The organism is Mycobacterium sp. NGS34, from assembly GCF_059812845.1.
Genome location: NZ_JCALDM010000010.1, coordinates 115344 through 207552 on the forward strand (window position 1 = coordinate 115344; position 92209 = coordinate 207552).

Sequence of the window (92209 nt, forward strand, 5' to 3'; positions counted from 1 at the left end):
GTCGGTGCGCGAGGTGCTGTTGCAGGCGCCGGGGGCGCCGTCGCTGGATCGGGTGGATGTGGTGCAGCCGGTGCTGTTCACGATGATGGTGTCGCTGGCCGAGGTGCTGGGCTTTTACGGCATCACCGCGGACGCGGTGATCGGTCACTCGCAGGGCGAGATCGCCGCCGCGTATCTGGCTGGGGTGTTTTCGTTGCCGGAGGCGGCCCAGATTGTGGCGCGGCGCAGTCAGGCGTTGGGCGAGCTGTGTGGGGCCGGGGCGATGGCCTCGGTGCTGCTGGGCGCCGAGGCGCTCGAACCGCTGCTGGGACCGTGGAACGGGGCGTTGAGTGTGTCGGCGATCAACGGCCCGTCGCACACCATCATCAGCGGCGAGCCGAACGCGATGGAGCAGTTCGGCGCGGCCTGTGAGCGTGACGGCATCCAGTTCCGTCCGATTGCGGTGGATTACGCCTCGCACTGCGCTCAGGTCGAGGCGGTGCGCGAGCGGCTGCTGGCTGACCTCGGCGAGCTGAACCCGGCGCTGGCGCGTGTTCCGTTGTATTCGACGGTGGGGCAGGCGGTTTCGGGTGATCCGTTGGACACCACCACGATGGACGCCGAGTATTGGTACCGCAACCTGCGTGAGCCGGTCAGGTTTTATGATCGGGTGGCCGAGCGGCTGGCCGCCGGCGAGTGCACGTTTGTCGAGCTGTCCCCGCATCCGGTGTTGGCCCCCGCACTGTCCGACACGCTGGCCCAGACCCCAGGGCGGGCCCAGTCGACGGTCGTCGTCACGCTGCACCGGGAACGTGCGGATCACGACAGCCTGGCAATGGCGTTGGCGCAGCTGCACACTCACGGCCACAGCCCCTCCTGGCAATCGCTCTACCCGCGCGCCCGCACCGTCACGCTGCCCACCTACCCCTTCGACCACCGCCGCTACTGGCTCGCCCCCAACCTGCCGGGCCCGGTCGCCGCACTGGCCGACGAAGACCGGGTCACGGCGGCAAGCCCCCGAGCGCTGGCCGCCACGTTGGCCGCCCAGACCCGCGAGCAACGGCTCGACACACTCACCGCGCTGGTCACCGAGACGGCCGCCGCCGTTTTGGCCCATCCCGATCCGGCGGCGCTCGACCCCGACGGGCCCCTGAAAGACCTCGGCATCGACTCGCTGACGGCAATGGAGTTGCGCAACAGCCTCAACCGGCACACCGGCCTGGCCCTGCCGGCGACGCTGGTTTTCGACCACCCCACCCCGGCGCAGCTCGCCGGCCACCTGGCCGACCTGCTGAACGACACCGAGCTGCCCGGGGCCCCGGCGGCTGAGGTCCGCGCGCGTAGCGACGAACCGGTGGACAACAGGCTCGCGCACGTGGATCAAGCGGTGTTTCTGATGATGCGAGCAGTGCACGGCACGCAGGTCCAGTTCATCTGGGTCTACGACCGTGGCGTGAATGTCGATGGGCTGCGGCGCTTTCAGCGCAACCTGGGCCGCGGGCTGTTGGGGCGCAGGGTCGAGCGTTCCCCGATACCGTTCGCGCGTGATCACTGGGTGGCGGCCCCGGCCCCGGAGGACCTCGACGTCGCCGCGACGCCGCGACGGCGCGCCGACGTGAGCGCCTGGGCCGACGAACGGGTGCGCCTACCCATCGATCCGGAGTGGGGACCCGGCTGGCATCTCGGAGTGCTTCCGCTCGAGGGCGGCGGGGCCGCGATAAGCCTGGTGGTCTCGCACACGATCGTCGACGGGATTGGATTGGTCGAGGCGATCGCCGATGCCGCCGAGGGCAGGACGCGCGATCTGGGCTACCCGCCCGCGGGATCGCGCACCGGCGGGCGCGCCCTGCGCGAGGACTTCGGCCGTACGGTCAAAGAACTGCCCGACATCGCGCGGGCGTTGACGGCCACGGCCCGACGGGCCTGGCCCGACCGCAAGCAATTCGCATCCTCGATCAAGGCGGCGCCGCCCTCCCCGAGGACGGCCGGCGACGATCAGGCGGTAGAGGTGCCCGCCCTGACCGCATACATCGACCCGGCCCAGTGGGACGCCCGCGCGAAAAGCCTTGGTGTGAGCAGCAACTCGCTGGTGGCGGGCCTCGCGTCCAGGCTCGCGGTGCGGGTCGGGCGCGTCCGTGACGACGGAAAAGTCACCCTGCGATTCCCGATATCGCTACGGACCGAAGGCGATACCCGCGGCAATGCGCTCACGGTGGTCGACGTCGCGGTCGACCCCACGCACGCCGCGACGGACCTCAGGGACACGCAGGCGAAGATCACCCGCGCGATCCTCGCGGGCATGGAGAACCCCGACGAAGAGTTTTTGGCGACATTCCCACTGGCGGCGATGGTTCCGAAGCGGCTGAACAGGAGGCTGGCGGGGATGGCGGCGGGCGGTGCCAGCCTTCCGGTGACCGTCTCCAATTTCGGTGACCTGTCCGCGGCCGTGAACCGGCCCGACGGCAGCGACGCCGACTACGCGTACATGCGATCCTACGAACCCGACATCAAGAAGAGCACGCTCGAACACATCGGTGGACAACTGTTCGTTGGCTCGGGGCGGGGCAACGGGAAGATCTTCATCAGGATCTCCGCATATGTACTCGGCCGGGAAAACACCAAAAATGAGCTGCGGGAGACCATTTCGCGGACCTTCGCCGAATTCGATTTGACCGCAGAGATCGATGACTAACCAGCACTCCCGGCGTCGGGCGCCCGACCCCCGTGATGGTGCCGATCCGGTGATTTCGCCAACCCCGCAATCTGTTCAACACGCGTGTGATAATCCTCCCTTGGTGACCTCTCAACAGTCCGGCAGCGTCAGCCCAACCGAAGAGACTCAGAGTCGGCCCTCCGCACAATCGCGGTTCCGCCCCGACATCGAGGGCTTGCGTGCCGTCGCCGTGCTGGCCGTGGTCCTGTTCCACGCCGGGATGCCGGGTATCAGCGGTGGGTTCGTCGGCGTGGACGTCTTCTTCGTCATTTCGGGCTTCCTCATCACCGGGCTGCTGTGGCGCGAGGCGACCGCCAGCGGCAAGGTCCGGCTGGGCGGCTTCTACGGGGCGCGGGCGCGCCGGCTGCTGCCGGCATCGGCGACGGTCGGCGTCGTCACCGCCATCGCGGCATTTCTCCTCCTGCCGCCGTTGCAGGTCGGCAGCGTCCTTCGGGACGGCATCGCCAGCGCGCTGTACGTCAGCAACTACTGGTTCATCAATGGAAGCGTCAACTACTTCGGCGGCCACCTGCCGCCGTCGCCGTTCCAGCACTACTGGTCGTTGGGTGTCGAGGAGCAGTTCTACCTGGTATGGCCGGCGCTGATCATCGGCACGGCCTTTGTCATCCGGCGCGTGCGCCGGCGCACCAGGACCCAGGCCACCGCGTCGAAGCGCCCCTATCTCGTGGTCCTCGCGCTGGTCGCGGTCGCGTCGTTCGCGCTGTCACTGGTGGACACCCTTTGGTTGCCGTCCGTGGCCTTCTACTCGCTGCCGACCCGGGCCTGGCAGTTGGCGGTCGGCGGCATCGTCGCCCTCACCGCCGACCAATGGCGCCGGCTGGCGCCCCGGGCTGCCGTGCCGGCCGGCTGGGCCGGGCTGGTCCTGATCCTGCTGGCCTGCGTCTGGCTGGGCCCGACCACCCCGTATCCCGGTATCGCCGCCCTGTTGCCCGCGCTGGGCGCGGCGCTGGTGATCGGGGCCGGCTGCGCCGTGGCGTCGCAGGGGTGCGGCCGCGTCCTGGCGGTGTCGCCGATGCGGGCGATCGGCCGGATCTCCTACTCGTGGTACCTGTGGCACTGGCCGGTGCTGGTGCTCGCGCCCGCGTTGCTGGGCCACCCGCTGGGCCTGGCCGCCAGGCTGGCAGCGGCCCTGATCTCCGGCGGGTTGGCGGTGCTCACCCTGCGTTTCATCGAGAACCCGCTGCGATTCGCCTCGCCGATACGCCGATCCGCGCTGGCCAGCCTCGCGCTGGGTGGTGCGGCCACCGCGGTCGCGGTGTCGGTGGGCCTGGTGCTGCTGGAGCACGTGCCGACCCCGGTCGGGCGCGGCCCGGCGGCGGCGCCGCTGTCCATCGCCGCGGCCCCCGTCCCCGCCGGCTCCAGCGTCGACGCCTACGACGTGGCGGTGCGGCAGGCGTTCGCGCAGGTGCAGGCTGCGGTTGCGGCGTCGGCCGGCCTCCAGGCCGTCCCGTCGAACCTGAGCCCGCCCCTGGCGACGTCCGGTGACCTGTTGTTCAACGGCTGCCTGCGCAACATCGCCGAAGTCGGACAGCCCGAGTGCGCGAGCGGCGACACCGCGTCGACGACCACGATCGCGCTGGCCGGCGACTCGAACGCCGCGATGTGGAATCCCGCGTTCCAGCAGATCGCGGCCCAGCGGCACTGGCGGCTGGAGACCTTGGCCAAGGGGGCCTGCCCCCTGATGGACTTGCCCAGCAGCGTGCCCCTGCACCACCTGGCCGAACGATATTCACACTGCCAGCAGTGGCGCGAGCAGATCATGGCCCGGTTACGCGCCGAGCACCCGCGGCTGGTGGTGCTGAGCATGTGGCGGGGTTACACCGCCGAAAGCGAACGGCTGCTGGGTGTCGACGCATACGGCCCGGCCTGGGTCCAGAGCCTCACGCGTCTCGTGCAGCAACTGCGCGACATCGGCGCCAAGGTGCTGGTGCTCGGGCCGATCCCGGATCCGCAGTCCGAGGTGCCGATCTGCCTGTCCGGGCACCTCGACGACGCGACGGCCTGTTCGCCGCCCGCGTCGTCGGCGGTCAACCGGCCGGGCATCGCGGCCGAGTCCGCCGGCGCCAAGGCCGGCGGCGGACAATACGCCGACCTCACCGAGCTGTTCTGCACCAAGGCCCGCTGCCCGGTCATCGTCGGCAACACCCTCGTCTACCGCGACTGGCGGCACATCACGCTGGAGTACTCGCGGCTGTTGGCGCCGGCGATCGGGGCGCTGGCCGACCGCGCGCTCGCCGACGGCTGATCCCCGGACGACAAGCGGTCAGTCGGTGAAATGCGCCTGGCTCACGTGCGCGGCCACCCGTAAGGCGTTGGCCGCGACCGTCAGACTGGGGTTCAACCCGGCGCTGGACGGGAAGAACGAGGTGTCCACGACGTAGAGGTTGTCCACCTCGTGCGCCCGGTTTTGCGGGTCCAGCACGCTGGTCTTCGGGTCGGTGCCGAAGCGGCAGGTGCCGCAGACGTGGCCGAGGTTCGCGTTGTCCTTGCCGGTGCCCAGGGTGAGGTTGCGGAACGGCTGCAACACCTCCTTCAGCTGCCGCACGAACGCCGCGCGGCGCTCGACCTCGCTGGGGTGCAACCGGTACCGAAGTCGCAGCCGCTGGCGATCGTCGGCGCCGGGCCGGTCGCTCGGCAGGACGCGGTTGTCCAGGTACGGCAGGTCCTCCATGATCCCGGCCAGCACCAGGCCGCCGGTGACGAACCGCTGATACAACCGGCGCCCCGCGGGGCCCGTCGCGCGTAGCGCTTTGCCCCGCCGGCCGGGGCGGTTGGCCAGCCACTCCATGGGCGGTATCTCGCCGAACGACTGCACGGTGCCGTACTTCTGCCCGTCAGTGAAATAGAAGTCGTTGAGCCCGATTTCCTTGTTCGGCGTCGTGATCGTGCGTTTGGGGTTGGGCCAGATCTCGATCGGCTCGAGCAGGTGGCGCATCAGGTTGCGGCCCACCCAGTCCGAGCCGTTGGCCAGCCCGCGCGGCCAGTCGCCGGACCGGGAGTTGAGCAACAAGACGGGGGTGGCCAGCGCGCCGGCCGCCAGCACCACGACCTTGCCCGTCAGTGCCAGCATGTCCGAGCGGCGCTGGGCGATCACCCGCTGCACGCGGGTGCGGTCGGCCTCCAGGCGCACGACCCGGCATTCGGTCAGCAGGTGCGCGCCGTGCTCGGTGATCGCGGGGAGCACGCCGTTGCGGGCGGCGTCGTTCTTGCACGGCCGGGGGCAGAGATACGTCTGGCAGGTGGTGCAGCCCTCGGTGTAGTCGCAGGCCATCGGCAGGTGGTAGGGGTGCAGGCCGCGGCCGCTCAGGTAGTTGACCAGCGGCTGGTTGTCGGATGAAAAGGGCGGCGCCGCAGGCAAACCCACGTCGGCGGACTCGGGGCGCAGGGGATCGGGCGCGCCGCGCACCCCCAACAGTTTTTCGGCCTCGGCATACCACGGGCTCAGCTGGTCGTAGCTGATCGGCCAGGCCTCGGGCACGGTGGAATCACCGGGGTCGCGGAAGTTTTGCCGCGGGGTGAAGTCTTGGGCGAAGAACCGCTCGCAGACCATGCCGTAGAGGGCCGAGGAGCCGCCGGTGCCGCTGCCGATGAACGGCACGTACTTCTTCGGGCGCCGCCCGCTGATGTCTTCGATCTCGTCGGTGGTGCGTCCCGCGCGAGCCAACGCGTCGTAGTAGGCCTCGGCGGAACGGACCGCGCCCGGTTCGGCGAGTTCCGGCATGGCCGCGCGAATCGTTCCCGGCGTCCCCGGCAGGGTCGAGCGGCCCTTTTCGACGAACAGCACCCGCCGGCCCGCGCGGGCCAGCGAGTGGCCCAGCATCCCGCCGCCCATGCCGGTGCCGACGACGATCACGTCCCACACAACGCGTTCGGCCTCGCGCGCACTCAGGTCGCCGTCAGCCAATCGAGCTCCTCAGCGGATGGTGTCCAACGCTTTGCCCGGTCCGGGCGAATCGCGATCCTAGCATCGCTTTGCCGCCGTCCGATCCGTTCAAAATTGTTGCGGTGGCCAGCCGGATCGACTGTTAGCATCGCCCCCATGTCTGCAGGCGGCGGCCCGGTACGGATCGGAATCTTGGGTGCTTCACGTTGGGCGCCCACGACGTTTCTCACCCCGGCCAAGGAGAACACCGAGGTCGTCGTCGCCGCGGTGGCGTCGCGGGATGCGTCCCGCGCGCGGGACTTTGCCGCCAAACACGGCATCGCCCGGGCGCACGACAGCTACGAGGAGTTGGTCGCCGACCCGGACCTCGACGCGGTCTACAACCTGCTGCCGACCAGCGTGCACGGCAGGTGGACCCGCGCCACGCTCGACGCGGGCAAGCACGTGCTGTGCGAAAAGCCGTTCACCGCCAATGCCGCCGAGGCCCGCGAGATCGCCGAACTGGCCGCCAAGTCCGACCGGGTCGTCATGGAGGCGCTGCAATACCGCTTCCACCCGCTGACCCAGCGCGTCGAGCAGATCATCGCGTCGGGGGAGCTGGGCAAGCTGGAGCGGGTGGAGGTCGCCGTCTGCGTGCTGCTGCCGAAGCGCTCCAACGCCAACGTGTACGACTACGGCCTGGCCGGGGGCGCGGTGATGGACGCCGGCGTGTACACGGTCGACATGCTCCGCACGTTCGGCGGTTCGACTCCCGATGTCGTCTCGGCGAAGGCGAAACTGGACGGTCCCCAGGTGGACCGGGTTATGACGGCGGAAATGCGGTTCGCCGAGGGGCACACGGGCCGGCTGCACTGCGCCCTGTGGTCGTCGAACCTGTTCTGGGCGAACGCCAAGATCATCGGCGACCGCGGCCAGCTGAGCTACTTCAGCCCGGCGGCCCCGCACCTGTTGCCCCGGCTCTCGATCCGCTCGGCCGACGGGAAGCGCGTGGAGCGATTCCCGCGGCGCACCACCTACGCCTATCAGCTCGACGCTTTCGCCGGGGCGGTGCTGCGCGGTGAGCCGGTGAAGACGACGGCCGAGGGCGCGATCGAGAACATGACCGTCATCGACGGGATCTATCGCGCCGCCGGCCTTCCGCTGCGCCAGCCGGGCTGAGACTTCGGCGCCGCGATCTCGGGCGGCAGGGGGCCGTCGGTGAACCACCCGTCGAGCGTGCGGGCGAACAGGTCCGGATAGCGCGTCGGCCAGTCATGGGGCATGCCGAGTGCGACCCGGTCCACCCCGTTGGGCATTTCCCGGGCGAGCGCCGCGGCCCACCGGCGGACGAGCGGCAACTCCTTGGCGCCGGTCACGAACATGGTGGGCGAATCCGATTGGCCGAGTTCCTCGGGAAGGGTGAATCCCGACGACGCCAGGGTGACGTCGGCGAGCTGCCCGCTGGTGATCAGGCGCACGTCCTCGCGGTACTCGTCGATGTGGGCCGCGGGAACCCTTGCCTGCCAAGCGTTCCGGTAGCGGCGCACCATCGCGCGGTACGCCGGGTTCCGGGCGGGCAGCGACAACACGCGCCGCGTCAACTCCACGAACGGCACCCTGTTGATGATCGTCCCGCACAGCACCGCGCGATCGACGAGCTTCGGCTCGGTCGCCAGCAGCTGCACCCCCACCTGAGCCCCGAGCGACAGGCCCACCACGTGCGCCCGGCCCGCGTCCACGCGGGAGCGGATCAGCTCCGCGACCGCGGCGGCGGCCCGGCCCATGTCGAACGGGCCCTGCTCGAAGCTCTTGCCGTAGTGCGGCAGATCGGGGACCAGGCAGCGGTATTGCGGCATGCGTTCGACCACCGGTTCCCAGTACCAGCCGCTGGTATACGCGCCGTGCAGGAAGACGATTGTGGGTGCCCCGACCGGACCGGATTCGCGCACGAACAGGTCCATGCGGGCGACCTTATCAGCCATACACGGGGATCTTTCCGGTCTATCGCGGTCGTCTACGAGGTGGTACTCGAAGCCCAACTCCGGGTGCCTACCCAAACTTCTGGTCTATTGTACCGGTGTTGGATTAGACTGCCGGACGGTTAGCCAGGGGCGGGAGGCCCCTTCCAATCCACACCGCGCACGGGGGACCGAAGGGCGAGGTTCCGCGATGGCAGAAGGCGTTTTCGGACGCAGCGACGCTGAGATCGATCTGATCGTCCGAGGCATGCGGTCGGGGATCGCAGTCGTCGGCTTCGGCTACATCGGCACGGTGATCGGCGCCGTGCTGGCCGACCGCGGCTGGCCGGTGACCGGGATCGACGTCCGGCAGAACGTCGTCGACGAGATCAACGCGGGCCGGACCACCGTTCCCGAGCCGGGGCTTGGCGAGCTGGTGGCCGACAACGCGCGGGTCGGACGGCTGCGCGCCACGACCGATTTCGGCGCCGTCGCCGACAACGACTTCGTCATCGTCACCGTCGGCACCCCGCTGGGTCCGGACTACGAGCCCATCGTCGACGACATCAAGGCCGCGGCGCGGGCCGTCGGGGAGCACCTGCACCGCGGCCACCTGGTCATCCTCAAGAGCACGGTGCCGCCCGACACCACCGAAAACCTGGTGCTGCCGATCCTCGAGGAGACCTCGGGGCTGCGGGCCGGCATCGACTTCGGGTTGGCGTTCTGCCCCGAGCGGCTCGCCGAAGGTCAGGCCATCCGCGAGCTGACGTCGATCCCCGTCGTAGTCGGCGCGGTCGACGAGCGCACCGCGCGCGCCTGCTCCACGCTGTGGCGCCACGCCCTGGGGGTGGAATCCATCGTCGTCGACGACCCGCGCACGGCCGAGATGGTCAAGCTCGCGGACAACCTCTGGATCGACCTCAACATCGCGATGGCCAACGAGCTGGCCAAGGTGTGCGACCGGCTGGACATGGACGGGCTGCAGGTCATCGAGGCCGCCAACTCCATGCCGAAGGGCACCCACAACGTCAACATCCTGCGGCCCAGCATGGGTGTGGGCGGCTACTGCCTGACGAAGGATCCGTGGTTCGTCAACCATCTCGGCGAGTCGCTCGGGTTGGAGCTGGGCATCCCGCGGACCTCGCGGACCGTCAACGACACCATGCCCGCCTACACCTACGGGCTGCTGACCCAGCTGCTGGCCGAGCAGGACAAGGCCATCGAGACCAGCAAGATCGCGGTGCTGGGCATCGCGTTCAAGAACAACACCGGCGACTGCCGGCTCACGCCCACCAAGTACGTCGTCTCCCTGCTGGAGGAGTCCGGCTGCGAGCTGTCCATCCATGACCCCTGGGTGCCCGACGAGGAGGCCCCCACGGTGACGAAGATCCCGCTGACCCCCGACATCGAGTCGGCGGTCAAGGATGCCGACGCCCTGGTAGTGCTCGCGGGCCACCGGGAATTCCACCAGATCCCGCTGGCCCGGCTCGCGGACCTCACCGCGCCCGGCTGCGTGTTCCTCGACGGGCGCAACAGCTTCGACCCGGCGGCCGTGCGCGCCGCCGGATTCCTCTACAAGGGGATCGGCCGATAGGCATACTGCAGGCGAAGTAAACCTGTACCCAGAATGAAAGAGCGACTATGTCTAATGTCGTCGTAACGGGCGGCTATGGTCTGATCGGATCGCACCTGGTGTCCACGCTGCTGGACCGCGGCGACTCGGTCACGGTGTTCGACCAGGCGAAGAACACCCGCGACACCAGCATCGACTTCGACAAGCACCCCAACTTCCGGTTCGTGCAGGGCGACGTCACCGACCTGAGCGCGCTCGAAGCGGCCCTGACGCCCGGTGTCGACAAGATCTTCCACCTGGCCGCGGTCGTCGGCGTCAAGAACTACATGAAGGATCCGCTGCGCGTTCTCGACGTCAACGTGACCGGCACCCGCAACGTGCTGGAGCTGAGCCAGCGGCACGGCACCCGCGTGGTGTTCGCCAGCACGTCCGAGGTGTTCGGCAAGAACCCGAACCCGCCGTGGGCGGAGGACGACGACCGGGTGCTCGGTTCCACCAGGACGGCGCGGTGGAGCTACAGCACCAGCAAGGCCATGGCCGAGCATCTCGTCTTCGCGATGCACACCGCCGTCGGGCTGCCGGTGACGGTCGTTCGCTACTTCAACGTCTACGGCCCGCGGCAGAACCCGATTTTCGTGATTTCGCAGTCCGTTCACCGCATCCTCAACGGCCGCCGGCCGTTGCTGTACGACTCGGGTGACCAGACGCGGTGCTTCACCTTCGTCGACGACGCGATCGCCGGCACCCTGCTCGCGGCCGACAGCGACGCGGCGATCGGCGAGGCCTTCAACATCGGGAGCATGACCGAGACCACCATGCGTGACGCCGTCGAACTGGCGATCAAGATCGCCAACGTCGAGGGGGTGTCCGAAGCCGAAGTCGTCGACACGGCGGCGCGCTACGGCGGCCGTTACGAGGACATTCCCCGTCGTATTCCGGACTCCACCAAGGCGCAGCGGGAGCTGGGGTGGCGCCTCAAGGTCGACGTCGAGGAGGGGATCCGCCGCACCATCGATTGGGCGCGGGCCAACCCCTGGTACCTCGAGGGACCCGCGGGGGACTAGCGGGCGAGCGCTCGGTCGGCGAGCGCCCCCATCGCCGGCGCCAGCTCCCGGGAGTAGTCGGCCGTGATGTGGTTCCAGTCGAGGTAGACCATGGCGTTGCCGACGATCACGGGGCAGCGGCTGGTGGTACAGAACAGCTCGGTGAGGTCGGCGTATTGGCCGCCGCTGGCTTTGGTGGCAGTGGTCTCGGCCGCGATCCCGGCGTCGTTCACCGCGGCCGACCGGGGCGGGGAGCAGGCCGTCGCGTCATCGAGGTGGCCGGACAGGCATTCCGGCACCGGCGTGCCCGGGTCGGGGACCGGGCCCAGCACCAGCACCCTGGTGCCGGTGCTGCGCAGCTGCTGCACCAGGCGGGTCAGGCTGTCGATCCACGCCGGGTCGTACGGCGTGTAGCCCGCCTGCCAACTGCCCTCGCTGTGCTCCCGCGACATGCTCACCACCACCAGGCGCGGGTGCTCGGCGCGCAACCGGGCCAGGATCAGCGCCCGCCACTCGTCGCAGTGCATGAAGCGTTCGATCAGGCCGTCGAGGTGTTTGGCGATCGGCACGTCGAGCAAGGGGCAGCCCGCCTTGGCCATCATCTCCAGCCGCCAGTGCCGTTGTTCGGCGATCGGCTGAAAGGCCGGATCCCACATCGCCGCGTGTGAGTCGCCGACCAGGGCCACCGTCGTGCTCGACGCGGTGTCGCCCGTCGCGCACTCGGGCTGCCCGCTCTGGTTGGCGCCGCGGAAGCAGCCGCTGGACCACATCGCGTTCTGCCCGGCCGTCGCCTCGGCGACCGGGGGTTGCAGGTTCGACGGCACGGCCCTCAGCTCGGCCGACGCCGCGACCGCGGCCTGCGCCTGCGCGAATGCCTGCTGCACCGCCGCGTCGTAGGCGTCCATGCCGTCGCCCGCGGGAACCGGCGCCGCGGTGATGGTCAACGGCGTGCCGGGCACGCCGCGGCCGACCGGAATCGGAATCCACGCCAGCATCGCCACACCCACGCCGACGGCCACCGCGGTGGCGGTGGCGCCCACCGCGAAACTGGCCAGCGGGGACTTGCGCAGGGGGGCGGCATAGCGCAGCGGGGTCTCGACGTACCGCAGCGTGAGCATGCCCAGGCCGCCGGACAGCAGGACCGCCACCAACCGGCCAACCAGGCCCAGCTGGTGGCCCAGCAGCGGCACGGCGAGCACCAGCACTGGCCAGTGCCACAGATACCACGAGTAGGACAGCCGGCCCATCTCGCGCATCGGCTTGAACGCCAGGATGCGGCCCGCCCCCAGCGTGGGCGTGGCGCAGCCGGCGCCGATCACCAGGACCGTGCCGAGCAGCGGCCAGATCGCGGCGGTGCCCGGATACGGCGTCGCCGGGGTCAGCCGGTTGCAGACCAACACGATCAGGGCCAGCCCCGCCCATCCGGTGATCGCGGCCGCCCGCGCCGGCAGCCGGCGCCACTGGTTGGCGGTGAGCGCCAGCATGCCGCCCACGGCCAGGTCCCACGCCCGCGTGGGCAGCGAGAAGTACGCCGCCGGCGGCACCAGGTAGGTGGTCAGCAGCGACAGCGCGAACGACAGGATCGCGACCAGAGCGAACACCGCCAGGAAGGCGCGCTTCGGTGAGTTCGACGACGTATTAGTAGTAGCGCCGGTGCGTCGGCGGCGGGTGCGCCGGATCAGCCACCAGGTGCCGATGATCAGCACCGGCCACACCAGGTAGAACTGCTCCTCGACGCCCAGGGTCCAGTAGTGCTGGAACGGCGACGGCGGTTGATGGCCGCCGAAGTAGTCGACGTTTTCGTGGATGAACCAGTAGTTGCCGACGTATAACGCGCACGCGATGCCGTCCTCCACCACGGTCTTGGCCTGCAGGGGCGACAACAGGACCGCCGAGGCGACCACGGTCACGCTCCCGATCAGGGCCGCGACCGGCAGCAGGCGGCGGACCCGCGCGGCATAGAACTTGCGCAGCCCGAGGGTGCCGGTGTTGTTCACCTCGCGCCAGAGCTGCCCGGTGATGACGAAGCCCGAAATGATGAAGAAGATGTCCGGGCCGACGAACCCGCCGCTCGCGCCGGGCACGTCGGCGTGGAAGAGCAGGATGGCCACCAGCGTCAGCGCGCGCAGGCCCTCGATGTCCGGGCGGAATTCCTTGTGTGCCGAGCCCCGATCCTGCGCCACCCCGGCGGGGCTAACGCTTTCGGCCTGGACCACGGTCACCCACCTGTCTGAGGAGGCGTTCATCGAATCGAGGCATTATCACACACACGTTCAATGCCCCTCGGCCGAATCCGCGACTGCCCGGTTATGCTGCTGGGCGGCTGGGAGCGGTCGCGTCCATTCCCCACCCGCGCAAGGGAAGTGAAAGGCTAGGATCTCGCCGATGAAGTTCGTGCTGGCAAACTGGGGAACTCGCGGCGAGGTCGAGCCCTACGTCACTGTCGGCCGCGAGCTGGTGCGCCGCGGGCACGACGTGCAGATGGCCGTCGCGCCCGAAATGGTCAGCTTCACCGAGGCGGCCGGTCCCACGGCGGTCGCCTACGGGCCGGAATTGAAGGCCATCCTGGACCCGCACCGCGATTTCTGGGCCGGCCTGTTCACCACCCCCTGGAAGGTCCGGGAACTGGGCAGGCTGTCGGGCGAATATTCGGCGCCCCTTTCCCAGTGCCGGCCCGAGGTCAGCGCGACGCTGACGTCGCTGGCCGAGGGCGCCGACCTGCTGCTGACCGGCATGAATTTCGAGGACGACGCGCTCAACGCCGCGGAGTATCGCGACATCCCGTTCGCCACCCTGCACATCTTCCCGCTGCGGGCCAACGGCCGCCTGCTGCCGTTCCTGCCGGCGCCGCTGGCCCGCTCCGCCACCCGGACGCTGGACTGGCTGGCCTGGCGCGGGGGCAAGGCGGTCGAGGATGCGCAGCGCCGTGACCTTGGTTTGCCCGCGGCGACACGCCCGTGGCCGCGCCGGATCGCCGAACGCGGCTCGCTGGAAATCCAGGCCTACGACGAGGTGTGCTACCCCGGGCTGGCGGCCGAATGGGCGGAATTCGGCGGCCGGCGGCCGTTCGTCGGCGCGCTGACGATGGAGTTGCCGACGGACGCCGACGAGGAAGTCGCGGCGTGGATTGCGGCGGGAAAACCGCCGATCTGCTTCGGGTTCGGCAGCGTCGGCGTCGAATCCGCCGCCGACACGCTCGCGATGATCAGCTCGGCGTGCGCGCAGCTGGGCGAGCGGGCGCTGGTGTGTGCGGCCGGGTCGGACTACAGCAACGTCCCGCACTCCGAGCACGTCAAGGTGGTGGGCGTGATGAACTACGCGGCGGCCTTGCCCGCCTGCCGCGCGTTCGTGCACCACGGCGGCTGCGGCACCACGAACGCGGGCCTGCGCGCGGGCCTGCCGACGTTGATCCTCTGGACGCTGCCCGATCAGGGGCTCTGGGGAGCGCGGGTCAAACGACTGAAAGTCGGTACCGGGCGGCGCTTTTCGGCCACCACCGAGAAATCGTTGGTCGCGGACCTGCGCACCGTCCTCGACCCGCAATGCCTCACCCATGCCCGCGACCTCGCCGCCCGGATGACCAAACCCGCCGAGAGCGTCGCGGTCACCGCCGATCTGGTGGAGAACTTCGCGCGCCTCAAGCGGGTCGGCTGATCGGCGACCGCGGCGTTCAACCGTGGGCGAGCGTGCGGTCGGCCAGCGCCGCGACCGCCGGCGCCAACAGCCGGGAGTACTCGAACGTCAGATGACTCCGGTCGAGGTAAACAAGGGTATTGCCGACGATGACCGGGCAGCGGTTGGTGGTGCAGAACAGATCGGTGATGTCGGCATATTGTCCGCCGGCGGAGGTGGTTGCCGCGGATTCGGCCGTGATCCCGGTTTCGTTCACCGCCGCCGATCTGGACGGCGAGCAGGCGCTCGCGTCATCGAGGTGGCCCGACAAGCAGATCGGCACGTACGACTGCGGGTCGGGGGTCGGCCCGAGCGCCAGCACCTGCGCACCGGTGCCGCGCAGCTCCTGGATCAGGCGGAAGAAGCTGTTGTTCCACGCCGAGTCGTAGGACGTGAAGCCCGACGGCAAACCGTAGCGGGCGCCGTACTGGCGCATCACGCTGAGCACGATCAGCCGCGGGTGCTCGGCGCCCAACCGGGCGAGGATCTGACCGCGCCACCGCGTGCACTCGGTGTATTCGCGGTGCAGGTTGGGGCTGACGATGTGCAGGTCCAGCAGTGGGCAACCGGCCTTGGCCATCATCTCCAGCCGCCAGTGCCGCTGGGTGGCGATCTGCTGCAACGCCGGGTTCCACATCACGGCGGTGGAGTCGCCGACCAGGGCCACCGTCGTCGCTGACGAGGTGTCGCCCGTCGCGCACTCCGGCTGCCCGTCCTGGGAAAAATTGCGCATGCAGCCGTCGCGGAAAAAGACCTGGTGTTCGGCCGCGGCGTCGGCCAGCGGGGGATCGAGGTTCGAGGGCACCGATCTGAGGTCGGCCGACGCCGCCACCGCCGCGTGCACTTGCGCGAACGCCTGCTGTACCGCGGCGTCGTAGGCGGCCATGGCGGCGCCCGCGGGGGGAGGCGCCGCGGTGATGGACAGCGGCGCGGCCGGTGCGCCGCGCCCGACCGGGGTGGGCACCCACACCAGCAGCGCCACGCCCACGCAGACCGCCACCGCGGTGGACACGCCGCCGAGTAAGAGGCTGGCCCGCGCCGAGCGGCGCACGGGATCGGCGAACCGCAGCGGGTTTTCGATGAATCGCAGCGTCAGCACGGCCAGCGCGCCGGACGCGACGGCCGTCGTCAACCTGGCGGCCAGCCCCAACGGGTGGCCAAGCAACGCCGGCGTCAGCAGCAGCACCGGCCAGTGCCACAGATACCACGAGTAGGAGATCCGCCCGATCGCGCGCATCGGCGAGGATCCCAGCACGCGGCCGCATCCCTGCGACGGCGTGGCACAGCCGGCGCCGATCACCAGCATCGCGCCGAGCGTGGGCAACAGCGCGGCGGTACCCGGGTACAGCGTGGCCGAATTGAACTGGTTGCAGCCGACCACGATGAGCGCCAGCCCGGCCCATCCGGCCAGCGCGGCAGCGCGTGCCGGCAGGCGGCGCCACCGGTCGGCCGTGAGGGCTATCAGCCCGCCGGCGGCCAACTGCCAGGCCCGGGTGGGCAGCGAGAAGAACGCGATCGCAGGTGCCGCCTCGGTGATCACGAACGACAGCGCGAACGACGCGGCCGCGACGAACGCGAGGACCACGAGATACGGGCGCTGCGACGACGGCGGCGCGGGGTCGGTGCCGGTCTTGGCGCGCCGGCGCGCACGCCGGACGAGCCACGCCGTCCCGATGATCAGGGCCGGCCAGACCAGGTAGAACTGTTCCTCCACCCCGAGTGACCAGTAGTGCTGGAACGGCGAAGTCGGCGTCATGCCGCCGAAGTAGTCGACGCCCTGCTGAATGAACCAGTAGTTGCTGACATACAGCGCGCTCGCGATGCCGTCGAAGATGACGCCCCGGGCCTGTAGCGGGGGGAGCAGCACGGCCGAGCCGATCAGGGTGACCACACCGACGGTGGCCGACGCCGGCAGCAGCCGGCGGGCCCGGGCCCCGTAGAACTTGCCCAGCCCGACGGTGCCGGTCCTGCTCACCTCGCGCCACAGCAGTCCGGTGATCAGGAAGCCCGAGATGACGAAGAAAACGTCCACCCCGATGAATCCGCCGTCGACCCCGGGCACGTCGGCGTGGAACAGGACGACCGCCAGCACCGCGACCGCGCGCAAGCCCTCGATGTCCGGGCGGAACCGCGACTGTGCCGAGGGCCGACCCTGCGCCTCTTCGGTAGGGCGAACGCTGTCGGACTGGCGCAAGGTCACCTACCTGAAAGAGGGCACGTTCTCGAATCGAGGAATTATCACACACCCGTTCAACAGGCTCGACCGATTCCAGCACGCACCATCCGACCCGCGCCAACCGTGGTGGCCGATCGGCGCCGGCGGCGGTTTGACGTGGGTGGTTAGGCCTGCTCGCCGATCCAGTGGAGCAGAGCGCGCAGCCCGTCCTCGAGCGTCCACTTCGGGCTCCAGCCGAGCTCGACACCGGCCGGCTCAATGTCGCATCTCGCCGCGCGCACGTCGCCGTCGCGGAATTTCGCCACGACGACCGGTTCGGGGGCGGCGCAGATGGCGGCGATCTTTTGCGCCAGCTCGTGGATGGTGGTCGGGATCCCGGAGCCGATGTCGACGCAGCGGGCCACGGTCGCCGGCTTCTCGATCGCGGCGAACAGCGCCTGCACGACATCATCTATATAGATGAAATCGCGCACGATCCGTCCGTCTTCGTAGACCTCCAGCGCCTGTCGCTCGCGCGCCAACCGGGCGAACAGGGCGACTATCCCGGTGTAGGAGTTGGTTAGCGACTGGCCCGGCCCGAAGACGTTCTGCAGCCGCAGCATGCTCACGTTGGTGTCATGAGCCGCGGTCCAGGCGGACAGGATGTGCTCCTGGGCGAGTTTGGTCGCGGCATAGATGTTCGTGGGTCGCGGCTCCGTTCGTCCCGCACAGCTCGGCAGCGGGATCGCGGGATCGTCCGTCGGCCCCTGCGGGTCCCAGATGCCCGCCAGGAGCTGGGCGTGGCTGCGGGGCTGCGGGTAGAAGACCTGCGCGCCGCATTGCCAAGCCCCCTCGCCGTAGACGGCCCTCGACGAAGCCAGGACGAGCTGGTCTGGCACGTGTCCCGAACGGCCCAGGGCATCGAGAAGTTGGGTCGTTCCCACCACGTTCACCGAACCGTGGCGCGTCGCCTCGGAAAGCGACTGCGCCGTACCCGTCTCGGCCGCCAGATGGACGATCTGGGAAGGACGGAACAACCGGAGCACCGCGTCGCAGTCCGGGGCGTGGGTGACGTCGCCGGTGAACAACCGCACGGATGGCGGCAGGTTGACCGCGGCACCTTCGGCATGGACCTGCGGGTGAAAGACGTCCATGACGGCGACGTCGTAGCCGGCTCCGACGAGGCGGCGGGCAAGGGCGGACCCGATGAATCCCGCCCCGCCAGTGATGAGCACCGATGTTGACAACTGCCGACGCCTCCGGTTCCTCCGCGCAGAGAATTTGGTGACCGGCACGCGTTGCCGTGGGCGCGGTCCGGGTGATCATAACGGCAACCCGTAGCTTGATCGCCCGTATCGGCGGTACGGGTCAGCCCCCGGCAGGCGTGCGGTTGGCCGCCGCCCCGGATGCGCCGGCGAGGGCGCGTTCGGCGAGCGCGCCCATCGCGGGGGCGAGCGCACGGGCGTATTCGCTCGTCACGTGATCGTCGAAATACACCATGGTGTTGCCCACGACGACCGGGCACCGGTCGGCGGTGCAGAACAGCTGGGTGAGGTTTTCGTAGTGTCCGTCGCCGGCCTTGGTGGCGGCGGTCTCGTCCGCGATGCCGGCCCGGTTCAACGCCTTCGAGCGCGGCGACGAGCAAGCCGTCGCGTCGTCGAGGTGGTCGGACAGACAGATCGGCACCGACTCGTACGGGTTCGGCACCGGCCCGAGCACCAGCACCTGCGTACCGATACCGCGCAGCTGCTGCACCAGACGGGTCAGGCCGTCGGACCACGCCCGGTTGTAGGGCTTGGGCAGGTAGTCCAGGCCGCCGTACCCCCGCGACATGCTCACCACGACGAGCTTGGGGTGCTCGGCGCGCAGCCGGGCCAGCATCGCGGTGCGCCACTGCTCGCAGCGCTGAACGTAGTCGACCAGGCGACCGACGAAGCCGTTGACGGGCAAGCTCATCGGCGGGCACGCCCCCTTGGTCAGGGTCTCCAGCCGCCAGTGCCGCTGCTCGGCGACCTGCTGGAACGCCGGCGCCCACATGGTGGCGTGCGAATCACCCAGCAGCGCCACCGTCGTCTTCGACGCCGGATCGCCCAGCACGCACCCGGGCTGCCCGACCGCCAACAGGTTGCGCTGGCAGCCGTTGAAGAACTCGGCCCGGTATTCGGCGGCCGCGTGAGCCAGCGGCGGTTCGAGGTTCGACGGCACGGCCCTCAGGTTGGTCGCCGCCGCGACCGCGGCCTGCACCTGGGCGAACGCGTCGTGCACCGCCGCGTCGTAGGCGTCGATGCCGGAGCCCGGCGGGGGAGTCGACGCGGTGATGCTCAACCGCGCGGCGGGCGCGCCGCCGCCGACCGGGTCGGGCACCTCGTCGATCAGCACCACGCCGACGCAGACGGCGGCGGCGGTGGCGACACCGCCCAGCGCGAGGCTGGCCAGGGCGGACTGGCGTATCGGCGCGGCGAATCGGAAGGGATCCTCGATGAAACGCAGGGTGAGCACGGCCAGCGCCCCCGAGACGAGGACGGTCGCCAGCCTGCCGGCCAGCCCCAGGGGGTGGCCCAGCAACGCCGGCGCGAGCAGAAGCACCGGCCAGTGCCACAAGTACAAGGAGTAGGAGATGCGGCCGATCGCGCGCATAGGCGCCGCAGCCAGCACGCGGCCGCATCCCCGGGCGGGCGCGGCGCAGCCGGCGCCGATCACCAGCACCGCACCCAGCACCGGCAACAGCGCGGCCGTGCCCGGATAGAGCGTGCCCGGGCCAAGCAGGCAGCAGGCCAGCAGGATCACCGCCAGACCCGCCCAGCCCAGGATGGTGGCGGCGCGCGCCGGCAGCCGGCTCAACCGGCCGGCCATGAGGGCCACCAGGCCCCCCGCGGCCAACTGCCACGCCCGGGTGGGCAGGGAGAAGAACGCGACGGAGGGCGCCACGAAAGTGGCGGCCAGCGACAGCGCGAACGACAGCGCCGCGACGAGGGCGAGGACCACCAGATACGGGGTCTGCTTGGACGGGCTCCCGGCCTTGCTGCGCCGGCGCACCAGCCGGACGAGCCACGCCGTGCCGATGATCAGCGCCGGCCACACCAGGTAGAACTGCTCCTCCACGCCCAGCGACCAGTAGTGCTGAAACGGCGACGGCGGCTGCGCCGGGGAGAAGTAGCTCAGGCCCTCGTGGGCGAAGTGGTTGTTGCTGACGTACAGCGCGCTATAGACACCGTCCACGAGCACGTCGTGGGCCTGCAGCGGCGGCAGCAGGGCGGCGGAGCCGATCGCGGTGACCACGCCGACCAGGGCCGACGCCGGCAGCAGCCGTCGGGCACGGGCTCCGTAGAAGCGGCTCAACTTCACGGTGCCGGCGGAGCTCACCTCGCGCCACAGCAGCCCGGTGATCAGGAAGCCCGAGATGACGAAGAACATGTCGACGCCGACGAACCCGCCGCCCACGCCGGGCAGGCCGGCGTGAAAGAGGACGACGGCCACGACCGCGACGGCGCGCAGGCCTTCGATGTCGGCGCGAAAGCCCGACCCTACTGAGCGCTGACCCCCCCGGCCGTCGATAGGGCTGACGCTTTCGGCGTGGAGCAAGGAAGCAACCTAGAAGAAGAAGAATGAGGACGTGTCCCCCCGGTCGGGGGAAGTATCACACACGTGTTGAACGCATTGGGTATGTTTGCGAATCATTGTTCATCGTCTTCGGCTCGGGAGCCTCTGGCTTCGTGGGCTGTCCGAGAGCTGACGGAAGGCGGAGCTCGCCCATGACCTGGTTGGGAGCGAACCGGTGAGCGTAGTCGACAGCCCGACGGTGGAAAGGCGACAAGTCGACCGGACGAACCTGCACAAGGTGTGGAAAGCGGTCCTCGTCGGAATCGCGCTCGCGCTGGCCGCGGCGTGCTATTTCCAGCCGGTGCTTCTCGCCGTGTTCGGCGGGCTTGTCCTGTTGCTGCTGATTGCGCGCCTGGTGCACCGGGACCGCGACCGCTACATACCGAACCTGTATGCCCGCGACACCAGGGTGTACGACGACGCGTACCGCGCGTTCATCGCCAGCTCGCTCGAGGGCATGCGGCGGTGCAAGATTCCGGGCCACACGCTGTTGTGGGAGGCGTCGCGGCTGCCGAGACCAAGCGGCCAGGGCTCCGACGAACTGCTGCTCGACCTCGGCGTCTGGCTCGGCTGGTCGACGAGGCTGATGTCGGACGCCTCCGGCCGCCAGGTGTACGGCTTCGACACCTTCGAGGGCCTCGTCGAAGACTGGCAGATCGACGACCAGGCCCTCATCAAGCAGGGAACCTTCTCGCTGTCGGAACCGCTTGCGCAACGTTCGATGCAGGACACCGGTGTGATCCTGCACGACGGGGTCCCCGACGCGCTCGGCCGCAAGGTGCAGTTCGTCAAGGGCAGCACGTACGACACGTTGGCCCCGTTCCTGGCCGATCGACCGGGCGCCCCGATCGCGTTGTTCCACATGGATCTGGACACCTACGAGAGTTGCCTGCATGCGCTGGAAACGTGCAAGGACCGCTTCGTCGAAGGATCCATTCTCGTCTTCGACGAATACCTCGTCACCAACGCCGAAATGCTGGCGTTCTTCGAGTTCGCCACCAAGTACGAACTGGAGTGGCGATACCGCGCGTGGGGCCTCGAGATCATGGAGATGAATCTCGAGATGGTCGTGTCGCGGTGGAAGCGGGCGACCTACTACCTGCCCTGGATTCTGGGGTACTGGATGGTGGGCGACGGCAGCTACGTCTGGAAGTTCTTCGGCAAGCGGTTTTGGCGGTTCTGGCTGGGCGCGCCGATCGGCGACATCTTCTTCATGCTCGGAGCCGCCGGACAACGCAAGTCGGTCAGCCTCGAGATCACGGGTCTCGGCAAGCTGGACCCGAACCGCCCAGCGTGACCTAGGACTGGGCCGCGATGAAGTTTGTGTTGGCAAGCTGGGGAAGTCGCGGTGATGTCGAGCCCAACCTCGCCGTCGGGCGTGAGCTGATGCTGCGAGGGCACGACGTGTGCATGGCCGTCCCGCCCGATCTGGTCGCCTTCGCCGAGGCGGCCGGGGTCGCCGGGGTCGGCTTCGGACCGGAGTCGAAGTCCATCCTCGACTCGCACCGCGAATTCTGGACCTGTTTCTTCAGCCACCCCTGGCGGATCAGGGATCTGACGAGGGCGCGGCTCGCGATCGGCGGGCCTCTACTCCAGGGTTGGCAGGACATGAGCACGACCCTGCGGTCCCTGGCCGACGGCGCCGACCTGATTTTCACCGGCATCAACTTCGAGGACGCGGCCGCCAACGTCGCGGAGTACTACGGCATTCCGTTGGCCACGTTGCACTACTTCCCGCTGCGGCCCAACCGCCAGACCCTGCGATTCCTGCCGGCGCGGCTGCGGCGCCCCGCGGTGGCGGCCTTCTGGTGGGTGTCGTGGCGCGGGATGAAGAAGGTGGAGGACGCCCAGCGCCGTGACCTCGGCCTGCCAAAGGCAACCGGTTCCGCGCCGCGACGGATCACCGAACGCGGATCGCTGGAAATCCAGGCCTACGACGAGGCGGTTTTTCCCGGGCTGGCGGCGGAATGGTCGCAATGGGATCGTCAACGTCCGTTTGTGGGCACGCTGACGCTGGAATTGCCGACGGATGCCGACGGAGACGTCGCGTCCTGGATCGCCGCAGGAACACCGCCGATCGTCTTCGGGTTCGGCAGCATCCCGGTCGAATCTCCGGGGGACACGATCGCCATGATCGCCGCGGCCAGCGCGCGGTTGGGCGAGCGGGCGTTGGTGGTCGCCGGCGGGACCGATTACCGCGACGTCCCGCACTTCGACCACGTCAAGGTGGTTGGCGCGATGAACTATGCGACCGTGTTCCCCGCCTGCCGCGCCGTCGTCCACCACGGCGGCTCGGGCACCACGCCCGTGGCCATGCGCGCGGGGGTCCCCCAGGTGATCCTCTATTGGGATCTCGTGCACGCGGTTTACGGAGCCGCGGTCAAACGGCTCAAAGTCGGCACCGCCAGGCGCTTTTCGACGGCCAGCGAGAAATCGTTGACCGCGGATTTGCGCACCGTCCTCGCCCCCCAGTACGCCGCCCGGGCCCGCGAACTGGCCGGCCAGATGACGGAACCGGCCAAGAGCGCCGCGGCCGCCGCCGACCTGCTGGAGAATTTCGCCCGCCTCAAACGGGCTCGCTGATCGGCCGAGGCGATTTGTCACGCAGGGGCCAGGGCCAGGAAGTATGGTTTAGCACTTGTTAGACCCAAGTAGAAGAGCGAGGAGCTCCATGAAGTTTGTGCTGGCGTGCTGGGGAAGCCGTGGCGATATCGAGCCCGTCGCGGTCGTCGGCCGCGAGCTGGCGCGCCGCGGGCACGAAGTGTGCATGGCCGTCCCGCCCGACCAGATCGCCTTCGTCGAAAAGCTCGGGCTGTCGGCGGTCGCCTACGGGGTCGACTGGTCGGAGAGCATGAAACCGTTGCGCAGCTTCATGAGCCTGTTTTTCCGCCAACCCTGGAAAATCCGGGGCCTGATCAGTTTCTGGCGCGACCGATGGGATGTTTTCACCGGGTGTTGGCAGGACATGAGCAGGACGCTCGTGGCGGCGGCCGAGGGCGCCGACCTGCTATTGACCGGCCAGAGCTGGGAGGAGCAGGCGAGCAGCGTCGCCGAGCACTACAACATCCCGTTGGCCACGCTGCACTACAACCCGATCCGGGCCACCGCCGCCCGGCAGGTGCGGGCGTACGAATGGGGCTATTGGCTGCTGAGCAAGAAGGTCGAGGGCGCGCAGCGTCGCGAACTCGGCCTGCCGAAGGCCACCAAGCCCGCGCCCCAGCGGATCGTCGAACGCGGCTCGCTGGAGCTGCAGGCTTACGACGCGGCGTTGTTTCCCTGGTTGCCGGCCCAATGGGCGGAATACACCAAGGAGCGCCCGAACGTCGGCACGCTGACGCTGGAGTGGCAGACCGACGCCGACGACGAGATCGCGGCCTGGATCGCCGAAGGTGAACCGCCGATTTCCTTCGGCTTCGGCAGCATCCCGGTGGACGACCCGACCGCGATCATGACCATGATCGGCGCGGCCACCGCGGAGCTGGGGGTGCGGGGTCTGGTGATATCCGCCGGCAGCGACTACAGCAACGGCCCGCATTTCGACCACGTCAAGGTCGTGGACACGATGAACTACGCGCGGATCTTTCCCACCGTTCGCGCCATCGTGCACCGCGGAGGGTCGGGCACCACGAACGCCGCCCTGCGCTCGGGCGTGCCCGCGCTGATTCTCTGGAAGCTGCCCGACCAATTCTTCTGGGGAAATCAGATCAAACGATTGAAGGTGGGCACCGCCCGGCGGCTTTCGACGGCCACCACGGAAACGCTCCTGAAGGACCTCCGCACCATCCTCGCCCCGGAATACGCCGCCCGGGCGCGTGAAGTCGCCTCGCAAATGAGCGATGCGTCCAAAGGCACCGTGGCCGCCGGCGACCTGGTCGAGAATTTCGCCCGCGCGCGGGTGGCCGGCTGACCGGCTCGTCGGCGCACCGATCGACAAGCTGCGTGACGGCAGTCTCAGTTACCTATTCGCGTGACAGGCGTCTCACCCAGCAAGTATGGTCTAGAACTTGTTATACCCATGTCGAGTAGACGGTCTGGAGACGCGGTTGAGCATCAATCCCTTCGATGATGGCGGGGGCTGCTTTTTCGTCTTGGTCAACGACGAGAAGCAACAGCAGATGATCGGCGGTCGGAAATGACTGATCTACAGAACGGACTCGAGACACCGAAGCCCGTCCGTGGCTCGCAGGGCACGGGCGAGAGCTTCGCGATCGTCGGCTACGCGGTGCGCCTCCCCGGCGCGCCCGATGCCGACGCGTTCTGGGATGTGCTGAACGAAGGCCGGGACGCGCTTTCGGAGGTCCCCGAGGACCGCTGGGACGTCGACGAGTTCTATGACCCGGATCCCGACGCACCCGGAAAGATCGTCAGCCGCCGGGCCGGGTTCATCGAGGACGTAACGGGATTCGACGCGCCGTTCTTCGGGTTGTCCAACCGGGAGACCATGCTGATCGACCCGCAGCACCGGATCCTGCTGGAGACGGCGTGGCAGGCGGTGGAGCATTCGGGAACCGCCCCGTCGGCCCTGGCGAACACCAAGACCGGTGTGTTCATGGGCCTGGGCACGCACGACTACCTCGGGTTGATCTCCGAACAGCTGAGCTACGAGGAGATCGAGGCATACGTCGCGATCGGCACGTCGTCCGCCGCGGGGGCGGGCCGGATCAGCTACGGGCTGGGCTTGCAGGGCCCGGCGGTGTCCGTCGACACCGCGTGCAGCTCGTCGCTGGTGGCCGTCCATCAGGCGTGCCAGGCGCTGCGCTTCGGGGAATGCGACCTCGCGCTGGCCGGCGGGGTGAACGTCCTGCTCAGCGCGAAGACCGCGATGACCTTCTCGCACGCCCACATGCTGGCCCCGGACGGGAAGTGCAAGACCTTCGACGCCGCCGCCGACGGCTATGTCCGCGGCGAGGGCTGCGGTGTCGTCCTCGTCAAACGCCTCGAGGACGCCATCCGGGACGGCGACCGGATCCGGGCCGTCATCCGCGGCAGCGCGGTCAACCAGGACGGCGCGTCGGGCGGGTTGACGGTGCCCAACGGGGTCGCCCAGCAGCGGGTGATCGCCGAGGCGCTGCAGTGTGCGGGCGTCGCGCCCGGCGAAGTGGGATACCTGGAGGCACACGGGACCGGCACCTCGCTGGGTGACCCGATCGAGGTCCAGGCCGCCGGCGCGGCGCTGGGCAAGGGACGCGACGCCGACCGGCCGTTGCTGATCGGATCGGTGAAGACGAACATCGGGCACCTGGAAGCGGCCGCGGGAATCGCGGGGCTGATCAAGGTGATCCTGTCGCTCGAGCACGAGGTGCTGCCGAAGCACCTGAACTTCAGCAATCCCTCGCCGCACATTCCCTGGGACCGGCTCCCGGTGCGCGTCGTGGACGAGGCCCTGCCGTGGAAACGCGACGGGCGGCCCCGCATCGCCGGGGTCAGCTCGTTCGGGTTCTCCGGGACCAACTCGCACATCATCATCGAGGAAGCTCCAGTAGCGCCCGAAGCCGCGGCACCGGCGCCGTCGGACGACCGGCGGTTCAGCCTGTTGCCGCTCTCGGCGCGCAACCCGGCGGCCCTGGCGGAACTCGCCAAGGCGTACGGCAGCTGGCTCGCCGACCACCCGGACGCCTCGTTGGCCGACGTGTGCCTCACCGCCGGCGCCGGGCGGTCACACTTCGAGCACCGGGCCGCCCTGGTGGTGAATTCGACCGACTCCGCACGCGAGCAACTCGCCGCGCTGGCCGACGACCGCCCCGCGCCGGGCCTGCTGCGCGGTGACTGCACCGACCGGCCGAAGACGGCGTGGTTGTTCACGGGCCAGGGCAGCCAGTACGCCGGCATGGCTCGCGAGCTCTTCGAGACCGAACCGGTGTTCGCCGAGACGATGACCCGGTGCGCGGCGGCCGTCGCCGACGTGCTCGAAAAGCCGCTGCTGGACGTGATTTTCGACCCGGAGGGCGACGACACCCTGCGGCAGACCAGTTACGCCCAGCCCGCCCTGTTCGCGGTGGAGATGGGCCTGGCCCGCCTCTGGCAGTCGTGGGGCTTCGAGGCGGACGTGGTGATCGGCCACAGCGTCGGGCAATACACGGCGGCCTGCATCGCGGGCGTGTTCAGCCTCGAGGACGGCATGCTGCTGATGGCCGAGCGCGGCCGCCTGTTCGGCAGCCTGCCCGAAGGCGGGCGGATGGTCGCGGTCTTCGCCGCCCCCGAGCGGGTGGAAGGCATCACCGACGAGTTCCCCGGCCTGTCCGTCGCCGCCTACAACGGCGCCAACACCGTGCTGTCGGGACCCGTGCAGGACCTCGACCAGGCGGTGGCCGGCCTGGAAGCCGACGGGGTGCGCTGCGACTGGCTCGACACCAGCCACGCCTTCCACTCGGCGCTGCTGGATCCGGTCCTCGACGAATTCGAGGCGTACGCGAACCGGTTCGAGTTCGGCGCGCCGCAAAAGACGTTGGTGTGCAACCGCACCGGCGCGGCCCTGGGCCGAAGCGCCAAACTCGACGGCGCCTACTGGCGCCGACACGCGCGGCAGCCGGTCGAGTTCGCCAAGAGCGTGCGCACCCTGGCCGAACTGCACTGCACGATGCTGCTCGAAATCGGCCCGCAACCGATCCTCACCGCCGCGGCCATGCGGGCGTGGCCGGACCCGGCCACCGCGCCGCGGGCGATCGCGTCGATGCGCAAGAACATCGCCGATCACCGCCAGATCACCGAGGCCCTCGCCAACGCCTACATCGTGGGACACCGGCCCGACTTCGCCGCTTTGGCGCCGGTGAGCGCGCGCAAGCTCGACCTGCCCACCTATCCGTTCCAGCACCGCCAGTACTGGTTCCGTGAGCAGCGGGCCGCGGCCACCCAAAGCGCCAGCCAGCCGTCGGCCATGCGAACCCAGGCCGTCGGGCTCCTGGAGGACGGCCGGATCGAGGAGCTCGCCGCGCTGCTGGGCGGCGGGACCAGCAACCCGCAGACCGTCGATGTGCTGAAACAGCTTGCGGCAGAACACAACCAACAGCGCAACGCCCAGTCCATCACGGACTCCCGCTATGAGATCCGCTGGGAGAGATCCGCCGCCAAGGCCGCCGCGACGGGCGAGGGCTCGGCGTGGCTCCTCGTCAGCGACGACGCCCAGGCGGTCCAGCCGTTGGTCGACGCGCTGACCGCGCGCGGGCACCGGGCCCGAATCGTGGGACTGCCGGTGTCCGACGCCGACGCCGAGCGGCTCCAGGGCGTGTTGCGCGACGCCGTGGCGGACGAACCGGCACTCCGAATCCTGCATCTCGCGGGTGTCGGATCGGACCCGTCACCGTCGACGCAGTCGCTGTTGCGGATGCAACACCAGGTCCTGAGTGGAACGCGGCGACTGTTCTGCGCCGCGGCCGCCGCCGACCTGCGCGCGCCGATCTGGCTGATAACCCGTGGCGCGCAACGGGTCACCGACGCGGACAAGGTGTCACCGGCGCAGTCCTGCCTGTGGGGCTTCGGTCGCGCCGCCGCGCTCGAGCACCCCCGACTGTGGGGCGGGCTGGCGGATCTGGCCGGCAGCGGTGCCGACCAGTGGTCCGCGCTGGTCGACCAACTGGTGTCGGCGCCGGCGGGTGAAGACCAATTCGCGCTTCGGGAGGGCGCGGTCTACGTTCCGCGGCTAGCCCGGCGCTCGGGTCAGCCGGTCGCGACGCCGCTGGCGCTGCGTGACGAGGCAACGTATCTGGTGACCGGCGGGTTGGGTGCGATCGGACTGGAGGTCGCCGAATACCTGGCCGCGCACGGCGCCCGGCACCTGGTGCTGACCAGCCGGCGCGCGCCCGGCGAGGCCGCGCAACAACGCATCGCCGCGATAGCGGAACAGAGCGGCGCCGAAGTCCGGGTCATCACGGCCGATGTGGCCAACCCGCACGACGTCGCCCACGTCCTGGCCACCCTGCGGGCCGACCTGCCGCCGCTGGCCGGGATCGTGCACGCCGCGGGCGAGATCAGCACCACCCCGCTGCAGTCCCTGGATGACGCCGAAGTGGATCGGGTGTTCGCCGGAAAGGTCTGGGGCGCTTGGAATTTGAGCGAAGCCACCGCCGACCTGAAGCTGGACTTCTTCCTCAGCACCTCCTCGATCGCCGGGGTGTGGGGCGCCGGCGGCCAGACCGCCTACAGCGCGGCTAACGCCTTCCTGGACGGGCTGGCCTGGCGCCTGCGTGAGCAGGGTGTGCCCGGGATCAGCGTCAACTTCGGTCCGTGGGCGAACGCGGGCATGGCCGACGAGGCCGCCCGCGCGGAACTGGACAAGCGTGGGGTCCGGCCGCTGTCGCCCGCCGATGCCCTGGCGGGCATGGCCGAGCTGATGGCGCCGTCGGGCAAGGGCGCGTCGCACGGCGTGGTGGCCCGCATCGACTGGGCCAAGTTCCTGCCGCTTTACCAGATGGCGGGGAAGCGCGCGTTTTTCACGCAGTTGCAGCGCGAGGTGCCCGCCGAGGCGGCGGGGGCGGAACCGGCGGCCGCGTCCGGGACCACCCAACTGGTCGACCGGCTCACGGCGGCCCCGGTGCAGCAGCGCAAGAAACTCGTCATCGACTACCTGCGCGACGCCGTCGCGGACGTGACCCGGATCGACCCCGCCGAAATCCGTGAGGAGGCCGGGCTTTTCGACCTCGGCATGGATTCGCTGATGGCCGTCGAACTGCGCCGCCGGCTCGAGCGGGCGGTCGGCGCGGAGCTGCCGTCGACCCTGGCGATGGACTACCCGCGCATCACCGACGTGGCGAACTTCCTCGTCAACGACGTCCTGAGCCTCGACGCGCCGGCGCCCGCCGCCGCGGCGGCGCAGCCTGCGCCAATCGCGGCCGCGGTGACGGCGCGCACGGACGAGCCGATCGCGATCGTCGCGGTGGCCTGCCGCTTCCCGGGCGCGCCCGACCCCGACGCCTACTGGGAGCTGTTGTCCGGCGGCGTCGACGCGATCCGGGAGATCCCGGACGACCGCTTCGACGTCGACGAGTACTACGACCCCGACCCCGAGGCGGCGGGCAAGATCTACACCCGCTACGGCGGATACCTGGAGAGCATCGACGGATTCGATCCGGAGTTCTTCGGTATCTCCCCGCGCGAGGCCGTGTGGATGGATCCCCAGCAGCGGTTGATGCTGGAGATCGCGTGGGAGGGCCTGGAACGCGCCGGATATGCGCCCGCGGCGTTGCGCGGCAGTCGAACCGGCGTGTTCGTCGGTGTGGCGGCCAACGAGTATTCGCAGCTGCTGAACGCGAACTCGGTCGACACCATCGAGGCCCACTTCATCACCGGCAACGCGCTCAACGTCATCGCGGGCCGGGTGGCGTTCGCGCTCGGCCTGGAAGGGCCGGCGATGGCGGTGGACACCGCGTGCAGCGCCTCGCTGGTGGCCGTCCACCAGGCCTGCCAGGCCCTGCATTCCGGTGACTGCGACATGGCGCTGGCCGGCGGGGTGAACGTCTTGGTGAGCCCGGCGTCCATCGTCGCCACCGCGCGCGCCAGAATGCTTGCCGCCGATGGCCGTTGCAAGACCTTCGACGCGGCCGCGAACGGCTACGCGCGCAGCGAGGGCTGCGGGATCCTGGTGCTCAAGCGCCTGAGCGATGCCGAGCGCGACGGCGACCACATTTGCGCCGTCATCCGCGGCAGCGCAGTAAACCAGGACGGCGCGTCCAGCGGTCTGACGGTGCCGAACGGTGGTGCGCAGCAACGGCTTATCGCCGCGGCGCTGGCTCGCGCCGGTCTCGTCGGCGGAGACGTCGATTACCTCGAGGCGCACGGCACGGGCACCTCGCTGGGCGACCCGATCGAGGTCCAGGCCGCCGCGGCCGCCTATGGCGTCGGTCGCGACGCGAATCGGCCGCTGCTGATCGGATCGGCGAAGACCAACATCGGGCACCTCGAATCGGCGGCGGGGATCGCCGGCCTGATCAAGGTCGTGTTGTCCTTGCAGCACGAGGCCCTGCCGCAGAACCTGCACTTCGAGAACCCGTCGCCGAACATTCCGTGGGACTCGCTGCCGGTTCGGGTGGTGGACAAGCCGATTCCGTGGCATGCCAACGGCCGGCCGCGCCGCGCCGGGACGAGTTCCTTCGGGTTCTCCGGCACCAACGCGCACGTCCTCATCGAGGAGGCGCCGGCGAAATCCGAAGCGACCGAAGATTCTTCGGCGGGCGACGTCGCCCCCGACGTGACCGCGGCCACCGAGCAGAGCCCGGTAAACGTGCTGCCGCTGTCGGCGCGCTCGCCGCAGGCGCTGGTGTCGCTGGCGCAGCGCTACGGCGCCTGGCTGGAGGAGCACCCGGACGCCGACATCACCGACGTGTGCTACACGGCGGCGGTAGGGCGTTCGCACTTCGAGCACCGGGCGGCGCTGGTCGTCGACTCGGTGCAGGGCGCCCGCGAGCTGCTGGCCGGGCTGGCCGAGAACCGGCTGGGGCCGGGTGCGGTGCGCGGCGAGTGCGGTGACCCGCCGAAGACCGCGTGGCTGTTCACCGGTCAGGGCAGCCAATACTCGGGGATGGCGCGCGAGTTGTTCGACACGGAGCCGGTTTTCGCCGACACCGTGAAGCAGTGCGCGGACGCCATCGACGCGATGTTGCCGCGCCCGTTGCTCGAGGTGATGTTCGACGACGCAGCCGCGGACACCCTGCGGCACACCTCGTTTGCCCAGCCGGCGCTGTTCGCCATCGAGATGGGCCTGGCGAGGTTGTGGCAGTCGTGGGGCGTCGAGCCCGACGTGGTGCTGGGCCACAGCGTGGGCCAGTACGCCGCGGCGTGCGTGGCCGGAGTGTTCAGCCTCGAGGACGGGGCGCGGCTGATGGCCGAACGCGGCCGGCTGTTCGGGAACCTGCCCGAGGGCGGCCGCATGGTGGCGGTGTTCGCCGACCCCCAGCAGGTGGAGCGCATCGCCGACGAGTTCCCGCACATTTCGGTCGCCGCCTACAACGGCCCGAACACGGTGCTGTCGGGTCCGGCCGGCGATCTGGAACAGATCGTCGCCAGGCTCAGCGGCGACGGCACCCGCTGCACCTGGCTGGAAACCAGCCATGCCTTCCATTCGGAGTTGCTGGAGCCGGCGCTCGACGAATTCGAGTCGTTCGCAAAGGGATTCGACTTCGCAGTGCCGACCCTGCCCCTGGTGTGCAACCGCACCGGCGCGGTGATCACCGCGGAGACCCCGCTGGACGCGCAGTACTGGCGGCGGCATTCCCGCCAGCCGGTGCAGTTCGCCGAAAGCGTGCAAACCGTGGCGGGGCTTGGCTGCTCGGTGTTGATGGAGATCGGCCCGCAACCGGTGCTGACCGGCGCCGCGGTGCAGGCCTGGCCCGAGTCCTCGGCCACCCCGCGTTCCATCGTGTCCCTTCGCAAGGGCGTCGACGCGCGCGGGCAGATCGCCGAGGCGCTGGCCGCGGTCTACGTGGCCGGGCACCGGCCCGACTTCGCCGCGCTGTACCACCGGCCGCACCACACGGTCGAACTGCCCACCTACCCGTTCCAGCGCCGCCGGTTCTGGCCCAAGACCGCCGATGTCGCGATCGACGGCGCCGCCGCCGCCGGAATCCTGGGTAGCGCAAAGGATCTCGCCTCCGGCGACTCCGTCTACACCAGCAGGTGGTCCGTCAAGTCGCAGCCGTGGCTTTCCGACCACGTCATCTACGGCACCGTCGTCGTTCCCGGCGCCACGTACGCGGCGATGGCCATCGCCGCGGTCGGGGCCCCGGCCCAGGTGCGCGACGTCTTCTTCTACGAGCCGATCATCCTGCCCGACAAGAACTCCCGGGAGGTGCAGCTGACCGTGCATCCCGTGGACGGGGGCGGCTGGACCTTCCAGGTGCACAGCCGCCCGTACGGTGATCGCGACGCCGACTGGGCGTTGAACGCCGACGGCCGGATCGTCAGCGCTGACGACGAAGAGCCCGCGCTGGAGCCGACGGAGTCCATCGACGCGGCCTGCGAGCGGCTGGGCCGCACGCGTCCGCAGCAGCTGTTCGACACCTTCGCCGACATGGAGCTGACCTGGGGCCCCACCTGGTCCACGTCGCTCAAGTCGCTGTGGGCCGGTGAAGGCGAGGCGGTCGGCGACATCGCCATCGGCGACGAGCTCGCCGAACAGCTGGGCGCCGAGCCGATCCACCCGGTGCTGCTCGACCTGTGCACCGGGATCGCGTTCCCGGCGTTGGAGGCGGCGCTCGCGGCGACCGAGGACGGCGGGGGACTGAGCGATCTGTTCCTGCCGCTGCGCTACGGGCGGGTGGTGCTGCACGACAAGATGCCCAAGCGGTTCTACTGCCGCGCGCGTTGGCAGAGTGGCGGTCTCGACAGCGAAACGCAGGCCTTCGATCTCGATTTCGTGGATCGCGACGGCCGGCAGCTGGGCGAGATCCGCGACTTCACGGTCAAGCGCGCACCGCGGGAGGCGCTGCTGCGCGGGCTCGGCGGCGACGCCACCCGCAACCTGTACACCCTGGGCTGGGAGGAAGTGCCGGCCCCGGCGTCGGGCGGCGCCACCGGTAACGGCGACGGCACCTGGCTGATCGCCGGGTTCGACGAGCTGGCGGCCGACGTGCCGGGTTGTGTCCCGGTGGACCGCGACGCGCTGGACCCGGAGCGCTGGGCGCGGCTGTTCGCGGAGGCCCAGGAGCGCGGTGCCCCCGTCTCCGGCGTCGTCTGGCGCAGCCCCGGGCGGCCCGACGCGGGAGAGTCGGGCGCCGAATTCGCCGGGCGGCTGGAGACCGAGATCGACGAGCTGCTCACGGCCGTGCGTGCGCTGCTGGCGCAGCAGGACCTGAAACTCACCGGCGGCCTGTGGATCGTCACCGAACGCGCGGTGGCGACCGAGGCCGGCGAGCCGGTGGACGCGGCGCAGTCGGCGCTGTGGGGCTTCGGGCGGACCGTCATCACCGAGCAGCCGAGCCTGCGCTGCCGGCTGGTCGACTCGGACGGCGCCGACGATGCCGTGCGCGCGCTGGCCGGCCTGCTCGGCACGCCCGCGGACGAACCCGAAGTCGCTTTGCGACAAGGGAAGTACTTCGTGCCGCGGCTGCTGCCGTGGGCGCGCGACGGCCACCTCGAGGTGCCGCGCACGACCGACTACATCCTGGATGTGACGGAACGCGGTGCGATCGACAACCTTCGCCTGCTCGAGACGAGGGTGCCGCCGCCGGCGGCGGGCCAGGTGCAGATCCGGGTGGAGGCCGCGGGTCTGAACTTCCGCGACGTGCTCAACGTGCTCGGCCTCTATCCGGGCGACCCGGGCCGAATCGGCGGCGGTGACCTCTCCGGTGTCGTCACCGAACTGGGTGCCGGCGTAACCGGATTCGAGGTGGGCCAGCGCGTCTTCGGCTTCATGCCGGGGTCGTTCACCACGCGGGTCAATGTGCCGGCCCAGTTCCTGGCTGTGGTGCCGGACGGGGTGAGCGCCGTGGGAGCGGCGACCATCCCGGCGGGGGCGCTGACCACCCGGTTGGCGTTCGACTGGGCGCAGGTGGGGCCCGGTGATCGGGTGCTGATCCACGCCGCCAGCGGTGGCGTGGGCCTGGCCGCGATCCAGATCGCGCAGCAGCGCGGTGCGACCGTGTTCGCCACCGCCAGCGCCTACAAGCGCGCGACGCTGCGCAAGATGGGTGTGGAGCACATCTACGACTCGCGCAGCACGGACTTCGCGGACCAGATCCTCGCGGACACCGGCGGTGCGGGCGTCGACGTGGTGCTCAACAGCCTCACGAACGAGGGTTTCATCGAAGCGACCGTGCGGGCGACCGCACAGGGCGGCCGGTTCGCCGAAATCGCCAAGCGGGACATCTGGACGCGCGAGCAGATGGCGGCGGCCCGTCCCGACATCGCCTACGAGATCATCGCGCTGGACTGGTGCATCGAGCACGAACCCGACCGGACCGGGAACCTGCTTTCCGAGCTGGCGGACAGCATGGGCCGCGGCGAACTGGAGCCGCTCGCGGCCGAGGTCTACCCGGTGACGGAGGCCAAGACGGCGTTCCGCCGTATGCAGCAGGCGCGGCACATCGGCAAGATCGTGCTGCAGATGCCGAAACCGCTGCAGCCGCGCGGGGATCGGAGCTACCTGATCACCGGTGGCGTCGGTGCGCTCGGCCTGCACACGGCGGCCCATCTGGCCCAACTCGGTGCCGGTGACATCGTGTTGACCAGCCGTCGCGCACCCGATGCGGACGCGCAGTCGGCAATCGACGACATCACCGAGCGCTACCGAAGCCGCATCCACGTCTTCACGGCCGACGTCGGCGAGCGGTCAGAGGTCGAAGGTCTGCTGGAGCGGATCCGGGCGGACCTGCCGCCGCTCGCGGGGGTGGCGCATCTGGCGGGCGTCCTCGACGACGCGCTGCTGCCACAGCAGACCCTCGAGGGTTTCCGCAAGGCGTTGGCGCCGAAGGCCTTCGGCGGCTGCCACCTGCATCAGCTGACGAAGAACGACGATCTCGACTTCTTCATCGTCTACTCGTCGGCGTCCAGCGTGATCGGTTCGCCCGGCCAGGCCAACTACGCGACCGCCAACGCGCTGCTCGACGGGCTCGTTGCCGACCGCAGGTCCCAGGGCCTGCCCGCTACGGCGATCAACTGGGGCCCGTGGGCCAAGGGCGGCATGGCCACTTCGCACGCCGCCCGCGCCAACCTCAGTGCGCAAGGCCTGATCCCGCTGGAGCCGTCGGCCGCCCTCAACGCGCTCGACGAGATCCTCGCCCACGGAACCGGGCAGGCGACCGTCATCAAAGCCAACTGGCAGCGCGCCGCGAAGGGGCTGGGCGCCTCTCGCCCGGCGATGCTCGACCATGTGCTGCCGAGCGCTGTCGCGGCGACCCGCGGCGACAGCGAGCTGTTGCGGCAACTGCACGAGGTGCCCGAGGCTGAGCGCGGCAGCTTCCTCACGGAATACCTGCGCTACGAGGTCCAGAACTTCCTGAGGCTCGCGCAGCCGCCGGCCGCCACCAGCCGGTTCCTGGAGCTGGGCACCGATTCACTGATGGCGGTCGAATTCAGCAACCGGCTGCTCCCGCAGTTCGGTGGCGCGTTCACGATCAGCGCCACCGCGGTATTCGACTATCCGACCATCGGGTCGCTCGCCGAGTACCTGGCGGGTCAGGTGCCGGAGTCGGATAAGGCGGATTCCGTCGGACTGGCCGAGCCCACCTGATCGACGCCCCGAAATGGACGGGCCAGGGCGGCGTGCGCGCGCGTGTCGGTCGACGAAGGACGCCCGCATTGAACCTCGCCGGACAGTCGCGAACTAGACGGGAGCATGCGGGACGTGGCCGTAGAACGCGAGCTCGTCAATGCCCGGGAAGGTAGGCGGCGGATTCTCGTTACCGGCGCACCCCGGTCCGGCACCACCTGGACCGGCCGGATGATCTCCCATGCGCCCGGTATGGGCTATATCCATGAGCCCTTCACCCCGGAAAACGGCGACTTGTGCGGCTTCGCCAACCCCATAAAAGTCAATTTCCAGTACATAACCGACGAGAATTCTCACCAATTCGACAGCTATCTTGAGAGTCTGGTCGATTTCAAGTACCCCATCCGGAAAAATCTTCTGCATGCCAAGAGCGCGCGGGAGGCGGCGCGAAGTCTGTTGGCTTTTGCGAATCTGTCCACGCACAGGTTGCGAAAAGACACGGCGGTCATGAAAGACCCGGTCGCCGTATTCTCCGCCCCGTGGCTGGCCCGGCGATTCGATATGAACGTCGTCGTCATGATCCGGCACCCCGCCGCGCTGTGTTCCAGCTTGAAGATTTTGAAATGGAAATTCAACTTCAACCACTTCCTGCGGCAACCGCAACTCATGCGCGAAACCAGGTTGGCGGATTTTGAATCGGAGATCCGCTATTTCGCCGCACACGACCAGGAAATCATCGCGGTGGGCGCCCTCTTGTGGAACTGCATCTACGCCGTCGTCAACGAGTACCGCACGCGCTATCCGGGGTGGCTATTCCTCAAGCACGAAGAATTGTCCATGGATCCCACGGGGAGTTTTCAAAAAATCTATGCGGCACTCGGCCTGGAATTCACGACCAGCGTCCAAACCGCCATCGAGGCCAGCTCGGGCGAGCAAAACCCTTCCGAACCGCAGCGGGGCGACGAATTCAGCATCAGGCGAAACAGCAAGGTGAACGTCTCGAACTGGAAGAGCCGGCTCAGCGACCGTGAAATTCTCACCGTCAAAGAGCTGACAAGCGACGTGTCGAGGCTCTTCTACTCCGACGTCGAGTGGTGATGTCGGCGCTAGGCGGCTTCGGTCCGCAATTGAGACCTCAGAATTCGGTATTCCAATAGGCCGGCCCGCATCTGCTCGTAGATCGCGGAGCCGGGCAGGGAGAGGAAGTTCGCGACGCGGGCATTCCGATCGCCGTACACCTCAGCCCAGGTATCGCTCGCTTGATCGCGCGACGCCAGCACGTTGGCGGTGATGTCCCGGTCGCTTTCGGTGACGAAGCCCGAGCGCTTCAGGCGCATTCTCACCTGGTCCCAATCCTCGGGGCTCAGGAAGTCGGTGTGCAGGAACCACGCTCCGGGTCGGCAGATCCTGCGGACTTCGCTCAGGAATTTCGGCAGGTTGCCGTATGAGTGTGAGGACTCCACGTTGACGACGGCGTCGCACGACGCGTCGGGCAGCGGGATGTTCAGCGCATCGCCGACCCGGAAGTCGATCGGGCGCTTTACGTGCGTCTTGCTGCAGAACGCGATCGCCTCGGAGGACATGTCGATGCCGATCACCTCGGCGCTGAACTTCTCCGCGACCAGCGCGGCGTTGCCGCCGCGTCCGCATCCGATTTCGACGACCGTGCGGTCGTTGAGGTCGACCGGTCCGATCACTTCGAACACCAACCGGACGGAGTTGGCGTTGAAAGTTCCCGGGCGAATGTCGAACACCGATTCGTCGTTGGAACCCAGCGGCGCGTACCCGTAATTGAGGAAAAAGGATGAATCGGCGACCCCGGCGTCCTCCAGGCGGCGGCTGAGCAAATTATAAAAGCTTTTCCACCCGCCGGCGGTCGTGGAGAGTAGGTCGTCGGCGAGGTGCTCCGACATTGCAACGGGTGAATTTTCCTTCGTTTCAACCTGCGCCGAAGGTTCGCTATGGCTGTCCATTTATGTCGCCCCAACCAGATCTGCTTTATTGTGGATATTTTGATTTGGAATACACCCTGTTCAACGTGCGCCCAATCAGGTTGCATGCTACACGACCGGCCGGCCCCCGCTAGGGGCTCAACCTTGGCCCGTCAGGCGTCGTGAATTCATGTCGTCGGGCGGCCGTCAGGGCGGCGCAATTCAGCGGCGGCTTGGGTCCGCACCGCTGAACGTGTCCCGACGAGAGGTAGTAGTTCCGGGGATCGCGCGAGCCTCCCGAGCCGGGCCCGGGAATTTTCCCTACCTATATATATATATGGGTGCGCTGGCGGCGGCGCTCGACGGTCGCGGCGGCCGCCGGTCCCGGCAGACGGCCATCTTCCTGCATGTTCTGCCCGCGGCGCCGGGGGGAGAGCGATGTCGGGGCCGGCAGGCGCCGGTCCACAGACCACGGGTAGGGCAGCTGGCGGCCAAACCGTACCAATAGTTCGTCTAGGCAACATTCCGGATGCGGTGGCGCTAGTAGATCCCCGCCTACCTCAAATTCCCCGAAGGCTTAGACAAGCTCTGTGGGGCTCCAGTATGGTTTAGAACTTGTTATACCCATGTCCAGTTAGACGGTCTGGAGACGCGGTGAGCACTAATCCGTTCGACGACGACGACGGCAGTTTTTTCGTCTTGGTCAACGACGAGGAACAACACAGCCTGTGGCCGGCGTTCGCCGACGTTCCGGCCGGCTGGCGGGTGGTGTACGGCGAAGCGGACCGCGCAGCGTGCCTGGACTACATCGAACAGAACTGGACCGATATACGGCCGAGAACTCTGCGTGAAAGGTTAGCGGCGGGACAGGGGTTTGATAGGTAATCCGGATGGAACTTGATGACCGGGCTCTCCCGCTGACGCGGGGACAGCTGGACATTTGGCTCGCGCAGGAAACGGGCCACTCCGGTACGGAGTGGCAGCTTGGCGTGCTTGTCCGATTCGACGGCACCGTGGACCGCGAGTTGCTTCAGCGGGCGATCCGTCACGCGATGCGGGAGGCCGAACCGGCCAGGGCCGCCGTCTTCGAGGTGGACGGCCAGGTCTTCCAGCGGGCGATCGATTACCCGGACTTCGAGGTCGCCTTCCACGATCTGAGCGACACGCGCCATCCCGTGCAGGAGGCACGCCGGATGGCGCTGTCGATCCAACGCACGCCAATGCCCGCGGGCGGTCCGCTGTTCAATTTTGCTTTATTCCAGACATGGTCGGACGAATTCTATTTGTTCGGGTGTTTCCACCACATGATCGTGGACGGCACCGGAATTACGCTCATCGCAAATCGGATTGCGACCGTGTACGCCGCAATTGTTGCGAACGAACCCATTCCCCCCGCTTTCTTCGGCTCATTGGCGGACTTGGTTCGCCTCGAGTCGGAATACGAAGCGTCCACGGATTACGCCGAAGATCAGGACTACTGGACCAGGAATCTGCCACCGGAAAGCGGGCCACAGAACGGGTTCCTCCCGGCCGCCGAGGAGGCGGAGCGGTCCCAGCCGTCCGCGCCGGTACGACTGGACCCCGTCGTGCTGCGCCGAGTTCAAGAACTCTCCGACGCGTGGAAGGTGCCCCGGTCGTCGGTCATCACCGCGGCCTGTGCCCTCTTGGTGCGCGGGTGGTGCGCCGACAGCTCAGAGGTGGTGCTCGAGTTCCCCGTCAGCCGTCGCGTGCGCCCGGAGTCGAAGACGCTCCCGGGAATGATTTCCGGCGTCGTGCCGCTGGTGCTGAGCGTTTCGCCGCGATCCACGGTCGCCGGCTTTTGCGAGTACGTCGACGCGCGCATCCGCGAGGCGCTGGACCATCAGCGATTCCCGGTGCACGCCCTCGAACGCAAGGCCGACCCGCGCGGGGCGCGGCCCGATCGGGTGAGCGTCAATTTCATGCCGTCGAAAATGACCATGGACTTCGCCGGTGTCGCGGCGTCGGCGTCGTTCACCAATCCCGTTCAGGTGGGCGCCTTCGCGTTGATGTTCTCCGGCGGCGGCGACCAGCTTTTCCTCAGCACCGCGGGCGCCGGGAGTCCGCTCGCGAAATTCGAGGTCGCCGAATTGGCGAAGCGGCTGGGCCGCGTGTTGGTGGCGATGACCGCCGACCCGGCGCGGCGGCTCTCGTCGATGGATCTGTTCGAGGACGCCGAGCTCGCCGGGCTCGACGGCTGGGGTAACCGCGCGGTGTTGAGCCGGCCGGCAACCGCTTCGCAGTCGATCCCGGCGATGTTCGCCGCGCAGGCCGCCCGCGCGCCGGAGGCGGTGGCGATCACGTTCGGGGAATCGTCGTGGACCTACCGACAGGTTGAACAGGGCGCCGACCGGTTGGCGCGGCTGCTGGCCGGGCACGGGGTGGGCCCGGGTCGGCGGGTGGCGCTGTTGTTGCCGCGGTCGGCCGAGGCGATCGTCGCGATCCTCGCGGTGCTCAAGACGGGGGCGGCGTACGTGCCGATCGACCCCGCAGTGCCGGCCGCCCGAATCGAGTTCATGCTCGACGATGCCGCGCCGGTCGCGGCGATCACCGCCGCCGGCCTGGCCGACCGGCTGGACGGGCGCGACCTGCTCATCGTCGACGTCGCCGAGCTCGCAAACCCCGCCGTCGGCCCCGAGTGCGGCACGGCGCTGCCGGTGCCGGAGCCGGACAACGTCGCCTACCTCATCTACACCTCCGGGACGACGGGTGTGCCCAAGGGCGTGGCCATCACCCACCACAACGTGACCCGGCTGCTGGAGTCCCTGGACGTCGAGCTGTCGCCGGGGCAGGTGTGGTCGCAGTGGCACTCGTTGGCCTTCGACGTCTCGGTGTGCGAGATCTGGGGCGCGTTGCTGTCCGGCGGGCGCCTCGTGGTGGTGCCCGAGTCGGTGGCGCGTTCGCCCGAAGATTTCCACGCGCTGCTGGCCAAGGAACAGGTCGAAGTCTTGAGCCAGACCCCGTCGGCGTTTTACGCGCTGCAAACCGCGGACGCGCTCGCGCCCGAGCTGGCACGTCAGCTCCAGCTCCGGGCGGTGATCTTCGCCGGCGAAGCGCTCGAACCGCAGCGGTTGCGGACCTGGCTGGACAACCACCCGGAAGCACCGCGGTTGCTCAACCTGTATGGCACCACCGAGACGACGGTGCATGCGTCGTTCCGGGAGATCTTCCCCGAAGATGTCGACAGCTCCGCCAGTCCCATCGGCGTGCCGTTGGGCCAGTACGCGTTCTTCGTGCTCGACGGGTGGATGCGGCAGGTGCCGGCCGGGGTGGTCGGCGAGTTGTACGTGGCCGGCGGCGGCGCCGGGTGCGGCTACTGGCGGCGACCGGGTTTGACGTCGACGCGGTTCGTGGCGTGCCCGTTCAGCGAGCCCGGGGCGCGCATGTACCGCACCGGGGACCTTGCGTGGTGGGGCGCCGACGGGCAGCTGCGGTATGTGGGTCGCGCCGACGAGCAGGTCAAGATCCGCGGCTTCCGCATCGAGCTGGGTGAGGTCCAAGCCGCCCTCGCCGACCTGGACGGCGTCGAGCAGGCCGTGGTGCTCGCGCGCGAGGACCGCCCCGGCGACAAGCGGCTGGTGGGCTACGTGACCGGGTCCACCGAGCCGGCCGCCGCGCGCGCCGCGCTGGCCGAGCGGTTGCCGGCGTACATGGTGCCGGCCGCGGTCGTGGTGATCGATGCGGTGCCGCTGACGGTCAACGGCAAACTCGACAAGCGGGCCCTGCCGGCGCCGGAGTATCAGGACGTCGACCGCTACCGGGCGCCGGGCAACGCGGTCGAGCAGATCCTGGCCGACATCTACGCGCAGGTCCTCGGGCTGGAGCGCGTCGGCGTCGACGAGTCGTTCTTCGAGCTCGGCGGGGACAGCATCCTGTCGATGCAGGTGGTGGCGCGTGCGCGGGCCGCCGGGGTGGTGTGCCGGCCCCGGGACATTTTCGTCGAGCAGACCGTCGCCCAGCTGGCCCGGGTGGCCGAAGTCGCCACCGGTGACGCCGATTTCGGCGACGACGGCGTGGGTCCGGTGGACGCGACACCGATCATGCGCTGGCTGCGCGGTGTCGAGGGGCCCGTCGATCAGTTCAACCAGACCGTGTCGGTGCAGGCCCCGGCGGGGGCGACGGAGGCCGACGTGGTGGCGGTGCTGCAGGCCGTGCTCGACCGGCACGCCACGCTGCGGCTGCGGGTCGAGGACGACGGCGCCGGCGGCTGGTCGCTGACCGTGCCGGAGGCCGCCTCCGTCGACGCCCGCCGATGCCTGGTCGCGGTGCCGGCGTTGTCCGACGAGGCGGTGGTCGAGGCGCGGTCGCGGCTGGATCCGGCGGCCGGGGTGATGCTCAGCGCGCTGTGGGTGGGTGACACCGGGCAGTTGGTGCTGATCGTTCACCACCTGGCCGTCGACGGGGTGTCGTGGCGGATCCTGCTCGAGGACCTCAACATCGCCTGGGCCCAGCATCGCGGTGGGCAGGAATTGGTGTTGCCAGCGCCCGGGACGTCGTTCGCCCAGTGGGCTTCGCTGTTGGCCGAGCACGCGTACCGCCCGGAGGTCGTCGCGCAGGCCGACGCCTGGCGCCAGATCGCGGCCGCGCCCGCGGCGCTGCCGCCGGTGCGTCCGGAGGCGGACACCTATGCGAGCGCCGGCAACCTGTCGGCGCAGCTGGATGCCGAGACCACCCGCGCGCTGCTCGACGAGGTGCCGGCGGCGTTCCACGCCGGGGTGCACGAGATCCTGTTGATCGGGTTCGCCCTGGCGATGGCGGAATTCGTGGGCAGCGGCGGCGCCCCGATCGTCATCGATGTGGAGGGTCACGGGCGCCAGGAGGAACTGGCGCCCCACGTCGACCTGTCCCGCACGGTCGGATGGTTCACCACCAAGTACCCGGTGTCGGTCGCGGTCGGCGACCTGGACTGGGCGCGGGTGGTGGCCGGCGACGCCAGGCTGGGTGCGGTCGTCAAAGACGCCAAGGAGCAACTACGCGCGCTGCCGGACGGCTTGACCTACGGGGCGTTGCGCTACCTGAACGCCGATGTCGACCTGGCCCCGTCCGACCCGCCGATCGGGTTCAACTACCTGGGCCGGCTCGGCGCGGCGGGCGAAGTGTCCGGCGACGTGTGGCGGCTCAGCCAGGGCGACTGGTCGGTGACCGACGTCGCCGCGGCCATCCCCATGCCGCTGATGCACACCGTGGAGCTCAACGCCAGCACGGTCGACACCGACACCGGACCACAGCTGCACGCCCGCTGGACCTGGGCGCCCTCCACGCTGAACCACGCGCAGATCACCCGGCTGAGCCGGCTGTGGTTCGACGCGTTGGCCGGCATCTGCGCGCACGTGCGCGGCGGCGGGGGCGGGTTGACGCCCTCCGACATCGCCGCCGGCCTGAGCCAGCAGCAAATCGACGAACTGCAGCGGCAATATGCGGATAGCTGACGTACTGCCACTGACCCCCTTGCAGCAGGGGCTGTGGTTCCATGCCATCACCGCCGAGGGCGGCGACGACGTCTATTCGGTGCAGCTGGAGATCGCGCTGAGCGGTCCGGTCGACCAGGACCGCCTGCGCGACGCGGTGCAGGCGGTGGTCACCCGCCACCCCAACCTGGCGGCCCGGTTCTCCGACAAGTTCGACCAGCCGGTGCAGATCATCCCGGCCGATCCCGTGGCGCCCTGGCGCTTCGTCGACCTGCGCGGGTGCGGCCCGGACCTCGACGAACAGATCCGGCAGGTGTGCGCGGCCGAACGCGCCGCGGTCTGCAATCTCACCAACCAGCCGGCCTTCCGCGCCGCGCTCATCGGCACCGCCGAGGATCAGCACCGGCTGGTGCTGACCAATCACCACATCGTGCTGGACGGCTGGTCGCTGCCGATCCTGGTGGGGGAGATCTTCGCCAGCTATCACGGGCAGTGGCTGCCCGCGGCGGCGAAGTATCGCAGCTACGTGACGTGGCTGACCGGTCGCGACCTGGATGCCGCCCGCGAGGCCTGGCGCGAGGTGCTGGCCGGATTCGACACCCCCACGTTGGTGGCCCCGGCCGGGCGGTTGGGCCTGGGGCCGCGGGGCGTCGCGTCGTTCCGGGTGCCCGAGCAGACCACGCGGGCGCTCGGCGAGCTGGCGCGTACCAGCCACACCACCGTCAGCACCGTGGTGCAGGCCGCGTGGGCCCAGCTGCTGATGTGGCTGACCGGCCGCCACGACGTCGCCTTCGGCACGACGGTCTCGGGACGGCCGCCCGAGGTGCCGGGCGCGGACTCGATGGTGGGCCTGTTCATCAACACGGTGCCGGTGCGGGCCAGCATCACGGCGAACACCACCACCGCCGACCTGCTCGATCAGCTGCAGAACGCCTACAGCCACACGATCGACCACCAGCACCTGGCGCTCAGCGAGATGCACCGCGTCACCGGCCAGGACCACCTGTTCGACACGATTTTCGTGTACGAGAACTACCCGCTGGACGCGGCCGCGCTGTCGGGCGGCCAAGGTGACCAAGGGTTGGCCATCACCGATTTCACCCACCGCGAGTACAACCACTACCCGCTCGCGGTCCAGGCCATGCCGGGCACCGAAATGGGTCTGCGGGTGGAATTCGACACGGGCGTGTTCGGCGCGGCCGAGATCGAGACGCTGATCGAGCGGTTCAAGCGGGTGCTGGCGGCGATGACGGCCGACCCGGGCCGGCGGTTGTCCTCGATGGACGTGCTCGACGCCGCCGAGCACGCGCAGCTCGAGAGGTGGGGGAATCGCGCGGGCTTGACCCAGCCAGTCGGCGTGCCGGTGTCTATTCCGGTGCTGTTCGGCGCGCAGGTGGCGCGCACACCCGAGGCGGTGGCGATCAGCGCGGGGGACCGTACGTGGACCTACCGCGAGGTCAAGCAGGCGGCCAACCGGCTGGCGCACCTGTTGGCCGACCAGGGTGTGGGTCCGGGGCAGCGCGTGGCGCTGCTGTTGCCGCGGTCGGCCGACGCGGTCGTCGCGATGTTGGCCGTGCTGAAAACCGGCGCGGCGTACGTGCCGATCGACCCGACGGTGCCGCCGGCCCGGATGGGGTTCGTGCTCGACGATGCGGCGCCGGTCGCGGTGATCACGACCGCCGGGCTGGCCGATCGGCTGGCCGGGCGCGACGTGGCGGTCATCGACATCAACGACCCCGCGATCGACGGCCAGCCCAGCACTCCGCTGCCGGCGCCGACCCCGGACGACATCGCCTACCTCATATACACGTCGGGCACGACCGGAACCCCCAAGGGCGTGGCGATCCCGCATCGCAACGTGACCCGGCTGCTGGAGACGCTGGACGTCGACCTGGAGCTGGCGGGCCAGGTGTGGTCGCAGTGCCACTCGCTGGCCTTCGACTTCTCGGTGTGGGAGATCTGGGGGGCGCTGCTCTACGGCGGCCGGCTGGTGATCGTGCCCGACGCGGTGGTGCGCTCGCCGCAGGACCTGCACGCCTTACTGGTGGCCGAAGAGGTCACCGTGTTGAGCCAGACCCCGTCGGCGTTCTATGCGCTGCAGACCGCCGACGCGGCGCAGCCCGAGCCGGAACCCCGCCTCAAGCTCGAGGCCGTGGTGTTCGGCGGCGAGGCGCTCGAACCGCAGCGGCTGCGGGGCTGGCTGGACAACCACCCGGGTCTGCCGCGGCTGATCAACATGTACGGCATCACCGAGACGACCGTGCACGCGTCGTTCCGGGAGATCGTCGCCGGCGACGTCGACAGCATCGCCAGCCCCATCGGCGTGCCGCTGGCCCATCTCGGATTTTTCGTCCTCGACGGGTGGCTGCGGCCGGTCCCGGCGGGCGTGGTGGGGGAGCTGTACGTGGCCGGGGCCGGGGTGGCGGACGGCTACGTGGGCCGGCCGGCGCTGAGCTCGACGCGGTTCGTGGCCTGCCCGTTCGGCGAGCCGGGACAGCGGATGTACCGCACCGGGGACCTGGTGTGGTGGGGCGCCGACGGGCAGCTGCGGTACGTGGGGCGCGCCGACAAGCAGGTCAAGATCCGCGGGTATCGCATCGAACTCGGCGAAATCCAGGCGGCGCTGGGCGCGCTGGACGGCGTCAAGCAGGCGGCGGTGATCGCCCGCGAGGACCGGCCCGGGGACAAGCGGCTGGTGGGCTACGTCACCGGCCCCACCGATCCGGTGTCGTTCGCGGCGTCGGCGCGCGCGGCGCTGGCCGAGCGGCTCCCGGCGTACATGGTGCCGGCCGCGGTGATGGTGATCGAGGCGCTGCCGCTGACGGTCAACGGCAAACTCGACACCCGGGCCCTGCCCGCGCCCGAATACCAGGATGGCGGCCCCTATCGCGCCCCGACCAACGCGGTCGAGGAGCTGCTGGCCGGCATCTACGCGCAGGTGCTGGGCGTGCAGCCGCCGCGACTGGTCGGGGTCGACGAGTCGTTCTTCGACCTCGGCGGGGATTCGCTGTCGGCCGTGCGCCTGATCGCCGCGGTCAACAGCGGCCTGGACGCCGGTCTGTCGGTGCGCACGCTGTTCGAGGCGCCCACGGTCGCCCAGTTGGCGACGCGGATCGGCGGGGACGACGCCCGGTTGGAGCCGCTGGCATCTTGGTCCGCCGTGGAGCGGCCCGCGGTGATCCCGCTGTCGTTCGCCCAGAGCCGGCTGTGGTTCATCGACCAGTTCCAGGGCCCGTCGACGATCTACAACATGGCGGTCGCCCTGCGGCTACGCGGGCGGATGGACGCCTTCGAAGAGGACGCGTTGGGCGCGGCGCTGGCCGACGTGGTGGCCAGGCAGGAGAGCCTGCGCACGCTGTTCGCCGCACACGACGGCGTCCCGCGCCAGCTGATCGTGCCGCCCGATCGGGCCGACTTCGGTTGGTCCGTCGTCGACGCCACCGGCTGGCCGGAGAGCCGGCTGGCCGAGGCCCTCGACGAGGTGGCCCATCACCCGTTCGACCTGGCGGCCGAGATCCCCATGCGGGCAAGGCTTTTCCGGGTCGCCGACGACGAACACGTGCTGGTGGCCGTGGTGCACCACATCGCCGCCGACGGTGCGTCGATCGCCCCGCTGGTGCGCGATCTCGGGGTGGCCTACGCGAGCCGGCGGGTGGGGCAACCACCCGACTGGGCCGACCTGGCGGTGCAGTACGCGGACTACACGCTGTGGCAGCGCGCGCAGCTCGGCGATCTCGGCGACAGCGACAGCCGCATCGCCGCGCAGCTGGCCTACTGGCAGGAGGCGCTGGCCGGAATGCCGGAGCACCTGCAGCTGCCCACCGACCGGCCCTACCCGCCGGTCGCGGACTACCGCGGCGCGAGCGTGTCGGTGGACTGGCCCGCCGAGCTGCAGCGGGAGGTCACCCGGGTGGCCCGGGAACACAACGCCACCAGTTTCATGGTGATGCAGGCCGCCATGGCCGTGTTGCTGGCCAAGCTCAGCGCGAGTTCCGATGTGTCCGTAGGGTTTCCGATCGCCGGGCGCGGGGACCCGGCGCTGGACGAACTGGTCGGCTTCTTCGTCAACACCCTGGTGTTGCGGGTTGATCTGGCCGGTGATCCCAGCGTCGCCGAGCTGCTCGCTCAGGTGCGGGCGCGCAGCCTATCCGCATACGAGCACCAGGACGTGCCCTTCGAGGTGCTCGTCGAAAGGCTCAACCCGACCCGAAGCCTGACGCACCACCCGCTGGTCCAGGTGATGCTGGCCTGGCAGGGCGGGCAGGGGCAGGGCCCGACCGGCTTGGCCCTGGGTGGGTTGCAGGCCACGCCGCTGCCGCTGGACACCCGGACGGCCCGCACCGACCTGGCTTTCTCCCTCGGTGAGACGTGGACCGACGACGGTGAGCCCGCCGGGATCGCCGGGGCGGTGGAATTCCGTACCGACGTCTTCGACGCCGCCAGCATCGAAACGCTGGTCGAGCGGCTCAAGCGGGTGTTGGCCGCCATGACGGCGGATCCGGGGCGCCGGCTGTCGTCGGTGGATCTGCTCGACGAGGCCGAGCACGCCCGCCTCGACGAGGTCGGCAACCGCGCGGTGCTGACGCGGCGGGACCCGGCGGTGTCGGTGCCCGAGCTGTTCGCCGCGCAGGTGGCCCGCGCCCCCGAGGCGCCGGCGGTGACCTTCGGGGACCGGTCGATGACCTACCGGGAACTCGACGAGGCCGCCAACCGGTTCGCGCACTTGCTGTCCGGCCATGGCGTCGGCCCCGGTGCGTGCGTCGCCTTGCTGATGGAGAGGTCGGCCCAGGCCGTCATGGCCATGCTGGCGGTGCTGAAGACCGGGGCGGCCTACCTGGCGATCGACCCGGCGCTTCCGGCGGCCCGGGTCGACTTCATGCTGGGCGACGCCGCGCCCGTCGCCGCGGTCACCACCGCCGGCCTGGCCGACCGGCTGGCCGGGCGGGACCTGACGGTCATCGACATCGACGACCCCGCCGTCGAAAACCAGCCCACCACCGCGCCGCCGGCGCCGTCGGCCGACGACGTCGCCTACCTGATCTACACGTCGGGAACCACCGGAACACCCAAGGGCGTGGCCATCGCCCACCGCAACCTGGCGCACCTGGCGCCGTCGACGCCCACGTCGCTGCCGACGGCCCAGGTGTGGACACAATGCCATTCGTATGCCTTCGACTTCTCGGTGTGGGAGATCTGGGCCGCGCTGCTCGGCGGGGGGCGGCTGGTGGTGGTGCCGCAGTCGGTCGTCGTCTCGCCGGACGATTTCCACGACCTGCTGGCCCGTGAACGGGTCAACGTGCTCACCCAAACCCCGTCGGCGGTGGCCGCCCTGTCCCCGCAGGGGCTGGAGGCCGAGGCGTTGCTGCTCGGCGGCGAGGCGTGCTCGGCCGAGGTGGTGGACCAATGGGCGCCCGGGCGGGTGGTGATCAACGCCTACGGGCCCACCGAGGCCACGGTGTACGCCTCGATGAGCGCGCCGCTGCGGGCGGGGACCGGGGCGGCCCCGATCGGCGGGCCGGTGTCGACGGCGGCGCTGTTCGTCCTGGACGAGTCGTTGCGCCGGGTGCCGGCCGGCGTCGTCGGGGAACTCTATGTGGCCGGTCGGGGCGTGGGCGTCGGGTACGTCGGCCGGACGGGGCTGACCGCGTCGCGCTTCGTGGCCTGCCCGTTCGCCGGCGCGGACGCGCCCGGGACGCGCATGTACCGCACCGGCGACCTGGTGCGGTGGCGCGCGGACGGCCAGCTGCAATACCTGGGCCGCGCCGATGAGCAGGTCAAGATCCGCGGCTATCGCGTCGAACCGGGCGAAGTCCGGGCCGCGCTGGCCGCGTGCGACGGCGTCGAGCAGGCGGTGGTGGTCGCCCGCGAGGACCGTCCCGGCGACAAGCGCCTCGTCGGATACATCACCGGGACCGCGGACCCGGCCGCGGTGCGATCGGCGCTGGCCGAGCGGCTGCCCGCCTACCTGGTTCCCGCCGCGGTGGTGGCGTTGGCGGCGCTGCCGTTGACGGTCAACGGCAAGCTCGACACCCGGGCCTTGCCCGCGCCGGACTACGAGGCCACCGACCGTTACCGCGCACCGACCACCCCGACCGAGGAGATCCTGGCCGGCATCTATGCCCAGGTGCTGGGCGTGGAGCGGGTCGGGGTGGACGACTCGTTCTTCGACCTGGGCGGGGATTCGCTGTCGGCGATGCGTCTGGTCGCCGCGATCAACAGCGGCCTGGGCGCCGCCGTCGCGGTGCGCGCCGTGTTCGAGGCGCCCAGCGTGGCCCAGTTGGCGACGCGCATCCACGGCGGCGAGGGCGTGCTTGAGCCGTTGGTGGCCGGACCGCGGCCCGCGGTGGTGCCCCTGTCCTTCGCGCAGAACCGCTTGTGGTTCATCGACCAGCTGCAGGGCCCGTCGCCGGTGTACAACCTGGCGGTCGCGCTGCGACTGCGCGGGCCGCTGGACGCCGACGCGTTCTGCGCGGCCCTGGCCGACGTGGTGGGCCGCCACGAAAGCCTGCGCACGCTGTTCACCGCCCCCGACGGAATACCGCAGCAGCTGGTGCTGCCCGCCGAGCGGGCCGACTTCGGTTGGGGCGTGGTCGACGCGACCGGGTGGTCGCCGGGCCGGCTGCAGGAGGCCATCGAGGAGACCGCGCGGCACAGCTTTGATCTAGCCGCCGAGATCCCTTTGCGCGCAAAGCTTTTCCGTGTCGCCGACGACGAGCACGTGCTGGTCGCCCTGGTGCATCACATCGCCGCCGACGGCCTGTCGATCCCCCCGCTGGTGCGTGACATCGCCGTGGCCTATGCCAGCCGCTGTGTGGGGCAGGCCCCCGATTGGACGCCGCTGCCGGTGCAGTACATCGATTACACGCTGTGGCAGCGCGCGCAATTCGGCGATCTCACCGATCCCGACAGCCCGATCGCCGCGCAGCTGGAGTACTGGCAGCAGGCGCTGGCGGGGATGCCCGAGCGGCTCGGCCTGCCCACCGACCGGCCCTACCCGCCGGTGGCCGACCAACGGGGCGCCAGCGTGGCGGTGCGCCTGCCCGTCGAGTTGCAGCGGCAGGTCGTGCGGGTGGCCCGCGAACACAACGCGACCAATTTCATGGTGATGCAGGCGGCGCTGGCGGTGCTGCTGGCCAAGCTCAGCGCGAGTTCCGATGTGGCGGTGGGGTTCCCGATCGGAGGGCGCCGCGACCCCGCGCTCGACGAGTTGGTCGGTTTCTTCGTCAACACGTTGGTGTTGCGCGTGGACGTGACCGGCGACCCGACCGTCGCCGACCTGCTGGCCCAGGTGCGGGCGCGCAGCCTGGCCGCCTACGAGCACCAGGACGTGCCCTTCGAAGTGGTCGTCGAGCGGCTGAACCCCACCCGATCGCTCACGCACCACCCGCTCGTACAGGTGATGCTGGCCTGGCGGACCCTGCACGACACCACCGGCGACCCCACCGCCCGGTTCGCGTCGGGGGAGCTGGAGCTCACCCAGATGCCGGTGGATACCGGCACCGCCCGCATGGACCTGGCCTTTGCGCTGGAAGAACACCTGGACGCGGACGGCGAGCCGGCCGGCATCGGCGGGGTGGTGGAATTTCGCACCGACGTGTTCGACGCGGCCAGCATCGAAACCCTGCTCGAGCGATTCCAGCGCGTGCTGGCCGAGATGACCGCCGACCCGGCCCGGCGGGTGTCGTCGATCGGCGTGCTCGACGACGTCGAGCGCACCCGGCTGGCGGACTGGGGCAACCGGGCGGCGCTGACCGAGCCGGTGAGCCCGCCGGTGTCGATTCCGCAGCTGTTCGCCGCGCAGGTGGCCCGGGTGCCCGACGCGGCGGCGGTGACCTGCGAGGGTCGCTCGCTGACCTACCGCGAGCTCGACGAGGCGGCAAACCGGTTGGCGCACCGGCTGTCCGGCGGCGGCGTGGGGCCGGGCCGGCGCGTGGCGCTGCTGCTGCCCCGTTCGGCCGACGCGATCGTGGCGATCCTGGCGGTGGTGAAGACCGGGGCGGCGTACGTGCCGATCGACCCGGCGGTGCCGGAGGCCCGGATGCAGTTCGTGCTCGGCGATGCCGCGCCGATCGCCGCGATCACCACCGCGGAGTACCGCCCGCGGCTGGCCGGACGCGACCTGCTGATCATCGACGTCCAAGACGCCGCGGATGCCGCCGGTGAGCCCGCCGCCGGCGCCGCACCGTCGGTGGCCTGCCCAGACGACGTCGCCTACATCATCTACACGTCGGGCACCACCGGAACCCCGAAGGGCGTGGCGGTCCCGCATCGCAACGTGACCCGGCTGCTTGCGACGCTGGCCGGTGACATGGACCTCCCGGGTCGGGTGTGGACGCAGTGCCACTCGTTGGCGTTCGACTTCTCGGTGTGGGAGATCTGGGGCGCGCTGCTCTACGGCGGCCGCGTGGTGGTGGTGCCCGACTCGGTGGTGCGCTCGCCCGAAGACCTGCACGCGCTGCTGGTGGCCGAACGGGTCAGCGTCCTGAGCCAGACCCCGTCGGCGTTCTACGCCCTGCAGGCCGCCGACGCGCTGCAGCCCGAGCTGGGCTCTCAGCTGGAGCTGGAGGCCGTGGTGTTCGGCGGCGAGGCGCTCGAACCGCAGCGGCTGCGCGCGTGGTTGGAGAGCCACCCGGCCCGGCCCCGGTTGATCAACATGTACGGCATCACCGAGACGACGGTGCACGCCTCGTTCCGCGAGATCGTCGCCGACGACGTCGACGTCGCCGTGAGCCCGATCGGCGTGCCGCTGGCCCACCTCGGGTTCTTCGTGCTCGACGGCTCGTTGCAGCCGGTGCCGCCCGGCGTGGTCGGGGAGTTGTACGTCGCCGGCGCCGGGTTGGCGCACGGCTACATCGGCCGCGCGGGTTTGACCGGGACGCGGTTCGTCGCGTGCCCGTTCGGCGGGCCGGGTGAGCGCATGTACCGCACCGGGGACCTGATGTGCTGGGGCGCCGACGGTCAGCTGCGGTACATGGGCCGCGCCGACGAGCAGGTCAAGATCCGCGGCTACCGCATCGAGCTGGGTGAGGTCCAGGCGACGCTGAACGGCCTGGACGGCGTCGAGCAGGCGGTGGTGATCGCCCGCGAGGACCGCCCCGGCGACAAGCGCCTGGTGGGGTACGTGACCGGGCCGGTGGACCTGGCCGAGGTGCGCGCCGCGCTGGCCGATCGCCTGCCGGCGTACATGGTTCCGGCCGCCGTGGTGGCGTTGGACGCGCTGCCGCTGACGGTCAACGGCAAGCTCGACACCCGCGCGCTGCCTGCCCCGGAGTATCAGGACGTCGACCACTACCGCGCCCCGGCCGATGCGGTCGAGGAGATCCTGGCCGGCATCTACGCCCAGGTGCTGGGGCTGGAGCGGGTCGGGGTCGAGGAGTCGTTCTTCGAGCTCGGCGGGGACAGCATCCTGTCGATGCAGGTGGTGGCGCGGGCGCGCGCCGCCGGCGTGGTGTGCCGGCCGCGCGACATCTTCGTCGAGCAGACCGTGGCAAAGCTGGCCCGGGTCGCCGGGGTGGTCGCCGACGACGCCGAGGTGATCGACGAGGGCGTCGGCCCGGTGGTGGCGACCCCGATCATGCGCTGGCTGGAGAGCGTCGACGGCCCGGTGGACGAGTTCAACCAGACCGTGCTGGTGCAGGCCCCGGTGGGGGTGACCTCGTCCGACGTGGTTGCCGTGCTGCAGGCCCTGCTCGACCGGCACGCGACGTTGCGGCTGCGCGTCGACAGCAACGACACGGACGGCGCCGACGGGTGGTCGGTGACGGTGCCCGAGCCCGGTTCGGTGGACGCGCGCGGGTGCCTGCAGACGGTGGACGTGCTCTCCGACGACGCGGTTTTGGCGGCCCGGTCGCGGCTGGACCCGGCCGCCGGCGTGATGCTGAGCGCGCTGTGGGCGGCCCCCACCGGCCAGTTGCTGCTGATCGTTCACCACCTGGCGGTCGACGGGGTGTCGTGGCGGATCCTGCTCGAGGACCTCAACCTGGCGTGGGCCCAGCACCGCGGCGGGCAGCAGGTGGTGTTGCCGGCGCCGAGGACGTCGTTCGCCCGGTGGGCCGCGCTGCTGGCCGAATACGCCCACCGCTCCGAGGTGGTGCGGCTCGCGCCCGCGTGGCGGCAGATCGCCGCGTTGCCCGCGCAGTTGCCGGCGGTGCAGCCGGCGGTGGACACCTACGCGACCGCCGGGAACCTGTCGGTGGAGCTGGACGCCGAGACCACCCGGATGCTGCTCGGTGAGGTCCCGGCGGCGTTCCACGCCGGGATCCACGAAATCCTGCTGATCGCATTCGCTTTGGCGTGCGCCGAGTTCCTGGGGACCGGCGCGCCCGTCGTGATCGACGCGGAGGGGCACGGGCGCCAGGAGGAGCTGGACCCCTATATCGACCTGTCGCGCACGGTCGGATGGTTCACCACCAAGTATCCGGTGGCGCTCGCGGTGGGCGGGCTGGACTGGGCGCAGGTCCTGGCCGGCGACGCGGGGCTCGGGGCGGTCATCAAAGACGCCAAAGAGCAGCTTCGGGCCCTGCCGGACGGCCTGACCTATGGCGTGCTGCGCTACCTGAACGGCGACGTCGACCTGGACGGCGCCGACCCCACGATCGGGTTCAACTACCTGGGGCGGCTGGGCGCCGCGGCGACCGAGGTGTCCGGCGACATCTGGGAGATCCGCCAGGACGGCTGGTCGGTGACGGGCGTCGCCGCGGCGACCCCCATGCCGCTGATGCACACCGTGGAGCTCAACGCCGGCACCCTGGACGCCGAGACCGGTCCGCGCCTGCGGGCGGGCTGGACGTGGGCGCCGTCGGCCCTGGATCAGTCGCAGGTCAGCCGGCTCAGCCGGCTGTGGTTCGACGCGCTGGCCGGCATCTGCGCGCACGTGCGGGGCGGTGGCGGCGGGTTGACGCCGTCGGACATCGCGCCCGCGCGGTTGACCCAGCTGCAGATCGACGAGCTCGCGCGCCAGTACCGCATCGCCGACGTGCTGCCGCTGACCCCCCTGCAGCAGGGGCTGCTGTTTCACGCCAGCACCGCCCAGGGCGGCGACGACGTGTACGCGGTGCAGCTCGACGTCGCGCTCAGTGGCCGGCTCGACCAGCACCGCCTGCGCGACGCCGTGCACACGGTCGTCGCCCGCCACCCCAACCTGGCGGCCCGCTTCAGCGCGCGGTTCGACCAGCCGGTGCAGATCATCCCGGCCGATCCCGTGGTGCCCTGGCGCTATGTCGACCTCACCGAGGGCGATGTCGACGTCGATGAGCAGATCCAGCAGGTCTGCGCCGCCGAACGCGCGGCGGTCTACGACCTGGCCGACCACCCGGCCCTGCGGGTCGCCCTCATCCGCACCGCGGAAGACCGGCACCGGTTTGTGCTGACGAACCACCACATCGTGCTGGACGGGTGGTCGCTGCCGATCCTGCTGGGCGAGTTGTTCGCCAGCTACTACGGGCAACGGCTGCCCGCGGCGGGGTCGTATCGCAGGTTCGTGTCCTGGCTGGCCGGTCGAGACCTCGACGCCGCCCGCGCGGTGTGGCGGGAGATGTTCGCCGGCTTTGAAGCCCCCACCCTGGTCGGGCCGCCGGATTGGTTCGGGCTGGGCCGGCGCGGCGTCGCATCGTTCCGCGTTTCCGAAGAGACCACACGGGCGCTGGGCGAGTTGGCGCGCTCGCGCCACACCACCGTGAGCACCGTCCTGCAGGCCGCCTGGGCGCAGCTACTGACGTGGCTGACCGGTCAGCGCGACGTCGCCTTCGGCGCCGTGGTCTCGGGACGGCCCGCCGAGGTGCCGGGCGCCGACTCGATGGTGGGCCTGTTCATCAACACGGTGCCGGTGCGGGCGACCATCACGCGGGAGACCACCGCCACCGACCTGCTTGATCAACTGCAAGGCGACCACAACCGCACGCTGGACCACCAGCACCTGGCGCTGAGCGAGGTGCACCGTGTCACCGGCCACGGAAGGCTCTTCGACACCGTTTTCGTGTACGAGAACTACCCGGCCGACGCTGCGGCGTTGTCGGGGACGGACGGGTTGGCCGTCACCGAGATCAGCAACCGCGACTACTACCACTACCCGCTGACCGTCCAGGCGGTGCCGGGCCGCGAATTGGAGCTGCACGTCCAATTCCGCGCGGACGTCTTCGACCCGGCCGACATCGAGGCACTGATCGAGCGCTTCAGGGAGACGTTGGTCGCCATGACCACCGACCCGGCGCGACCCTTGTCGTCGGTCGATCTTCAGGACGAGGGCAAGCACGCGCGCGCGGACAGGTCGAACAACCACGCGCCGGCGGTCCAGCCGGCGGTGTCGGGACCCCGGCACCACCACCACAACGGCGACGGTCACCACGCCCCGACCAGCCTGGTCGAGCAGATCTTGACCGGCATCTACACGCAGGTGCTCGGCGTGGACCGCGTCGGAGTCGACGAGTCGTTCTTCGACCTCGGCGGGGATTCCCTCGCCGCGATGCGGGCCACCGCCACGATCAACACGGCCCTCGACGCCAACCTCGAGGTGACCGCCCTATTCGAGGCCCCGTCCGTCCGGCGCCTGAGTCAGCGGTTGGGCGGGCATGCGCGCTCGGTGGAAGAAGTTCCGGTCATCCCGGACCTGTAGAACCGCGCGGCTACCACATGGACGGCACGAGGCGGTAGCGAACCTTCTGCGTGTATTCGCGGTAGCCGTCCAGCTCCTTTTGGAGCAGCTTCTCCTCGTCGCGGATGCGTGAGGCCAGCACGAGCAGGCCGGGGACGACGAAAACCAGTCCCCAGTAAGAACCGAGCGCCAGGGGGATGCCGACCATCATGATCACGTTGCCGGTGTACATCGGGTGCCGGACCAGCCCGTAGAGGCCGCTGGAGACGACCTTTTGGTCCGCCTGCACCTGGACGGTCGCCGAGGCGTAGCTGTTCTGAATGATCACCATCGCGACCACACCCAGACCGATGGCGACCAGAACGTCTCCGACCACGCAGATCGCCGTCGGCACCGGCGACCAGCCGAAGCGATGGTCAAGGGCGCTGACCACGACCATCGCCGCCAGCGACGCGTACAAGCCGGCGATGATCACCCGCTGCGCCATCCGGCCCTCGGCCGCCGGCCCGCCACGCATCCGGGCCTCGAGCGCGGCGGGATTCACCCGCAACAAGTACACGGCGGGGATCCAGGCCGCGACGCCGACCACTACCAGAAAAACCCATGCCTGCCAGTAATTGAATGTGCCCGCCGGGAAAAACAGCATCGTGCCGAACATGACGAACTCGACAACAGCGAAGACCAGCATCTTGGGAATGGTTTTCACCCATACTCCTTCGTCCGTCCGCACGGCACGCAAATAGCGCGGCCTTCGCGCCGGCGGGCACGCCGGCGGCACAGACTGAAACTACCGTCGCCTACCCGGCGGATGTGGGCGAATGTGACATTGCCTCGCACGAGGCCCGGCGATCGTGCCGAAGTGGCGGCGAAGGCTTATGGGATTAAGGGCGCAGGTGCTCCTGCGCGACCCGCAGCAGCGCAAAATCCGTCTTCGGCGGCAGTACGGGCGCGCATTCGCGGGGCGTGTCTTGGCAGGAACCGCCGCGCCGCAGCTTCTCGATCGCGCCGAGCACCTGGCGACCTACCGACATCTGGTACTCGCGCAGATACTGCACCCGGCGCGGGTCGTCCTCCGCCAAGTGGTGGGTGAGCGGGTGCTGCGTCTTCCAGACCGCGTCCTGCGCCGCTTCCCCTACGGCGATCAGAAAGTCGTCCTCGTCCATGCTCCCCCGATCGCGCATCACGCATCCAGTATCGGTAATTCTCCATCTGAGAGCGGGTTTTAGCAATTTTTGTCACGGCATTTCGTTATTAAACATCCGTCTAGTGAGAATGGATCCAGTAAACATTTTCACGTTGACAACTATCGACCGAAAATGAAGGCACGTCCGGACGTTACGAACTGATCGCCCTGCATAACATGGCATCTGGTACCGACCCCGGCGGGCAGAAGGGTGGATGGTACGAGTCCTCCGGCTCCGGGAGGGCAAATTCCTTTTTCGGGCCGCCGAATTGCCCCTGACGCAAATTCTGATTTTCACTTCGTTTGCCCACAGTGACGCCGGCGGGGACCGGTAATTCGACCTCACCAGCCCGAACCGGAGGCGAAGAGGCGAGCGCGGGGGAGCCGGGGAAATTGCGGGTGGCCGGTTTTCGCGGCGCCGGCGACCCGACGCGAAATCGGGCCGGACGGCCTTCGCCGCGCCGACGTGGCGGCCCGCCGGACGCGCGGCGCGGCACCGGCGCGTATTCGCGACTTTCGCCTTGACGCTCGAAGATACGCAAAGTTGGGAATGCCGCGACTGATCGTGATTTAGGATCGATTGAGGCGGAATCAGATGAATGACGTTATGTGTGCCGATCATGACCGGTGTTGGCAACGGTGACCGCGGTGGGTGGCGAGCGCGGGCGCCCGGGACGTCGGATGATCTCCGTTCCCGGTCCGCCGCCGCGGGTGCGAAACGCGTTGGACCAAATCTCGTGAAACGTTGTAAGGCACGTGTGCAACGGGATACGTTTTCACTTTGGTCAGTGGATTGTGATCGTCGTGTGCAGGCCTGCGAGCCCGAGGCGGTCTTCGGAGGTCAGCCATGTCGTATCTGATCGCGGCGCCGGACGCGCTCGCGGCGGTGGCGGCGAAGGTGGCGAGTATCGGCTCGTCGGTCAGCGCCGCGAACGCGGCGGCGGCGACCCCGACCACCGGTTTGGTTGCTGCCGCCGGCGACGAGGTTTCGGCCGCGGTCGCGTCGGTGTTCTCCGACGCCGCGAAGGAGTTTCAGGCGCTCAGCGCCCAAGTGGCGGGGTTCAATGCCCAGTTCGTCCAGGCCCTGACGGGGTCGGGCGGGGCGTACGCGGCGGCCGAGGCGACCAACGCGGCCAGCATCTCGCCGTACTCGATCTTCGCGCCGATTTGGAACGCGGTGGCTGACGCCTCCGGGCCGGCGCCGCCGCCCAGGACGGACGTCCTGGGGACAGTGATGTACGAGCTGAACCAGACCAGCCAGCAGCTGGTGGGGGCCCCGCTGTTTTTCAACGGCGCCGATGGGACGCAGACCAGCCCGAACGGCCAGAACGCCGGCTTGTTGCTCGGCAATGGCGGCAAGGGCTGGGATTCCACCCTCGCCGGCGTGGCCGGCGGTAACGGCGGGCAGGCCGGGATCTTCGGCAACGGGGGCGCCGGGGGCCTGGGCGGCGCCGGGGCGGCCGGGGGTAACGGCGGGGCGGCCATCTGGGGCGGTAACGGCGGGGCCGGCGGCGCCGGCGGCGCCTCCCTCACCTCCGGGATCAACGGCGGTAACGGCGGGACCGGCGGGCCCGGTGGGTTCCTGTCGGGTGTCGGCGGCGTCGGGGGGGCCGGCGGGAACGCAACCGACGCGACCGGCGGCACCGGCGGAGCCGGCGGCAACACAGGCTTCCTCGGCGGCGCCGAACTGGGCGTGGGCGTTCCGCAGGGCGGCACCGGCGGCGCCGGCGGCCTGAGCCTCACCGGCCAGGGCGGCGACGGCGGGGCCGGCGGAGCCGGCTTCGGGTTGGGCGGCACCGGCGGGGCCGGCGGCCAGGGCGCCAGCGGCGGCAACGGCGGCGCGGGCGGCGTCGCGTTCAACCTGGGGTGGGGAACCGCCATCGGCGGCACCGGTGGCGAGGGTGGCATCGGTACGGTCGGCGCCGGGGGGAACGGCGGCCACGGCGGCGGCGCGATCATGGGGCCCTACAACTTCACCGTCGACACCTTCAACGGCCTGGCGATCTACCCGCCCGACTGGGGTACCGCCACCGGCGGGCTCGGCGGCACCGGCGGCTTCGGCGTCACGGTCGGCGGTACCGGCGGGACGGGCGGCACCGCGCAAAACTACTTGGCCACGGGGCATTCCATCGGCGGCACCGGCGGCACCGGCGGCGGCGGTGCCACCGGCGGCAACGGCGGCAACGGCGGCAACGTCTTCTCGATCACTCCGGGCAATACCACCGTTGGGACCGGTGGCGCGGCCGGCGGGACCGGCGGGAGCCCCGGCAACCCCGGGCAGGTCATCACACCGTAGCGACGGCCGATGCCGCCCCCCGTAGGCTGAACGCCCATGAACGCCTTCCCGCGGGCACCGATCGAGACGTCGCCGCTGGCCTGGCTGGACGCGGTAGAGGGGCAGCGCCGCGAGGCCGGGCTGCGTCGCTCGCTTCGCCCGCGCCCCGCCGTCACGACCGAGCTGGACCTGGCGTCCAACGACTACCTCGGTTTGTCCCAGCACCCCGACGTGATCGAGGGCGGCGTTGCGGCGCTGCGCATGTGGGGCGCCGGGGCCACCGGCTCTCGGCTGGTCACCGGCGACACCGAGCTGCACCAGGAATTCGAGTCCGAGCTCGCCGACTTCGTCGGCGCCGCCTCGGGCCTGCTGTTCTCCTCCGGATACACCGCCAACCTGGGGGCCGTCGTCGGCCTGTCCGGCCCCGGTTCGCTGCTGGTGTCCGACGCCCTCTCGCACGCCTCGCTGGTGGACGCGTGCCGGCTGTCGCGCGCCCGGGTGCGGGTGACGCCGCACCGCGACGTGGCCGCCGTGGACGCGGCCCTGGGCTCCCGCGACGAGGAGCGCGCCGTCGTCATCACCGACTCCGTCTTCAGCGCCGACGGCTCGCTGGCCCCCGTGCGCGAACTGCACGAGGTGTGCCGCCGCCACCGCGCGCTGCTCATCGTCGACGAGGCGCACGGCCTCGGCGTGCGCGGCGGCGGGCGCGGGCTGCTGCACGAGCTCGGCCTGGCGGGCGCGCCCGACGTCGTGATGACCACGACGCTGTCCAAGGCGCTCGGCAGCCAGGGCGGGGTGGTGCTCGGCCCGACGGCGGTGCGCGCCCACCTGATCGACGCGGCCCGCCCGTTCATCTTCGACACCGGCCTGGCCCCGGCGGCGGTCGGCGCCGCCCGGGCCGCGCTGCGCGTGCTGCGGGTCGAGGCCTGGCGGCCGGATGCGGTGCTGCGCCACGCCCGCTTCCTGGCCGAAACGTGCGACGTGCCGGACGTACCGCAGTCGGCTGTCGTGTCGGTGATCCTGGGCGACCCGGAGGTGGCGCTGGCCGCCGCCAACGCCTGCCTCGACGCCGGCGTCAAGGTCGGCTGCTTCCGGCCGCCCACGGTGCCCGCGGGGACGTCGCGGCTGCGCCTGTCCGCGCGCGCGTCGTTGGACGCCGACGACCTCGAGACGGCGCGCCGGGTGCTGACGGACGTGCTCGCGGGACGTGTTTAAGGCGCGCCGTTGACCGTTCTGGTCGTCACCGGCACCGGCACCGGGGTGGGCAAGACGGTCGTCACCGCGGCGCTGGCCTGCCACGCCCGTCAGGCGGGCATCGATGTGGCGGTGTGCAAACCCGTCCAGACCGGCACCGACGCCGGCGACGACGACCTCGCCGAGGTGGGCCGGCTGTCCGGGGTGACCGAACTCGCCGGCCTGGCGCGGTATCCGCTGCCCCTGGCCCCGGCCGCCGCGGCCGAGCAGTCGGGAATACCGCTGCCCACCGGCGAGGAGGTATCGCGGCTCATCCGCGACCTGGACCGCCCGGGGCGGCTGACGCTGGTCGAGGGCGCGGGCGGCCTGCTGGTCGAACTCGCCGGCGCCGGCGTCACGCTGCGCGACATCGCCGTCGGGCTGGGTGCCGCGGCGCTCGTCGTGGTCAGCGCCGAGCTGGGCACCCTCAACCACACCGCGCTGACCCTGGAATCCCTTGCCGCGCATGGTGTTCCGTGCGCGGGCCTGGTGATCGGCAGCTGGCCGGCCCAGCCCGGCCTGGTGGAGACGTCGAACCGGTCGGCGCTGGGCGAGCTGGCCCCGGTGCGGGCCGCGCTGCCCGCCGGCGCCGCATCCGCGCCGGACTTCGCGGCCATGAGCGCCGCGGCATTCGACCGCGACTGGGTGAGCGCGCTGGTGCGCTGATGGTCCATTCCATCGAGCTGGTCTTCGACCCCGACACCGAGGCGGCCATTCGCGGCATCTGGCGCGAATTGGCCGGCGCCGGCATCCCCAGCCAGGCCCCGGCCAGCCGGCCGCACGTGACGCTGGCCGTCGCCGAACGCATCGACGCGCAAGTCGACGAGCTACTCAGTCCTCTCGCCGGACGGTTGCCGTTGGACTGTGCTGTCGGGGCACCGGTGCTGTTCGGCCGGGCGAACGTCGTGTTCGCGCGGCTGATCGTGCCGACCAGCGAACTGCTGACCCTGCACGCCGAGGTGCACCGGGTGTGCGGTCCGCACCTGGAGCCGGCGTCGATGTCCAACAGCCTGCCCGGTCAGTGGACCGCGCACGTGACGCTGGCCCGCCGGGTCGGCGGGCCCCAGCTCGGGCGGGCGCTGCGCATCGCGGGCCGCCCGACGCAGCTCGACGGCCGCTTCGCCGGCCTGCGCCGCTGGGACGGCAACAAGAAGGTCGAGCACCCGATCGCCGGCTAGCCCCCGAACAGCAGGTACAGGCCGGTGAACGTGTAGCCGACCATGACCAGCATCATGGTGAGCTGCCCGGTGAGCTGATGGCCGGCCGGCAGCAGCCGCAGCGCCCGGTCGTGCGCGGCGACCACCGCCACGATGTGGCCGGTCACCACCGACGCCACCTTGATCCCGGCGAGCACCGGGGGATGCGCCGACAGCACGTACGCGACGTGAAAATGCGCCAGCCCCAACAGGTTCCAGCCGCGGCCGAACGGATCGGCCAGCGCGATCACGGCCTGCTGGCCGCGCTCGACGAGGTAGGACAGGTAGTGCGCGAAGATGTAGCCCACCACGATCGGGATCAGCGAATGCGCCATCCGGCCCGGCAGGGCGCGGCGCTGCTCGCGGTCGACGCCGCCGGTGGCCCGCGCCGCGAGCGAAAACGTCACCGCCACAACGGAAATGAACACGATCAGCCCCGCGGTGCGCAGCAGCGACGACGAGAGCGTCGGTGGCGGGCCGAAGCGACGCGAAACCTCGTCGGCGAAGCCCCGCCACGTCGGCGACGACGAGAAGCTGTCGAACGCCGTCGACCCGAGCAACACCGCCAGCAGCACCACCACGCCGGGGCGGACGGGCAGCGACGGCAGGTGATCGAGCGGATTCCCGACGACGATCTTTCCGGTGGCCGCGTTGCGGCGAAACGGGCAGAGGCGGGAAACCGCCATGCTGTACACGCCGAACGGGTCGGCCCGGGCCAGCCAGCGCTGGCCGCACAGCCACGCCCCGCCCAGCATCAGCGCGGCATAGATCGCCAGCCACGCCCGCACCAGCGGCAGCGACGCCGAGTTGGGGCTGGCCAGCTCCATCCACACGAAGGCGAACAGGCCCAGCGCCGCGGGGCGATAGCCCCAGCCCTCGGGATACCGCCTGCGTCCGGCGCGCCCCGGCGTCACGCGCCGCAGCAGCAGATACACCGTGCGCATCGGTGAGATCACCCGCCAGACCGGCCCGAAGAGCAGCGACAGCGCCACCAGCCCGACCCACAGCAGCACGTAGAACGCCCCGAGCAGGGCGTTGGACTCCGATTGCGGGCCCCACACCCCGGCCAGCACCACCCACACCGCGAACGCCAGCGCCAGCCCGGCGGCCGTCCAACGGGTGCCCCGGGCGTCGACGAAGGAGGTCAGCGCCGACGGCAGCGGGCGGCCGGGCTTGTCCGGATCAAACCGCGGCCGCCGCCACGCGAACGCCACCAGCGCGAAGGTGAACGTCAGCGCCCACGCGGCCCCGACCATCGCGTACAGGTAGGGCACCGGAAGGTCGCCCGACCCGCCCAGACCGTGCGCGAGCACCGCGGTCGCGCCGCCGGCGCTCACGGCTGGACTTGGATGGTCGCGATCGTGCGGTCCAGGTGGTGCAGCTCGACCTCGACGTTGCCGGGCACGTCGACGCTGAACTGGAAGGTTTGCCCGGGCGCGGCCGCGACCGGGAATTTGTGATCGGGCGTGGAGTGCACGTGCAGCTCGTCGGCGGCGTCGCTGTTGACCCGCAGGGTGATCTGCTGGTGGACCTTGGCCGCCACGGTGGCGTTGGTCGGGGTGACCTGGCCCTTGGCGATGGTGACGTCGACGACCGGGGCCGCGGCGGGGGACGGGGTGTGCGAACCGCCGCAGGCGACCAGCGCCCACGTCAGCGCCACCGACGCGGTGACGAGGGCGCGCCGCACCGTTCTCACGCCGCCCGTGGGGCCCCGGGCAGGGGCTGCTTCTCCTCGACCGGTTCGGGCGATTCCTGGGCGTTGTTCAGCCGGCCGGCACCCCATGTCAGCGCGCTGATCACCATCAGGGTCAAGATCAGCACCACGATCCCACCGGCGGTGAACAACCAAGCCGGCGCGCTCTGGTCGCGTTCGCGCTGCAGGATCGTGACTTCCAGGACGAACGGCCGCACGCTTTGCGCGAGCGCGGGAACCTCGGGCGCCGGAATGGCGTCGTCCGCGGGCTCCCAGATCGGCACGGCCGTCATCGTGCGGCCGTCCTGAACCCGCAGCAGCGTCTTCCAGTCTCCCCACACGGGAACCGGCTGGGTCGACCGGTAGTGCCCCGGACCGACCTTCTCCAGTCGGTCGATCATCAGGCCGCGGTTGTTCTCCATGCGCCCCTGCCAGGACAGGATCGTCAGCCAGTCCGGATGGTCGCTGACGAACGGCGGCGTGAGCTGCACGTCCGCCGACACCATCCGCCGTCCCGGTTGGCTGGGCTGGTCGGTCAGCGTGACGGTGGCGGTGTTTTGGCTCGGCACCAAGATGTGCAAACCGTTGGCCACCGCGGCGCCGATCACCAACACCGTCAACACCACCGCGGTGATGCCGACCCGGCGGCCCGGGAGCCGCTGTCCGGTGAGCACCATCCCGAACATCGCCCCGCACACCCCGGTCAGCACGGCCACGGGCACCGACATCGCCAGCGCCTCACCCCACATCCTGGTCGGCCAGGGGTAGTGGTACACCGCGCCGATCCACAACGACTCCAGCCACAGCCCGACGGTCGCCACGCCGAGCCCCGAAACCGCGCCAAAGGCGATGGGGCGCTTGAGGAGCGGGGTCAGCGCCACCAGCTCGACGACCAGCGCGGGGCCCAGATACAGCGGGAACCAGTTGATCGGCGCGCCCAGGACGGGCCCGACCACCAACGCGACCAGCCCCCGCAACGCGACGGCGAACAGCGCCCCGATGACGGCGCCGCCGCGCCCCATGGTCAGGCGGGCGGCCACCGCCGCCAGCGCGGACGCCGCGGCGATCAGCATCGGCTGGAACACCAGCCTGAATTGCGGGACGCCGAAGTCGAACTCGATCTGATAGACGGACAGCCCGATGAACAGACCGCCGAAGGACAGGTAGCGCAGGAATGTGATGAACGGGCCGTGGAAGACCTCCGCCCCCTCGTGGGCCTCGCCCTCTCGCTCCAGGATCAGCACCGCGAACAGGGAAAAACAGGCTCCGCCGATCATCATCAAATGCGTTGGGCCCCAGAGGGTTACGTCTTGTCCGAAGATCCGGTGCCAGATGTCGTCGAGCGGGAACCCGATCATCGCGTACAGTCCGCAGCCCGCCATCAGAATCCCGCCGATCGGGGCGTACCAGTTACGCGTGATGCGCACCGCCGCCGGGCCGGGCTTGTCGAACGGCAGCACGACCGCCACCATGCCCCCGACGAAGATCCCGAACAGGCCGATGATGATGAAGTAGTGCGCCGGGTTGGCCAGGGGGCCGGGGTCGCGGCCGTTGCCGATGTGCCAGCTGACGTCCCAGATGAACCCGAACAGGGCGCAAATGATGAACGTGGTGAAGATCAAGACCGGTAGGGCCACCCAGTTGGGGCGGTGGAACTTTGCGCCCACCCGGTCCGCGACGCGGGTCAGCCACTCGATGCGGTGATTGCGGTGCGCGTAACCGATCCACAGCATCGCCGCGCCGATCACCACGGCGGCGATCGACAATCCGATCACCTGGTTGAGGCCGGCGCCGCGCGCGGGTGCCTCCGCCACAAAATTCAGATCCGCCGACCTCATCGTCAAACCCTCCCAACCCGTCGGGCCAACACGAACCGTGACGCGGCTCGCAGGAACCGGAATGCCCCGATCGGGGCCTCGTCAATCACCGTCTTTGTTGGCGGAGTCGCTTTGCTGCTTAGCGTCCGGGCCGGCACCGCGGCGGTCTTTCAGCGCGACATACAGGATCACCGCGACGACGACGATCGCCGGCAGGAAGGCCGGGATCGCCAGCAGCAGCATGTGGTGGGCGACGTAAACGACCTGCGGATCGGTCTGCGGATAGGTCACCGTTCAGACATACCCCGGCGGTGCCCATGTGCCTCGTTTTTTCGGCGGCCGTTACCCTACTTTGAACACCGATTTGTTCAGGCTGCCGCGACGACGTGGCAGGTGCGGGTGCGCGCGCACACAAAAGATGCAGGGGAGTACCTGGTGACTCAAGCGGCAACTCGGCCGACGACCGACGCCGACGACTCGAACGACGACATCCTCGCGGTGGCCCGCCGCCAGGTTCTGGAGGGCGGCGAGGGCCTGACCCGGGACCAGGTGCTGCGGGTGCTGCAGCTGCCCGACGACCGCCTCGAGGAGCTGCTGGCCCTGGCCCACGAGGTGCGGATGCGCTGGTGCGGCCCCGAGGTCGAGGTCGAGGGCATCATCAGCCTCAAGACCGGCGGGTGCCCGGAGGATTGCCACTTCTGCTCCCAGTCCGGGCTGTTCTCGTCGCCGGTGCGCAGTGCGCGCCTCGACATCCCCAGCCTGGTCGAGGCGGCCAAGCAGACCGCCAAGTCGGGGGCGACCGAGTTCTGCATCGTCGCCGCGGTGCGCGGCCCAGACGAGCGATTGATGGCGCAGGTCGCGGCCGGCATCGAGGCGATCCGCGACGAGGTGGAGATCAACATCGCCTGCTCGCTGGGGATGCTGAGCGCCGAGCAGGTGCAGCAACTCGCGGCGATGGGCGTGCACCGCTACAACCACAACCTGGAGACCGCCCGCTCGTTCTTCACCAACGTCGTGACGACCCACACCTGGGAAGAGCGCTGGGAGACGCTGTCGATGGTGCGCGACGCCGGCATGGAGGTGTGCTGCGGCGGCATCCTCGGTATGGGCGAAACCCTGGAGCAGCGCGCGGAATTCGCCGCCGACCTGGCCGAACTCGGGCCCGACGAGGTGCCGCTGAACTTCCTCAACCCGCGGCCGGGCACCCCGTTCGGCGACCTTGAGGTGCTGCCGGTCAGCGAGGCGTTGAAGTCGGTCGCCGCCTTCCGGCTGGCGTTGCCGCGCACGATGCTGCGCTTTGCCGGCGGCCGCGAGATCACCCTGGGTGACCTCGGCGCCAAGCAGGGCATCCTGGGCGGTATCAACGCGGTCATCGTCGGCAACTACCTGACCACGCTCGGGCGCCCCGCCGAGGCGGACCTGGAACTGCTCGAGGATCTGCAGATGCCGATCAAGGCGCTGAACGCCAGCCTGTAAGAAACTGGTGACGTGGTTCGGGATCTAGGCGCCCCGGTCAGCGCCGGCGTCTACAACGTGTACACCGGGGAGTTGGGGGGCACCGCCGTGCCGACGGCCGCCCAGCTGGGCCTCGAGCCGCCCCGGTTCTGCGCGCAGTGCGGGCGCCGGATGGTGGTCCAGGTTCGGCCCGACGGCTGGCGGGCGCAGTGCTCGCGGCACGGAGAGGTGGACTCGGCGGACATGGAGGCCCAGCGGTGACCGAGCACGCCGGGCCGGCGCCCGTGGGGCCCGCCGGCGTTCCCCGCCGCGCGCGGGTGCGCGCCGTCGTCGCCGTGGCGCTGGGGGTGGCCGCGACCGGGCTGGTGATCGGCGGGCTGTGGGCCTGGATCGCCCCGCCGATCCGCGCGGTCGTCGCGATCACGCGGGCGGGCGAGCGGGTCCACGACTACCTGGGCACCGAATCGGAGCACTTCTTCATCGCGCCGAGCCTGCTGCTGGGCGTGCTGACGGCGCTGGCGGTGGTGGGCGCGGTGCTGGTGTGGCAGCGGCGCGAGCACCGCGGGCCCGCGATGGTCGTCGGGATGTCGCTGGGCATGGTCGCCGCCGCCGCCGTGGCCGCGGGGACGGGCGCACTGCTGGTCCGGCTGCGCTACGGCGCACTGAACTTCGACGCGGTCCCGCTGTCGGGCAGCCCCTCGGTCGCCTACGTCACCCAGGCGCCGCCGGTGTTCTTCGCCCTGGATGTTCCGCAGGTGGCGGTCACTCTGATGTGGCCCGCGGGGATCGCCGCGCTGGTGTACGCGCTGCTCGCGGCCGCCGACGCCCGCGACGACCTGGGCGGTCTTCCGGTGGCCGAACGCCGGGCCGGCGCCGTGCCGATGGAGCCCGAGGCCCCGGAGGCCGCCGTCTCGTAGCGGCTTACAGGGGACGGTGCGGGATCTTGCGGCCGGTGATGACCTTGGCGGCGATCTTGACCAGCCGAGCCATCCCGACGTAGGTCATCGGGTTGAACATCGTCGGCCACGTCGTCCTGATCAGGTGCTCGGTGAGCGGGCGGCCGGCGAATCGGTCGGTGAGCCAGCGCAGCGTCATCGGGGCGGACAGCGGGTGCAGGCAGATGTGCTCGTTGAACGCGTCCCGGTGGTAGGTGACCCGCGCGCCGCCGGCCGAATAGGCGTCGGCGAGCTCGTCGATGTCGTGCACGTCGATCAGGTAGTCGTGCACCGCCTGCACGATCAGCACCGGCGGCGTCGGCACCGCCGCGCCCAGCTTGATGTTGTCGAAGACGTACGTGACCTCGGGGGTGGACAGGATGTCTTCGAGCGGCTCGTCGAGGTAGTCGCCCATGTTCTTGCCCGCCATCCGCAGGACGGCTTCCACGGTCGTCATCTCGTGCAGCGAGTCGAGCAGGGCGCGGCCCTCCTCGTTGGTGTGCTCCTTGATCACCCGGTCCAGGTCGGGGTAGACCTTGGCGAGCGCGGCCACCACCAGCGCGGGCAGGCCGGCCAGGAAGCTCCCGTTGAGCCTGCGGAACGTGTGGCCGAGGTCGCCGACGGGCGAGCCCAGCACCGCGCCGACGATGTCCAGCTCCGGTGCGTACTGGCCGCACATTTCCGCGGCCCACGCGCTGGCCAGGCCGCCGCCGGAGTAGCCCCACAGGCCGATCGGCGCCGACGGCACCAGCCCGAGCCGGTCGGAGTTCAGCGCGGCGCGGATGCCGTCCAGCACGCGGTAACCGGGCTCGTACGGCGCGCCCCACGAGCCGTTGAGGCCCTCGTGGTCGGGCACCGACACGGCCCAGCCCTCGGCGACGGCGGCGGTGATCAGCAGGAACTCGAACTGGCTGAGCGACCCGAGGGCCTTCGCGCGGCGCCTCAGCGCGTAGGACGGAAAGCAGCGGGACGTCATCGCGTCGATCGCGCACTGGTAGGACAACACCGGGCAGGTCTGCCCGGGAGCCAGCTCGGCCGGGACGATCACGGTGGTCGCCGTCGCCTCGGGGTCGCCGTTCATGTTCGTCGTGCGGTAGAGCAGCTGGACGGCCTTGACGGGCTGCGGGATCAGACCCAGGAACGCCAGCTCGACGTCGCGCGAGCGCAGCACAGTCCCCGGCTCGGCGTGCTGATAGCCGGGCGGGGGCTGGTAGAACGGGTCGTCCGAGGGCAGCAGCGGCCGGACCTTGCGCTGCAGTTGCTCGTGCTGCGGCCGTCCGATCCACTGGGCGTCACGCGTCCCCGCGAGATTGCCGAACTCAACCATTCGCAGATCCCTCCTTGGCCATCCGGCATTCTCGCGCATGAACGGACGGTGGCCAAAACGTAATCGCCGCATTGTGAGCCAGTTCTCGTGGTCCCCCCCAGCTCACGGGGCGAAAGGTGTGCTGCCCAATGTACCGGCGTGTCGTGGGTGGCGTGGCGTTAAACGCCGGGCGGCCGAAACGCAGCGAATTCGTCGGTGACCCGCAGCTGAGAGTCGGTGAAGTGGTACAGCGCCGCCGGGCGCCCGCCGCTGCGCCCGGACTGCGCGATGGTGCCGGTCTGGCTGATGACCCCGCGCCGGACCAGCACGCGCTGCAGGTTCGTCGCGTCCACCTGGTAGCCCAGCGCGGCGCCGTAGATGTCGCGTAGCGTGGAGAGCGCGAATTCCCTTGGCGCCAAAGCGAACCCGATATTGGTGTAGGACATCTTTGCGACCAGCCTGGTCTGGGCGTGTGCCACCATCGGTCCGTGATCGAACGCCATCGGCGGCAGCGAATTCACCGGGTGCCACCGGGTGTCCGGCGGCAGCTCCGGGGTGGCGGGGGAGGGCACCAGGCCCAGGAACGTCGACGCGATCACCCGCGCACCGGGCACCCGGAGTGGGTCGGAAAACACAGCGAGCTGCTCCAAGTGAGCCAGCTCTCGTAGGTCGACCTTTTCGGCCAGCTGGCGGCGAACGGAGGTGGTCAGGTCCTCGTCGTTGCGCAGCCGTCCGCCCGGCAGCGACCAGGCGCCCTGCTGCGGATCCCTGGCGCGCTGCCATAGCAGGACGTTCAACTGCGGTTTTTCTCTACGCGTAGCGCCCGTTACCTGACGAACCTGAAACACGACGGCGAGCACCTCGTGTTCAGTGCTAGTATGGCGCATGTTTTCGATTCTAAGTCGAAAACCTCCAAGCGCAAAGGAGCCGCCAATGACGGTCTTGACTCGCATGGACACGCTCGCGCACGACATGAGTGCCCGCATCACCGACACCCCGGCCGGCTACGCCGGCGTGGACGGGGACGAGCAGTGGGCCGCCGAGGTTCGCCGGCTGGCCACGCTGCGCGGCGCCACGCTGCTCGCGCATAACTACCAGCTGCCCGCCATCCAGGACGTCGCCGACCACGTGGGCGACTCGCTGGCGCTGTCGCGGATCGCCGCCGACGCGCCCGAGGACACGATCGTGTTCTGCGGTGTGCACTTCATGGCCGAGACCGCCAAGATCCTCAGCCCGGACAAGACCGTGCTCATCCCGGACCAGCGGGCCGGCTGCTCGCTGGCCGATTCCATCACCCCCGACGAGCTGCGCGCGTGGAAGGACGAGCACCCGGACGCCGTCGTCGTCTCCTACGTCAACACCACCGCCGCGGTGAAGGCCCTGACCGACATCTGCTGCACGTCGTCCAACGCGGTCGACGTCGTCGAGTCCATCGACCCCGAGCGCGAGGTGCTGTTCTGCCCGGACCAGTTCCTCGGCGCCCACGTCCGGCGCGTGACGGGCCGCAAGAACCTGCACGTGTGGGCCGGGGAGTGCCACGTGCACGCCGGCATCAACGGCGACGAGCTCTCCGAGCAGGCGCGGGCAAACCCCGACGCCGAGCTATACGTGCACCCCGAATGCGGCTGCGCCACTTCGGCTTTGTACCTCGCGGGCGAGGGCGCCTTCCCGGCGGAGCGGGTGAAGATCCTGTCCACCGGCGGCATGCTCGAGGCCGCCCACGAGACCCACGCGCGCAAGGTCCTGGTCGCCACCGAGGTCGGCATGTTGCACCAATTGCGCCGGGCCGCACCGCAAGTCGACTTCCGCGCGGTCAATGACCGGGCCTCCTGCAAGTACATGAAGATGATCACCCCGGCCGCGCTGCTGCGTTGCCTGGTCGAGGGGGCCGACGAGGTCCACGTCGACCCCGAGATCGCGGCGGCGGGCCGGCGCAGCGTGCAGCGAATGATCGAGATCGGGCAGCCGGGCGGCGGCGAATGATCGCCCGCCCGGACTGGACCCACTCCGCCGACGTCGTCGTAATCGGCACCGGCGTCGGGGGTTTGGCCGCGGCGCTGGCGGCCCATCGCGCCGGCCGCAGCGTCGTCGTGCTGAGCAAGGCCGACCGGGCGAAGGGTGGGACGGCGACGCACTACGCGCAGGGCGGCATCGCGGTGGTGCTCCCGGACAACCCGGAAAACCCAGACTCCGCCGAGGCCCACGTCGCCGATACCCTGGCCGCCGGCGCCGGCCTGTGCGATCCCGACGCGGTGTACTCGATTGTCGCCGACGGGTACCGGGCGGTGTCCGAATTGGTCGGTGACGGAGCGCGATTCGACGAATCCGTCCCCGGCCGCTGGGACGTGACGCGCGAGGGCGGGCACTCCCGGCGGCGCATCGTGCACGCCGGCGGCGACGCCACCGGCGCCGAGGTGCAGCGCGCGCTCGACCACGCCGCGGCAAGGCTGGACATTCGCGCCGGCCATGTGGCCCTGCGCGTATTGCGCAACGACGAGACCGTCACCGGGGTCCTGCTGGGCGGCGTCGACGGCTACGGAATCATCAACGCGCCCTCGGTGATTCTCGCGTCCGGCGGCCTCGGGCACCTTTACGGGGCGACCACCAATCCCGACGGCTCCACCGGCGACGGCATCGCGCTGGCCCTGTGGGCCGGCGTGCCGGTGAGCGACCTCGAGTTCATCCAGTTCCACCCGACCATGCTTTTCGGCGCCGGAGGCGGGCGCCGCCCGCTGGTCACCGAGGCGATCCGCGGCGAGGGTGCGACATTGCTTGACAGCCAAGGCAATTCGGTCACCGCGGGCGTTCACCCAATGGGCGACCTGGCGCCCCGCGACGTCGTCGCGGCGGCCATCGACGCGCGGCTGCGGGAGACCGGCGACCCCTGCGTCTTCCTCGACGCGCGCGGCATCACGGGCTTCGAGACGCGGTTCCCGACCGTCACCGCCGCCTGCCGGGAGGCGGGGATCGACCCGGTGCGCCAACCCATCCCGGTCGTCCCCGGCGCGCACTACAGCTGCGGCGGCGTGGTCACCGACGTGCACGGGCAGACGGAGTTGCCCGGGCTGTTCGCCGCCGGCGAGGTGGCCCGAACCGGCATGCACGGCGCAAATCGCCTGGCGTCCAACAGCCTGCTCGAGGGCCTGGTGGTGGGCGGGCGCGCCGGGAAGGCCGCGGCCGCGCACGCCGTTTCCGCCGGGCGCACCCGCGCCGTCGCACCCGACCCCGTCGCCCCCACCGCCACGCCGCGCGGCGACCTGCACCGGGCCATGAGCCGGGACGCCTCGGTGGTGCGCGACGCCGCCGGGCTGAACCGGTTGTCCGACAAGCTTTCCGGGGCGCCGGTCCGCAACATCGCCGGCCGCCGCGATTTCGAGGACGTCGCGCTGACGCTGACCGCCCGGGCGGTGACCGCGGGCGCGTTGGCGCGCAACGAAAGCCGCGGCTGCCACCACCGCGCGGAGTACCCGGACGTCGCGCCCGAACAAGCCCGCAGCAGCGTGCTCCGGCTGGCCGACGACCAGAACTCGGTGCTGGTGGAGGCGCTGGCGGCGGTGGGGTGACGATGCTTTCCGACGGCGAACTCGACGCCGCCCGCGACCTCATCCGGCGCGCCCTGGACGAAGACCTTCGCTTCGGCCCCGACGTCACCACGCAGGCCACGGTCCCGGCCGGCGCGGTGGCCACCGCGTCCATGGTGCCCCGCGAGCCGGGCGTGATCGCCGGGGTGGACGTCGCGCTGCTGGTCTTCGACGAGGTGATCGGCGCCGGCGGCTATCAGGTGCTCGATCGCCTCGAGGACGGCGCCCGGCCGGCGCCCGGCGAGCCGCTGTTGACGGTCCGGGCGGAGACCCGCGGCCTGTTGACCGCGGAGCGGACCGCGCTGAACTTCGTCTGCCACCTGTCGGGGATCGCCACTACGACCGCGGCCTGGGTCGACGCGGTGCACGGCACCAAGACCAAGGTCCGCGACACCCGAAAGACCCTGCCGGGCCTGCGGGCGCTGCAGAAATACGCGGTCCGCGTCGGCGGCGGCGTCAACCACCGGCTGGGGTTGGGCGACGCGGCGCTGATCAAGGACAACCACGTCGCGGCTGCGGGCTCCGTGGTCGAGGCGCTGCGGGCGGTGCGGGAGGCGGCCCCCGACCTGCCCTGTGAGGTCGAGGTGGATTCGCTCGAGCAGCTGGACGAGGTGCTGCCCGAGAAGCCCGAGCTGATCCTGCTGGACAACTTCCCGGTCTGGCAGACGCAGATCGCCGTGCAGCGCCGCGACGCCCGGGCGCCCGCCGTGCTGCTCGAGTCCTCCGGCGGCCTCAGCCTTCAGAACGCGGCGACGTACGCCGCGACCGGTGTCGACTACCTGGCCGTCGGCGCGCTGACCCACTCGGTGCGCGTGCTCGACATCGGCCTGGACATGTAGGCCTTCCGCTTGCCTGTGAATCCAGGGCGGAAAATCGCCGAAATCCAGCCCTCCCTTCATACCGAAAGCCGTGAGCGCACACTAGCCGCGCAGTAGCGTGCGCGCCGCGGGCTTGGCCGCTTCGAGCGCGCCCGCGTCGCCGGAGATCCGCGACAGGATCAGAGCCCCCTCGATCAGCGAAATCACCGCGAGCCCAACCCGTTTCGCCTCCGCCGCGGCCCACCCTTCCGAGCGCAGCCGCTCCTCGATGGCCGCACACCATCCCCCGAAGGCGCGTGCCGACGCCTCGCGCACCAGCGGGCTCGCGTGCACCGACTCGGTCGCGATCGGCTCGATGGGGCAGCCGTCGCGCCGGTCGCCCGCCAAGCCCGCGGCCAGCAGGTCGACCCACCGATCGACGATGTCGGCCACCGGCTGGCGCGTCGCCAGGAACCGGCGCAGCAGGTGCTCGATGCCGGTCCCTTGCGTGTCGACGACCGCCGCGGCCAATTGTTGCTTGCCCTGCGGGAAGTGGTGATACAGCGAACCGGGCTTGACGCCGGCCTCGTCGAGGATCTGGTTGAGGCCGGTCGCGGCGTAGCCCTGGCGGCGAAACAGGGTGGCGGCCTTGTCGATCAGCGCGGCGCGGCTGCGATCCGGTCTTGGCATGCTATTGACTTTACTTGAGCAATCACTCAAGAATGCAGAGATGAGGCAACTGACCTATGAAGAGGCCGGGCGATACGCGTGGCGCGAGGTGCCCGAGCCGCAGCTCACCGCCCCCGAGCAGGCGCTGGTCCGGCCGCTGGCGGTGGCGTGTTGCGACCTCGACGTCGCAGTCTGCCAAGGGAGGCTGCCCTTGCCGCCGGCGTACGCGGTCGGCCATGAGGGATTGGGCGAGGTGGTGGCCGTCGGCGACGACGTCAAGGGGGTTCGGGTCGGCGACCGGGTGGTGGTGCCTTTTCAGATCAGCTGCGGCACCTGTCGCGAATGCCGTCGAGGCGTGACCGGTTCGTGCGGCTCGGGGCCTCTGATGGCGATGTACGGAATGGCGCCGATCGCGGGGCTGGACGGCGGCGGGTTCATGTCGGATCTGGTGCTGGTGCCCTACGCCGACGCAATGCTCATCCCGTTTCCTGACCCCGTGGACCCCGTCTCCATCGCGTCCCTGTCGGACAACATTCCCGACGGCTGGCGCACCGTCGGGCCGTTCGCCGACGAGCTCAACGCGCTCGATCCGGCCGATCGCCGCGTCCTGGTACTCGGTCGGCTGTCGATCGGGCTGTACGCGGCCGCCTTCGGCGTGGCGCTGGGAGCCCGCGTCGACTACGTCGACACCGACCCGCAGCGGCTGGCCGCCGCCGAGAAGCTCGGCGCGGCGGTCCACGACGTTCCCAAACCCGACAAGTCGTGGGACCCGTACCCGGTCACCGTGCATACGACCGGCGACGCCGCGACGCTTTCTGCGACGCTGCGCGCGACCTGGCCGGATGGCGTGTGCACCGACACCGGGATCTACCCCGAATACAAGGTCGAGATGCCGCTGCTGCCGATGTACACCCGCGGCGTGCGGTTCGTCACCGGACGCGTCAGCGCGCGCACCGTCATCCCGCGCGCGCTCGAACTGCTCGCCGGCGGCCTGGACCTGTCGCCGGCCGTCGACCGCGTCGTCGCCTGGGATGAAGCCCCCTCGGCCTGGCCGGCGATGACGGGCAAGACCGTCTTCACGAGGGCCTAGTCGACGGCGAAGTCAGGCGATATCGCCGACGAACACCCCGACCCTGCCCAGCTGCGCGCGGACCATTCGTGGCAGGCCCGCACCGTCGGAGCCGGCGGGCAGGATCCGCGGGTTGGTGATGTGCACGACGCGGTTGCGGCTGTACTGCACGTCGGCCTCGCCGGCGGCCAGCACGTTCTTGACCCAGTTCGTCTTGCCGTGGGCCAGCGCGATCGCCAGCACGTTGCCCTTGCGGTAGGGGGTGATGATCGTCTCGTACTCCTTGCCGGAGGTGCGACCGCGGTGCTTGATGGTCGCCGTGCCGGGCAGAAAACGCGCGATCGGCTTGACCGCCGGGTTGAAGTACTTGATCTGGAAGCGCTCGAACCAGACCGGGAATACCATCGGCACGCCCGGGGCGTTGTTCGGGTGATCCTTTGTGGACATGAGGGCCACACTACCGGCCGGATAACGACTTGAGCTGCTCTGGGACAATGGAGGACGTGACCCCCACCCAACCGTCGCCGATCGCCCGCATTGACCTGCGCGGCGCGGAGCTGACGGCCGCCCGGCTGCGGGCGGCGCTGCCGCGCGGGGGCGCCGACGTGGACAGCGTGCTGCCCACGGTGCGCCCCATCGTGGAGGCCGTCGCGGAGCGCGGGGCCGAGGCGGCGCTGGAATACGGCGCCTCCTTCGACGGGGTGCGGCCCCCGGCCGTCCGGGTCCCCGGGGCGGCGCTCGACAAGGCGCTGGCGGATCTCGTACCGGCGGTAGCCGAGGCGCTGCGGGTCATGATCGAGCGCACCCGCGCCGTGCACGCAGACCAGCGCCGCGCCGACGTCACCACGACGCTCGGCCCCGGCGCGACGGTCACCGAGCGGTGGGTGCCCGTCGAGCGGGTCGGCCTGTACGTGCCCGGCGGCAACGCGGTGTATCCGTCCAGCGTGGTGATGAACGTGGTGCCGGCGCAGGCCGCCGGGGTCGGCTCGCTGGTGGTGGCCAGCCCGCCGCAGGCGGCCTTTGACGGGCTGCCGCACCCGACGATCCTGGCCGCGGCCCGGCTGCTCGGCGTCGACGAGGTGTGGGCCGTCGGCGGCGCGCAAGCGGTCGCCCTGCTGGCCTACGGCGGCACCGACATCGACGGCTCGGAGCTCGCGCCGGTCGACATGATCACCGGCCCCGGCAACATCTACGTCACCGCCGCCAAGCGGCTGTGCCGATCCCGGGTGGGCATCGACGCCGAGGCGGGGCCGACGGAGATCGCCATCCTCGCCGACCACACCGCCGACCCCGCGCACGTGGCCGCCGACCTGATCAGCCAGGCCGAGCACGACGAGATGGCGGGCAGCGTGCTGGTGACCCCCAGCGAAAGCCTGGCCGCCGCCACCGACACCGAACTGGCCGCCCAGCTGCAAACCACCGTGCACCGCGAACGGGTGACGGCCGCGCTCGGCGGGCCCCAGTCGGCGATCATCCTGGTCGACGACGTGGACGCGGGCATCCAGGTGGTCAACGCTTACGCCGCCGAACACCTGGAGATCCAGACCGCCGACGCCGCTGCGGTCGCGGGCCGAATACGTTCGGCCGGAGCCATTTTCGTCGGCCCGTACGCGCCCGTGAGCCTCGGCGACTACTGCGCCGGGTCCAACCACGTACTGCCGACCGGCGGCAGCGCCCGCCATTCCAGCGGCCTGTCGGTGCAGACATTCCTGCGCGGCATCCACGTCGTCGACTACACCGAGGCGGCGCTGAAAGACGTGTCCGGGCACGTGGTTGCGCTCGCCGAGGCCGAGGACCTGCCGTCGCACGGCGAGGCGGTCCGGCGGAGGTTCGAGCGGTGACCGAACGCGACAAGCCCACGCTGGACGACCTGCCGTTGCGGGACGACCTGCGCGGCAAATCGCCGTACGGGGCACCGCAATTGGCGGTTCCGGTGCGGCTGAACACCAACGAGAACCCGCACCCGCCCACGCAGGCGCTGGTCGACGACGTGGTGCGGTCGGTGCGCGAGGCCGCCGTCGACCTGCACCGCTACCCCGACCGCGACGCGGTCGCCCTGCGCCGCGACCTGGCCGCCTACCTCACCGCGCAGACCGGCACCCCGCTCGACGTCGAAAACCTCTGGGCCGCCAACGGTTCCAACGAGATCCTGCAGCAGCTGCTGCAGGCGTTCGGCGGACCGGGGCGCAGCGCGATCGGGTTCGTCCCGTCCTACTCGATGCACCCGATCATCGCCGACGGCACCCGCACCGAGTGGATCGAGACGGCGCGCGCCGACGACTTCGGCCTCGACGTGGACGCGGCCGTCGCCGCCGTCACCGAACGCCGGCCCGACGTGGTGTTCGTCGCCAGCCCCAACAACCCGACCGGGCAAAGCGTTTCGCTGGCCGACCTGCGGCGGCTGCTCGACGTGGTGCCGGGCATCCTGATCGTCGACGAGGCCTACGGCGAGTTCTCCTCGCAGCCCAGCGCCGTGGCGCTGGTGGAGGAGTATCCGAGGAAGCTCGTCGTCACCCGCACCATGAGCAAGGCGTTCGCGTTCGCCGGCGGGCGGCTCGGGTACCTGATCGCCACACCGGCGATGATCGACGCGATGCTGCTGGTGCGGCTGCCGTATCACCTGTCGTCGGTGACGCAGGCCGCGGCCCGCGCCGCGCTGCGGCACGCCGACGACACCCTGGGCAGCGTGGCCACCCTGATCGCCGAGCGGGAGCGCGTCACAACGGCGTTGAGCGGCATGGGTTTTCGGGTGATCCCGAGCGACGCGAACTTCGTGCTGTTCGGCGAATTCGCCGACGCGCCGGCCGCCTGGGCGCGCTACCTGGAGACCGGCGTCCTGATCCGCGACGTCGGGATCCCCGGCTACCTGCGCGCCACCACGGGTCTGGCCGAGGAGAACGACGCCTTCCTGCGGGCCAGCGCCCAGATCGCCGCCACCGAACTGGCCCCAGCCACCTCAGTAGGAGCCCCGTGAGCACCGAAAACCGCCGCGCCCGAATCGAACGGCGCACCAAGGAATCCGACATCGTCGTCGAGCTCGATCTCGACGGCACCGGACAGGTCGACGTCGACACCGGCGTGCCGTTCTACGACCACATGCTCACGGCGCTGGGCAGCCACGCCAGCTTCGACCTGACCGTGCGCACCAAGGGCGACGTCGAGATCGAGGGCCACCACACCATCGAGGACACCGCCATCGCGCTGGGCCAGGCGCTCGGGCAGGCGCTGGGCGACAAGAAGGGCATCCGGCGCTTCGGGGATGCCTTCATCCCGATGGACGAGGCGCTGGCCCACGCCGCGGTCGACGTCTCCGGGCGGCCGTACTGCGTGCACACCGGTGAGCCGGATCACCTGCAGCACACCACGATCACCGGCAGCGCGGTGCCGTATCACACCGTCGTCAACCGGCACGTGTTCGAAACGCTGGCCTCCAACGCCCGCATCGCGCTGCACGTGCGGGTCCTGCACGGCCGCGACCCGCACCACATCACCGAGGCCGAATACAAGGCGGTGGCCCGCGCGCTGCGTCAGGCGGTCGAGCGCGACCCCCGGGTGTCGGGTGTGCCGTCCACCAAAGGTGTTCTGTGACCAAATCTGTTGTGGTGCTCGACTACGGCTCGGGCAACCTGCGGTCGGCGCAACGCGCGCTTCAGCGGGTCGGCGCGTCGGTCGAGGTGACCGCCGACGCGGCGGCCGCGGCGGCCGCCGACGGGCTGGTGGTGCCGGGGGTCGGCGCGTTCGAGGCGTGCATGACGGGCCTGCGGAAAGTCGGGGGAGACCGCATCATCGCCGAGCGGGTGGCCGGCGGGCGGCCCGTGCTGGGCGTCTGCGTGGGCATGCAGATCCTGTTCGCCCGGGGCGTGGAATTCGGGGTGGAGACCAAGGGCTGCGGGCAGTGGCCGGGGGCCGTCACCCGGTTGGACGCGCCGGTGATCCCGCACATGGGCTGGAACGTGGTGGATCCGGCGCCCGGCAGCGCGCTGTTCAAGGGGTTGGCCGACGGCGCGCGGTTCTACTTCGTGCACTCCTACGCCGCGCAGCGCTGGGAGGGTTCGCCGGCGGCGGTGCTGACGTGGGCGACCCACCAGGTGCCGTTTTTGGCCGCGGTCGAGGATGGCCCGCTTTCCGCCACTCAATTCCACCCGGAGAAGAGCGGCGATGCCGGTGCGGCCGTGCTGAGCAATTGGGTTGAGGGACTGTAGATGTCATTGATTCTGTTACCGGCCGTCGACGTGGTCGACGGCCGTGCCGTGCGGCTGGTGCAGGGCAAGGCCGGCAGCGAGACCGAGTACGGCTCGGCGCTGGACGCCGCGCTGGGCTGGCAGCGCGACGGGGCCGAATGGATCCATCTGGTCGACCTGGACGCGGCGTTCGGCCGCGGCTCCAACCGCGAGCTGCTCGCCGAGGTGGTGGGCAAGCTCGATGTGAAGGTGGAGCTGTCCGGCGGGATTCGCGACGACGACTCGCTGGCCGCGGCGTTGGCCACCGGCTGCGCGCGGGTCAACCTGGGCACGGCGGCCCTGGAGAACCCGCAATGGTGCGCGCGGGCCATCGACGAGCACGGCGATAAGGTCGCCGTCGGGCTCGACGTGCAAATCGTTGACGGCCAGCACCGGCTGCGCGGGCGCGGCTGGGAGACCGACGGCGGCGACCTGTGGGAGGTGCTGGAACGCCTTGACGGGCAAGGGTGTTCGCGGTACGTCGTCACCGACGTCACCAAGGACGGGACCCTGGGCGGCCCCAACCTCGAGCTGCTGGGCGCGGTGGCCGACCGCACCGAGGTCCCGGTGATCGCGTCGGGCGGCGTGTCGAGCCTGGACGACCTGCGCGCCATCGCCACGCTCACCGACCGCGGGGTCGAGGGCGCCATCGTGGGCAAGGCCCTGTACGCCGGGCGGTTCACCCTGCCGCAGGCCCTGGCCGCGATGAGGGCGTAGCCGCATGGACCTCAACGCAATGGTGTCGCCCCTCGTGGACAAGGCGTCGGTGATCCTCGACGCCGCGGTGCCGCGCTTCCTGGAGGGCCATCGCGCCGATTCCGCGGTTGCCAAGAAGGGCAACGACTTCGCCACCGAGATCGACCTCGCCATCGAGCGGCAGGTCGTCACCGCGTTGCAAGCCACCACCGGCATCGGGGTGCACGGCGAGGAATTCGGCGGCACCGACGTGAACTCGCCGTGGGTGTGGGTGGTGGATCCGGTCGACGGCACGTTCAACTACGCGGCCGGGTCGCCGATGGCTGCGATCCTGCTGGCTCTGCTGCACGACGGCGAACCCGTCGCGGGCCTGACCTGGCTGCCGTTCATCGGCGACCGTTACACCGCCATCGCGGGCGGCCCGCTGATCAAAAACGGTGCGCCGCAACCATCGCTGGAAACCACGCAGCTGGCCGACAGCCTGCTCGCGGTCGGAACGTTCAGCGCCGACTCGCGCGGCCGGTTCCCGGGCCGCTACCGGCTCGCCCTGCTGGAGAACCTGAGCCGGGTGTCGTCGCGGCTGCGGATGCACGGTTCCACCGGCATCGACCTCGTCTACGTCGCGGACGGGATCGTCGGCGCGGCAATAAGTTTCGGCGGCCACGTGTGGGACCACGCCGCCGGCGTGGCGCAGGTGCGGTCCGCGGGCGGCATCGTCACCGACCTGGCCGGCAAACCGTGGACCCCCGAGTCGGACTCGGTGCTGGCCGCGGCGCCCGGCGCACACGACGAGGTCCTCGAGATCCTGCGCGCCGTCGGCGATCGGGAGGACTACTGAGATGTACTCCGGTACCGGCCTTGCCGTGCGCGTGATCCCCTGCCTGGACGTCGACGCCGGGCGGGTGGTCAAGGGCGTCAACTTCGAAAACCTCCGCGACGCCGGCGATCCGGTGGAGCTGGCGGCGGCTTACGACGCCGAGGGCGCCGACGAGCTGACCTTCCTGGACGTGACGGCTTCGTCGTCGGGCAGGGCGACCATGCTGGACGTGGTGCGCCGCACCGCCGAGCAGGTGTTCATCCCGCTCACCGTCGGCGGCGGGGTGCGCACCGTGGCCGACGTCGACACCCTGCTGCGGGCGGGGGCCGACAAGGTGTCGGTCAACACCGCCGCGATCGCCCGGCCCGACCTGCTCGCCGAAATGGCAACCCAATTCGGCTCGCAGTGCATCGTGTTGTCCGTCGACGCCCGCAAGGTGCCCGAGGGATCGCCGCCCACGCCGTCGGGCTGGGAGGTGACCACCCACGGGGGGCGCCGCGGCACCGGCATCGACGCCGTCGAATGGGCGGCCCGCGGCGCCGAGCTCGGGGTGGGGGAGATCCTGCTCAACTCGATGGACGCCGACGGCACCAAGGCGGGGTTCGACCTGCCGATGCTGCGCGCGGTCCGCGCGGCGGTCACGGTGCCGGTGATCGCCAGCGGCGGCGCCGGCGCGGTCGAACACTTCGCGCCCGCGGTCGCCGCCGGGGCCGATGCGGTGTTGGCGGCGAGCGTCTTTCACTTCCGCGAGCTGACCATCGGGCAGGTGAAGGCCGCCATGGCGGCGGAAAAGATCACGGTCCGATGACGCTCGACCCGAAGATCGCCGCGCGGCTGAAGCGCAACGCCGACGGGCTCGTCACCGCCGTCGTGCAGGAGCGCGGCAGCGGCGACGTGCTCATGGTCGCCTGGATGGACGACGACGCGCTGGCCCGCACCCTGGAAACCCGTGAGGCAACGTACTTTTCGCGGTCCCGCGGCGAACAGTGGATCAAGGGGGCGACGTCGGGGCACACCCAGCACGTCCACTCGGTGCGCCTGGACTGCGACGGCGACACCGTGCTGCTGACCGTCGACCAGGTCGGCGGCGCCTGCCACACCGGCGATCACAGCTGCTTCGACGCCGACCAGCTGCTGGGGCCCGACAGCTAGCTCGGCGCGACGTCCAACCCGGTGGCCGCCGCGATCGCCGCGCGCGCCCATTCGTGGCGGAACACCGCCGGCGCGATGCGGTCCCGGCGAATCATCTCCAAATCGATGGCCTTCCCGGTGAGCGCCGCGTTGGGCACCCGGAACGAGAACGCCGTCTCGTCGGTGGCCACCGCCAGGATCGCGTCGCTGTCGGTGAAATGGTTTGCGACCATGGCGTTTTCGGCCCACTTGAACGGCTTGAGGCCGCCGAAGTTCGGCACGTACACCACCCACAGCCGGGTGCCGCGGCCGTTGTAGAGGTTGGTGAGGGCGCGGTTCACCGCGTCGTGCTCGAGCGGTCCGAGCACGCCCGACTGATCGGTGATCTGGCCCGACAGCGTGATGGCCGCCGGTGCCGGGGGCGCGGCGGAGTTGCCCGGCGACAACGGCGCCGCCGACGCCGATGGCGCTTTGTGCTGGTGGCTTCGGGCGCCGAGCGTGCGAATCCCGAAGTAGGCGCCCACCGCGACCACCGCGATCGCGACCAGCGCGGCGATCGCCACCACCGGCCCGCGCCCGCCAGAACGTGCCGTGGCCGGGGCCGGCGGCGCGCTCTTGGGCTTTGGGATCACGGCCGTCGGCGCGGGGATGACCGCGGTGGGACCGGCAGTCACCTCCGACGCCGCGGTGTTGAGCCCGCTGCCCAGCGCGGCGGCGAACTCGGCGCACGTGCCGAAGCGGTCGTCGGGCTTCTTGGCCAGCGCCTTGGCGATGGCGCCGTCCAGGTCAGCCAGCTCGGGCCGGCGCTCGCTGATGTTCGGCGGCGGCGCGGACAGGTGCTGGGTGATCACCACCGCCGGGTTGGAGTGGCGGAACGGGGCGGACCCGGCGAGCAGGTCGAACGCGGTGCAGCCCAGCGCGTATTGGTCGGCCCGCCCGTCGACGTCGAGGCCCTGCAGCTGTTCGGGCGCGCAGTACGCGGTGGTGCCCACCAGCATGTTGGTCGCGGTCAAACCGCTGATCTCGCCCAATTCGCGCGCGATCCCGAAGTCGGCGAGCAGAATTCGCCGTCGCGGGCTGGCGTCGGTCAGCAGGATGTTGGCCGGTTTGACGTCGCGATGCAGCAGCCCGCGCGAATGGGCGTAATCAAGCGCGTCGGCGACGGCCGAAATGATCTCCACCACATCGGCTTTCGGCATCCCCGACGGGTACTGGCTGCGCAGCAGTTTGGCGGCGTCGGTGCCCTCCACGTAGTCCATCGAGATCCACAGCTGCCCGTCGTATTCGCCGCGGTCGTGGATGCCGACGATGTGTTCGTTGTACAGGCTCGCCGCCAGGTCGGCCTCGCGGTTGAAGCGTTGGCGAAATTCGTCGTTCGCGGTCAGCTCGCTCGGCAAGATCTTCAGGGCGTCGCGCCGCGGCAGCCGCGGATGCTGCGCCAAATACACCTGGCCCATGCCGCCGGTGCCGAGGCGACGAATGATCGTGTATCCGGCGAACACCTGTCCTTCGGTCAGGCCATCGCTTTCTGGCATGTGAGCATGGTACTGAGGCCTAGGCCGCACAAACCGGTAATCGTGACCCGGCCCGACCCGTCGGGCGCCCACGCGCTTCATCGGCGAGAATGGCGGGCGATGCGCAAACGGCTGTCCTGGGGGTCCTGGACCACAGCGGTGCCGGTGATCGCCGTCCTCGTGCTGACGGCCACCTGGGGCGAGCACCTCGGGCCATTGTTGATCACGCTGCAGGCCGCGCTGCTGATCGGCGCCGTGCTGGCCGCCGTCCAGCACGCCGAGGTGGTCGCGGCCCGCGTCGGCGAGCCGTTCGGATCGTTGGTGCTCGCGGGCGCGGTCACGATCATCGAGGTCGCCCTCATCGTGGAGCTGATGGCGTCGGGCGGCAACGAGGCGGCCACGCTCGCCCGGGACACCGCGTTCGCCGCGTTCATGATCACCACCAACGGGATCGCCGGCCTGTCGCTGTCGTGGGGTTCCCGTCGCTACGGCGTGACGTTGTTCAACGCCGAGGGCAGCGGAGCCGCGCTGGCCACGCTCACGACGTTGGCGACGCTGAGCCTCGCGCTGCCCGCGTTCACCATCAGCCACCCCGGCAGGGAGTTCTCCCCGGGCCAGCTCATCTTCGCCGCGGTCGCCTCGCTCCTGCTGTACCTGTTGTTCGTGTTCACCCAGACCGTCCGGCATCGCGACTTCTTCCTGCCCGTTGCGCAGAAGGGCCAGAAGCGGATTTTCGAGGAGGACGAAAACCACGCCGACCCGCCGAGCGCCCGTGCGGCGCTGGTCAGCCTGGTATTGCTGCTCGTCGCGCTGGTTGCGGTGGTGGGCCTGGCCGAACAGGAATCGCCGGCGGTCGAACGCCTGGTGTCGGCGGCCGGGTTTCCTCAGACGTTCGTCGGCGTGGTGATCGCGATGCTGGTGCTGCTGCCCGAGACGCTCGCGGCGGTGCGCGCGGCCCGGCGCGGCCGCATCCAGACCAGCCTCAACCTGGCCTACGGCTCCGCGATGGCCAGCATCGGGCTGACGATCCCCGCCATCGCGCTGGCGAGCATCTGGCTCAAGGGGCCGCTGGTGCTCGGTCTGGCGCCCACCCAGCTGGTGCTGCTGGCCCTGACCGTGGTGATCAGCATGCTGACCGTGGTGCCCGGCCGGGCCACCCGCCTACAGGGCGAGGTGCACCTGGTGTTGCTTGCGGCCTACGTGTTCCTGGCGATCATCCCCTGACGCCACGCCGCGAGCAGACGCAGAATCGCATAAACCCGCGCGCTTTCACGCGATTCTGCGTCTGCTCGCGAAGCGGGGCGCGCTAGGCCGAGGACCGCGCCCGCAGCGTCTCCAGCGCCTTGTCGGCGTGGGTGTCCATGCTGAGCTCGCTGGAGATCACGTCGAGCACCGTGCGATCGGTGTCGATGACGAACGTCGTGCGCTTGACGGGGATCAGCTTGCCGAGCAGCCCGCGCTTGACGCCGAACTGCGCGGCGACGGCGCCGTCGGTGTCCGACAGCAGCGGGTAGTCGAACTTCTGCGTCTCGGCGAACTTGGCCTGCTTTTGCACGGGATCGACGCTGATGCCGACCCGATTGGCGCCGACGGCGGCGAATTCGGAGGCCAGGTCGCGGAAGTGACAGGCCTCCTTGGTGCAGCCGGGCGTCATCGCGGCGGGATAGAAGAACAGCACCACGGGGCCGTCGGCAAGCAGGGCGCTCAGCTTGCGCGGCGTTCCCGTCTGGTCGGGGAGCTCGAAGTCGGCCACGGTGTCACCAGGTTTCATGCGCGTCACGCTACGCCCGAATGCCTCATCGGCCCATCTGGGAAGATGGGTCGGTGCACGCCCACCTCGCCTCCGGCACCTCACGGGAGGAGTTCCGCCACCTCGCCGCGGAGCACCGTGTAGTCCCGGTGACCCGCAAGGTCTTGGCCGACAGCGAGACTCCGCTGTCGGCGTACCGCAAGCTCGCCGCCAACCGGCCCGGCACGTTCCTGCTGGAGTCCGCCGAAAACGGGCGATCCTGGTCGCGGTGGTCCTTCATCGGGGCGGGGGCGCCGTCGGCGCTGACCGTGCGCGACGGCGAAGCGGTGTGGCTGGGCGCCGTGCCCCAGGACGCGCCCACGGGCGGCGACCCGCTCCGCGTGCTGCGGGACAGCCTCGAGCTGCTGGCCACCGCCGCCATGCCCGGGCTGCCGCCGCTGTCGGGCGGCATGGTCGGCTTTTTCGCCTACGACCTGGTGCGACGGCTGGAACGCCTGCCCGAGCTGGCGGTCGACGACCTGCACCTGCCCGACATGTTGCTGCTGCTGGCCACCGACCTGGCGGCCGTGGACCACCACGAGGGCACCATCACGCTGATCGCCAACGCGGTGAACTGGAACGGCACCGACGAGCGCGTCGACGAGGCCTACGACGACGCGGTCGCCCGCCTCGACGTGATGACCGCGGCCCTGGGCCAGCCGTTGCCGTCGACCGTCGCCACGTTCGGCCGGCCCGAACCCCGGCACCGCTCGCAGCGCACCGTCGAGGAATACAGCAAGATCGTCGACTACCTCGTCGAGCAGATCGCGGCGGGCGAGGCGTTCCAGGTGGTGCCGTCGCAGCGCTTCGAGATGGACACCGACGTCGATCCCATCGACGTGTACCGGATGCTGCGGGCCACCAATCCGAGCCCCTACATGTATCTGTTGCACGTGCCGAATAGCGCTGGGGAGACGGACTTTTCGATCGTCGGGTCGAGCCCGGAGGCGCTGGTCACGGTCGCCGACGGCTGGGCCACGACGCACCCGATCGCCGGGACCCGCTGGCGCGGGGACACCGACGAAGAGGATCAGCTGCTGGAAAAGGAGCTGCTGGCCGACGAGAAGGAACGCGCCGAGCACCTGATGCTCGTCGATCTGGGCCGCAACGACCTCGGCCGGGTCTGCACGCCGGGCACGGTTCGCGTCGACGACTACAGCCACATCGAGCGCTACAGCCACGTCATGCACCTGGTGTCGACGGTGACCGGGATGCTCGGCGAGGGCCGCACCGCGCTGGACGCGGTGACGGCCTGCTTCCCGGCCGGCACGCTCTCGGGCGCGCCCAAGGTGCGGGCGATGGAGCTCATCGAGGAGGTGGAGAAGACGCGTCGCGGCCTCTACGGCGGCGTGGTCGGTTACCTCGACTTCGCCGGCAACGCCGACTTCGCGATCGCCATCCGCACCGCGTTGATGCGCGACGGCACCGCCTACGTCCAGGCCGGCGGCGGCGTGGTGGCCGATTCCAACGGCCCCTACGAATACACCGAGGCCTCCAACAAGGCGCGGGCGGTGCTCAACGCGATCGCGGCCGCCGAGACGCTGACCGCGCCGTCCTCGAGCGACGATGGCTGATTCCCGTCGGCCCCGGCTCACGATCGTCATCGCCCAACTGCTGCTGGTGGTGGCCGCGGGGGCACTGTGGGTGGCGTCGCGGCTGCCCTGGGTGGTGATCCGCTCCTTCGACGGGCTGGGCCAGCCCAAGCAGGTGACGTTGTCCGGCGGCTCCTGGTCGACGGCGCTGCTGCCGTTGGCGCTGCTCATGCTGGCCACCGCGGTCGCGGCCCTCGCGGTGCGCGGCTGGGCGCTGCGGGTGCTGGCCGTGCTGCTGGCCGCGGCCAGCCTGGCGGTCGGCTATCTGGGGACCAGCCTGTGGGTGCTTCCGGAGGTGGCGGCGCGCGGCGCCGAACTGGCCCATGTCCCGCTGATGTTCCTGGTCGGAAGCGAACGAAGGTACTTCGGCGCCGGGTTCGCCGTGGCCGCCGCGGTGTGCACGCTGATCGCGGCCGTCTTGTTGATGCGGTCGGGGGGCCTGCCGCGGGAGAGCGCGACGAAATACGCTGCGCCCGCGACCCGCCGATCCAATGCGCTACGCGAGAGCGATCGCGGGGAGATGCTGGAGGGGCAGCAGCAGCCGGAGATGTCGGAGCGGATGATTTGGGATGCGCTTGACGAGGGACACGACCCGACCGATCGGGCCCGCGGGTCAGACAGCGAGGGTCGGTGACGAGCCGCGAGGCGACGGTCGCTACCCTTCATTGACGTCATCGAAATCGGCTGAATACCCGAGCGACAGTGGGATGGCAGTGGGAAGGGAACGACAGGCATGAGTCCGGCATCCGTGCTTGACTCCATCCTCGAGGGAGTCCGAGCCGACGTTGCCGCGCGCGAAGCCGTTGTCAGCCTGAGCGAGATCAAAGCGGCCGCCGCGGCGGCGCCCCCGCCGTTGGACGTCATGGCCGCGCTGCGCGAGCCCGGGATCGGCGTCATCGCCGAGGTCAAGCGCGCCAGCCCGTCGGCGGGTTCACTAGCGCCCATTGCCGATCCGGCGAAGCTGGCCCGGGCCTACGAAGACGGTGGCGCCCGCATCATCAGCGTCCTGACCGAGGAGCGACGTTTCAACGGCTCGCTCGACGACCTGGACGCGGTGCGCGCCGCGGTCTCAATCCCGGTGTTGCGCAAAGACTTTGTGGTGCAGCCGTATCAGATACACGAGGCGCGTGCGCACGGCGCCGACATGCTGCTGCTCATCGTCGCCGCGCTGGAGCAGTCGGCGCTGGTGTCGATGCTCGACCGCACCGAATCGCTCGGCATGACGGCGCTGGTCGAGGTGCACACCGAGGAAGAGGCCGACCGGGCGCTGAAGGCGGGGGCCAACGTGATCGGCGTCAACGCGCGCGATCTCACGACGCTGAACGTGGACCGGGATTGCTTCGCCCGCATCGCTCCCGGACTGCCCAGCAAGGTGATCAGGATCGCCGAATCCGGCGTCCGCGGCACGGGGGACCTGCTGGCGTACGCCGGCGCAGGCGCCGACGCGGTGCTGGTCGGTGAGGGTCTGGTCAAGAGCGGTGACCCCCGCGCGGCGGTTGCCGATCTGGTCACCGCGGGCACCCACCCGTCCTGCCCGAAACCGTCTCGCTAGGACGCCGATGAGCCGTCCCCGCGTCGAGAATTGGTGATGGTAGACCTGTCCCGCCCGGAGCTTCCGCTCGCGAGTGCGGCCATCGCCGAGCCCACCCGACACGACCCCGATCAGGGTGGTCACTTCGGCGTGTACGGCGGTCGCTACGTCGCCGAGGCGCTGATGGCGGTGATCGAGGAAGTGACCGCCGCCTACGAAAAGGAACGGGTCAACCCGGACTTCCTCGACACCCTCGACGACCTGCAGGCCAACTACGCGGGCCGGCCGTCGCCGCTGTACGAGGCCACCCGCCTGTCCGAGCACGCCGGCTCGGCGCGGATCTTCCTCAAGCGAGAAGACTTGAACCACACCGGTTCTCACAAGATCAACAATGTGCTGGGCCAGGCCCTGCTGGCCAAGCGGATGGGCAAGACCCGGGTGATCGCCGAGACGGGCGCTGGTCAGCATGGCGTGGCCACGGCCACCGCGTGCGCGTTGCTCGGGCTGGACTGCGTGGTCTACATGGGCGCCGTCGACACCGCGCGCCAGGCGCTCAACGTGGCCCGGATGCGGCTGCTGGGCACCGAGGTGGTGTCCGTCGACAGCGGTTCGCAAACGCTCAAGGACGCCATCAACGAGGCGTTCCGGGACTGGGTGACCAACGCCGACAACACCTACTACTGCTTCGGCACCGCGGCGGGCCCGCACCCGTTCCCGACCATGGTGCGCGACTTCCAGCGCGTCATCGGCCTGGAGACCCGCGTCCAGATCCAGGCGCAGGCCGGCCGGTTGCCCGACGCGGTCACTGCGTGCATCGGCGGCGGATCCAACGCCATCGGGATCTTCCACGCCTTCATCGACGATCCCGGCGTGCGGCTGATCGGGTTCGAGGCGGCCGGTGACGGAGTCGAGACCGGCCGGCACGCGGCCACGTTCACCGGCGGTTCGCCGGGCGCGTTCCAGGGATCGTTCTCGTACCTGCTGCAGGACGAGGACGGGCAGACCATCGAATCGCATTCCATCTCGGCCGGTCTGGACTACCCGGGGGTGGGCCCCGAGCACGCGTGGCTGCGGGAGACCGGACGCGCCGAATACCGGCCCATCACCGACGCCGAGGCGATGGACGCGTTCGGGCTGCTGTGCCGCACGGAGGGCATCATCCCGGCGATCGAATCCGCGCACGCGGTGGCCGGCGCCGTCAAGCTCGGCGCCGAGTTGGGCAAGGGCGCCGTCATCGTCGTGAACCTGTCGGGGCGCGGCGACAAGGACGTCGAGACCGCCGCGAAGTGGTTCGGCCTGTTGGGGTCCGGGGACAAGTGACCGTCGAACAGAGCCAAGCGAGCCGGCTGGGGCCGACGTTCGATGCGTGCCGCACGGACAATCGCGCGGCGCTGATCGGGTACCTGCCGACCGGTTATCCTGACGTGCCCACATCGGTGGAGGCGATGATCGCCCTCGTCGAATGCGGTTGCGACATCATCGAAGTCGGCGTGCCGTATTCGGATCCGGGCATGGACGGCCCGACCATCGCCCGGGCCACCGAGGCCGCCCTGCACGGGGGAGTGCGGGTCCGCGACACGCTGGCCGCCGTCGAGGCGATCAGCGCGGCCGGTGGGCGCGCGGTGGTGATGACATACTGGAACCCGGTGCTGCACTACGGCGTTGACGCGTTCTCGCGCGATCTCGCGGCGGCGGGTGGGCACGGCCTGATCACGCCCGACCTCATCCCCGACGAAGCCGGGCAGTGGCTGGCCGCCTCCGAGGAACATCGGTTGGATCGCATCTTCCTGGTGGCGCCGTCCTCGACCCCGCAGCGGTTGGTCACCACCGTCGAGGCGTCGCGCGGGTTTGTCTACGCCGCCTCGACGATGGGGGTGACCGGCGCGCGCGACGCGGTGTCGCAGGCCGCGCCCGAATTGGTGGGCAGGGTGAAGGCGGTGTCCGACATACCCGTTGGCGTCGGACTTGGGGTGCGCTCGCGGGAGCAGGCCGCAGAGATCGGCAGCTACGCCGACGGCGTCATCGTCGGGTCCGCGCTGGTGTCGGCGCTGGGCGACGGGGGATTGCCCGCGCTGCGCGCGCTGACCGCGGAACTGGCCGAAGGTGTGCGGCTGAGGGCGGCCGCGTCGTGACGCACCTGCTCGCCTATATCCCCAGCCCGCCGCAGGGCGTATGGCACTTGGGGCCGTTGCCCATTCGCGCTTACGCGCTGTTCATCATCGCCGGCATCGTGGCGGCGCTGATGATCGGCGACCGGCGTTGGGAGGCGCGCGGCGGGCAGCGCGGCGTGATCTACGACATCGCGTTGTGGGCAGTGCCGTTCGGCTTGATTGGCGGCAGGCTGTATCACCTGGCCACCGACTGGCGCACGTATTGGGGCCCGGCCGGCGCCGGCTCGATGGCGGCGCTGCGGATTTGGGACGGCGGCCTGGGCATCTGGGGTGCGGTGGCCCTGGGCGGCGTCGGTGCGTGGATCGGCTGCCGACGCCGCGGAATTCCGTTGCCGGCCTTCGGCGACGCGATTGCGCCGGGAATCATCTTGGCGCAGGCGATCGGTCGGCTGGGAAACTATTTCAACCAGGAGCTCTACGGCCGGGACACCACGCTGCCATGGGGGCTGGAGATCTTCTACCGGCGCGACCCCTCCGGATACGTCGACCCACATTCGCTCGACGGGGTCTCGACGGGTCAGGTCGCGCTCGTCGTGCAGCCGACGTTCCTCTACGAATTGATCTGGAACCTCCTGGTTTTCGTCGCGTTGATCTACATCGACCGGCGGTTCAACTTCGGCCACGGGCGACTGTTCGCGCTCTATGTCGCCGCCTACTGCGTGGGGCGCTTCGGCGTCGAGCTGCTGCGCAACGACACGGCAACCCAGATCGCCGGGATCCGGATCAACGTCTTCACTTCGACGTTCGTGTTCATCGGGGCCGTGGTGTATATCATCCTGGCGCCGAAGGGCCGCGAGGACCCGGCGAGCCTGCGCGGCAATGACTACGACGCCGAGGAAGCGCCGAAACCCAAGCCGGAAGCGAAGCCGGAACCCAAGCCGGAAGCCGAGCCAGAACTCGAGCCGATAACCGGCGTTCGGGTCTTGGGAGCCGCCGGCGTTGCCGCGTTAATTGGGGCGGGGAGGGCGACGAAGAGGCTGATACCGGGGAGGCGCTCGAGTCCGGTGGAGGCCGCTGACGCCGAAGCCGTCGATGCCGCCGACACCGTCACAGCGGCAGCGCCTAAGCCGGAGGTCGAAGAGTCGGCGGCCGAAGAGCCTGAAGCCGAAGCGCCCGAAACCGTCGAGGCCGCGGTCGAGGAGCCCGAAGCAGAAGAGCCCGAAGCCGAAGAAACCGCGGTCTCGGAAGACGAGGCTGTAGAGGCAGAAGAGCCCGAAGCCGAAGAGCCCGAAGCCGAAGAGCCCGAAGCCGAAGAGCCCGAGACTGCTGAGGCCGCGGTCGCGGAGCCCGAAACCGCGGAGCCCGAAGCCGAGGAGCCCGAAGCCGAGGAGCCCGAAGCACAAGAAGCCGAGGCCGAAGAGCCGGAATCAGCGGAGCCAGAAACGGTTGAGGCTGAAGTCGCAGAGTCTGAAGAGCCCGAAGCCGAGGCCGAAGAGCCCGAAGCTGCAACTGAAGAGTCCGAAGCCGAAGAGTCCGAGTCCGCGGAACCCGACGCCGCGGACGCGGAGGCCGCCGTGGCGGAGGCCGTCGAAACTGGATCCGGTGAGCCAGAGGCCGCGGAGGCTGAGGCCGTTGCGACGGAGGCTGCGGACGCCGAAGTCGCGGAGCCCGAGGCCGAAGAGCTCGAACCCGAGGTCGAGGAGCCCGAAGCCGACGAGCCCGAGGTCGCGGAGGCCGAAGCCGCGGAGCCCGAGACCGACGAACTCAAGCCCGAGCCCGGTGCTGCCGAGTCCAAAACTGAAGAGCCAGAAGCTGATTCGGAGTCTCCGCAGCCGGAGCCCGTTGACACCGGCTCGACGCGGCGCCGATTGAGTTTCCGGCTGAGGAGCCGCCGGGGTCGTTAGGGCTCGTCGAACGTCGAGTTGTTGCGCGAAATGTGCG

General features: G+C 70.2%; 58 protein-coding genes and 1 pseudogene (1 of these 59 running past the window's edge). 40 read left to right on the top strand and 19 right to left on the bottom strand.

Annotation, left to right across the window (positions count from 1 at the left end):
* Both AC5Y7V_RS22835 and AC5Y7V_RS22840 read left to right on the top strand, forming a co-directional pair.
* Positions 1 to 2671: the 3' end of a fatty-acid--AMP ligase gene (locus AC5Y7V_RS22835; RefSeq protein ID WP_499882300.1), read on the top strand. Its footprint begins 3893 nt before the window's first position; the window shows 2671 of its 6564 coding nt (coding positions 3894–6564); its start codon lies off the left edge, out of view; its stop codon occupies positions 2669 to 2671.
* Between the two features lie 103 nt (positions 2672 to 2774).
* Positions 2775 to 4958 carry an acyltransferase family protein gene (locus tag AC5Y7V_RS22840; protein WP_499882301.1) on the top strand — a complete coding sequence of 728 codons (2184 nt, stop codon included), beginning with the start codon at positions 2775 to 2777 and terminating at the stop codon, positions 4956 to 4958.
* Positions 4959 to 4976: 18 nt separating this feature from the next.
* Here the strand turns inward: AC5Y7V_RS22840 and AC5Y7V_RS22845 are convergent, their stop codons facing one another.
* Complete coding sequence (locus AC5Y7V_RS22845) at positions 4977 to 6617, bottom strand: GMC oxidoreductase (protein WP_499882302.1); 1641 nt, start codon at positions 6615 to 6617, stop codon at positions 4977 to 4979.
* Between the two features lie 135 nt (positions 6618 to 6752).
* Here AC5Y7V_RS22845 and AC5Y7V_RS22850 point away from each other — a divergent pair, with 135 nt between their 5' ends.
* Positions 6753 to 7754 carry a Gfo/Idh/MocA family protein gene (locus AC5Y7V_RS22850; protein WP_499882303.1) on the top strand — a complete coding sequence of 334 codons (1002 nt, stop codon included), beginning with the start codon at positions 6753 to 6755 and terminating at the stop codon, positions 7752 to 7754.
* On the opposite strand, the gene AC5Y7V_RS22855 is transcribed toward AC5Y7V_RS22850, so the two are convergent.
* Positions 7715 to 8557, bottom strand: a complete 843-nt coding sequence (locus tag AC5Y7V_RS22855) for an alpha/beta fold hydrolase (protein WP_499882304.1) — start codon at positions 8555 to 8557, stop codon at positions 7715 to 7717. The two genes, AC5Y7V_RS22850 and AC5Y7V_RS22855, sit on opposite strands and share 40 nt — an antisense overlap.
* A gap of 187 nt (positions 8558 to 8744) precedes the next feature.
* On the opposite strand from AC5Y7V_RS22855, the gene AC5Y7V_RS22860 reads away from it, so the two are divergent.
* Together AC5Y7V_RS22860 and AC5Y7V_RS22865 are read left to right on the top strand one after the other, a co-directional pair.
* On the top strand, positions 8745 to 10127 hold the full coding sequence (locus AC5Y7V_RS22860; protein WP_499882305.1) for a nucleotide sugar dehydrogenase: 1383 nt from the start codon (positions 8745 to 8747) through the stop codon (positions 10125 to 10127).
* Positions 10128 to 10174: 47 nt separating this feature from the next.
* Entirely contained in the window at positions 10175 to 11170 is a 996-nt protein-coding gene (locus AC5Y7V_RS22865; RefSeq protein WP_499882306.1) for an NAD-dependent epimerase/dehydratase family protein, read from the top strand.
* On the opposite strand, the gene AC5Y7V_RS22870 is transcribed toward AC5Y7V_RS22865, so the two are convergent.
* Positions 11167 to 13395, bottom strand: coding sequence for an acyltransferase family protein (locus AC5Y7V_RS22870; protein ID WP_499882307.1), 2229 nt, complete (start codon positions 13393 to 13395; stop codon positions 11167 to 11169). The genes AC5Y7V_RS22865 and AC5Y7V_RS22870 overlap by 4 nt on opposite strands.
* A 139-nt stretch (positions 13396 to 13534) precedes the next feature.
* On the opposite strand from AC5Y7V_RS22870, the gene AC5Y7V_RS22875 reads away from it, so the two are divergent.
* Positions 13535 to 14803, top strand: a complete 1269-nt coding sequence (locus AC5Y7V_RS22875) for a glycosyltransferase (RefSeq protein ID WP_499882308.1) — start codon at positions 13535 to 13537, stop codon at positions 14801 to 14803.
* Positions 14804 to 14819: 16 nt separating this feature from the next.
* Here the strand turns inward: AC5Y7V_RS22875 and AC5Y7V_RS22880 are convergent, their stop codons facing one another.
* The 3 genes from AC5Y7V_RS22880 to AC5Y7V_RS22890 form a co-directional block, all read right to left on the bottom strand.
* Positions 14820 to 17021 carry an acyltransferase family protein gene (locus AC5Y7V_RS22880; RefSeq protein WP_499882309.1) on the bottom strand — a complete coding sequence of 734 codons (2202 nt, stop codon included), beginning with the start codon at positions 17019 to 17021 and terminating at the stop codon, positions 14820 to 14822.
* 140 nt (positions 17022 to 17161) lie between these two features.
* The gene (locus AC5Y7V_RS22885) at positions 17162 to 18211 is read right to left on the bottom strand and encodes an NAD-dependent epimerase/dehydratase family protein (RefSeq protein ID WP_499882356.1); all 1050 of its coding nucleotides are present in this window, start codon (positions 18209 to 18211) and stop codon (positions 17162 to 17164) included.
* A gap of 133 nt (positions 18212 to 18344) precedes the next feature.
* On the bottom strand, positions 18345 to 20558 hold the full coding sequence (locus AC5Y7V_RS22890; RefSeq protein ID WP_499882310.1) for an acyltransferase family protein: 2214 nt from the start codon (positions 20556 to 20558) through the stop codon (positions 18345 to 18347).
* A gap of 193 nt (positions 20559 to 20751) precedes the next feature.
* Between AC5Y7V_RS22890 and AC5Y7V_RS22895 the strand changes: the two genes are divergently transcribed.
* The 5 genes from AC5Y7V_RS22895 to AC5Y7V_RS22915 all read left to right on the top strand — a co-directional run bounded on the left by AC5Y7V_RS22895 (position 20752) and on the right by AC5Y7V_RS22915 (position 36810).
* Positions 20752 to 21873, top strand: coding sequence for a class I SAM-dependent methyltransferase (locus tag AC5Y7V_RS22895; protein WP_499882311.1), 1122 nt, complete (start codon positions 20752 to 20754; stop codon positions 21871 to 21873).
* Positions 21874 to 21890: 17 nt separating this feature from the next.
* Positions 21891 to 23159: a glycosyltransferase gene (locus tag AC5Y7V_RS22900; RefSeq protein ID WP_499882312.1), complete on the top strand. Its 1269-nt coding sequence runs from the start codon at positions 21891 to 21893 to the stop codon at positions 23157 to 23159.
* Positions 23160 to 23247: 88 nt separating this feature from the next.
* Positions 23248 to 24483: a glycosyltransferase gene (locus AC5Y7V_RS22905; protein ID WP_499882313.1), complete on the top strand. Its 1236-nt coding sequence runs from the start codon at positions 23248 to 23250 to the stop codon at positions 24481 to 24483.
* 225 nt (positions 24484 to 24708) lie between these two features.
* Positions 24709 to 35733 (top strand): type I polyketide synthase, encoded by an 11025-nt coding sequence (locus AC5Y7V_RS22910; protein ID WP_499882314.1) that lies wholly within the window; start codon positions 24709 to 24711, stop codon positions 35731 to 35733.
* Between the two features lie 114 nt (positions 35734 to 35847).
* Entirely contained in the window at positions 35848 to 36810 is a 963-nt protein-coding gene (locus AC5Y7V_RS22915; RefSeq protein WP_499882315.1) for a sulfotransferase, read from the top strand.
* A gap of 8 nt (positions 36811 to 36818) precedes the next feature.
* On the opposite strand, the gene AC5Y7V_RS22920 is transcribed toward AC5Y7V_RS22915, so the two are convergent.
* Entirely contained in the window at positions 36819 to 37625 is an 807-nt protein-coding gene (locus AC5Y7V_RS22920; protein WP_499882316.1) for a class I SAM-dependent methyltransferase, read from the bottom strand.
* Between the two features lie 672 nt (positions 37626 to 38297).
* On the opposite strand from AC5Y7V_RS22920, the gene AC5Y7V_RS22925 reads away from it, so the two are divergent.
* Genes AC5Y7V_RS22925 through AC5Y7V_RS22935 form a run of 3 tightly spaced genes read left to right on the top strand, consistent with a single transcriptional unit; the run spans position 38298 to position 55679 of the window.
* Positions 38298 to 38528, top strand: coding sequence for an MbtH family protein (locus tag AC5Y7V_RS22925; RefSeq protein ID WP_499882317.1), 231 nt, complete (start codon positions 38298 to 38300; stop codon positions 38526 to 38528).
* Positions 38529 to 38533: 5 nt separating this feature from the next.
* On the top strand, positions 38534 to 43090 hold the full coding sequence (locus tag AC5Y7V_RS22930; protein WP_499882318.1) for an amino acid adenylation domain-containing protein: 4557 nt from the start codon (positions 38534 to 38536) through the stop codon (positions 43088 to 43090).
* Positions 43077 to 55679 (top strand): non-ribosomal peptide synthetase, encoded by a 12603-nt coding sequence (locus tag AC5Y7V_RS22935; protein WP_499882319.1) that lies wholly within the window; start codon positions 43077 to 43079, stop codon positions 55677 to 55679. Before AC5Y7V_RS22930 ends, AC5Y7V_RS22935 begins: the two co-directional genes overlap by 14 nt.
* Positions 55680 to 55689: 10 nt before the next feature.
* Here AC5Y7V_RS22935 and AC5Y7V_RS22940 read toward each other — a convergent pair whose 3' ends face one another.
* A complete protein-coding gene (locus AC5Y7V_RS22940) occupies positions 55690 to 56364 on the bottom strand; it encodes a methyltransferase family protein (protein ID WP_499882320.1) in 675 nt (224 codons plus the stop codon).
* Between the two features lie 175 nt (positions 56365 to 56539).
* Complete coding sequence (locus AC5Y7V_RS22945) at positions 56540 to 56821, bottom strand: hypothetical protein (protein ID WP_499882321.1); 282 nt, start codon at positions 56819 to 56821, stop codon at positions 56540 to 56542.
* A gap of 867 nt (positions 56822 to 57688) precedes the next feature.
* Between AC5Y7V_RS22945 and AC5Y7V_RS22950 the strand changes: the two genes are divergently transcribed.
* From AC5Y7V_RS22950 to AC5Y7V_RS22965, 4 genes are read left to right on the top strand one after another with little or no spacing between them, the layout of a single operon-like run.
* A complete protein-coding gene (locus AC5Y7V_RS22950) occupies positions 57689 to 59137 on the top strand; it encodes a PE family protein (RefSeq protein WP_499882322.1) in 1449 nt (482 codons plus the stop codon).
* Between the two features lie 36 nt (positions 59138 to 59173).
* Positions 59174 to 60331 carry an 8-amino-7-oxononanoate synthase gene (locus tag AC5Y7V_RS22955; protein WP_499882323.1) on the top strand — a complete coding sequence of 386 codons (1158 nt, stop codon included), beginning with the start codon at positions 59174 to 59176 and terminating at the stop codon, positions 60329 to 60331.
* Positions 60332 to 60340: 9 nt separating this feature from the next.
* Positions 60341 to 61015, top strand: a complete 675-nt coding sequence (gene bioD / locus AC5Y7V_RS22960; protein WP_499882324.1) for a dethiobiotin synthase — start codon at positions 60341 to 60343, stop codon at positions 61013 to 61015.
* Positions 61015 to 61527, top strand: a complete 513-nt coding sequence (locus AC5Y7V_RS22965) for a 2'-5' RNA ligase family protein (RefSeq protein WP_499882325.1) — start codon at positions 61015 to 61017, stop codon at positions 61525 to 61527. Before bioD ends, AC5Y7V_RS22965 begins: the two co-directional genes overlap by 1 nt.
* On the opposite strand, the gene AC5Y7V_RS22970 is transcribed toward AC5Y7V_RS22965, so the two are convergent.
* The 4 genes from AC5Y7V_RS22970 to AC5Y7V_RS22985 all read right to left on the bottom strand — a co-directional run bounded on the left by AC5Y7V_RS22970 (position 61524) and on the right by AC5Y7V_RS22985 (position 65346).
* Entirely contained in the window at positions 61524 to 62882 is a 1359-nt protein-coding gene (locus tag AC5Y7V_RS22970) for a hypothetical protein (protein ID WP_499882326.1), read from the bottom strand. The genes AC5Y7V_RS22965 and AC5Y7V_RS22970 overlap by 4 nt on opposite strands.
* Positions 62879 to 63232, bottom strand: coding sequence for a hypothetical protein (locus AC5Y7V_RS22975; RefSeq protein WP_499882357.1), 354 nt, complete (start codon positions 63230 to 63232; stop codon positions 62879 to 62881). Before AC5Y7V_RS22975 ends, AC5Y7V_RS22970 begins: the two co-directional genes overlap by 4 nt.
* A gap of 5 nt (positions 63233 to 63237) precedes the next feature.
* Positions 63238 to 65076: a hypothetical protein gene (locus tag AC5Y7V_RS22980; protein WP_499882327.1), complete on the bottom strand. Its 1839-nt coding sequence runs from the start codon at positions 65074 to 65076 to the stop codon at positions 63238 to 63240.
* 81 nt (positions 65077 to 65157) lie between these two features.
* Positions 65158 to 65346 (bottom strand): hypothetical protein, encoded by a 189-nt coding sequence (locus tag AC5Y7V_RS22985; protein WP_499882362.1) that lies wholly within the window; start codon positions 65344 to 65346, stop codon positions 65158 to 65160.
* A 144-nt stretch (positions 65347 to 65490) separates the two neighbouring features.
* On the opposite strand from AC5Y7V_RS22985, the gene bioB reads away from it, so the two are divergent.
* Genes bioB through AC5Y7V_RS23000 form a run of 3 tightly spaced genes read left to right on the top strand, consistent with a single transcriptional unit; the run spans position 65491 to position 67427 of the window.
* Positions 65491 to 66531, top strand: a complete 1041-nt coding sequence (bioB, locus tag AC5Y7V_RS22990) for a biotin synthase BioB (protein WP_499882328.1) — start codon at positions 65491 to 65493, stop codon at positions 66529 to 66531.
* Positions 66532 to 66543: 12 nt separating this feature from the next.
* A complete protein-coding gene (gene bsaP / locus AC5Y7V_RS22995) occupies positions 66544 to 66771 on the top strand; it encodes a biotin synthase auxiliary protein BsaP (RefSeq protein ID WP_499882329.1) in 228 nt (75 codons plus the stop codon).
* Positions 66768 to 67427: a DUF2567 domain-containing protein gene (locus tag AC5Y7V_RS23000; RefSeq protein WP_499882330.1), complete on the top strand. Its 660-nt coding sequence runs from the start codon at positions 66768 to 66770 to the stop codon at positions 67425 to 67427. The genes bsaP and AC5Y7V_RS23000 overlap by 4 nt, the downstream gene beginning before the upstream one ends.
* A 4-nt stretch (positions 67428 to 67431) precedes the next feature.
* Here the strand turns inward: AC5Y7V_RS23000 and AC5Y7V_RS23005 are convergent, their stop codons facing one another.
* Together AC5Y7V_RS23005 and AC5Y7V_RS23010 are read right to left on the bottom strand one after the other, a co-directional pair.
* Positions 67432 to 68772, bottom strand: coding sequence for a lipase family protein (locus AC5Y7V_RS23005; RefSeq protein ID WP_499882331.1), 1341 nt, complete (start codon positions 68770 to 68772; stop codon positions 67432 to 67434).
* A 158-nt stretch (positions 68773 to 68930) separates the two neighbouring features.
* The gene (locus AC5Y7V_RS23010) at positions 68931 to 69638 is read right to left on the bottom strand and encodes an NUDIX hydrolase (RefSeq protein WP_499882332.1); all 708 of its coding nucleotides are present in this window, start codon (positions 69636 to 69638) and stop codon (positions 68931 to 68933) included.
* A gap of 46 nt (positions 69639 to 69684) precedes the next feature.
* Here AC5Y7V_RS23010 and nadA point away from each other — a divergent pair, with 46 nt between their 5' ends.
* Genes nadA through nadC form a run of 3 tightly spaced genes read left to right on the top strand, consistent with a single transcriptional unit; the run spans position 69685 to position 73171 of the window.
* A complete protein-coding gene (gene nadA, locus AC5Y7V_RS23015) occupies positions 69685 to 70734 on the top strand; it encodes a quinolinate synthase NadA (protein ID WP_499882333.1) in 1050 nt (349 codons plus the stop codon).
* On the top strand, positions 70734 to 72314 hold the full coding sequence (locus AC5Y7V_RS23020) for an L-aspartate oxidase (RefSeq protein WP_499882358.1): 1581 nt from the start codon (positions 70734 to 70736) through the stop codon (positions 72312 to 72314). Before nadA ends, AC5Y7V_RS23020 begins: the two co-directional genes overlap by 1 nt.
* Before the next feature lie 2 nt (positions 72315 to 72316).
* A complete protein-coding gene (gene nadC, locus AC5Y7V_RS23025; protein ID WP_499882359.1) occupies positions 72317 to 73171 on the top strand; it encodes a carboxylating nicotinate-nucleotide diphosphorylase in 855 nt (284 codons plus the stop codon).
* 81 nt (positions 73172 to 73252) lie between these two features.
* On the opposite strand, the gene AC5Y7V_RS23030 is transcribed toward nadC, so the two are convergent.
* Positions 73253 to 73819 carry a TetR/AcrR family transcriptional regulator gene (locus tag AC5Y7V_RS23030; protein WP_499882334.1) on the bottom strand — a complete coding sequence of 189 codons (567 nt, stop codon included), beginning with the start codon at positions 73817 to 73819 and terminating at the stop codon, positions 73253 to 73255.
* 40 nt (positions 73820 to 73859) lie between these two features.
* On the opposite strand from AC5Y7V_RS23030, the gene AC5Y7V_RS23035 reads away from it, so the two are divergent.
* Positions 73860 to 74888, top strand: coding sequence for a zinc-dependent alcohol dehydrogenase (locus AC5Y7V_RS23035; protein ID WP_499882335.1), 1029 nt, complete (start codon positions 73860 to 73862; stop codon positions 74886 to 74888).
* Between the two features lie 12 nt (positions 74889 to 74900).
* Here AC5Y7V_RS23035 and AC5Y7V_RS23040 read toward each other — a convergent pair whose 3' ends face one another.
* Positions 74901 to 75314 carry a nitroreductase family deazaflavin-dependent oxidoreductase gene (locus AC5Y7V_RS23040; RefSeq protein ID WP_499882336.1) on the bottom strand — a complete coding sequence of 138 codons (414 nt, stop codon included), beginning with the start codon at positions 75312 to 75314 and terminating at the stop codon, positions 74901 to 74903.
* A 47-nt stretch (positions 75315 to 75361) separates the two neighbouring features.
* On the opposite strand from AC5Y7V_RS23040, the gene hisD reads away from it, so the two are divergent.
* The 8 genes from hisD to hisI are packed head-to-tail and all read left to right on the top strand — an operon-like array spanning position 75362 to position 81752.
* Positions 75362 to 76708 carry a histidinol dehydrogenase gene (gene hisD, locus AC5Y7V_RS23045; RefSeq protein ID WP_499882337.1) on the top strand — a complete coding sequence of 449 codons (1347 nt, stop codon included), beginning with the start codon at positions 75362 to 75364 and terminating at the stop codon, positions 76706 to 76708.
* Positions 76705 to 77841 carry a histidinol-phosphate transaminase gene (locus AC5Y7V_RS23050; protein WP_499882338.1) on the top strand — a complete coding sequence of 379 codons (1137 nt, stop codon included), beginning with the start codon at positions 76705 to 76707 and terminating at the stop codon, positions 77839 to 77841. The genes hisD and AC5Y7V_RS23050 overlap by 4 nt, the downstream gene beginning before the upstream one ends.
* A complete protein-coding gene (hisB, locus tag AC5Y7V_RS23055) occupies positions 77838 to 78455 on the top strand; it encodes an imidazoleglycerol-phosphate dehydratase HisB (RefSeq protein ID WP_499882339.1) in 618 nt (205 codons plus the stop codon). Before AC5Y7V_RS23050 ends, hisB begins: the two co-directional genes overlap by 4 nt.
* Positions 78452 to 79069 carry an imidazole glycerol phosphate synthase subunit HisH gene (gene hisH / locus AC5Y7V_RS23060; protein ID WP_499882340.1) on the top strand — a complete coding sequence of 206 codons (618 nt, stop codon included), beginning with the start codon at positions 78452 to 78454 and terminating at the stop codon, positions 79067 to 79069. The genes hisB and hisH overlap by 4 nt, the downstream gene beginning before the upstream one ends.
* Positions 79070 to 79804: a bifunctional 1-(5-phosphoribosyl)-5-((5-phosphoribosylamino)methylideneamino)imidazole-4-carboxamide isomerase/phosphoribosylanthranilate isomerase PriA gene (gene priA / locus AC5Y7V_RS23065; protein ID WP_499882341.1), complete on the top strand. Its 735-nt coding sequence runs from the start codon at positions 79070 to 79072 to the stop codon at positions 79802 to 79804. It abuts the gene before it with no gap.
* 4 nt (positions 79805 to 79808) lie between these two features.
* Positions 79809 to 80621, top strand: coding sequence for an inositol monophosphatase family protein (locus AC5Y7V_RS23070; RefSeq protein ID WP_499882342.1), 813 nt, complete (start codon positions 79809 to 79811; stop codon positions 80619 to 80621).
* 1 nt (position 80622) lies between these two features.
* Positions 80623 to 81408: an imidazole glycerol phosphate synthase subunit HisF gene (hisF, locus tag AC5Y7V_RS23075; protein WP_499882343.1), complete on the top strand. Its 786-nt coding sequence runs from the start codon at positions 80623 to 80625 to the stop codon at positions 81406 to 81408.
* Entirely contained in the window at positions 81405 to 81752 is a 348-nt protein-coding gene (hisI, locus tag AC5Y7V_RS23080) for a phosphoribosyl-AMP cyclohydrolase (protein WP_499882344.1), read from the top strand. The genes hisF and hisI overlap by 4 nt, the downstream gene beginning before the upstream one ends.
* Here hisI and AC5Y7V_RS23085 read toward each other — a convergent pair.
* A complete protein-coding gene (locus AC5Y7V_RS23085) occupies positions 81749 to 83266 on the bottom strand; it encodes a serine/threonine-protein kinase (protein ID WP_499882345.1) in 1518 nt (505 codons plus the stop codon). The two genes, hisI and AC5Y7V_RS23085, sit on opposite strands and share 4 nt — an antisense overlap.
* Before the next feature lie 99 nt (positions 83267 to 83365).
* Between AC5Y7V_RS23085 and AC5Y7V_RS23090 the strand changes: the two genes are divergently transcribed.
* The gene (locus AC5Y7V_RS23090; protein WP_499882360.1) at positions 83366 to 84469 is read left to right on the top strand and encodes a calcium:cation antiporter; all 1104 of its coding nucleotides are present in this window, start codon (positions 83366 to 83368) and stop codon (positions 84467 to 84469) included.
* A gap of 82 nt (positions 84470 to 84551) precedes the next feature.
* Here AC5Y7V_RS23090 and AC5Y7V_RS23095 read toward each other — a convergent pair whose 3' ends face one another.
* Entirely contained in the window at positions 84552 to 85016 is a 465-nt protein-coding gene (locus AC5Y7V_RS23095; RefSeq protein WP_499882346.1) for a peroxiredoxin, read from the bottom strand.
* 53 nt (positions 85017 to 85069) lie between these two features.
* Here AC5Y7V_RS23095 and AC5Y7V_RS23100 point away from each other — a divergent pair, with 53 nt between their 5' ends.
* The 6 genes and pseudogenes from AC5Y7V_RS23100 to AC5Y7V_RS23125 form a co-directional block, all read left to right on the top strand.
* Positions 85070 to 86608, top strand: a complete 1539-nt coding sequence (locus tag AC5Y7V_RS23100) for an anthranilate synthase component I (RefSeq protein ID WP_499882361.1) — start codon at positions 85070 to 85072, stop codon at positions 86606 to 86608.
* Positions 86601 to 87260: a TIGR02234 family membrane protein gene (locus AC5Y7V_RS23105; protein WP_499882347.1), complete on the top strand. Its 660-nt coding sequence runs from the start codon at positions 86601 to 86603 to the stop codon at positions 87258 to 87260. The genes AC5Y7V_RS23100 and AC5Y7V_RS23105 overlap by 8 nt, the downstream gene beginning before the upstream one ends.
* A 99-nt stretch (positions 87261 to 87359) precedes the next feature.
* Positions 87360 to 88178, top strand: a complete 819-nt coding sequence (trpC, locus tag AC5Y7V_RS23110) for an indole-3-glycerol phosphate synthase TrpC (RefSeq protein WP_499882348.1) — start codon at positions 87360 to 87362, stop codon at positions 88176 to 88178.
* A gap of 33 nt (positions 88179 to 88211) precedes the next feature.
* Positions 88212 to 89477, top strand: coding sequence for a tryptophan synthase subunit beta (gene trpB / locus AC5Y7V_RS23115; RefSeq protein WP_499882349.1), 1266 nt, complete (start codon positions 88212 to 88214; stop codon positions 89475 to 89477).
* Complete coding sequence (gene trpA, locus AC5Y7V_RS23120; protein ID WP_499882350.1) at positions 89474 to 90289, top strand: tryptophan synthase subunit alpha; 816 nt, start codon at positions 89474 to 89476, stop codon at positions 90287 to 90289. Before trpB ends, trpA begins: the two co-directional genes overlap by 4 nt.
* Positions 90286 to 91629 (top strand): annotated as a pseudogene (locus tag AC5Y7V_RS23125) (prolipoprotein diacylglyceryl transferase); the annotation flags it as partial. The gene trpA and the pseudogene AC5Y7V_RS23125, both read left to right, overlap by 4 nt.
* Positions 91630 to 92209: the final 580 nt, after the last annotated feature.

Bases quoted from the DNA above. Each gene is read 5' to 3' on its own strand.
- AC5Y7V_RS22850 (WP_499882303.1), top strand. From the start codon at position 6,753: ATGTCTGCAGGCGGCGGCCCGGTACGGATCGGAATCTTGGGTGCTTCA.
- AC5Y7V_RS22855 (WP_499882304.1), bottom strand. From the start codon at position 8,557: ATGGCTGATAAGGTCGCCCGCATGGACCTGTTCGTGCGCGAATCCGGT.
- AC5Y7V_RS22860 (WP_499882305.1), top strand. From the start codon at position 8,745: ATGGCAGAAGGCGTTTTCGGACGCAGCGACGCTGAGATCGATCTGATC.
- AC5Y7V_RS22865 (WP_499882306.1), top strand. From the start codon at position 10,175: ATGTCTAATGTCGTCGTAACGGGCGGCTATGGTCTGATCGGATCGCAC.
- AC5Y7V_RS22870 (WP_499882307.1), bottom strand. From the start codon at position 13,395: ATGAACGCCTCCTCAGACAGGTGGGTGACCGTGGTCCAGGCCGAAAGC.
- AC5Y7V_RS22875 (WP_499882308.1), top strand. From the start codon at position 13,535: ATGAAGTTCGTGCTGGCAAACTGGGGAACTCGCGGCGAGGTCGAGCCC.
- AC5Y7V_RS22900 (WP_499882312.1), top strand. From the start codon at position 21,891: ATGAAGTTTGTGTTGGCAAGCTGGGGAAGTCGCGGTGATGTCGAGCCC.
- AC5Y7V_RS22905 (WP_499882313.1), top strand. From the start codon at position 23,248: ATGAAGTTTGTGCTGGCGTGCTGGGGAAGCCGTGGCGATATCGAGCCC.
- AC5Y7V_RS22910 (WP_499882314.1), top strand. From the start codon at position 24,709: ATGACTGATCTACAGAACGGACTCGAGACACCGAAGCCCGTCCGTGGC.
- AC5Y7V_RS22920 (WP_499882316.1), bottom strand. From the start codon at position 37,625: ATGTCGGAGCACCTCGCCGACGACCTACTCTCCACGACCGCCGGCGGG.
- AC5Y7V_RS22930 (WP_499882318.1), top strand. From the start codon at position 38,534: ATGGAACTTGATGACCGGGCTCTCCCGCTGACGCGGGGACAGCTGGAC.
- AC5Y7V_RS22935 (WP_499882319.1), top strand. From the start codon at position 43,077: ATGCGGATAGCTGACGTACTGCCACTGACCCCCTTGCAGCAGGGGCTG.
- AC5Y7V_RS22945 (WP_499882321.1), bottom strand. From the start codon at position 56,821: ATGGACGAGGACGACTTTCTGATCGCCGTAGGGGAAGCGGCGCAGGAC.
- AC5Y7V_RS22950 (WP_499882322.1), top strand. From the start codon at position 57,689: ATGTCGTATCTGATCGCGGCGCCGGACGCGCTCGCGGCGGTGGCGGCG.
- AC5Y7V_RS22955 (WP_499882323.1), top strand. From the start codon at position 59,174: ATGAACGCCTTCCCGCGGGCACCGATCGAGACGTCGCCGCTGGCCTGG.
- AC5Y7V_RS22965 (WP_499882325.1), top strand. From the start codon at position 61,015: ATGGTCCATTCCATCGAGCTGGTCTTCGACCCCGACACCGAGGCGGCC.
- AC5Y7V_RS22980 (WP_499882327.1), bottom strand. From the start codon at position 65,076: ATGAGGTCGGCGGATCTGAATTTTGTGGCGGAGGCACCCGCGCGCGGC.
- AC5Y7V_RS23005 (WP_499882331.1), bottom strand. From the start codon at position 68,772: ATGGTTGAGTTCGGCAATCTCGCGGGGACGCGTGACGCCCAGTGGATC.
- AC5Y7V_RS23010 (WP_499882332.1), bottom strand. From the start codon at position 69,638: ATGCGCCATACTAGCACTGAACACGAGGTGCTCGCCGTCGTGTTTCAG.
- nadA (WP_499882333.1), top strand. From the start codon at position 69,685: ATGACGGTCTTGACTCGCATGGACACGCTCGCGCACGACATGAGTGCC.
- nadC (WP_499882359.1), top strand. From the start codon at position 72,317: ATGCTTTCCGACGGCGAACTCGACGCCGCCCGCGACCTCATCCGGCGC.
- AC5Y7V_RS23030 (WP_499882334.1), bottom strand. From the start codon at position 73,819: ATGCCAAGACCGGATCGCAGCCGCGCCGCGCTGATCGACAAGGCCGCC.
- AC5Y7V_RS23035 (WP_499882335.1), top strand. From the start codon at position 73,860: ATGAGGCAACTGACCTATGAAGAGGCCGGGCGATACGCGTGGCGCGAG.
- AC5Y7V_RS23040 (WP_499882336.1), bottom strand. From the start codon at position 75,314: ATGTCCACAAAGGATCACCCGAACAACGCCCCGGGCGTGCCGATGGTA.
- hisD (WP_499882337.1), top strand. From the start codon at position 75,362: ATGGAGGACGTGACCCCCACCCAACCGTCGCCGATCGCCCGCATTGAC.
- priA (WP_499882341.1), top strand. From the start codon at position 79,070: ATGTCATTGATTCTGTTACCGGCCGTCGACGTGGTCGACGGCCGTGCC.
- AC5Y7V_RS23070 (WP_499882342.1), top strand. From the start codon at position 79,809: ATGGACCTCAACGCAATGGTGTCGCCCCTCGTGGACAAGGCGTCGGTG.
- hisF (WP_499882343.1), top strand. From the start codon at position 80,623: ATGTACTCCGGTACCGGCCTTGCCGTGCGCGTGATCCCCTGCCTGGAC.
- hisI (WP_499882344.1), top strand. From the start codon at position 81,405: ATGACGCTCGACCCGAAGATCGCCGCGCGGCTGAAGCGCAACGCCGAC.
- AC5Y7V_RS23085 (WP_499882345.1), bottom strand. From the start codon at position 83,266: ATGCCAGAAAGCGATGGCCTGACCGAAGGACAGGTGTTCGCCGGATAC.
- AC5Y7V_RS23090 (WP_499882360.1), top strand. From the start codon at position 83,366: ATGCGCAAACGGCTGTCCTGGGGGTCCTGGACCACAGCGGTGCCGGTG.
- AC5Y7V_RS23095 (WP_499882346.1), bottom strand. From the start codon at position 85,016: ATGAAACCTGGTGACACCGTGGCCGACTTCGAGCTCCCCGACCAGACG.
- AC5Y7V_RS23105 (WP_499882347.1), top strand. From the start codon at position 86,601: ATGGCTGATTCCCGTCGGCCCCGGCTCACGATCGTCATCGCCCAACTG.
- trpC (WP_499882348.1), top strand. From the start codon at position 87,360: ATGAGTCCGGCATCCGTGCTTGACTCCATCCTCGAGGGAGTCCGAGCC.